Genomic DNA, 115,343 nt, shown 5'->3' with positions numbered 1-115,343 from the left:
ACGATTACGGGGCCGATCCTACAGGCGAAACAGATAGTTCAGATGCTTTTAAAAAGGCAGCTGGAAACGGTAAGGTGCGGCTTAATTTATCGGCCGGCATATACGTTGTCAAGGGTGTCAAACTTCCGTCATGGACATACCTTATTGGACAGGGGAAAGGTGTTACCATACTGAAGCTCCACGAGGATACGCCGGCAAGCGAATGGGTTGTTACGAATGCTGATCATGCGAAAGGCAACCGAAATATAGTTGTGGAAGGTATGTCACTTGACTGGAATCCGGATCGTCAGGGCGGCGTAGGAGCGACTGGCGGGGTGAATTCAAGCTGCCTTCTTTTTGCGCAAGTGAAATTTGGTATTGTACGTGACGTTGAAGGCATTAATCCGGGGTTGCATTGTTTTGATATTTCAGCGCCTTCATACAACATAACAGCAAAAGATTACACGGCAACCGGAAGCAAATATATTTGGATTGATCAGTGTGTCGGCTCGGGGTATGGTGACGACGGCATTACGACCCATTACAGCGAGTATATTTTCATCACAAATAATGTGATGACGAAACCGCGCGGCACTGCACACCGTAAAGGAGGAGCCAATTCAAACGGAATTGAAGTGGATGACGGCTCCAAGCATGTCTGGGTTATAGATAATTATACAGAGGGGAATGTGCGGGGCGTAGAGGTTAAAGCCCATAAGGAATGGCCGGCACCGAGTGATGTTCACATTCGCGGTCATGAATCATTTCGTGACGTTCGCTCATTTGATTTACGGCATATTGATCACCATCTTGTAAAAGACCCTTGGAGCGAGACGGCTCGTGATGTGACGTTAGTAGACTGCACATCCCGGGAACCCGTCTATAATTCGCTTTATGAAGGATTAGCCCCGAAAGCTCTTGTCGTTTCGGCATACCAGCGTGTTCAGATAATTGGTTTTAAAGCGATTGGTGATCCGACGTATGATTACAAAGATGGCTCAATCATTGCCTTCCAGTACAAGAGCAGGAAGATAACTGTTAATAACTTGCATATTTCGGGATTTAAAAAGGCTGAATATGACATCCATATTACCGGCGGCGATCAAATGACTGATGATGTATTTATCTCTGATTTCGTTATTCATGATTCGGCAAGAAATGGCATCGGGGTAGGGGGCGGCGTTTACAATGTCAACTTGTTAAATGGCATCTTGCACGTGGCAAGCGGCACGGCCGGCATCACAGCCACGAACACCCAAACCAATATTTTTCTTATCAGAGCTTACGGCTATAAAGACGCGGCTGTCATTGCCGGGCAAAAGCATTCAGTGGTTCCGAATAACGTCAAAGGAGGCTTTCGGGCAGCTTCCGGGTCCGGCCATGCACTTACAAAATACAGTGCAATCATTGCGTGTACGGGACCGACATATGCGAAAGGTGAGCGTAATTTTCATGCGGGGAATGCAGGCGGTTCGTCTTCGGAAGGCTCGCGCAACGGCGTGCTGTTTTCGTACGATTCTCACACAACAGGGGACGGGGCGTCCTCGGGTGTCATGTTTTCGAAGGGCACAAAGAATAGTAAATCTTACACTCTTGCATTAGGCCACGGAAATGGCAAAGCATCGGAGGCGAATAAAAAAATAGAATTAAACGCAAAGGCTGGAACAGTGCGGTCCACTGGCGCCATCGAAAGCGTATCTAATTTAAAAGACTTGGCCGAGTATTTTGAATCGGCTGACGGGGCAAAGATCGAGGCGTCTTATCTTGTTGCGTTAGAAGGGGACAAAATTCGAAAAGCACAAGAAGGCGACAAGATACTTGGTGTCGTTTCCAAGACTGCCGGCGTTGTGCTTGGAGGTGCTGCCTTCTATTGGAATGACCGTTTTCTCCGTGATGAATTCGGCGGGATTATCTACCGGGAAGTATTTGACGGTGACGACATCATTACGATTCCAGCAGAAAATCCGAACTACGACCCAGAAGCAGAGTACAAGCCGCGAGAGGAACGGGACGAGTGGCATGTGATTGGATTAATTGGTCAGGTCTTCGTAAGAGTGGATGAGACTGTAAACGTCGGTGACAGCGTTTCAGCAGTTGACGGTATCGCGACTAAGGCAGAAAGCGGCGGTTACGGAACCGTTATGAGGGTTGAAAAACCGTACGATGCGAAAAAAGGGTATGGCGTGGCCCAAATGATGGTTACGCCGCAGCACTAAGGAGGGAATAAAGCGATGTATAAAACGGGCGGCGTGCCAATCGACATTAACACAAACCCAGTCAATAGCCGAACCACAAATATACAATTCATGACACAAGACACGGGCAGCGCGAAGCTGTTTTTTTCATTTACAAAGGATGGCGTACCGTTGCCTCTGTCAGCCGTAGACGCAAAAATCGTTTTACTATATGCTGACGGATCGTTTTATAAAAAGAGTCTTACGCTTATAGACAAAGTCAATGGGACGGCTGAATATATTCTGTCTAATAAGGAATTGAAGCATTATGGAGAAGTAAAAGCCGAAATCAAATTATATTACACAAATGGGCAAGCACTGGCAACTTCCCTTTTTACCTTCTCTATCGCTAAGACATTAGAGGATCAGAATATTATTCCGACAGCTGATTATTACATTGATGATTTTGAGTCATTAAGAAACGGTATAAACAAAACCGTCGAAGAAATCAGCCAAACCGTTGAGGAATTACGGGAGAAATTTGCCGATCTAGAAGCCATTGAAACGAAAAAAGGCGCGCAGGAGAAGGCGGATGATGCAGAGCAAAACGCCAAGGCTTATACGGATGAACATGCGAATGATAAAGAGAAGCATATTACAACTAACGAGAGAAAGGCGTGGAATGCCAAGGAAACGCCAACCGGCGCCCAAGAGAAAGTAAACATCCATGCGAAGGATGAAGAAAAGCACATTACTGCAGCTGAACGGAAGGCATGGAACGGCAAGGAAACAGTGGAGGGAGCACAAGCCAAAGTCAATACTCACGCCAATAACACGGACATTCACGTTACAGCCGAAGACCATGCTCATTGGGATGATACGGTCCGACAGTTCAAAGCCCATAATTATAACCAAGATCGTCATATATCTGCGGCTGAGCGGAAGGTATGGAACGGAAGTGTTAGTTACGCAAATATCACTCTGAAAAATGGGGCTGTCGCCGGGACGCGTACACCAATTTATGCAAAGTGGGGACCGTTTTTAATCTTGCGCGGCCATGTGAAAACAGAACCGGAAATCATATTCGGCTCCATCCCCGCGGCATACGTACCGGTAGGCGGCGCCGTCGTTTCTATCGCACTCAGCGGAACAGGCGGAACAGCTAATCTGATTGTCTATGAAAATGGGGATTTGAAAATCAAGTATCCGAACCCAGCTGATTCCAGCAAACTGTCCGGGGGTTATTATATTGATGTTCCTATCGGTTTTCAAGAAGGAGGGACAACATGATTCAGGTTTATGAATACGATGAAAATTTCATTTTAACCAATCCCGTTCCGATTGAGCCGGACGAAGACGGCGAGTATGTGATACCGGAGAATTGTACAACCGTTCAGCCTCCTTCCTTCGTTAAGCCTATGTTTCATCCAGCAGAGAAGATATGGACGGAGGCAGCCACACAGGAAGAGAAAAAAGCCCTAGAAAAGCAGATTGAAAGCGGGCGGGTACCTTCTCCCGTTGATGAATTGAAAGCTCAAAATGCGGCCATCACAGCACAGCTTGCGGAGGCGCAAAGCTTGGCCGAGTCACAAGCTCAAATGATAGCCAATCTTTATCTAATACTGGCGGAGGGAGGAAAAGGGGTATGATGGATTGGTTTACAAGCGTAAAAACCATCTACGGATGGGGGCCACAGTATTACAGCAATGCAGACGTGGCCCGTTTTGTTGAGTGGGGAAGAATCACAGAGGAAGAATACAAACAAATAACCGGCTTGACCTATCCCATGACGGAACAGCCCGTCAGTGTGGACTTAGGCGGCGTCGCAAACTAACCAACACCCTAAGAGGTGTTTTTATTTTGCCTCGAAGGAGGTGATTAAGAGATGGAGGAAACGAATGTGTTTATTAACTTTGAAACGTTAGACTTGGCAAGAGTTTATTTATTTGGAGGTGTGAAATATCTTGATTTATTCTTAATTCTGACCATCATCGACGTAATAACAGGTGTGATCAAGGCTTGGAAATTTAAGAAGCTGCGGAGCCGGAGCGCTTGGTTTGGATACGTCCGGAAAATGCTCAACTTTCTGGTGATTATTGTTGCTAATGTTGTTGATACAGTTATGAACTTGAACGGTGTTTTGACTTTCAGTACCGTTCTTTTTTATATCGCAAATGAGGGGCTTTCCATCACGGAGAACCTAGCTCAGATTGGCGTTAAGATTCCGGTTTTTATCACGGACCGTTTGCACGTAATTGAAAACGAAAGCGAGAAAACAAACGAAAAAGACGAACAGGCTGCTGGGTAATTCGGCAGCCTTTTTTATATTAAAAACAGAATAGGAGAGATTTTTCATGACAATTGCAGTGAGAAAAAATTTAGTTTCAGAAGACAAATACAAACTGAAATGTCCAAATGCAATGAGCGCTGAATACATCACAATTCACAATACGGCCAATGATGCGCCAGCTAAAAACGAAATCAGTTTTATGAAGAATAATACAAGTTCGACAAGCTTTCATTTTGCCGTTGATGACAAAGAGGTAAGGCAGGGCATCCCTACAAATCGTAACGCATGGCACACAGGAGACGGCAAATACGGCACCGGGAACCGTAAGTCTATTGGTGTGGAAATCTGCTACAGTAAGTCAGGAGGCGCCAAATACAAGGCGGCTGAGGCTTTAGCAATTAAGTTTGTGGCGCAGTTACTTAAAGAACGAGGCTGGGGTGTTGATCGGGTACGTAAGCACCAGGACTGGAATGGCAAGTATTGCCCGCACCGTATTTTATCAGAGGGAAGATGGGGCGAGGTTAAAGCTGCCGTTGAAAAAGAATTGAAAGCGCTGGGCGGAAAGACTTCTAGTTCCTCAGGGAGTTCGTCAGGATCAACTTACACCGTGAAGAAAGGCGACACGCTTTCAGGTATCGCAAAAGCAGAGGGCGTGAGCGTTGCAAATCTTCAAAGCTTGAATAGCATCAAGGACCCGAATAAAATCAAAGTCGGACAGGTATTAAAACTGAAAGGTTCTTCCGGATCTTCTGGTTCATCATCGAGCAGCAAAAAGTCATCATCTACGCTGCCCTCAGGTATCTATAAAGTGAAAAGCCCATTGATGAAAGGAGCGGCTGTCAAACAGATTCAGAAAGCGCTGGCAGCTCTTTATTTCTACCCAGATAAAGGTGCAAAGAATAATGGCATTGATGGCTATTATGGAGCGAAGACGGCAAATGCAGTCAAGCGGTTCCAGTTAATGCATGGGCTGCCGGCTGATGGAATTTATGGACCGAAAACGAAAGCGAAGCTTGAAGTGCTTTTGAAATAATCAATAAGGCCCTTCCGATGAGAAGGGCCAGTTTTATTTTGGCTTAATCATTAATGTAAAGGCATTTAAAGAAGTATCAGTAGAAATATTTATGTAACATTGGGCATTACTAAGATCCTTTTCTTTTTCTGAGGACTTCAAAAAACCTTCTAGCTCTTCACTAGAGGAATCACAGGTTAACAAAAATGCAACGATGCTACCTATACCTTTAGGGGAAGTTTTCCCATTATCACTGGCAGTAAAAACCCTAACACCTTTAAAAGACCCATCTTCTTCATTTATAGCCCTGACAGTATAGTGAGCTGTATTAGAATTATCTTTTTCAAAAATCAATTCCCTTGTATAATCCCCGTTACCCTCTATTATAGGCTCATCTATATCAGCTAATTCGATTTTTTGAGGTTCTGAACCTGTCCAGTTAAGTTCATCAATTTTTTGATTATACTTAGAAACAAGATCACTAAGCTTCGCATCTTTATTTTTAGAGAAATTTTCAGTGGAAACGTCTTTATTTTCTGTTTTTTCTTTTGAGACTTGTTCCGTACAGCCAGCTAAAGTAAAAACAATTATAACTAGCAAAGATATTTTTTTCATATGATCCCCCTCTTATTAACAGCCATTTACATCTTAAAACAAAAGAGGAGGGATTCCTAGCCTTTAAAGGTACCTTTTGCTGTTGGAATTTACGAGCATAACAAAAGCGAAACTGGAAGCATTATTGAAGTAAGGAATAAAGCCCCTTCTTATTTTGAGAGGGGCTTAATTAATATATTAATAAAATCTAATAATGTAAAATAGGGTTTCAATTTAATTGGAAAATATGATAACATTTAACATGTAATAAAATTGGTAGAAAGGAATGATTAAAGGAATGAGAAAGTTGAAAAGCAGTGCGATTATCATTTTGTCGTCGGTCGCTCTTTTGGTCACTGTCCTGTTAAGCACTCCTGCCAACACCGTAGAAGCAAAATCAATCATGAAGAATTTAACATCGGAAGAGAAGATCAGCGAAGCATTGAAACAAGTTACTGAGGCTGATTACGAAAAAGCAGAGAAATTTGTTCAAAGTGCGTTAAAACTCAACGATGATTTTACATACACCATAGATGTTGAAAAAGCTAAACAAATTGGCTATTCAAGCGAAGAAGTATTTAATATGTCCATGTTTTATGAAAGCATTCCGAGCAAACAAGTAAAATGGTTAGAGGAAAACAAAGGTGAAAAAGTTGAAATCAAAGGGGATGCCTCAGCGGCATTTGTACCAGCCATCCCCTGGGTAGTTTATATTGCTTTGCAAGAGTTACTTGCCCTTTTGACAGCAATCGGGCTTGCTGGATTAGCTCAACAGTTTTTGAAAGAAATCTATAATGCTGGAATGAATAAAGCTTGCAGAAAATTCGCGAAGAAAAACAAATATATTAAGAGTTTCTGTAAGGCAAACGGTTATCCAACTAAATAAGAAAAAGCCTCCTGTAAGGGAGGCTTTTATATTACCTCAACACAAGCCATAATGTCGTAATGACAGCAACCATAAAGTAATCTCCGTCAGTAAGCTTAGTACCATTTTTAATTAAGACGTTCGCTACCCAATTCGCTTTTGTTCCCTCTGACGCATTGAGGGCTACCTTCTTACCAACATTGTAATAAACCACTTTAAAGAAATAATACGCTAACGAACAGAACAAAAAGAGCAATATGAACTTTCCTATGAACAATAACACGCTTCAATCACTCCTTCCTTACAATACCCATTATTTTACCAAATAAGGAGTTTATTTAAAAGAGGATATAGCCTATTCAGGACCTTTAAATAATCCATATTTACCTTTATTTTTAATACATCTATTGACGTTCGTAAATAGATGTTGTATAATTAAAGTATAGAAAGGAGGTGCTAAAGTGGACGACGTAAGAAACATAGTTCTTATCATCGCGGCAGTTGTGACCATTGTCAAAAATATATACGATATATGGCAAAAGGAAAGCGAAAAGCGAGAGAAGAACAAAAAAAAGCGCTCCCGCCGGGTAAGCAAGAAGCGCTGAGACATAGTGAGAGACAAGGGGATTGCTCCCCTTGCTCTTACAACATTATATCACGTCCACGAGCATATGAAAAAATATTTTAAGCAGTACAGTACATTAGATATGACCACTTTGTTAATCATAATAGCGGGTATTGTTGCTATTGATTTCGAAAACGCCGGGACTCTCGGTAAGATCACAGGCATCATTTTATACTTGGCTGTGATCGTCACGTTATTAAAAGGATTCATTATGATATGGAGAGAGAAGCGCCATGAAAGAAAGCGAAAAAATTAAGTTTATCCAGGAAGAAGTTTTGACGGCAGCGGAAGCAGGTGAGTTGCTCGGAATTACTCGGCAGCGTTTAAGCACTCTGGTGACCTCCGGAAAGCTCAAGCCAGTTAAAAAGGTTGGGACAGTTGCATTGTTCTTGCTAGGACATGTACAAACCCTCAAAAAAGAATTAGAAGCCGGTCGGAAAAAGTACAGACCGTATGATGATTAAAGCCCTCCTCAATATAGAAGGGCTTTTTTTAGGTGATCCACCTTTGCTTTTCTTTATTCCAAGTAAGCTCACCATTTCTTATCAGATTTTTTGTGGCTTCCCGTATCTCTTTTTCAGTTTTGCCTGTCTTCCTTTTCAGTTCGCCCATAGTAGGGTTTTTTCCGTACAAGCTCATATTCACTATGATCTGATATACTTTCCGTTCAAAATCGGTCATTGTGGTTTCTTCCTTTGCTTTGCGATTGAACATGTTATTTCTTGAAAAATAACACGAAAATAACTAAAGTTCCGTTAGAGGCTGAAAGAATGCGGTTTGTAATTCTCTTCGTCTTAGTTTTAGCAACAAAAAACAACCTCAAGCGAAAGGGTTCGAAAACATACGAAAACAGCTGTAATTATGGGCGGTATGATGTAATAAACATCATAAAGCCTTAATATATAGCGGGTTTTAAGTTAATTAAAGAGAAATGCTCATAATTTTGCTCATAGTAAGCTCATTTTTCTTAATGAGAAGCCCACTTATCAGAGAAGGTCTTTCATCAGTTGACTAAACTGGTGAGAGACCTTTTCTTCCATATTAGACGTCATATGAGCATAAATATTCATTGTTGTATTAATGTCTGTATGACCTAAACGTTGTTGAATCTCCTTTACTGAGGTATAGGGCAGATAGTGAAACAAGAGAAAGTAAGTACCAAATAGAGCTCCCATCTAGATGAAGGTGGGAGCTATTTGAAGCTTACATAATACTTAAACTCGTATGTGCAAAGCGGTGTTCAAGCATGGTCATGCGAAAAATATTTACATAATGAAGGAATGGAACTGATTGAAGGCGTCGAAAAGATTTTCTAGAGTGGTTCGGTGAGCTTGCTGGAGATCAAATAATCGTAAAGCTGCCTCAATCGGAAGCATTTGTTCAGGCTGGTATCGAGGGCAAGTCTGTCGTTGAATTTGCTCCAAAGGGAAAAGTCGCGGAAGCAACGCTTGAGATGGTGAATATAGTGCGCGAAGCGCTGGACTTATCGAACGAATAAATGTATAATTAATTAAATGCATAATTACATAAAATGTCAGGAGGTAATTTGCATGGCGAAACGAGAAGCGGAGCAGAAACAGATTGAGCAGACCGTTGTTCAGTCTGTTTCTGCTGCAAATGAACCGAGAACGACACTGTCGCTTTCGCTGACAGTGTCTGATAAGAAAGCCTTGAAAATGATGGCTGCTGAGAAAGGTACGACGATTGCTGCCATTATTCACGGGTGGATTGAAGAACATAATGAAAAGGGAGTCGTATAAATGGCGAATATCAATGAGACCATTTCTGAAGTTGCAAAGCTGAATCCTGAGCTTGCACGACAGATTCAGAAGTACGTTAAGAATCATTCTCATGGGCTTGTGTTTGAGCATAATCTCCCTGAGGCTCTCCGTCTTTATAAAAAGACGCCTGCCGTTGGGGATACTGTCAATATTCTTCCTGAGAGAGGTGCGAAGGAAACAGATGAGAATTCGATTCCGTGGGTAGTAAAGGAGATTAAAGACGGATCAGCGAGACTAGAGCACGATGGTGAGACAAAATCTGTTGCTATCCAAGACGTGGTAGTTCTTGTGAGCTATCGTGACGTCATTTATCCAGGACTCAAGGAAATTGACCGTGTAGAGCGTGGAAATCCAGATGACCCATATCATATGGTCATCAATTCAGAGAATTATCATGCACTTGAGGCTTTGTCGTATGCTTATCCTGGTAAGGTCGATTGTATTTACATCGACCCTCCGTATAACACAGGCGCAAAAGACTGGAAATATAATAATAATTATGTTGACGGCTCCGATCAATATAGGCATTCAAAGTGGCTTGCATTTATGGAACGTCGTTTGAAACTTGCTAAACAGCTACTGAATCCTGAAGACAGCGTTCTCATTGTAACGATTGATGAGAAAGAATATGCACGTCTCGGCCTACTTTTGGAGCAAACATTTCCTGAAGCACAGATGCAAATGGTAAGCGTTACAATTAGTCCTTCTGGTGCTAAACGCGATAATTTATTTTCTCGTGCTGACGAATATATTTATGTTCTTTTGTTTGGTAAAGCGCATGTAACTCATCCTATGGGTGATGGTAAGGAAAAAGAAATCAGATGGTTTTATTTAAGAAGAACGGATTATGCGTCAAGACGAGGCACTGTTAAGGGTGGAACTGCTCAATTTTATCCGATTTATGTTGATGATACATCTATGCGCATTGTACATATTGGCGATTATCTTACGCCTGAACAAAAAATTGAAGATGCTCCTGTAATTGAAGGTGCAACGGCAGTATTTCCTATCAGAGAAGATGGCGTAGAAATGAACTGGGGAGTCACTAAGGAAACTCTTCAGGATCTGGTTGATAAGGGATTTGTTCAGGTGTCAGAGGGCTACCCTTTACAACCTTATATTTTTAAGTATGTAAGTACAAAATATGCTAAAAAATTTAAGGAAGGCCGTTGGGAAATTCGAGGAGAGCGTGAAGATGGAAGTAAGATCATCGTAGAAACTGGCGGGAAAATTACTCGTGCTACTACAGTATGGCAAAACAAAGTTTATGACGCTGGTGCATATGGGACGTCATTGTTGAAATCAATTATCGGAGACGGGAAATTTAGTTTTCCAAAATCTCTTTATGCCGTGGTTGATACATTAAAGTATTTTGTTGCACAAAAACCTGATGCGTTAATTCTTGATTTTTTCGCTGGTTCAGGGACAACGCTTCATGCAGTGAATATTTTGAATGCACTCGATGGCGGTCATAGGCGTTGTGTTTGTGTGACTAATAATGAAGTATCCGCGGTAGAAGAAAAAGAGTTTATTGACCAAGGACTTCGCCAAGGTGATAAAAAATGGGAAGAGCATGGCATTGCGCATTACGTCACATGGCCTCGTACAAAATGTTCGATTGAAGGGCGTGATGTGGAAGGAAATCTGCTAGATGGAGATTATGGAATGCCAGCAAAAGACATTGATTTGGGATACGAATTGCCTAAAGCAGATGGATTTAATGCAAATGCTATATTCTGTGAGCTTACATACGAGTCAGCATGGCCGATTCGTCTTGACCAAGCTTTTGACGCGATTGCGCCGCTTCTTTGGACGCAGGCAGGCTGCAGAGGTCCGATTATCAAACGCATCGGAAAGAGTTATCTGACGACTGATTTCTATGGCGTCCTGTTTGATTACAATCAGGCAAGTAAGTTCTGCGATAAGGTCAAGAAGACTCCGTCTATCAAGACAGTATTCGTCGTGACTGACGACCAAAGAAGATATTCGAATATGTGCAAACGTCTTCCAGGTGTCAACGTCCATAGATTGTACGAGACTTATTTAAGGACGTTTGAAATTTGTGGCGAAGGAGGACTTGATTGATGAAATACGAATTATTTGATTTTCAAAAGTCTGCAGTCGATGATCTTCTAAAGAAAATGGATTCTATGCAGCGAAGCTATGCTTCAGATGGCTCTGTCTCAGCAGTATCGCTTACGGCACCGACAGGTGCTGGTAAGACGGTTATCGCTGCAGCGGTAGCAGAAGGTTTGTTTTATAGCAATGATACATATGCTGGAGATGACCATGCAGTGATTTTGTGGTTGTCTGATAGCCCGAGCTTGAACGAACAGACGATGAAGCGATTTGAAGCGGCTTCTGATTTGCTGACGGGAGCTATTGTGATGGAAGCAATCGGGCCAGATTTTGTGAAGAGCCATATCAAGCTGATGCCAGGCCATATTTATTTCCTGAACAGACAGCTTTTGTCTGCAAAGGGTAAACTGGCTAACGCTCCTGAAGGAGGAAGAACATTTTATGATGTTCTGACAGACACGATTAGCGATCCAGATATTCATTTGTATCTTTTCATCGACGAGGCTCATCGCGGGCTTGGCAAGGATGCTACAAAGGAATCCACGAATAAAACGATTTATGCCAAATTAATTGATGGTCAGGACGGAGTAAATCCGTCAATGCCTTGCGTTGTCGGTATCTCGGCTACCCCTGAGCGATTTAATGCTGCTATGCAAGGACGTAAGAATCGTGATATAAAGGCGTCTGTTGATGTGCCTGTATCGTCCGTTCGTAACTCTGGGCTGATTAAGGATACGATTGAACTGCGCACACCTAAGAAAGCTGCGGATACGAAACATCAGGATTTAACGCAGGCATGCGTTAAGTTGGCAGCGTCTTCTAAGGCTTGGAAGGATTATTGCACGGATTACGGTATTCTCCCAGTCGTGACGCCGTTGATGGTTGTACAGGTAGAAGACAAGGTTACAAAAGATACCCTGACATCATTGTGTACACATATACACAAGGTTTTGCCGTGGCTGGACATTTCTGATTGCTTTGCCAACGTATTTGGTGAACATGAAGATATTGTTACATCTGCAGGCAAAATTCCTTATGTGAGTCCTGAAGATGTAGCAGAGCGGACAGAGATTCGAGTCCTGTTTGCTAAGGATGCTGTATCAACAGGTTGGGACTGTCCGCGTGCTGAGGTTATTTATTCTCGTCGTAAGCGTACAGACCCGACATATATTGCTCAGCTGATTGGTCGTATGATTCGTACGCCGCTTGCAAGAAGAATTGATTTAGTTGAGGAATTGAATACTGTTGCCTGCTATCTTCCTGAGTATGACGCAGTGACAGTCGAAAGCGTAGTTCAGAAGCTGAAAGAAGACAACGTGGCTGTCGCGACTACAAATATTTTGAAGAATCCAATTGATGTAAGTTTCTTCGATAATGCGAAGAAAAAGATTGAACAGAAGCTGGAGAAGAAGCATCAGCAGCCATCAACTGGTACTGCGACACCTACGCAGACATTGCCTGCAGATACTCCTTCAGTGACCATACTTGAAGTTCCTGCGACACACCAGTCAGCACAGGAACCTGTCGCTGGAACTGAATTCGCTGTGAATACAGAGGACGAAGGATTCTATGTTGCAGATATTGAAGATGTCACTGAGACTGAGGAAGAGCTGACAGCTGCGCTGGAACGAATTCCGAAGGTTAACAGTGAAGATATTAAGACAAGTTTTGAGGGAATTATTACACGTAGGGTACGACATGATAAGCCGAATTATTTCCTCGACCTGTGGGATTGCGTTGACGTGATTACATCTGATATTGATATTGATTATGATACAGCAAGCCAGATAGATGAGGATTTCTATAACAACGTCGAGGGCGAGATTAAGCGTCATCCTGGTGATTATAAGCGCGCATACACGGATATTAGCAATACGACAGTGATTGTGAAGCGTATTGACCCGTTGACGGGAGAAGAATTCGAAGACCGCGAAGAACTGGTTCAGAATGATGCTGACAGACTTGTATCGTACTATCGTCGTGCAGTCAGTGTGTTTGCTGGCGCTTCTGATTTGGTGAAGTATTTCATCAACAGACGTAAGAACGATGAATTCGACAGTGATGTTGAGGCGATCAGCCGTATTTCAGCAGTTGGTGCCTGTATTGAGATTATTCAGGCACTGGAAGTTTGGGCTGAGAACAAGACCAATGAGCTGCTGAGCATTTATGGTCCGCAGCGTTATGCAGTGTCTGAAGAGAATAAGGAGAAGTGGGACCGCATTGATGGTAACACGAAGCCTTATATCGAACGTAATCTGAACATCCAGGCCAGCATTACTCGTCAGAACAAGGATTATGATGCTTATCCGAAGCACATTATCAGTGATGAGGATGGCTGGGCATATCTGAATCTGAATGATTTGGAGAAGAAGGTCGTTCGAACAGAGCTTTCTCGCTCGCTGAATGTTGCATGGTACAGGAACCAGTCAAGAAACTTGAACGCTTCGCTGGCGATTTCGTACATGCTGAACGGCGTATGGGAGAACATGTATCCTGATTTCATCTTCTTCCAGAAGTTGAACGACGGTAGTATTGTTCCTGCGATTGTTGACCCGCACGGCGATTGGCTTGGCGACAGCGTTGCAAAGCTGCAGGGATACGTCACATATCTGAAGGACCATCCTGATCTGTTTGGTTCCGTCCAGGTAGTTGCTGATAAGAAGGGCGGCGAACTTCGTTACCTTGACCTAATGCTTCCAACGGTACAGAATGCTATTGAGACATTTGCGGGGACATCTGCGAAGGAACTCTTCACTGGTCCTCTCAGCAAGGTGTACAAAGTAACAGCAGAATAAATTTTTACGAAAAAAAGGGAGAGCATGTTGTTGGATGTTCTCCCTAATTTTTAAGGTTTATTTTCTGTTTTACATCACGTCGATAATGTATGCGCAGTCAGTCAGTTTCTCTTCGGGCATTACTTCTGTAGCAAGGACATTGGATTAAAGTGTCCGAATAAATTTGTAAAAAGGAAATCAGGAGGTTCTATGGACTTTTTTCGAAATATTAGGTCTTTTGTGGTTTGATTTTTTCAGCGCATGCTTTATTTGCCCTTATCCACAAAAGGGGAGGGGCATTGAGTTATTTATGTTTGGTCATTTTCTATATCATTCATTCCTCGTAGAGCTTATTAACCAACTCGGTAAATGAGTCACATATATCACTCAAAGCTCCATTAGAATCTTCATATGCAATTTCATGATCGCAGAAAACCAGGGAGGGATTCTCTTTATTCTGCCGATAACCGAAACAGATTTCGTTACCGAAAAGAAAAAGACCCAGTTATCTAAATAAATAGTGCCACCAACACTCTTAGACGGTTTCCCCTAGGAAAGTACTGTCAAATAGAAATCCTGTTAAAATGTCTATGTCCCGACTCTATAGAGACAGACAACCCAATTATCAACTCTGATATTATTAAGGAGGACTTAATAGTGCATTTCTCAAAAATGATAGATCGTCTTGCTTTATATGATTTACACAGAAAAAGAAGCAAAGATAAACATTTTTCTGCTGCTTTTACAGCCGATATAGATGATAGAGAGGAATTTTACAGTGCTAATATAGCTGATGTTTCAATTGATTTGAATGAATCAGGAAAAAATTATAAGATTGGAACCTTTAGCTATGAATCTTTAATTCAATCTGGGAATCCTGTTAATGATACTTTAAAAGGGGAGGTTTTTTTTAATGAAAATGATATAGATCAACCCAATGTTATCTTTGTACACGGCTGGCGCATGGATTCGTACAATAGAATCAAAAAAATATTTCATAAACGTATAATGAACGATTTAGGTTGGAACATGTATTATTATTCTCTTCCATACCATTTTGAAAGAGAACCGGGAAATTCACTGTATAGTGGCGAATTGATGATTAGTGCAAATATTGATCGTACAATTGAGTCGACAAGACAGGCCATTGTAGATTTACGGGCGTTAATTCACTGGATAAAAGCAAATAAAAAAGGCCCTGTTATCATAGTGGGAGTAAGCTTAGGGGGATGGGTCACTAATCTAATTGCTGCCCTAGAATCCCAAATTGATGTAGTGGTATCAATCTTTTATGCCAATCGCCTTTCTTATTCAATATGGAACACGATCCCAGGTAAATTTATAAGAGAGGAATTAGAACAAAATGGTGTGACCTATGAAGATTTAGTAAAATATTGGAATATCACAGATCCTAGTCAAGCCTTACCGAAAGTTAATAAAGATAACATTTTGTTGATTTCTGCTAAACATGATCAGTATATTGACTTAAAAGATGCAGATTATTTATGGGAAAGTTGGGGGAAACCCACAAGATATGTTTACAATTGTGGTCATTCCGGTATTGTTCTTTGTCGCAAAAAGCTGGCAAATAATACGCTTTCCTTTATACGAGAAAGGATACATACGGGCAAATCAGGTTCAGTTACATCGTAGACCTTATAAGAAGGGAATTTCTTATTAAAGATACCAAAAGTGATACAACCTTTTTCATATTTAATAATTTTATAAAAGTCAAAAAAGTCCCTTCCGATTAAGGATGGGCTTTCTCATAGACCGATATAAACATTCTCCAAAAATGAAAGTACCCTCTAATACAGCGGTGTGGTCACCTGCCTTTTAGAGCACGGCGAGATGCCGCAGAAAGTTGCGGGTTTGTACCGGCTTACGACTGTGAGTATATCCGTAGGTAACTCCCTGAAAGGATTTTAAAGATCTAAAGGGTTTTAGTAGTTTCTAAAAGATGAAGAAATAGCAGCACTGAAAGAGTTATTGAGAAGAACAAAGGGAGGAAAAAGAAATAAGGCTTGTAAGGAGTAGTTTAACAAGCCGTGGATTTGGGATTTTTGGGCCGGTTCGATACAAATCAACAATATTCAGATGGCAAAGCTTTTTTTTTCATGATAATTGCATGCTTAATTTCCTTTTCTACCCTTCCTAATTTAAAAACTTTAGTATACTTTCCTCAGTTTCCTCAGTAAGTGTATTTTTTTCAACAAATATATCTATATATAAATATAAAGCCGTACATCCAGATTCAAAACCATTGAAATACGGACCAGAACTGAAGCGCCAGTGGAGAAAGACGTTAGATGAAGTTATTGTACCATTGGATGGCGAGCTGAGATAAAGTCGTTTTGAACTAAAGGAATCTATTTAACGATAGGCCAACTGCTGACTTGAGTTGGCCTATCCTGTTATTATAAAGAACCAGCATGAGATTACTGACAGAACTACTATGCGTACTGGTCGTTTTCTTTAATCACCATTTCCAGTTGTTCCACCTCTTCCCGAATCCCAATCGCAGGCTCCCACGAATCAATCAAACGAATCGCCTTCTGATTAGCTTCCCTCGCTTTCGTTTTCTCTCCTCTACGATACAACAGCTGTGCCATCCCATAATAATAATAGATTAACTCAACCTGATTCGCGTTGTGTTTGTCATAGAGCATCCGCTCAAAGGCTTCTTCAGCTTTCTCAAACAGATCACACTTCACGTAAGCTATACCCAAATTGAAATAGGCTTCTATCGTTTTTTCGCCCCCATACATGGAGCTGATCTCATTTGCCGCTTCGTATAATTGAATGGCTTCTTCATTATGACCTTTCACAAAGCTCAGATCTCCGCGAACCAATAGAACTCTGTGTTGAATCGCAGGGGAAATCGGTTGATCTTTGATTTCGTTTAAAATGGCTTCTGCTTTTTCATGATGTCCAGCTTTTAAAAACAGCCTAGATTGCAGTGCGAGTCCCCAAACCTTTAGATCGTGAACGTCGTGATCTGCCGAGTCTGATTGTTCCAGAATCTTTAGACCGGCTTCTATTTGCTGAAGAGCCCCGTCTAAATCATTGACTTCCATGAGTGCCCAGCCTGCTGTGTCCATTCGAAAGAAAGCTTCTAGTGTGTGTTTGCCTAATTGATGGGCGGCATCGGCGGCTTTACGGCCGTATTCGATACGGAGCGGCAGGTTGATTCTGCTGAGAAAGTGACTGATGCGGGCGATCAGCTCAATTAATATTTCCTTTTGCCCGGTTTCGCTTGCCCACTTGATCACCTTGAGGATGTTCGGCCATTCTTTCTTTATTTGATCCAAATCACGTCCCAGGAGATAACTCCAATAGATTGAAATTGGCTGTTCTCTTTTTAAATGGGTCTCTAGGTAACGAATATAATATTGGGCCCACCGCCTGCGCGTCTCATTTTCAAAGTCCTGATTTTCGGACAAGTGCTGTTCTCCGTATGCGACAACGGTTTGATGCACTAAGTACTGTGTTCTTCCTTTGAATCGTTCCGGCTGAATCAAGGCGTATGACCGCATTTGTTCAACTGCGTAATGGAAACGGCGAGCGTCTAATCCGGCTGCCGCCGCCAGACTTTTTTCATCTGGCGGCTTGCTGAAAAAGCATAGCACCTGCCATAATTTCCGGGTGTCTTCATTGCATCTGTGCCATGTGCGCCCAAATAGAAAATCAAACAGATCTAATAGTGAGTAGCCTGCTTTTCCGAGCTCATGAATCAGCTGCTGAGCGGGAATGTCATCGTCTGACATATAGGCGATGCTGAGTGCCATGGCTTTCGGGTTTCCGGCAGTCGCTGAAATGAACTCGCTCTTCAATTCTGGAGATAGTTCCAGCAGCTGCGCTAGCTTTGCTTGTTTAGTTTGGTCGTTGCACATTTGCAGGCAGCGGTTCACTTCTTGATGAAAATATTTCAGGGCATCTGTTTTTTCAAGGCCGCTCAGCTGGATGGTTACCATTTCTCCGAAGCCTTCCCGATAGGTTTGCTTCAAGTTTTCACGTGCTGTGAGGAGGACTTTCACGCCTTGGGGCAGGTTGGTGATAAATTCGTGAATGTCTCTTTCAGCAGTGTCTATGCTGTCCACGATCAGCAGTACCGGTTTTTCTCTGGTGTAATTGGCCAAAGCATTGCGGACGACAAATCGTTTTTCGTTTATGGATTTATCGATTTGTTCCGTTCGACCGAGCTGATATGCAATTGTATTTAAAAAATCACTAAAGCTTAATCCTTTCCAATCAGCACTGAGCCAGATGATGCTGTTGAATGACGGCCAATCTGAGGAATCGCTGATACAGGAATAGGCTGCTTCAAGAGCAGTAGTCGTTTTTCCCATGCCTGCCCATCCGGTAATTAAACAGACAGGTGATGCGGAAATCATCCATTGCCGTATCGCCTCGATGTCAAATCTCCGTCCTATAAAGTGACCTGACCAGCGTGACGGTAAGTTATGTGTCAAAGGCTTCTGTTCTGTAAGCGTATTCGTTTTATGGTCGGAAACATCAGGAAATAAACGTTTGACCGTTTTTTCAATATCTTCGTCAAGCGGTGAACCGAATGATCCGTCTTTTCTTAACGTTTTTGCTTTTTTAAGGCAAGATGCTGCCCATACAGGCAGTGCAGGTTTGATTACAGGAATAGTGGTGGTTTCAAGCAGGTCGGTAAACCACTGTATATTCATATCGGTTTTTTCAAGAATGATCCAGATCATTCCGAACAGTTTTCCGTCTTCAATTCTTCCGGGAACATAGTTCACACCCATCTGTCCGATCCAGCTTTTAATCGTGTTTGGGGAAACTCCCAGCTTGTGTGAAATGTTATCTAAATAAGACTGTCCTGTTTTTTCATTCTTTTTCCTTCTGACTTTATAATCTGGATGAAGTTTTAATGACTTAACACCCGGTGCCAGCAATTCCGCAAATTGTTTTCGATCTTCAAGTTCAGCCATAAAACCTGCACCTCCTATTAGTACTATTTTATCAATACTGCTTCTTTTGTATATGGAAAATGAAAAAAGTACAGTGCGGCTGTACTTTTATACAGCATGAAAAGCTGTTGAATGTTTAGAAAAGCAGATAAAATGGGGGCAGTAACAAACAATGCAAAAATGTATGCACTTACATTTCTTAATGAAGCGGCCATATGCCGTTAGAGTGTTCATAAAGAAAGGAATTTGCCGTAATGACTCATACAGTACCTAAACAGATGAAAGCAGCTGTTATGCACAACACAAGAGAAATCAAAATAGAAACACTGCCTGTACCTGAAATCAGTCATGATGAAGTGTTGATTAAGGTCATGGCTGTCGGTATTTGCGGATCGGATCTGCATTACTATACAAACGGAAGAATAGGCAACTATGTGGTGGAAAAGCCATTTATCCTCGGACATGAGTGCGCGGGAGAAATTGCAGCTGTCGGCTCGTCTGTTGATCAATTTAAAGTCGGCGACCGCGTTGCTGTTGAACCAGGTGTCACGTGCGGACGCTGTGACGCGTGCAAAGAAGGTCGTTATAACCTTTGTCCGGATGTGCAATTTTTAGCAACGCCGCCAGTAGACGGCGCGTTTGTACAATATATAAAAATACGGCAGGACTTTGTTTTTGCAATCCCAGATTCACTTTCCTACGAGGATGCTGCCTTGATCGAACCGTTTTCTGTCGGTATTCATGCAGCGATGAGAACGAAGCTTCAGCCTGGATCAACGATTGCGATTATGGGAATGGGCCCTGTGGGGTTAATGGCTGTCGCAGCAGCTAAAGCGTTTGGAGCGGGCACTATCATCGTAACCGACTTAGAGCCGCTGCGATTAAATGCCGCAAAAAAATTGGGAGCGACTCACGCCATTAATATCCGTGAACAGGACGCTCTTGAAGAAATCAAAAACATTACGAATGATAGAGGCGTTGACGTTGCTTGGGAGACAGCAGGGAATCCTGCAGCGCTGCAATCTGCACTGGCTTCTGTGCGCCGCGGCGGAAAACTTGCGATTGTCGGTCTGCCTGCACAAAATGAAATACCGCTTAATGTGCCGTTTATCGCAGACAATGAGATTGATATATACGGCATCTTCCGTTATGCCAATACGTATCCAAAAGGAATCGAATTCCTCGCTTCCGGTATTGTAGACACTGAGCATCTTGTGACGGATCGATATTCGTTGACGCAAACGCAAGAAGCGATGGAACGGGCCCTTCAGTTTAAGAACGAGTGTTTAAAAGTAATGGTTTACCCGAATGAGCTGAGTTAAGAACAGGGGGAAGTTGTTTTCCCCCTTTCATGTCATGTGAAAGACTGAGTATGGCTTGTATTCATTTAATTGAAAACGGATTCTTGGGGTGTGAATGATGATTGAAACAGAAAAAATAACCGTATTGAAGGCAAAACAAAAATCAGCTTCCAGTGCCAGATTGTCCTGGCTTGAACGAATCGGATACGGCTTCGGTGATATGTCGTACAATATTGTGTTTCAATTTGTAAACGCATACCTTTTATTCTTTTATACGGACATCGGCGGCATACAGCCTGCGGTCATCGCCACATTATTTCTTGTTGTGCGGGTGCTGGATGCTATTTTTGACCCGATTATGGGGGTTATTTTAGATAAAACCAATACAAGGTGGGGAAAGGCAAGGCCTTATCTATTATGGGTCGCACTTCCTTTTGCATTATTCACTTTCTTGTGTTTCACGACGCCTCACTTTGGAGCAACGGGAAACATTGTATATGCGTACATTACCTATATCTTACTTGGCATGACTTTTAGTATGCAAACGATTCCAGTAAACAGCTTAACGGGACGGATTACGAATTCTGTGAAAGAAAGAACAGTATTAACAACGATCCGTATGATATTGGTTTATATCGGAATCCTTCTCTCCATCTCTTGTGCAACGCCGCTTGTGGCAGCATTTGGAGGGGATAACCAGGCTTTCGGATTTCAGATGACGGCTTTAGTCTATGCCATTGTCAGCATCGCTTTGAATCTCTTTAGTTTCTTTACAGTAAGAGAACGGATTGCGCCTAAAAAGAGAGAAAAACAGGGAATCAAAAAGACGTTATCTGTATTGTTTAAAAACAAACCTTTGTTGGTTTTGACATCTTCATTTTTAGCATTTGCGATCGGGTTTAATATTAAAATCAGCACAATGGTGTACTACTTTACGTATAACGTGAACCACAAGGAATGGGTGTTTTTTGGAACTGTTTTATTCTTTGGCGCAGCGTTAATCAGCAACTTGTTTATCCCTTACTTTTCTGAAAAGTGCGGCAGAAAAAATGTGATGATCATATCGGCTGCTCTATCACTGATTTCGTATGCGGGTCTGCATTTTACAGCGTATTCTTCGGTGACGCTCATTTTCATCTGGCTATTTGCTTCAGGGTTCTTTACAACCCCTTTAAACACGCTTGCTTGGGGCATGGTTGCAGATTGTGTTGATTATGCGGAATGGAAAACCGGAGTTCGGGCCGATGGAGTGGTAATTTCCAGTATGAGTTTTATTAATAAGTTAGGCGTTGCGCTTGCTGGGTCGTTTTCAGCCATTTATTTAGGAGTAGCAGGATATGTGGCTAATACAGATCAGACGGCCGCATCGCTAAATGCAATAAAAAATATGAATGCATTGATACCGGGGCTTTTTATTTTACTTTCTATCATTTTAATATCCTTTTATCCTTTAACTGAAAAAATATATAGAAACATCGTATCAGAGCTGGAAGAAAGATCGAACGGTAAGTAAAATTGATTTAAAATTATTAATATTCGATGTAAAGAGTTGTATTTATGACTGAAAGTAATATACTCATAATGAAGTCTGAAGTGAGATAATAATCTAGAATTGTAAATGAGTGTGATAAAAATGCGAAGTAATTCTGTTGTTTGTATTGGAGAACTATTGATCGATTTCTTTTGTACCGATGTAGACGTTGATTTAATGGAAGGACACAATTTTTTAAAAAGTGCCGGCGGGGCACCTGCGAATGTGTCAGCCGCCATTGCAAAGCTTGGCGGAGACGCTGCCTTTAGCGGAAAAGTAGGAAAGGACCCCTTTGGGTATTTTCTGAAGGAAACACTAGACGCTGTTAACGTTGATACTTCCATGCTGGTTATGGATGAGAAAGCACCTACAACGCTTGCTTTTGTTTCATTAAAAAATAATGGAGAGCGCGATTTTGTTTTCAATAGAGGCGCGGATGCTCTGTTTACAATGGATGATATCGATGAAGATAAATTGAATCAAGCGAAAATTCTCCATTTTGGCTCGGCGACGGCATTGTTATCTGATCCATTTTGTACAGCCTATCTGCGGCTTATGTCCATTGCTAAAGATAAGGGACAATTTGTTTCTTTTGATCCTAACTATCGGGAAGATTTATGGAAGGGAAGAGTCCATGAGTTTGTCTCAATCGCAAAAAGAGCCATTGGTTTAAGTGATTTTGTCAAGGTAAGTGATGAGGAGCTGGAAATTATCAGCGGTACTGAGAATCATGAAGAGGGTGTCAATATCCTTCACGAAATCGGAGCCAAAATCGTTGCCGTGACACTTGGTAAAAGAGGAACACTGCTGTCAAATGGAGCGGAAAAAGAAATCATTCAAAGTATTCCTGTTACCTCCATTGATTCTACAGGTGCGGGGGATGCTTTTGTCGGTGCAACCTTATACAGATTAGCAAAAACCGATCATATTACATCTATCTATACTGATTTTGAGCAGCTGCATGATATCGTATCTTTTGCGAATAAGGTGGGAGCTGTTGTTTGTACAAAAATAGGGGCAATTGATGCATTGCCAAGTCTTGAAGAGATTGAAGCCCCTTTAAGGTGATGTAGGTATGATGTAAGATCAGCGTCTGGCTGCTGATAGAAGAAGGAGGCTCTTTATAGGGCCTCTTTTTTTATTAAATGATTAAAGTATGTTCATTCACATCTACAGTACTCATGAAGTCGCAAAGAAACTGCATGATGAACATCCTACGATTCAAATTGAAAAGGGAACATTTACTTGTAAGCTGCAGCCTGATCATAAAATATAACAGAGGCCTTGACTATGACACTCCCTATAAATGAGAGTGTTTTTATAGTTTATAAGTGAGTATAAACAGGTCCAATAGTATTATATTTTATAAAAAAATATACTATTTATAAAAATATTTTATAAAAAATCGAAACTTTTTGCCGGAAAACTAGTATATTTATATAAGAATATTTATCCATCAATGAAAGCAGGAGGAAATCACAGCATGAGTATAATAGGAAGATTTAAAGACATTATGTCAAGTAACATTAACGCTTTATTAGACAAAGCGGAAAATCCGGAGAAAATGGTTGATCAATATTTACGAAATATGAATAGTGACTTGGGCAAGGTAAAGGCGGAAACGGCCTCTGTTATGGCTGAGGAACAAAGAGCGAAAAGGGCATTAAGTGAGTGCCAGGCAGATATGGAAAAGATGGAGAGCTACGCAATGAAGGCGCTGCAGGCAGGTAATGAAGGGGACGCGAGAAAATTCCTGGAAAGAAAGACGTCCTTGGAATCGAAGCTGTCTGAACTGCAAATGACGTATCAGACGGCCTCATCTAATGCCTCTCAAATGAGAAAAATGCACGATAAGCTTGTTTCTGATATTGGTGAACTTGAAGCGCGTAAAAACATGATGAAAGCCAAATGGTCAGTCGCGAAAACGAAAGAAAGAATGAATAAGCTAGGAACTTCTGTTTCAGGCGCGAATCAATCTATGTCCGCTTTTGGCAGAATGGAAGATAAAGTGAATCGCGCGCTTGACCAAGCAAACGCAATGGCAGAGCTTAACTCCGCCCCAAGCGATGGCATTGAGGATTTAACGGCTAAATATGATACTGGCAGTACGAGCGATGTGGATGATGAGCTGGCGGCATTAAAGGCAAAAATGATGTTGAATTAATCATACATAAGAAGCTGAAGTTTTGCCGATAGATAAAAGTACTTTATTTTATAGTGAGAGGTAGCAGAAATGGTAATTTCTTATAAATGTCCGAACTGCGGCAGTGATATGGTCTTTGACAGCGGATCAGGTATGCTGTCTTGCCACAGCTGCGGAAGACAGGATAATATTGAAAACCTGCCTGAAGAAAATATCACAACGAGGTTTTCTGAAGATGAAGCAAAAGAATATCAATGTGAAAACTGCGGGGCGGTTTTAATCACAGAGGCTGAAACGACAGCGACTACATGCGGTTTTTGCGGGGGAGCGGCTGTCCTGGCGGATCGATTATCAGGGGATCTTGCTCCCGCCAAGGTGATTCCGTTTACGATCAGTAAGGAGGAAGCGGTGCAGGCATTTCGAAAATGGTGCAAGAAAGGGCTTCTGACGCCGAAAGGTTTTATGTCAGCTGACCGGATTAAAAGCATAACCGGAATGTATGTCCCGTTTTGGATGTTTGACTTACATAGCAAAGTTCAAGTGAATGCTCATTGTACAAGGGTTCACCGTTATACTGAGGGAGAATATAATTGCACGGAGACAGAGTATTATGAGGCATTTCGTGATATTAATCTTGACTATCTCAAAATCCCTGTGGATGCTTCAGAAAAAATGAATGATGAATTAATGGACAAGCTGGAGCCTTATTCATACGATGAATTGAAGGAATTTCAAACGGCCTATTTGGCAGGCTTCACTGCAGAAAAATACAATTATACTGATGATGAACTTTTCCCAAGGGCGGAAGATAAAATCAGCAGTTATATCGATTCTTATATAAGCTCTTCTTTTTCCGGATATACGACAGTGAATGTAAGGGACAAATATATCAATACTAAAAAAGTAAACAGCTTTTATGTTTTGCTTCCGGTCTGGATGGTCAGTTACGATTATGAGCGGTCTGAACATATATTTGCGATGAATGGACAGACAGGAAAGGTTGTCGGCAAACCTCCGATCAGTTCAGGCAAAGTGGCAGCGTGGTTTAGCGGGATTGCCGGCGGGACGTTTATCGCCTTGAAACTCGTCTCACTCATGATGGGAGGCGGATTTTGATGAGCAGTTTTTGTAAGAAAATCATTCTCGCTTGTTTTGCTGTTCTTTTGCTGATGCCTTTACTGATAATCGGGACGGTGTCTGCGTCTGATCAAAAGCAGTATGTATATGATAATGCCAACCTATTAACAAAAGAAGAGATTGGGAAGCTTGAGGCGCTAGCTGATAAGTTAGGCGCCAAAAGGAAAACTGACTTTTTCATTATCACGACAAATGGCACGAACGGTGAAGACATTGCTCAGTATACCGGAGATTTTTATGATCAATATGGAAATGGCAGTACAGCTATTTTAACCATTGATATGAAAAAAAGAGAAGTATTTATCGCGGGTTTTAAAAAGGCTGAGCGGTATCTCGACAGCAGCAGACTTAATAGTATTCGCAATACAATTTCATCGGATATATCCAGCGAACACTACTTTAAAGCGTTTAAAACATATATTACTCTTTCTGCTAAGGATATGGGCATAAAACCGGGAGTCAATTCTGATCTTATTTTGTTTAAGTGGTGGTTTCAGCTGATAGCAGCAGTTGCAGTGGCTGGTATAGCAGTAGCGGTTATGCTTTTTAATTCCGGCGGGAGGGTAACGGTTAACGGACAGACTTATATTGATAATCGTACGTCTGATGTCATCGATCAATATGACACATACATCAGAACAACCGTTACGAGAGAGAAAAAATCGTCAGATAAAGACAGCGGTGACGGCGGCGGAGTGACAAGAGGCGGAAGCTCATACAGCGGCAGCCGGGGAAGCTTTTAAGAGAAAGAAGAATAGATGATAGAAAGGTAGGATGACAAATGGGGTTTTTCAGAAATCAGTTAGCGAATGTAGTAGAATGGGAAGAATTTAGAGATGATATGATTTTCTATAAGTGGAACAACCGTGAGATTAAAAAGGGAAGCCGCTTGATCATTCGTCCCGGCCAGGATGCAATCTTTTTGAACAATGGAAGAATTGAAGGGATTTTTCAAGATGACGGCGATTATGATATCGAATCAGAAATTATTCCTTTTTTATCGACATTAAAAGGCTTTAAATTCGGCTTTAATAGCGGAATGCGCGCCGAGGTGTTATTTGTAAATACGAAGGAATTTACCGTCAAATGGGGCACGAAAAATGCAATTAACATTCCGGCGGCAGGAATGCCGGGCGGTATGCCGATTCGCGCAAATGGTACATTTAACTTTAAGGTGCAGGATTATATCGGTTTAATTGATAAAATTGCCGGGGTCAAAGATCAGTACGTAGTAGAGGATATTAAAACTCGGATCACTTCTATTCTTGATCAGCTTCTTATGAAATGGATTACTAGAGAAGGAAAAGATATGTTTAATCTCCAATCCAATGCTTTTGATATTGCGAAGGGCATTAAAGAAGATTTAGATATGGAGCTGATCGGTGACGGAATGGCAATCACCGGTTTTCAAATTATGAGTTTCAATTATCCGCAAGAGGTTCAAGATATGATAACGAAAAATGCCTCCTACGGTATGGTTGGTGATGTGAACAAATATCAGCAAATTTCCATGACGGACGGGATGGCTTCCGGCAAGATGAGCGGCGGCGGAGCGGCATCCGATATGGCAGGAATGATGATGGGAATGAACATGGCCAATCAGATGATGAATCAAATGAATCAAAATCAGCCGGCACAGACATCAGCTTCATCAAACAATGCTCCCGGGGGCGAGGACAAGCCGAATTTCTGCCCGAATTGCGGAACGAAAACAGGAGAAGCAAATTTCTGTCCTAATTGCGGACATAAGCTGATTTAGCGGTAAGTAACTACTATTAAAAGGCCGGGAGCTGTAGAGCTTCCGCCAGTAACAGATCATCCATAAGGGTGGTCTTTTTTTATGATTTACTTTAGCGGCTTGGGGCACTAAATGGAAAGACTATATGGGGTGGCGAATTGCTTCAGAATGGTAATCCCCCAAGGTGAAGTTTCAGATATTTATCAGCGGATCATGATGTTTACTTTGTTTTCCCATTGCCTTGGTATTCGTGTATCTGCTATGGCTTTGAGAAAGACATATTTACATTAGATTGGAGAAAAACTAAACTTTTTTGGGCTCGCCTCACGTCTATTTGTAGAAAGGGCTGGCAATACGTATCTATGCTGTTGTTACAAATCGGCGAGAGAAGGAGGGAGCTGCATTAGCAGCAAAATGTTCATATCAAATACGAAAACCCATGATTTCGGGCAATCATGGGTTTTTCTTTCGTTATTTTATTGGATATATCGGTCTCCGACGAGAAGCTTCGAGATAACCTTGGTTGGGATTTTAAACTCGGTCACTCCCATATACCCCGGGGCGACTTCATATTCATCAAACGATATGACCAGTTTATGATCTTTCGTAATATAAAACGTTTGATCCGGATCTATGCTCTTGAAGGGATCCATATCCTCGTCTGTAAGCCAATAGATTTTATTTGAATCAGCCTTCATCTGCTTTTGCATTTGATCTTTAATATTTTGGCTGATCACTTTGATATAGCGGTCATCTTTAAATAAACTTTTAAGTGTGATGAAAATTTCATTCTTTTTGTCAATGTTAATATAACGGCTTTGTGTGTATCCGGAAGCCTCAGTTTTTTGTATATCCCGCCGAACAGACAAGAGATCGGGGGTGTCGGTCACCGTTTCATAGTTGCTGTAAATATCAAGATGCCCCTGTTTATTTTTTGATGCTGACTTGGCAAATTCCTGATAAAGCTCTTTACTTTCTTTTACATATTTTTTGTTGATGTTCTCTTCGAGTGATTTGTTTGTAAGGCCTGACAAAGCAGGGGTTTTAACGTCAATGCTTGATTGGTTCCGTTCTTCTTTGAATTCATTGAATGTGACAACTTTAACGATTTTCCCGATTACAGGGATTTTAGACATGGCATGAGCAGCATCAGGATTCATATTCACTGTTGCTATAAATAGGATAGCTGCCGCAACTACTGCGGATGTTGGCCATAGAAATATCTTTTTCCTTTTTGGTTTTTGTTGAAATGCTCTTTCTATAATGCTGTCCAATTCTTTTGGGATGGGCACATTTTCATACTCTTCTCTTAATTTTTCTAATCTCTTGTCCATTAAGAAAGGTCCTCCTTAGTCAAATTGATGCGCAATAACTTTAATCCTCTGTATAGGCGTGTTTTGACTGTATTAATGTTTTCGTCTGTAATTTCAGCGATTTCTTCTATTTTTAAGTCTTCAAAAAATCGCAGGATAATGATCGTTTTATATTGGACAGGTAATTCATCTAAAGCTTCATGGAGGTCAATATCTTTGTAGGTATCTTCCTTTCCGTGGCTTAAAAATTCTAGCGTTTGATCATCCATAACCTTTATTTTTTTTTGCCTGCGCAAGAAATCAATGGCAGTACGGACTAGGATTTTATAAAACCAACTTTTGACGGTATTAGGGTTTCTGAGATTGTCGACAGAAGCGAGCGCTTTTTGGATGGAGTCCTGCAAAACATCCAATGCGTCTTCTTGATTTTTTACATAGCTATATGCTAACCGGTAAAAACTTGCTTTATGGTCAGTAATGCAAGTGACAAGCAATGTTTTATTATTCTGATCCTTCATTACGTTAAAGAGCTCCTTTATTAAAATATACGTATCATCGGGCTGTTACGAAAGATAGACGGGAAAAGATTAAAAATAGTTTGCGGAGTGCAGCACCAAATTTTTGTCAGAGATAAGACTTCAGTGAAAATGATAAGACAAATACTGTTTATGCTGATTTTAGTATGAACATATCTGCTTATCACTATTTTAAAGAACTAGTCGAGCTGTGATGATTTGGCCTGATGCTGTAAAAAGAAAGTTATGGATGGCTTTCTATTTTTATATGTAGAACGTGGCTTGTGAAGAAAAAAGAGACAAAAAAAACCCCGGTCACAGACCGGGTAAATCATTTGTTTGTATAGAGAAGATTTAGAGGTGTTCTAGTAGTGTTTCTTACGATAGTCATAGGATTTAACGTAATCATAATCTTTGTCATGATCATAATATTTCTTATAATCCTTTTTATCATGGTCGTAGTACTTCTTGTCATGGTCATAATACTTTTTGTAATAAGTTTTTTTGCAGCTATAGTACTCTTCTTTATATTTTTTGTAATAACCCATAGGAACGCCTCCTTTCAGGTTAGTCAATTTTAATATATGAAATTTTGATTGCGTTGTTTGGACATTCATAATCATAAATAAAAAAAGGCTGTCTTTAGTAAGTCACGATAGGGGAAAAGATGAAAGGGAAGAGAGGAAGAACAGCTCTCAAAGGGGATATTAAATTGAATTACGGCCAGGAAAAAGACAAAAAAAGAAAGCCCTATTAAGGGGCTTTCAGCTTTTTTAGATGTTTATTTCCATTCTGCAATTGTATCTATCGGCAAACGGTATGAGGCGTATCCTTTATCAGCCGCTTTTCCGATGGAGAGGAGCATGACCGGTACATAGCGCTCTTTTTCTAATCCGAAGGCTTCTGCGATATTTTCTTTGTCGTAGCCGCCGATCGGATTTGTGTCGTAGCCGTGTGCGCGGGCTGTCAGCATCAGCTGCATGGAAACGAGACCTCCGTCAATCAGGATGGTTTCGCGGTTCACTTGCGCTGGCAGTTTTTCGAAATGAGCGGTCAGAGCCGCGATTTGTCTATCTTTTACTTCTTGCGGCATGTAACCGAGCTCAACAGCTTTTGAATAAATCTCTTCTAAATAGTCTGCATTGTTCATGTCTGCAAATACGGCGATAACAGCTGATGATGTGGTGACTTGTGTTTGGTTAAAGCTGGCAAGCGGTGCGAGCTTTTCTTTTCCTTCCGGGCTGTCGATGACGAGAAAACGCCATGGCTGTGCATTGACGGAGGATGGTGCTGTAGTAGCTTCCTCTAAGATTTCAGTCATCTCTTCTTTGCTTATTTTGACCGACGAATCATAGCTGCGAATGGAGCGGCGTCCTTTCATAATCTCCATAAAATCATTTGTTTGTAATGTATTTCCCATGTTGAAACACTCCTCTTATGCTTTGATATTGTCTATGTTTTTCTGCATTCGGGCCAGCACATCAATGAGTATGCGGCGTTCTTCTGCGCTGACATTTGCGAGCATTTCTTTCATAAAACGCTCTTTTTCTTTCTTGGAAGACTCAATTCGTTCTCTCCCTTGCTCTGTTAAGCGAACGAGTGTGATACGGTTGTCCTCCGGCTTTCTCCTTCTTGATACCATGCCTTTGGCTTCAAGCTGTTTTACATGTCTTGTGACGGCTGCGCTATCGATATTGACCTTTTTTTGAAGGTCGCTTTGACTGATTTCATCGGCATGATAGAGCAATGTGAGTAATTCCAGACGAGATTGGCTGATGCCCGTGCATGCTTCGAACTTCACGCCGATCACTCTGTTCACACATTGCATCTGATATAAAATCTCCGCTTCTTCCGAACAAAATGATGTCAAAACCCATCCCCTCTTTCTTGTCAGATCAATTAATTGATATATCAATGATTGACTCATCAACTAATATACACCCGTTTATCTATTTGTTCAAGTGTTACGTTTTACCTTTTGATTTTTATTTTGTTCAAGCTGCTTTGCCTTCATCCAGACCTTTTTTATATGAAGTGGTAATGCGAACGAAGTGCAGATTAGATCTATAGAACTTAGAGTGAAAGTTTATGGGGGAAGTTACTTGTGGAAACATAAGGTGATCAAAAAATAATCAAAAGTTACGGAAATATAATCATTTTTGGGTATTCGTAAATTGATATTGCCGATTTATCGTGGATAATACTTATTTTATGAGTATATATTAAATATATAAAAAATTTTCTGAATTTTATATTGACTGAAATCGCTTTTGTAAGTATCATTATATCATACATACCAACGATTTAACTATAATATAACAACAAATTAACTATAAAACACTAACCACATCACACTAATTTGATCATAATTGAAATCGCTTTCACGAAAATGTCTTTGTGAGCAGCCCGTTACATTATGTGAAATTTGCAGAAATTAAGGTTTGGATCTGGTCTGTCTGCATCATTTGCGGACAGGGTTACTTCAATGATTATGGATCAAGATTGAGGCTGAACAAGATCCATGAAATGTCTCATCCGTTGGAATCAGGCTTTAATGTCTGGAGATGTCGAAAAATTCAATCATCCATTTTAAATACAAAGACAGGGGAGATAGATATGAATCAACAGGGTAATCAAAAGTCGTTTTTACGTACTGTTATCTTAATCTCAACATTCGGAGGGCTTCTCTTTGGATATGATACCGGTGTTATCAACGGTGCTTTGCCGTATATGGCTGAACCGGGGCAGCTTAATCTCAACGCTTTCACTGAAGGTCTCGTTGCGAGTTCGCTTCTATTAGGGGCAGCGCTCGGTGCAGTGTTCGGCGGAAGGCTGTCGGATTATAACGGCCGCCGCAAAAACATTATCTTTCTTGCCGTTTTGTTTTTTATCGCAACACTTGGTTGTACCCTTGCTCCAAACGTTACAATTATGGTTATCTCCCGTTTCTTGCTTGGCCTTGCTGTAGGGGGTGCGTCAGTAACGGTTCCGACCTATTTAGCGGAAATGTCGCCTGCGGACAGCCGGGGGCGAATGGTTACACAGAACGAGCTGATGATTGTGACCGGACAGCTATTAGCTTTCACTTTTAACGCTATTCTTGGTACTGCCATGGGTGACAGCTCACATGTTTGGCGATTTATGCTCGCTATTGCAGCACTTCCGGCTATCTTCTTATTTTTGGGGATGATTAAGATGCCTGAGAGCCCGCGCTGGCTTGTATCAAAAGGGAAAAATGGAGATGCCCTGCGTGTCCTCCGACGGATACGTGAAGAGAAACAGGCAAAAGCGGAACTTCTTGAAATTGAGGCAGCTATAACGGAAGAATCAGAGGTTAAAAAAGCAACTTACAAGGATTTGGCTGTGCCGTGGGTCCGCCGCATTGTATTTATTGGAATTGGAATTGCGATCGTGCAGCAAATTACGGGTGTCAACTCCATTATGTATTATGGGACGGAAATTCTTAAAAATTCGGGCTTTGAAACCAAGGCTGCGCTTATCGGCAACATAGCCAATGGACTTATCTCGGTTTTAGCGACGTTTGTCGGCATCTGGCTGCTTGGCAAGGTGGGCCGCCGGCCGATGCTGCTGACCGGTCTGATAGGAACGACAACGGCACTTCTGCTCATTGGTATATTCTCAACTGTACTTGAGGGATCGACTGCGCTTCCGTATGTCGTGCTTTCACTAACAGTTACCTTCCTTGCTTTCCAACAGGGAGCCATTTCACCGGTAACCTGGTTAATGCTTTCAGAAATATTCCCGCTGCGGCTGCGGGGGCTTGGTATGGGTTTCACGGTGTTTTGTCTCTGGATCGTAAACTTTTTTATTGGTTTGCTGTTTCCCGTATTACTCGATAAAATCGGCTTGTCCAACACATTCTACATTTTCGTAGCTTTTGGAATCATTTCCATCATATTTGTGAAGAAATTCCTGCCGGAAACCAGAGGGCTTACACTTGAACAGCTGGAACATAACTTCCGTACGTATGACAGCCAAAGTGAAAAGAACGGCAATGAAGCGAATATTATCGGTTAAGGTGTCATGATGATTAGTGTTATAAACGCATAGTGATCTGTAGAAAATAGAAAACCCGCGCTTCTCTGATGAGAAAGTGCGGGTTTTGTTTTGATGATTGCTTAATTTGGTTTTACCAGGATTTTCACTTGGTCTTTCTCTTTAATAAGAGCTCCGAAGCCTTCATCAATTAAGTCATCTAAAACAATTTTTTTGGTTACCAGTTTGTCGGCTGAGAAATATCCTTTTTTCATTAATGATAGTACGGAAGGGAAGATATCGCGGTAGCCGATAATCCCTTTGATTGTGCGTTCTTTAATAACGATATCATTCGGAAGGATCTCGGCGCCTTTTTCCCAAATGCTGACGATCACCGTTTCACCCGCAATGGTTGTTGATTGGATCGCTTGCCGCAATACAACCGGAACACCTGTTACTTCAAATGAAACGTCTACACCGCCGCCCGTGCGGCTGATGATTTCTTCAACGGCATCGCCGACTTTGGCCGGATCAATGATGATAGCTCCAAGTTCTTCCGCTTTTTGCTGACGTTCAGGGGACAGCTCAACAGCGTATATTTCAGTTGCGCCGGCTGCTTTAAGCGCTTCAATCACTAGAAGGCCGATCGGTCCGCACCCAAAGACAGCTGCTTTGTCACCGGCTTTAATCTTGCTGGACCGGACAGCGTAAAGAGCGACTGCGGATGGTTCAACAAGCGCCCCTTGCTCATAGGACAGCTCTTCAGGTAGTTTAAATAACAGTTCTTCATCAACGGCAACATATTCGGAAAAACCGCCTCCGCCTCCTGCTAAGCCAAGAAAGCCCATTTGCTCGTCCAGATTATAGGCGCCTTGGTGCCCGTGGGTAGCGAAAATCGGTTCGACGACGACGCGGTCACCGATTTTATAGTTTTCTACGCCTTCACCGACTTCAACAACTTCACCGGAAAACTCATGGCCCATCGTGACAGGCGCGACTTCCTTAGTAAGCGGATGTGGTTTTTCGACCGGGATAAAGATTGGGCCGCCTAAATATTCATGCAAGTCACTGCCGCAAATCCCGCACCATTTCACTTTGATTTTTACTTTGCCGGGTTCTGTTTTCGGTTCTTCAATGTTTTCGATACGGATGTCTTTTTGATTATGCCATCTTGCAGCTTTCATGGATTATCACTCCTCCGTTTTTTAAGACGAGTATTTACGCATTGTATCAATATGAACTTGATACTTTTCACAAATTCGACATTTTTAAAAACAAAAACAGAAAGAAACCTCTTATATAATGAAGGGCTCGTTATTTTTGATAAAGATACTTTGGAAAAAGAGTCTAGAACACTCTTTTTCTTTAAATCAGAGTATTTCACTTGGTTTATAGATATGAATTTGTTTTGAATAAATGTGTGTAATGTCAGTCCATATTGAATGCGATGACTACTCTATAAATATTATAACTCTAATTTTACTTTTATAATAGTATAATCTTCCATGCGATTTTCCTATTCGAGGAAATTGTATGTTCTTTTCTGATTGCTCAGATATGTTTCAGCTAGAATGCTATACAAAGGAATACCTTGTGTTACATTTGTAATATTTAGAGATATTTGGTTGATATAATGGTGAAAGTTTCTCCTTTTCTTGTAATATTTCTGTAAGGTGATTGAAATAAAATATCAGCGGTTCATAGTGTATAATTTTCCCTAGAAGAAAACATGTCGGGGGGACAAAAGCTTGAAGAAGTTATTTTTAGCGGCTTTTATTTTAGTAGGTAGTACACTTGGCGCAGTCGGTTTTTCAACTGAAGCCAGTGCGAAACATGTGAATGGAAATATTACTTGGTATAATGGAGTTGGAAAAAAAGGGTCTTCGGGCAAAAAGTTAGGACATTGGGATTGTGCTACAAAAATTGGTTTTGATGTTCCGAGAAACGGCACGAAAATTAAGGCGTATGCCAAAGCGAAGCCTAAAAAAGTAATTACAGTATATAAAAATGATGTCGGCAGAATGCCAAATGCAGTATTGGATGTCAGTCCGAAAGCGTTTAAAGCGTTAGGATACCCTTTAAGCAAAGGCAAAGTGTCAGGTCATTACAGCTATTAATAGATAATCTGAAAAGCAAGAATAACCGTTTCTTGCTTTTTTCTAATGGTGGAGATAAAAGATGAAAAAGACAATGGCGTTTTTCTCAGTTGGTATTGTGCTGGCGGCAGCGGTGATTTTCTCTGTGTATTGGTTTATGGATAAAGGTGAAGAGAAGGCCGATGTATCGGTAAGTGCGGCGGACGGCGGAAAGCTGCTTGTTTCCATTACCGATACCGATTTGTTAACAAAATATTATTTGAATGATAAAGTGCTGCATGAGGATAAACTGACGAGTTATCCGGCTTTTGCACTGGATCAGCAACACGATGTGCTGTACTATACGGGCAATAATGATCAGAATGAGATGCGGCTGTTCAAACTTGATTTGAAGTCTAATAAAAAGAGTACGCTTTATAAAGGTGTGGAGAGCGCGGACAGCTTGTTTTTGTCAAAAGATCAATCGAAGATTTATTTCCGTCTCGGAAGCCCTGATGAAAGCAACTTCCGTCTCGCTTCATTTGATTTGAAGACGAAGAGGTATGAGAATGTGTTTCCTGCAGCGGATGATCAGGATGACAGTGTCAGCAGTTTCTTTTATAACAGTGATAAAGATTCATTTGCGCTGCTCCATTATTCTGTTGAAGAAGATTATAAAAAAACAGATGAAGCGAATGAGAAGGGCACTGACCCTGAACCGACAAAGATTCATTTTGCTGCCGGGAATCAAAACGGAATTGATGAACTGACGAGCCTTGACCAATTTATTAGTGATATTGCCGTTTCTGCGGATGGAAAAAGCATCTTGTTTACATCATATGTAGAAAAAGGCGCAGAACAAACAGCGAAAATCAATTTTATGAATGTGAAAACAAAAAAATATGAACCGATCATTTCTGACCAAAAAGACTTTACACTGTTAATCGACGCACAGCCTCAATTTTCCAAAGACGGCAAGACGATTTATTTTCTTGCGGAAGCTAAGGGGGCAAAACTGCTGAAGGATGAAACCGGACGCGAAGCAAAGGTCAGAACGGTCTATTCCTATAACACAGAAACGAAAAAGTGCCAAAAAGTATGGGAAAACCAGAACGGAATTATTAACAGTTATTCTGTGGTCGAATAATAAGAAAAATCACTCAGTGCGATGCTGAGTGATTTTTGTTTAAGGAATAAGTTTTAGAGCAAAAGATCCGAGGTATCTAATGAAGCGGAGGATCGGCACGGCCCAGGTGAGAAGTTCCACGCATACGTCTGCTGCAAGGTTGAACTTGTTCACAGCCGCTCTTTTTTTTAGATCCTCTTTTTGGTGGTTTATTTTCAAGGTGATCACTCCTTTATTCACTAACATTCCACTATAATTAGGTAATTGGCGTGCGTGTATTTGCAAGAGAAGGATAAAAGACCTCGCATATGAAAATGGAGGTCTTTGCTGTTCGTCTATTCACGCTTCGAGAGAATTCATGAGGCGATTGAGGCGGTTCCGGTGATGCGTTTATATGCAGCATTCCATCTTGAATCGCGGATGCTTTTCTAAAAGGGAAGTGCTAACTTGTTTTCGTTTGGCTGTTGTTTTGCAGGTTCACTAATGTACGGACGCCGTCAATCATTTTACTGCCGCACAATGGGCATTCCGGTGTATCACTGCTGGCAAAGTTTTTTCTTGTCCAGCCGTTACAGTCATCTTTTGTACACTCCCAAGTAGTTACTTCTTCTTGAGGCAGAGGTTCTTGATTACGTTTGTTATAGTAAGACATAAAGTCACTTCTTCCCTAATGAATTTTACTGCACATCTTTATTGTCTCATACTTTCCTCTATTCTCCTAATTCCTTTTTCTTTATTGCTTTCCAGCGAGTTCTTCTAAAAACGAAAGCAATGCGCCGTTAAACGCGTCAGGCTCCTCTAAAAATGGGCAATGGCTGCTTTTAGAAAAAGTCACGAGTTTAGATTGCGGTATTTTGTTATGTAGATATTCACCCGCTTTTGTTGAGAAAAACTTGTGATCCTCGCCAAAACAAATCAGTGCAGGCACTTGAACGTTTTGCACGGTGTCACGATAATCCGCTGCTGTTTGGTTAAATAAAATCGTGCTGGCAATGGCGGCGGGCTGTTTCCTGATTTCCCTAAGCATCCACTCTTCTTCTTTTGCGGCAGGCGGTTCAGCGAACATATTAGCGATGAAATTTTTGTGAAATGGCAGCGGATCTGTTTGAATGGACTCCATGGCTGCTGTTAATCCCGCAAAGTCAAATGCTCCGTGCTCCCAGCCTTCCCAATTGTAATCGGAAGCCGACTGATCAACGATGGTGATGGCTTGTATCTTATCATGCCCAAATTGATTGATATAATCCCACACGACAAAAGCGCCCATTGACCATCCGACAAGCACCGTGTTTTCGAGCTGGAGTGCCTCTATAAATTGCCTCACATCTTTAGCATATTCAGAAATCGTGTGTCCATGAAGAATTTTTTCCGACTCGCCGTGTCCTCTTAAGTCGAGGCGTATGCATTGGTAATCATTTGATAAGGCGGAGAATTGTTTGTGAAAAAACGCCCCGCTCATTAATACTCCGTGGATAAAGAGTATGGGAGTGCCTTCCCCATACATTTCGTAATAAAGCTGTGTGTGATCCTTAAGAGTGATATAAGGCATATCGAGCGTTCCTCCTTTAATTTGTACCAGAAGAATGATGGGCTGAGTGAGCGGCAGCGGTTGTGCTGATGATCGCAGCGGTTGAAGCGGCTTGCTGGGCTTGGAGAACGGTTTCAATCACCGCGTATAAACCTGACTCCGCGATCAGATTTTTTTCTATGGTATCGCCCATGAAAAGACTGACGGCTATTTTGAAATTTATATCTTTATGCCATTTTAAAGCCTTTTCTTTATTAAGAAGCTTAACCGTTTCTATGACTGTGCTGATGTCTTTTTCAGGTTCTTCAAGAAATGTGAGTAAACCAATGTCGGGATAGTGAATATCTTTAGGTTTTTTGTACAACTCATTGATAAACCGGAACATCTTGTGGCAGCGGCTGACAAGTTCATCTGTATCTTTTTCTTGGTGCAAGGCAAGGATCTGGCTTAGAAATTGAAGGTTCTGTCCTTTTTTAAAGCCTGCGGCGGAAAGCTTTTGATAAAAAGATTCCGCTTGTTCCATCAATGCGGTTTTTTCTTTGTCGATTCCAGCGAGCATTACGGCGAATGGGTAATTTTGAGTTGATGTCAGGAAATAATGCTGCTGCTTCATCAGCTGATAAATGGATGAAGCGCCTGACATGATTTCTGTGGCTGTTTTTTGTTCAGACTTCCCGGTCAGCACAATTAAGGCAGACAGATAGGTGAAAATATCTCTTTTGAATCCCTGTTTCAGCATGTCTTCGTAAAGGTCACTGAATGCCTGGAATTGTTCCTTTGCTTTATCTTGAAAATGAATGTCAAGGATGGAGGCGATGGTAAAACGGTGATGTGAATTCAATGTGGAAAACATGCCGACATTTGCCTTGATATAATTGCTAAGATCGTAAAAACGCCGAAAATCAAATTCTCTTTTATTCACAATATATGCAGATGCGGTGAGCATTAATTGTCCTTCATGTGCGATTTTCCATTTTAGTTGTTTTTTCAGTTCGGTATAAATGGAGATGTAGTTGTTTACGTTGTTTTGCAGTTCTGATGTAAGCATAGGAGCGGCTCCTTTCTATATGTCCTATTACGTATTACGGGGAACAGCTTTTGAAAGTTTCATTTCTTAAGAAGACAATAAAAAAACTTGCCAGCCGGCAAGTTTTATTGATTTGGATCCACAACATCCATAGGTCTCATCATATCGTAATCCTCATGCTCTAAAATATGGCAATGCCAGACATACCGTCCGCTGTATGGACCGAATTTCGCCATGATTCTGATGACTTCCCCCGCATGGGACTGTACGGTGTCTTTCCAGCCTTTTTCGCTTGGAGGCGGCGGGACGGCCGGGCCTGTAAAGACGACGTTGCCGGTTTCCGCGTATTTGGCCGTATCAAAGGGGCGGCGGTCCAGTACACGGAAAGAAACCAAATGCAGATGGATCGGATGAGTGCCGCGCGTCGGATTAATGATAGACCAAATCTCAGATGTGCCGAGCTTTGGAGCTTCTGTTACAGGATCGCTCCATCGTTTGTTATTCAAAAGCAGGACAGGCCTTCCATATTCATCTTGAGTGCCAGTGAGTTTCAGCGTTCTGAGATTTTGTATTTTTTCATCAGTGACAGGAGGCAGGTTTGTGAGAAATCTAGGTTTTCTGCTTTCATCTTTTTCTTTTAATGGCTTTGTGACGCGAAACTGCATGACATTTGCATCGGATTCGGGATTGGCGGGCCCGCCGCAGCCGTCGCTGTTTGCCAAAACGATGGATTGTCCTTCGAAGGCTGCAAAATCAATGATGATATCAAATCGTTCTGCCGGAGCGAGACTGATGGAGCTGAGTTTAACAGAGCGGGGCAGGAGGCCGCCGTCAGAGCCCACTTGGAGAAATTCGCCGCCGTTATCGAGCGATAGGTTATAGGTTCTTGTATTTGAAGCGTTTACGATCCGAAAACGGTACGCCCGAGGTTCTACCTCCATATACGGCCATGCCTTCCCATTTACGAGAATGGTATCACCGCAAAAAGCCGGAACGATGGATGGGCTGGGCAAGGTTGGTGAGGGATTTTCCGGTCCGCTCGGATAAAACAGTGAGCCGTCCTCGTTAATCGTCCGGTCCATGATCATGAGCGGCACATCATACTCGCCTGCGGGCAGCTTCAGCCGTTTTTCTTTCGGGTCGTGAATGATATACACTCCGGCGAGCCCGGCATATACATTTAATCTGGTCAGCGCCATCGCGTGGTCATGGTACCACAGGATAGCTCCGCGCTGCTGATTAGGATAATGATAGACTTCTCTGGAGAAATAAGGCCCTGTTTTTTGAAAGCCTTTTGAGAACCAGGCTTCCGGATAACCGTCACTGTCATAAGGTGTGACGCCGCCATGTAAATGGACAACGGTCTTGACCTCGGGCTCTTGGTGATGGCCTTCCGAATGATGGATGGTATGGTCAATCGGAAGAAAATGCTGATCCGGAAGGTCATTCATCCACTTAATTTGAACGTTTTCATTTCTGTTGACTTCAATCGTAGGTCCGGGAAACAAGCCGTTGTAACCCCAAAGGCGGGTTGGCGGGAGGTCACGATGAAGCTTTTGATAGAATTCCTTCATGGTGACTTCGTAGTAGGTGCTTTCTTTTGTCTGCTGGTGCGGCTTCAGCACTTCTGGAATAGGAAGCATATCCGCAAATTTTTCAAGATTCATATTCATCTGTCCTTATATTTAGTAAAAACCTAGTAATACACAGTAAATGATGGCAAGGACAGAAAGGTGACATGAAAAATCCCGCCCATTAAGGCAGGATTTCGGGATCAGGCTGTTGCGCTGAATGGTTTTCAGAGGTATTTGCTTTTTCTTTGCGGCTTTTGAAAATAAAGTAAGATCCGAGAACGATGGCTGTTATGAATCCTGTCAGCAGCAGTTCATCTCGCATGGAAGAGATAAATGCCATCGAAACCAAAATGCCGCAAATGGCGATAATGGTCAGGTAGGTTAAATAAGGGAAAAACCACATTTTTATTTTCAACGATTCGGGCTTCGTTTTTTCGAGATTTTTCCGCATTCGAAGGTGAGAAACAGCGATCGCCAGATAGACAAGGAGGGCAATGGCACCTGATGAATTGACTAGAAATAAGAATACCGTTTCAGGTGAAAAGTAGTTCATTACCACCGCTATATAAGAGAAAAAGGTTCCGGCAACAATCGCTTGTACGGGCACTCCTTTTTTGCTCAGCTTCATAAAGCGGCGCGGTGCTTCTTTTCTTTCTGCCAGTGAATAGAGCATTCTTGATGTGGTGTAGAGGCCTGAATTCAGACAGGATAATACGGCTGTGAGAACGATGAAGTTCATGATTTGCGCCGCAGCCGGCACGCCGATATGTCCAAGCACCGCTACGAATGGGCTCTCCAAAATATTGGCGGAGTTCCATGGAAGCAGCGCGACGACGATAGCTATCGAGCCGACGTAGAAAACGATGATCCGCCAAACGACTGATCTGGTTGCTTTTGTAACGGATTGAACGGGGTTTGATGTTTCTCCGGCGGCGATGGCGACGATTTCAGTTCCCATAAAAGAAAAGATCACGACAACGATGCCTAATAAAACAGAACTTATTCCCTTCGGAAAGAATCCGCCCTCACCCGTCAAGTTTGACAATCCGACCGGCTCGCTGCCAGGTGCAATGCCAAAAATGAATGCAAAGCCGATGAGTAAGAAAGCGACAATGGTTACAACCTTAATAAGTGAGAGCCAATATTCAAACTCTCCAAACGATTTGACAGAATAGACGTTTGTGAGAGTCAATAAAATGGTCAATAACAGGCTTGTCAGCCACAATGGGATATCATGAAACCAATATTGAATAATTCCGGCTCCGGCGATAGCTTCAATCGCAATGACAATAACCCAAAAAAACCAATAAAGCCAGCCGATTGTAAAGCCGGCCCAAGGACCTATGGCATCGTGCGCATATTGGGAAAACGATCCGCTTGTGGGGTTGACTGACGACATTTCACCAAGCATTCTCATAATAAAGATGACCAAGAGGCCTGCTAAAGCATAGGAGACAATCGCACCGGGGCCTGTAGAATGAATGACCGATCCGCTGCCTACAAATAGTCCGGCGCCGATAACGCCTGCGATAGATATCATCGTCATATGACGGGTTTTCAGTCCCCTTTTTAATCCTGATTCAGATTGGTTCATAGTATACCTCCTAATAGGACTATTTAAGTATCGAATATTCTGACAAATTAAATTGTATCATATATTGGCAAAAAATCTAAAGATTATGTTAGAAAATATGACATTTTATTTCAAATTGTATATAACATATTAAAGAAATTACGCGCTATATCATACAGGTTACATCCTTATATCGAATTCCTTTTTCTGTAGAAACCTGGCTTTTTTCCATGTTACGCTCGGTATGAGACGAGCAGACAGGGAGCTGTATAATATGAAGGGAAGAGTAGAGTGGATAGATATATCAAAGGGTATAGGCATTATTCTAGTTGTCTTAGGCCACGCGCCGACAGATGATGCATTGAAAAGCTTTATTTTTTCATTTCATATGCCGTTGTTTTTTTTCTTATCGGGCGCCGTTTACCGGGATACAGGGCTTGGTTTCTTTCAGTTTGCGCTGAAGAAAGCCAGAGGGCTGCTGGTTCCTTATGCTGTCTTCTCGGTGATCACGTATTTGTTTTGGCTGCTGGTGGAACGGCATTTTCAGTTTATCGGCAGTGCGGATGTTGATCCGGCTGTTCCTTTGAAAGGTATTGTTTATTCAATACCCGATCATTATATGCTTACACACAATCCGGCACTGTGGTTTTTAACCTGTTTATTTCTCGTAGACATCGTATTTTTCTTATTGAAAAAAGCATGCCGCGGAAAGTGGCTGATTCTCATTGCAGGAAGCTGCCTGGTCAGCGTTGTGAATGTTTATGTGCTTCATATCAGCCTGCTTTGGAATGCCGAGGTAGCCGCAGCTGCTTTGGGTTTTTATACAATTGGTTTTGTGTTGAGAAACAAACTGAAGGAGCTTTCTTATAGAAGAACCATTTTCGCTGTGGTTATATGTTTTTCATTGACCGCTCTTTTGCAGATGGAGAATACAAGAGTTGATATGAGGGCGAATGAATACGGCAATATGCTGATTTTCTACTTGACGGCTGCGCTTGGCACGGGGGGAGTCGTTTTTGCGAGTTTTAAGTTTCGTAAGCTCGCTTTCTTACAGTTTCTCGGCAGGAATTCGTTAATCATTCTCGTTTTGCACTATCCTATTCTTAGGACGATGGAAGCTGTCGTATATTATGTGCTGAACATCCCCGTATCTTCGACATATCAAGCGGGCTGGGGAATTCTCTATACAGCAGCGACCTTTGCCGCACTGGTGCCTTTTATTTTCTTTTTCAAACGCTATCCGGTTTTGTTCGGGAAGCCTTTGGCTAAGCGGAGAGTGTATGGCATCCGAGGGTTGTTCCCGGGAAAATATAGAGAATACAGGTCGTATTGAGGGCGGATGAAAAGAAAAAATTTTCTGTCATTAGCTCCTTTTTGTGATTTGTTATATTTTTGAAAAAATGTATAGATGGAAGAAGTCTTGATACGCCTGGGTTCAGGCGTTTTTTTCTGTATGAAATTAAGTTGGTTCAGGTGAAAAATGTTCTATAACCACTATTTTTCTGAGGTAAGTGAATCATGTTTCTGTAGACCCACTGCGGTGTTGCTTTGTATGATAAATATAGCTTGAAACACGGACGGAAGGAGGATTTTGATGGAGAGATATGATGAACTGAAAAAAGGCGAAACCGGGGCGCTCATCAGCATCGCCGCGTATCTTGTTCTGTCTGCTGTTAAGCTGGTGATCGGCTATGTGTTTCATTCAGAAGCGCTTACGGCGGACGGATTAAACAATACGACAGATATTATCGCTTCAGTTGCGGTGTTCATCGGTCTTCGCATCTCTCAAAAGCCTCCTGATGAAGATCATCCTTACGGCCATTTCCGTGCTGAAACGGTCGCATCACTTATCGCTTCTTTTATCATGATGGTTGTCGGGCTTCAAGTGCTGCTCAGTGCGGGAGAATCTATTTTTTCTTCTAAAGAAGAGTCACCGGATATGATTGCGGCGTGGACGGCTGCAGCGGGTGCGGTGGTTATGCTGCTTGTGTATCAATACAATAAAAGGCTTGCGAAAAAGGTCAACAGCCATGCGCTGCATGCGGCTGCTGCTGATAATAAGTCCGATGCGATCGTCAGTGTCGGAACGTTTGTCGGTATTTTCGCGGCGCAGTTCCATCTTGCTTGGATTGATACGCTGACCGCGTTTTTGATCGGTCTTTTAATTTGCAAGACGGCTTGGGATATCTTTAAGGAAGCGTCTCATTCTTTGACGGACGGCTTTGATGTGAAGGATATATCTGATTATAAACGGACGATCGAAAAGATCTCCGGAGTCAGCCACTTAAAGGATATCAAAGCCAGATATTTAGGCAGCTCTGTTCACGTGGATGTTGTGATTGAAGTAGAGTCTGATCTGAATATTAAAGAAAGCCATGATATCGCAAATGAGGTTGAGCGGAGGATGAAGGAGGAGCATGCGATTGATCACTCGCATGTTCATATGGAGCCTTTACAAAACAAGTAAATCCTGCTGAAGCTTCCCGTTATGGGAGGCTTTTTTTGCGGTTTGCTGTTGTATTTGTTCATTGATATTTCTGTTAAAAATGTTGAAATCAGAAAGTGTAAAAAGTGTTCAATTGGAAACAGTTTGCTAGATTCGTTTTTTTATACCGGGCTTTTTTTGTGGTAAAGTTAGGTTACTATAAGAAACTAGATAGATGAGTAGGAGGAAGAGAATGGCATACCATGAAGAGCTGCATCCTTTGCTGGGTAAAGCTGTTGAACATATTGACAAAGTGATGATTGGGAAAAGAGACATAGCGATACTCAGCTTAGCGGCCATTCTTGCCAAAGGGCATGTGTTATTAGAGGATGTTCCAGGGGTGGGAAAAACGATGATGGTGCGCTCATTGGCAAAATCAATCGGCGCTGATTTTAAAAGAATCCAATTCACCCCGGATTTGCTGCCGTCCGATGTGACGGGCGTATCCATTTATAATTCGAAAACGATGGAATTTGAATACCGGCCGGGTCCGATTATGGGCCATATTGTGCTGGCGGATGAGATCAACAGAACATCGCCAAAAACCCAATCTGCATTGCTTGAAGCGATGGAAGAGGGGAGTGTGACAGTAGACGGAAAGACGATGCCGCTTGCCGAGCCTTTCTTGGTGATGGCAACCCAAAACCCGGTGGAGTATGAGGGGACGTACCCGCTGCCCGAGGCGCAGCTCGACCGCTTTTTATTCAAGCTCCGTATGGGTTATCCGTCTGTTGAAGAGGAATTAGAGGTATTGGCGCTCCAAGAGAAAAGCCATCCGATTGAGACTATGGAGCCTGTTATCACAAAAGAACAATTTGTCCGCTTGCAGCAAGAAGTGCAGCATGTCCAAGTGGATGCAAGCATTAAGGCTTATATTGTTGACTTGACGCACAAAACGAGACAGCATCCTTCCGTTTATTTAGGCGTGAGTCCCCGTGGATCTATCGCCCTGATGAAAGCCGCTCAGGCATATGCGCTGATGCACAATCGCGATTATGTCATTCCGGACGATATTCAATATCTTGCGCCTTATTCTTTGCCGCACCGAATGATTTTGCATTCTGAGGCGAAGTTTGAAGGAATGCAGTCTGAGGCGGTCATCCGGGAGATCATTTCAAACGTGAAGGTCCCGGTTCAAAGGTCGCTGAGCCGATAATGAAGAAAAAACTGCATTGGTTGGTTTATGGATGGAAGCTGCTGGTGCTGCTCATTTTGACGGCTGCAGTATTTTCCTATGCAATGTTTCAAGGCGGTTTTGTAAGCTGGTTTTTATTTTATGCGTTTCTTCCTTTCGTCTTGTATGCGGGTTTGTTTTCTTTGTATCCGATCAGTGCAATGCAAGCGGTGCGGGAGACGGACCGTACCCAGGTCAATGCCGGCGGTACGCTTAATATAAAGGTAACCCTTACGCGGAGGGTTCCGTTTCCGCTCATGTATATGGTGATTGAGGATTGTCTGCCGGAAACGCTTGAGAAGCTGTACGGAGGTCAAGCGGCGGCAAAACGGCTTGTGTTTCCGTGGTTTAAAAGGAAAGTCACGCTGTCATACCGATTATCCCCAGTTCCGAGAGGCGAGCATCATTTGCATACCGTAAGAGTTCGAACGGGTGATGTGCTGGGCCTTGTGGAAAAGGAGGCTTATTATGAAGTGAAGCACTCTTTTTTGGTGTTTCCGTCTTATCAATCTCTCCATTTTCAGCCGAATGAACGGCATCTTGAAGAAGGAATAAGCAGTTCGGCACCTTTTCAGATGAATCATTCCATGGCCGCGGCAAGTGTGAGGGAATATCAGCCGGGAGACCGGATTGCAGCATTGGACTGGAAGACCTCGGCCAGACGCAGCCAGCTAATGACAAAGGAATTTGAACCGTCCAAAAACAAAAACCTGTTTCTCTTAATGGACCGTTCTCCTTCGGCGTCTTTTGAAGAGGTTGTTTCAGCGGCTGCGTCTATTCTTCATTCTGTTTTAAAAAGCGGCACGGGGGCAGGCCTTGCTTCCGCCGGAAAAGAAAGATCCGTTTTTCCGATTCAGCAGGGAGAGCAGCATTTTCAGCGGCTGATGCATCATTTGGCCGTCGTGGCTTGTGACGCGGCAGCTCCTCTCAGCCGCTTTATGGAAGAAGAACTTGCACAGCAAGCCGTGCGGCACGCTGATAAAGTAGTTGTCACCGGGCAGGTGACCGAAGACTTGGTAAGAGCAATCGAAATCAGTTCCGGTTCCATGCCGGTTACAATTATTTTGGCTAAAGAGAAAGAAGCCGCTCTGTCCCAAGCAGAAACGATTATGATCGAACGCTTACTAAAGCGGGGAACAGGAGTCCGGATCATAAAAGACGGCGGATTTTCTCAAGTTTTTTAGGAAAGAGAGGTGAAGAACCACATGCCGCTTGATGAAAATCAGGGAAGCCGCATGAGCTTGCTGTTATTTTACTTCTTAGCCTTTTTATTATTGTGGGAATGGCTCAGGCCGTTACACAATTTTAGCGATACAAAGCATACGGGATTTTTTATCGTGTTTATCGGCTTGACGTTTTTGCTGACGTTTTTCAGGGTGAAGTGGTATGTCACAGTTCCATTTTGCATCTTGTTTACGTTGATTTCTATTCATATCCTGTTTTATGACGGCTCGATTTTTAACGGAAGCTGGATCAGCTCCTTTATACAGGATGTATTCATGAATATCGGCTTTATCAAATCAGGAAACTGGAATGAGATGATGCCTTCCTTCCGCACGCTCTTGTTTTTTGTGCTGCTGTGGCTTCTCGTTTACTTGCTGCATTATTGGGTGATTTACCAGCGGAAGATTTTATTTTTCTTTATCATGACAGTTGCTTACATCACCATTCTTGATACGTTTACACCGTACGACGCCACCTATGCCGTCATCCGGATTGTGCTGATCGGCTTTTTTATGCTGGGGCTTTTGTATATGGACCGCATTAAGATTATGGAAAGGCTGTCTTTTAAGAAAGCTCATATCTTAAAATGGTTTCTTCCTTTGACCGTTTTTGTTATCGGCTCAGCGGCATTCGGTCTTGCCGCTCCGAAGTCTGACCCTAATTGGCCTGATCCCGTTCCTTTTCTCAAAAAGGTCACCAATCATGATCAAGTGTCAGCTCAAGAAAGCAAAATCGGGTATGGGAATCATGATGAATCCCTTGGCGGTCCGTTTCAGGAAGATGATACGCCGGTTTTTACATGGCAAGGGAAAAAACGTTCCTATTTCAGGGTAGAAACGAAGGATACCTATACAGGCAAAGGATGGGTTGAAACCGATGTGGGGACGTCTTATCAGCTCACGGGCGGCCTTGTGGAAAATCTGTGGTTTGATCAGCGGGTTTCCACAGAAAATGAAACTGCGCGTGTGAAGGTAAATAAGCTGTACGGATATAATCACGTAATGTATCCGATCGGCGCGGCAAAAATTAAGCCTAAACAATCCGTTTTGCTTGAGATGAATGGCAATACGGAACAAATTTCGCCTGTCAGTGAACAATCCGGCAAAGTGCGCAATTTGGGAAACTATACAGTGGCGTACAAGTCGCCGGTCTACAAGCTGAATGAGCTGAGAGAGGTTAAAGTTAAAAAGAGCAGAGAAGAAAACAAATTTGACGAGCGATATATGCAGCTTCCCGATACATTGCCGGTGCGGGTCAGAAACCTAGCCCGGGAGCTGACGCGGAATAAAGACAATATGTATGACAAAGCAAAGGCGATCGAGGATTATCTGGGCTCGAATGAGTTTGCTTATGAGACGGAAAATGTCAGCATACCAAAAAACGGCCAAGATTACGTCGATCAATTTTTATTTGAAACAAAACTCGGCTATTGTGATAACTTTTCTTCGGCTATGGTTGTATTACTCAGATCGGCAGGCATTCCATCCCGCTGGGTAAAAGGGTATACATCTGGTGAGTATAAAGAGGCCGGCAATAACAACGGCCGAATTTATGAGGTGACGAATAACAACGCCCATTCTTGGGTGGAAGTTTATTTCCCGGGGCAAGGCTGGGTGACATTTGAGCCGACAAAAGGGTTCACTAATCCTGCTGAGTTCACGTCAAGTTCGAGCCAGTCGAATAAAGAAGGGAAAGACGGCGATTCATCCCGGAATACCTCTGAAGATCGCGGCGAAAAGAGCAAGCCGCAGCAGCAAAAAGAGCAGCAGAAGAAACAGCAGCCATCTGTGGACGAAAAACCGTCCGCTGCAAAAGAGAGTATCAGTCCCGCATGGTACGCAGCAGCCGCAGCAGCCCTTTTAGCGGCACTTGGTTTATATGCCGCGCGTTCCAAATGGATTCCGATGATCGTCGCCGTAAAATTAAAGCGCCGTACCGATAAAGAAGTCTTCTTTGAAGCATATGATGCACTGCTTCGCCAGCTGAAAAGAAAAGGAAAAGGCATACAAAAAGGCGAGACGCTGCGTGACTATGCAGCGAAAATCGACGCGGCATACGGGTCTGAGGAGATGTCAGAGCTGACTCACCGCTATGAGCGAGCTTTGTACAGAAACGATGATTCGGCAGCTCTTTGGAATGATTCCAAAGAGTTATGGGAAAATTTAATTAAAAGGAGATAGTCTTGACCGCTTACCCTCCTGTTGTTAGAATAAGTGAATATTAAATCAGAGTCCGGGAGCGATTGTCCGGATGCTGAAAACGGTCTTACCAGCAGAGGGCAGAAACCGTGTTCCACATCTGTCCTCCGTTTTTTTCTGTGTCAAAAAACTTAGAGGAGATTAGGTGACAACCATGACAAAGTTAGTGAATGAAATGATTCTTGTCCTTGATTTCGGCAGTCAGTATAACCAGCTTATTACACGCCGTATTCGTGAATTTGGTGTTTACAGCGAGCTGCATCCGCATACATTGACGGCTGAAGAAATTAAAGAAATGAATCCTAAAGGTATTATTCTATCCGGCGGTCCAAACAGTGTGTATGATGAAGGTTCTTTCCGCTGTGATGAAAAAATCTTCGAACTTGATATTCCCGTTTTGGGAATTTGCTACGGTATGCAGCTGATGACTCATTACCTTGGAGGCAAAGTAGAGGCTGCAAGCCAGCGTGAGTACGGAAAAGCGAACATTCATATCGAAGGAACGCCTGATTTGTTTAAAGACCTTCCGAATGAGCAAGTTGTATGGATGAGCCACGGAGATTTGGTTGTTGAAGTTCCAGAAGGCTTTACGGTTGATGCCACAAGCCATCATTGTCCAAACTCAGCAATGAGCAAAAAGGATAAAAAATGGTACGGCGTTCAATTCCACCCGGAAGTGCGCCATTCAGAATACGGCAATGACCTGTTGAAAAACTTTGTTTTCGGTGTATGTGATTGTGAAGGTAAATGGTCAATGGAAAACTTTATCGACATCGAAATGCAAAAAATTCGCGAAACTGTCGGAGATAAAAATGTACTGTGCGCGCTAAGCGGCGGTGTTGACTCTTCAGTTGTAGCGGTTCTGATTCATAAAGCAATCGGGGACCAGCTGACTTGTATCTTTGTTGACCACGGTCTCCTTCGTAAAGGCGAAGCGGAAGGCGTTATGAAAACGTTCAGTGAAGGCTTTAACATGAACGTGATTAAAGTGGACGCGAAAGATCGGTTCCTGAATAAGCTTAAAGGCGTTTCAGATCCTGAACAGAAACGTAAAATTATCGGAAATGAATTCATTTACGTATTCGATGATGAAGCGGACAAGCTCAAAGGAATTGATTATCTCGCTCAAGGAACGCTTTACACAGATATCATTGAGAGCGGAACAGCGACTGCGCAAACGATTAAATCCCACCATAATGTCGGCGGGCTTCCTGAGGATATGCAATTTGAACTGATCGAGCCGTTAAATACTTTGTTTAAGGATGAAGTACGTGCGCTTGGTTCAGAGCTTGGCATTCCTGACGAAATCGTTTGGCGCCAGCCTTTCCCTGGTCCTGGTCTCGGTATCCGTGTCCTTGGTGAAATTTCTGAGGAAAAACTTGAAATTGTTCGTGAATCTGACGCTATTTTGCGTGAAGAAGTCGCAAAACATGGTTTGGAGCGCGACATTTGGCAGTATTTCACTGTTCTTCCCGACATCCGCAGCGTAGGAGTTATGGGCGATGCCAGAACATATGATTACACAATCGGCATTCGTGCGGTTACTTCAATTGACGGAATGACTTCTGACTGGGCTCGTATCCCTTGGGACGTGCTTGAAGCGATTTCGACCCGCATTGTTAATGAAGTGAAACACATTAACCGTGTCGTGTATGATATTACAAGTAAGCCGCCTGCTACGATTGAGTGGGAGTAAGTAAATACCTAAGAAAAACGTCCCTTTATAAAAGGGGCGTTTTTTTGTTAACTTTTTGAAACCGTTTTGGCAGTTCTTATATCTAACAACATAGGAGGTGGATAAGGTGAAGGAAGAAAGATTGATTACAAAGGCGAGAAAAGGAAATACTCGAGCCTTTGAAAAGCTTATGCTGGCACATCAGGAGACTCTATATAAAACAGCCTATCTCTATTTGAGAAATAAAGAAGATGCACTTGATGCTGTACAGGAAACGGCTTATAAAGCTTTTATAGGGATAGAAAAACTAAAAGAGCCAAAGTACTTTTTAACGTGGCTCACCCGAATACTCATTAATTCAATTTTTGCAATGAAGAAAAAGAAGGGAGAATTGGTTCCGTTTGAAAGCCATCATGACACTGGCACGGATCAAAGAAATATTGAAGAATATATAGACTTGCGCAATGCGCTGGATACACTTGATGAACATGTTCAGTTAACAATTCAGCTCTATTATTTTCAAGATTATTCGATTTCGATGATAGCTGAACAAACAGGAATGGCAGAAGGCACAATTAAAACACATTTACATAGAGCAAGAAAATCACTAAAACAGGAGCTGGAAAAGGAGGATAAAAAAATATGGAAAAACACCAAGTAAAGCAGTTGTATGATGACATAGAAGTGCCAAAGAAAGCACTCAAAAAAGCAATACATCAAGCTGTCGTTCGTGCTGAAAATGAAAGTAACACAAGGCGCCGTTTTAAATGGGGACGAACCATTACAAATGGAATCGCTGTTGCTGCTGTGGTATGTATACTGTATTTAACGTCCGGTCTTTTTCTGCCATCTGTTAACAAAGCGATGGGAAGCATACCCATTGTCGGCCAAATTTATAAGGAGTTTCAAGATAAAGTTGGCCTATCATTGTTTAAAAGCAATTTGGTCACAAATCTGAATGAAAAAGCGGAGTCGCGAGGCATTACTATTTCTGTGAACAGTTCATACTACGATGCCGGGCAGCTTGTCTATAACTTCACTGTTGATAACTTCCAGTCTGATGAAAAAGAGATTAGCTATAATGTGGACGAAGCGAATTTTAACAACAATGTTTCAATCAACTATGATTCCTTAATGCTCAAAAAATTAAATAACAAACAATATGCAGGACAATTAAGGATTTATACAAATGGTACTGAAATAAAAAATGGGGATACCGTACCTTTTGTTGTTACTCATATCAATGAAATACAGGGAAATTGGAGATTTAAACTGCCTATTACCAAAAAGAATGCGAATTATTTAGAAAGCTCAAAAGTGGTATCGGCTTATCATAATCGTTATCAATTTTCCAATATTCAAGTGGAAAACGGGAAACTTGGATCTGTCCTTCAATTTACAATAGATTATCAAGGCATAGCAAAGCATGATACTGTTGAAATTAACGAAGTCAAAGATGATTTAGGAAACACATATGAGATGACATCGTCAAACATCGAACTTGGAGACCGCAAAAAAGTAACCGAGAGAACGGTAAGAGCAAAAGGACAAACACAGTTAAAATCACCAATCAATCCAAAAGCGAAAAAGCTAACTTTAATAGCAGATATCAGATCTGAGGCAGAGGGCAGTGAAATCGTTCCGCTAAATGCAGGGATGCCGCTTCGTCTTTCAGAAACAAAACATCAAAACATAGGGATTGAAATCAATAACATTAAACAGGAAGGGAGGAAGGTATTGGTTCATTACCACTTCACTGGAGTTGACACTTCAAGTATGTCAAAAGATGACTTAATGAATATAGGTGAAATGATTGGCCTTGGTGATATGAAAAAAATGCAATCATGGTCTGATCCAATGGGTGATTATGAAGAAGGTTATTATTTGAAAGCAAATACAGCTAAAGTGAAAAATATGGACACAGCAGAAATGTTATCTACTTTTGAACTGGATGATGATTATGATGATGAGCTGTCTTTAAAGCATTTTGAGTTTAATGAATACGGTCTGTATATTGATAAAGGCGTTTTAAATTACTTGATTCAACTAGAGCCATTCTCGTTTACTGTACCAGTGCATCAAGTGAGTCAGCCTCCAAGATAAAATAATCATAAGTTGAAAAGCCGTATGTAGTCATGCATACGGTTTTTATCATTGTTGCTTATTTAGTCAATAGACGAATAAACCAATTTTTTTAATAAGTAATGTTCGTTATTTATATTGTCATTTCAAATCGAAGTTGGTACAATAGACACAGAAATCAAATAAGATGAATTCGTATAATCGCGGGAATATGGCTCGCAAGTCTCTACCAAGCTACCGTAAATGGCTTGACTACGTAAACATTTCTTTCGTTTGATATAAATAAAACAGGTTTATTTATTCAAACTGGAATCCGTCTGTAGTCAAGCGTCCCAAAATGTATTGGGGCGTTTTTTATTTGGCGATTTCAGGGCAGGATAAATAGCAAAGAGTGAAGGGAGTCACATAGCTTGAAAAAGTTTTTTCAGTTTGATGAGCTGGGCACCAGCTATCGCAACGAAATCATCGGCGGATTAACGACCTTTTTATCCATGGCGTATATCCTGTTCGTCAATCCGATTACGCTTGCTTTGGAAAGTGTAAAAGATTTTCCGGAAGCATTGAGAATAGATCAAGGCGCGGTCTTTACGGCGACAGCTTTGGCGTCAGCAGCAGGCTGTATCTTAATGGGATTGATTGCGAGATATCCGATTGCCATTGCGCCCGGTATGGGGCTGAACGCGTTTTTTGCGTTTTCTGTTGTTCTCGGTATGGGGATTTCCTGGCAGGCCGCTTTGTCTGGTGTTTTCATTTCAGGACTTATCTTTGTTGCTCTTTCTTTAACAGGTTTTCGTGAAAAAATCATTAACGCCATTCCGCCTGAGCTGAAATTGGCAGTCGGAGCGGGGATTGGCCTATTTATTACATTTGTCGGCTTACAGGGCTCAGGGATCATTGCAGCGAATCCTTCAACCCTTGTCACAATCGGAAACATTCACAGCGGTCCTGTTTTGTTAACGATTTTCGGTGTCATTGTAACGGTTATTTTAATGGTGCTTCGCGTGAACGCTGGCGTGTTTATCGGGATGCTGTTAACGGCGATTGCCGGGATGATTTTCGGTTTGGTTCCGGTTCCGTCTCAAATCGTGGGAAGTGTGCCGAGCCTTGAACCGACGTTTGGACAAGCTTGGATTCACTTGCCGGATATTTTCTCTCTGCAAATGTTGGTCGTCATTTTAACATTCTTGTTTGTCGGATTTTTTGATACGGCTGGTACACTGGTTGCTGTGGCAACACAGGCTGGTTTAATGAAGGAAAATAAATTGCCGCGTGCGGGCCGTGCGCTTTTAGCTGACTCAACTTCAATCGTTATCGGCTCCGTGCTCGGGACGTCTACGACAACATCTTATGTGGAATCAAGCTCGGGTGTTGCTGCGGGCGCTCGTTCCGGATTTGCGGCAATTGTAACTGGGTTTCTCTTTTTACTCGCTATGTTTTTCTCGCCGCTTCTATCAGTCGTTACCACGAATGTAACCGCTCCGGCATTAATTATTGTTGGTGCCCTGATGGTTGCGCCGCTCGGCAAAATCGCGTGGGATAAATTCGAAGTGGCTGTGCCTGCTTTCTTAACAATGATTATGATGCCATTAACATACAGCATCGCGACTGGGATCGCGATCGGATTTATTTTCTATCCTATTACAATGATTTGCAAAGGAAAGGGAAAAGAGGTTCATCCGGTGATGTACGGGCTGTTTGTGGTGTTTGTTCTGTACTTTGTCTTCTTAAAATAAAAGAGCGGAAACCGGCTGCGGCAAGCGGCCGGTTTTTGATTTAGGTTTTTGATCGTAAAAGGTAAAACCATTACATACAATATACCGTCATATAGGTGTCAGGCCATCGGGCTGTTAAAAGCGGGAAATGACTTGACTGTTCAGGAAGGCTTCGGTACCTTATATAAGTGTTTTATTTTCTTGCTGAATGGTATTCCGCCGTATTTTTCTGATAGGAGTTGCTAACATGACGGAAGAAAGAAAAGAAACAATTGATGAAGTGAATCATAATCAAGGAATAGATGAAGAGCCGGTTTTGTCAAGGGTCTCCAGAAAAGCGAGCCGCCAGCAGAAGCAAAAACAAAAGCAGGAGCGGCCGGCGTCGTCTGTTAAAAAGACGCTCGGTTCGATCGGTTCCGCAGTCAAACGGTATGGCAGCTTTGCGTCTGCTATTTTAAAATCGCCGGTAAAAACTGTAGTGGCGGACGGTTTTTCCCATTTTAAATATGCCGTTATCTCAATGGTGCTGTTTAGTGTCATTTTCTCAATCGGCAACTGGTTTCAGCTGAAAGCCAGCAAAGGAAGACAGCTTGGATACGGCGTTCACCACCCTTTTTACGACGGATTTTTTGTGGTGCTTGTGTATGCGCTGATTTTCCTGGCGGTGATGGTCTTTGCCATTTGGATTGTGTCACGCTACATGATGAAACAGAAATTGTTATTTAAGAAGATAGCGGCAGACTTTGGATCATTACTTGTGCCTGTGATGGCGCTGTCGGTGCTATGGATGATTTTCGCAATAGTAAATATCACTGCTTTAACCACAGCGTTTACGGTTCTGATGTTTTTTGGCTTGCTTTTCAGCGTGTCTCTGCTAATTCAAAGCATTCATCAAAAAGCCGACCATGTTTCATTAGACCTTATTTATTGTGTACTAGCCGTTTTGGCGGTCGGGCTGATCTTTATCGCGGCAAGTTGGCCGTTTATCTCAGGTTACCTTACTTCTTCACTTATTCCGCTTTAATCGGAAAAGCCGGCTTCATATGAGGCCGGCTTTTTTGTATACTCTTCGCTGTCACATTTTTTACAAAAAAAACTAAAAAACTTAGTTGTATTATAAGGTTAATCGGCTTATTATAGATTGACATATAAATGACAGCGCTTTTATTTTTTCGGAGAGGATGATGGTTATGTCCCGTTTACTTCGTGAAGCGATTCATCAAAAGAAGCAGTTTTTAATATCGAAGCTGATGTTATCCGGTTTTTATCAGGAAGATGATAAGCGACTGAGAGACTATACGCTGAGTGAACTTGAAAAAGAATATGAGTCGTTGAAAACATTGAAAAAAGAACCGCTTCAATGACGAGTAAGTAAAGCCTGCCGCAAAGCCGGCTTTTTTTATTTTTGAAAAGGGGATAAAGAGGGTAAACTAAAGCTGAGGATATTTATGTCGAAAAATTTAGTGGCTCTGAGTCTTTACAGTGCATTGTAAAGGGCTTATTTCTCTAGTAGAATATGATTGCTTTAGCGTAAGTTGAATGGTTTAGGGGGGATGAAAATTGATGCAAACCATCTTGTCTAACAGTATAGCCATGGTTATGATTATTCTTATCATTAATGTTGTATATGTATCTTTTTTTACGATCAGAATGATTTTAACGCTGAAAGGCCAGCGGTATCTAGCAGCTTCGATCAGTACGATTGAAATTTTAGTTTATGTGACAGGCCTCAGTCTTGTGCTTGACAATTTAGACCAAATTCAAAATGTCATTGCATATGCGCTCGGCTATGGTCTCGGTGTTATCGTCGGTATGAAAATAGAAGAAAAACTCGCTCTTGGCTATATCATGGTAAATGTTATTACGAAAGAGCTTGATCTTGATCTCCCCAGACAGCTGCGGGAGAAAGGATACGGCGTGACAAATTGGGTGGCCGGAGGGCTTGAGGGCGACCGTACGGCGCTTCAAATCCTGACACCGAGAAAATATGAGCTCCAGCTTTATGATACGATTAAAACACTGGATTCAAAAGCTTTTATTATCGCGTACGAACCGAAATCAATTCACGGCGGTTTCTGGGTGAAAGCAGTGAAAAAGAGGAGAATCAAAGAATAATGGCAAAACCGAAAAAGAAACGGTTTGAAGTAACAGAGCAGCAAACGATTGACACCGTACTTCATCAAATGAAAGAAGAGGGATATATGCCCATCAGACGCATGGAAGAGCCGATCTTTACAGAAAAGAAGGAAAATGGATCAATTCAGATCATTCCGTGCGGGAAAAAAATCGTATTTGAAGGGAAATTGATCTAAACACGAACATTAATAGAATGAAAATTAGTATCGTTCGATAATATCGTTGACATTATCCAAGTCCGTTGTTAAGATAAACATGAAATCAAAACACGACCTCATATAATCTTGGGAATATGGCCCATAAGTTTCTACCCGGCGACCGTAAATTGCCGGACTATGCAGGAAAGTGAACAAATAACTGACATGGCTATCGCAGAAGCGAACGACTGACGATACACGCACCATGCCCGGTTTGTGTTGCTTCCTCATAAGTGCAATGCAAGCCGGGTTTTTTATTCTGAAAACAAACGCATTAGAAGGTGGGAACAGAATGCAGCCGCTAGTAGGAGTCATCATGGGAAGCACTTCCGATTGGGAGACAATGAAAAACGCATGCGACATACTTGAAGAACTTGATGTGCCATACGAAAAAAAGGTCGTTTCCGCTCACCGGACGCCTGACTTGATGTTTGAATACGCAGAGGGAGCAAGAGAAAGAGGCTTGAAGGTGATCATTGCCGGAGCCGGCGGAGCGGCACACCTGCCGGGGATGACAGCGGCAAAAACGACATTGCCGGTTATCGGAATTCCGGTTCAGTCGAAAGCGCTGAACGGGCTTGATTCACTCCTGTCTATCGTTCAAATGCCGGGCGGAGTGCCGGTGGCGACAACAGCCATCGGAAAAGCGGGCGCGGTTAACGCCGGACTGTTAGCAGCGCAAATTTTGTCAGCTTTTGACGAAACAATCGCCCGAAAGCTGGATGAAAGAAGAGAGAACACAAAACAGACAGTGTTGGAAAGCAGTGATCAGCTTGTCTAAAAAAATCATCTATCCGGGAGCCATGATCGGCATCATCGGCGGCGGCCAGCTTGGAAAAATGATGGCTGTCGCAGCAAAGCAAATGGGATACAAAGTTGCGGTCGTTGATCCTGTAAAAGACTCGCCGTGCGGCCAAGTGGCTGATATAGAAATTACTGCCCCGTACAATGACAGAGAAGCGATTCGGAAATTGGCCGGGATCAGTGACATTATCACATACGAATTTGAAAATATTGATTACGACGCACTGCACTGGCTTGAAGAGAACGCGTATCTTCCGCAGGGAAGCGAGCTTTTGCTCATTACCCAAAACCGGGAGACAGAGAAAAAGGCGATTCAATCAGCCGGTTGTCAAGTTGCCCCGTATCGGATCATCCATACACAGGATGACCTGAAAGAAGCGGTTCAGTCGCTCGGGCTGCCCGCAGTGCTGAAAACATGCCGAGGCGGATATGACGGCAAAGGGCAATATGTCATTAAAGAAAAAACACAAATTGAAGATGCGTCCGCGCTACTGCAAAACGGAACTTGTATTCTCGAAAGCTGGGTTCCTTTTAATATGGAGCTGTCCGTGATTGTGACAAGATCAGTAAATGGTGAAATCACGACATTTCCCGCTGCGGAAAACATTCATAAACACAACATTCTGTTTCAAAGCATTGTTCCGGCAAGAGTGGAAACGGATATCCTGACTCAGGCTGAAAGACTTGCCGTTCAGCTGGCGGATAAGCTCGGACTTGTCGGACCGCTGGCTGTGGAAATGTTTGTGGCGGAAGACGGAGAGCTGTTGATCAATGAACTGGCTCCGCGGCCTCATAACTCAGGCCATTACACGCTGGATCTTTGTGAAACCAGCCAGTTTGAACAGCATATCAGAGCGGTGTGCGGCTTGCCTCTTGGAAAAACGGAGCTTTTGAAGCCCGGCATGATGGTGAACCTTCTCGGTGACGAAGTGAAGCTGGTGGAGGAAGATCCCGCGCTTTTGAAGGAAGCTAAACTTTATATATACGGCAAACACGAAATCAAACAAGGCCGCAAAATGGGTCATATCACCTTTTTGAAGCAGCCAGAAGATAAATGGATACAGCATATCACAAATAAGTGGATGAATAGAGACGGAGGACGAACAGAATGATCGAACGTTATTCAAGACCTGAAATGTCCGCGATTTGGACGGACGAAAACAGATTCCAAGCTTGGCTGGAGGTTGAAATTCTCGCCTGTGAAGCGTGGGCAGAGCTTGGCGTGATACCGAAAGAGGATGTAAAAGTTATGCGCGAAAAAGCATCTTTTGACATCAACCGCATCTTGGAAATCGAACAGGATACACGCCATGACGTCGTTGCTTTCACACGCGCGGTTTCTGAATCGCTTGGCGAAGAAAGAAAATGGGTGCACTACGGATTAACATCAACTGACGTAGTGGATACGGCTCTTTCTTACGTATTAAAACAGGCAAACGATATTTTGCTCAAGGACATTGAGAGATTTGTTGACATTATAAAAGAAAAAGCGAAAGAACATAAATATACGGTTATGATGGGGCGCACACACGGCGTACACGCTGAGCCTACAACATTCGGCCTGAAGCTTGCGCTTTGGTATGAAGAAATGAAACGCAACTTAGAGCGATTCAAGCATGCCAAAGAAGGCATCGAGGTTGGGAAGATTTCCGGCGCTGTCGGCACATATGCTAACATTGACCCGTTCGTTGAACAATATGTTTGTGAAAAACTTGGGTTAAAAGCAGCTCCTATTTCAACTCAGACGCTTCAGCGCGACCGCCATGCCGATTATATGGCTACACTTGCACTTGTTGCGACAAGCATTGAGAAATTCGCTGTTGAAATCCGCGGCTTGCAAAAAAGTGAAACACGCGAAGTAGAAGAATTTTTCGCAAAAGGGCAAAAAGGTTCCTCAGCGATGCCGCATAAACGGAATCCGATCGGATCAGAAAACATGACGGGAATGGCGCGTGTGATCCGCGGCTACATGCTGACGGCTTATGAAAACGTTCCGTTATGGCATGAGCGTGACATTTCTCATTCATCAGCAGAACGGATCATTCTTCCTGATGCAACGATCGCATTGAACTACATGCTTAATCGTTTCGCCAATATCGTAAAGAACTTGACGGTATTCCCTGAGAATATGAAGCGGAACATGGACCGTACACTTGGCCTGATCTATTCTCAGCGTGTACTGCTTGCTTTGATCGATACAGGTCTTACCCGTGAAGAAGCGTATGACACTGTTCAGCCGAAAGCGATGGAAGCGTGGGAGAAACAAGTTCCATTCCGCCAGCTTGTAGAAGCGGAAGAAAAAATTACATCCCGTCTTTCTCCGGAAAAAATTGACGATTGCTTTGATTACAATTACCACCTGAAAAATGTAGACCTGATCTTTGACCGTTTAGGTTTAGCATAAAAGAAGCCGTGGGCGGCTTCTTCTCTGCCGCCTTAGATTGAAAATTCCCAACATTCGGGTTAGGAGGCCTTCCGTGAATATTGTGAAAAACGAACTTTTATACGAAGGAAAAGCGAAAAGAATTTACAAAACGGATGACGAAAACACGCTATACGTAGTTTATAAAGACTCCGCTACTGCATTTAACGGTGAAAAAAAAGCTGAAATCAGCGGCAAAGGCCGTTTGAATAATGAGATTTCCAGCCTGATTTTCAAATATCTCCACGACAAGGGCATCAATAATCATTTTGTGGAGCGCATTTCCGAAACTGAACAGCTCATTCAAAAGGTGACCATTGTGCCGCTTGAAGTTGTGGTGAGAAATGTAGTGGCAGGAAGCATGTCCAAACGTCTCGGCATTCCAGAAGGCACGGAGCTAGAACAGCCGATTATCGAGTTTTACTACAAGGATGACGCGCTGGGTGATCCGCTCATTACAGAAGATCATATTTGGCTGTTAAAAGCCGCGACTCCTGAACAGGTGGAAAAGATCAAGTCTATTACAAAAACGGTAAACAAAGAACTTCAAGTCATTTTCAACGATTGTAATGTCAGATTAATAGATTTCAAGCTTGAATTCGGCCTGGACACAGAAGGGCAAGTACTGCTTGCGGATGAGATTTCTCCTGATACGTGCCGCCTGTGGGATAAAGACACGAACGAAAAGCTCGACAAAGACGTATTTAGACGCAATTTAGGCGGCTTAACCGACGCATACGAAGAAATTTTCAAAAGACTGGGAGGCATTTAATATGTACAAAGTAAAAGTTTATGTCAGCTTAAAAGAGAGTGTATTAGATCCGCAGGGGAGCGCGGTTCAGCATGCCTTACACAGTATGTCCTACCAAGAAGTCGCTGACGTTCGCATCGGAAAATATATGGAGCTTACGATTGAAAAGTCTGACCGTGATCTCGATGTGCTTGTGAAAGAAATGTGTGAAAAACTTCTTGCGAATACAGTCATTGAAGACTACAGATACGAAGTTGAGGAGGTTGTCGCACAGTGAAATTTGCGGTGATTGTCTTACCAGGTTCCAACTGTGATATTGATATGTTTCACGCCGTAAAGGATGAACTCGGTGAAGACGTGGAATACGTCTGGCATGACGAAACGAGCCTTGACGGTTTTGACGGCGTATTAATTCCGGGCGGATTCTCTTACGGAGACTATTTAAGATGCGGCGCCATCGCCAGATTCTCCAACATTATGCCGGCAGTGAAAAAAGCGGCTGAAGAAGGAAAGCCTGTGCTCGGTGTTTGTAACGGATTCCAGATACTGCAGGAGCTTGGCCTTCTGCCGGGTGCGATGAGACGAAATAAAGATTTGAAATTCATCTGCCGTCCGGTTGACCTGATTGTCCAAAACGATGAAACAGTATTTACATCTTCTTATGAAAAAGAAGAATCCATTACGATTCCGGTTGCCCATGGCGAAGGGAATTTCTACTGTGATGAAGAAACGCTTGCGGCTTTACAAAAAAACAATCAAATTGCTTTCACATACGGTTCCAATATTAACGGAAGTGTGAACGACATCGCGGGTGTCGTCAATGAAAAAGGAAATGTACTGGGCATGATGCCTCACCCTGAGCGCGCGGTCGATTCTCTGCTCGGAAGCGCCGACGGACTTAAATTGTTTCAATCTATCGTGAAAAATTGGAGGGAAACTCATGTCACTACTGCTTGAACCAAGTAAAGAACAAATTAAAGAAGAGAAAATCTATCAGCAAATGGGTGTCAGTGATGATGAGTTTGCATTGATAGAATCCATTATCGGAAGACTTCCGAACTATACGGAGATAGGCATTTTCTCGGTAATGTGGTCTGAGCATTGCAGCTACAAAAACTCAAAGCCGATCTTGCGGAAATTCCCTACAAGCGGTGAGCGTGTGCTGCAAGGGCCTGGAGAAGGCGCCGGAATCGTTGACATCGGTGACAATCAGGCGGTTGTGTTCAAAATTGAATCTCATAACCACCCGTCAGCGATTGAGCCTTACCAAGGAGCTGCCACAGGCGTGGGCGGAATCATTCGTGATGTATTCTCCATGGGCGCGCGTCCAATCGCAGTCTTAAACTCTCTTCGATTTGGCGAACTGACTTCACCGCGCGTGAAGTACTTGTTTGAAGAAGTAGTCGCAGGAATTGCCGGGTACGGTAACTGCATCGGTATTCCGACAGTCGGCGGAGAAGTGCAATTCGACAGCTGCTATGAAGGCAATCCGCTTGTTAATGCCATGTGCGTAGGATTGATTAACCACGAAGACATTAAAAAAGGACAGGCTAAAGGGGTAGGCAACACCGTGATGTATGTCGGCGCGAAAACGGGCCGCGACGGTATCCACGGGGCAACTTTCGCCTCTGAGGAAATGTCTGATTCTTCTGAGGAAAAACGTTCTGCCGTCCAAGTCGGAGATCCTTTCATGGAAAAACTTCTGCTTGAAGCATGTTTAGAAGTCATCAAATCTGACGCTCTTGTCGGCATTCAAGATATGGGAGCGGCGGGACTGACAAGCTCAAGCGCTGAAATGGCAAGTAAGGCGGGTTCAGGAATAGAAATGAATCTGGATTTGATTCCGCAGCGTGAAACAGGCATGACGGCGTACGAAATGATGCTTTCTGAATCACAGGAGCGGATGCTATTAGTCATCGAGCGCGGACGTGAACAAGAAATCGTTGATATTTTTGAAAAGTACGACCTTGAAGCCGTATCTGTCGGCCACGTAACGGATGATAAAATGCTTCGCCTTCTCCATAACGGAGAGACGGTTTGTGAGCTTCCGGTTGACGCATTGGCGGAAGAAGCGCCTGTTTACCACAAGCCTTCAAAAGAGCCTGCTTACTACCGTGAATTTTTAGAAACAACTGTTCCTGCACCTAAAGTGGAAGATGCGAAAGAAACACTACTTGCCCTCTTGCAGCAGCCGACCATCGCAAGCAAAGAGTGGGTGTATGATCAGTATGATTACATGGTTCGGACAAATACAGTAGTCGCGCCTGGCTCTGATGCGGGAGTGCTCAGAATCCGCGGAACGAAAAAAGCCCTTGCGATGACAACCGACTGTAATGCCCGTTATTTATACCTGGATCCGGAAGTCGGCGGAAAAATCGCTGTGGCAGAAGCGGCGCGCAACATCGTTTGCTCTGGTGCAGAACCGCTTGCAGTTACGGATAACCTCAATTTTGGAAACCCGGAAAAACCGGAGATTTTCTGGCAGATTGAAAAAGCGGCAGACGGAATCAGTGAAGCGTGCAACGTGCTCAGCACACCGGTTATCGGCGGAAACGTTTCTCTTTATAACGAATCAAACGGAACAGCCATCTATCCGACGCCTGTTATCGGCATGGTCGGTTTAATTGAAGATACAGCACATATCACAACGCAAAGCTTTAAAGAAGCCGGCGATTTGGTTTATGTGATCGGCGAAACAAAGCCGGAGTTTGCAGGAAGCGAGCTTCAAAAGCTGACAGAAGGAAAAATCTTCGGCAAAGCGCCGGAGCTTGATCTCAGCCTTGAACAGGCTCGTCAAAAAGCTCTTCTTGAAGCAATCCGTTCTGGTTTGGTTCAGTCAGCCCATGACGTGTCAGAAGGCGGACTGGGTGTTGCGCTTGCTGAAAGTGTGATGTCAACAGAAGGACTTGGCGCAAACGTCACATTAGAGGGCGAAGCTGCTTTGTTATTCAGTGAATCACAATCAAGGTTCGTGATCTCTGTGAAAAAAGAACATCAGCAATCATTTGAAAAGTTTGTCAAAGACGCGATTCATGTCGGTGAAGTAACATCAGACGCAATTCTCACAGTCCAAAGTCAAGAAGGAAATCTATGGATTCATGCGCAGACTGAAGAGCTGGAACGCGCGTGGAAAGGAGCTATCCCATGCTTGCTGAAATCAAAGGCTTAAACGAAGAGTGCGGCGTTTTTGGGATTTGGGGACATGAAGAAGCCCCGCAAATCACGTATTACGGGCTTCACAGTCTCCAGCACAGAGGACAAGAGGGCGCGGGGATTGTGGCGACTGATGGAGAAAAGCTGTCGGCGCACAAAGGCCAAGGGCTGATTACGGAAGTCTTTCAAAATGGTGAACTCAGCAAAGTGAAAGGAAGAGGCGCCATCGGCCACGTTCGTTATGCGACGGCGGGCGGTGGTGGATACGAAAATGTTCAGCCGCTTCTCTTCAATTCTCAAAATAACGGCAGTCTCGCGCTTGCACATAATGGAAACCTGGTGAACGCGACTCAGCTGAAGCAGCAGCTTGAAAATCAAGGGAGTATTTTTCAAACTTCTTCCGATACAGAGGTGTTGGCTCATCTCATTAAAAGAAGCGGCCATTTCGCATTGAAGGATCAAATTAAAAACGCATTGTCCATGCTGAAAGGCGCGTATGCGTTTCTCATTATGACTGAAACAGAAATGATTGTGGCGCTTGATCCAAACGGACTCAGACCGCTATCCATTGCGATGCTCGGAGACGCATATGTCGTAGCCTCAGAAACGTGTGCGTTTGATGTGGTCGGCGCGACTTATCTGCGTGACGTTGAACCGGGGGAAATGCTGATCATCAATGACGAAGGCATGAAAACAGAGCGTTTCTCCATGAACATCAACCGTTCAATCTGCAGCATGGAGTACATTTATTTCTCAAGACCTGACAGCAACATTGACGGTATCAACGTGCACAGCGCCCGTAAAAACCTTGGCAAAATGCTCGCTCAGGAATCAGCGGTAGAGGCTGATGTCGTAACGGGAGTGCCGGATTCAAGTATCTCCGCAGCCATCGGGTATGCGGAAGCAACCGGCATCCCGTACGAGCTTGGACTGATCAAAAACCGTTATGTCGGCCGAACGTTTATCCAGCCGTCACAGGCTCTTCGCGAACAGGGCGTCAGAATGAAGCTCTCCGCAGTGCGCGGAGTAGTAGAAGGCAAACGTGTTGTCATGGTTGATGATTCGATCGTGCGCGGAACGACAAGCCGCCGGATTGTAACGATGCTGAGGGAAGCGGGCGCGATAGAGGTGCATGTGAAAATCAGCTCGCCGCCGATCGCTCATCCGTGCTTCTACGGAATTGACACGTCTACTCATGAAGAACTGATCGCCTCCTCCCACTCGGTGGAGGAAATTCGCCAAGAAATCGGAGCGGATACGCTGTCATTCTTGAGCATAGACGGATTACTAAAAGGTGTCGGCAGACAGTATGAAGGCGAGCAATGCGGCCAGTGCCTCGCTTGCTTTACAGGGAAATATCCGACAGAAATTTATCAGGATACCGTTCTCCCGCACGTAAAAGAAGCGGTATTAACAAAATAAATGTTGAAAATGGGATAAAGGCAGCGGAGGTTCGGCTGCCTTTATCTTTCTGCAACAAAGAATGGTAAGCGGGAATTACGAAGCGCGCAAAAAGGAGTGATTGTGATGTCTGAAGCATACAAAAACGCAGGAGTTGACATCGAAGCCGGGTACGAAGCTGTAAAACGGATGAAAAAACATGTGGAGCGCACAAAAAGACTTGGTGTCATGGGTAGTCTTGGCGGATTCGGCGGCATGTTTGATTTATCAGAGCTGCCTTATAAAAAGCCGGTTCTTATTTCAGGAACAGACGGAGTGGGGACAAAACTGAAACTTGCTTTTTCAATGGACAAGCATGATACGATCGGCGTAGACGCTGTGGCAATGTGTGTAAACGATGTGCTTGCTCAAGGAGCGGAGCCGCTGTTTTTCCTCGACTATCTTGCTGTCGGGAAAGCAGATCCCGTAAAAATTGAACAAATCGTAAAAGGCGTTGCCGATGGATGTGAACAGTCGGGTTCTGCGCTTGTCGGCGGAGAAACGGCCGAAATGCCTGGTTTGTACACACCTGAAGAATACGACATCGCCGGTTTCTCAGTCGGTGTTGTCGAAAAGGATGAAATCGTTACGGGCGAAAATATCAAAGAAGGGCATCTTCTGATCGGCCTCAGCTCAAGCGGCTTGCACAGCAATGGATTTTCGCTTGTGCGGAAGGTTCTTCTTGAAGACGCAGGGCTTAACTTGAATGAAACATATGAAGCTTTCGAGCGCCCTCTTGGCGAAGAGCTGTTAGAGCCGACGAGAATTTATGTCAAGCCTGTGCTTGAAGCTGTCAAAAGCGGCAAGATCGACGGCATGGCGCATGTGACTGGCGGAGGCTTTATCGAAAATCTGCCCCGTATGCTGCCTGAAGGCTTAAGCGCAGAAATTGATCACGGCTCTTGGCCGATTCCGTCGATCTTCACATTTTTACAGGAGCGCGGCAAGCTGAAAGAGGAAGACATGTTCAACGTCTTTAATATGGGCATCGGCTTTGTCCTTGCCGTAAAAGAAGAGCATCTGACTGATGTGATTCAAACACTTGAAGCCCATGGCGAAAAAGCTTACTTAATCGGCCGTGTCAAACAGGGTGAAGGCGTCACTTTCGGCGGTGCGTCTCTTTCATGAAAAAGTTTGCGGTATTTGCATCCGGAAACGGCTCGAACTTTGAAGCAATCGTCACTCGGTTAAAAGAAGAGAACTGGGATGCTGAGGTTTCACTGTTAGTGTGTGACAACCCAGAGGCAAAGGTGCTCGAACGTGCGGAGGCATTCAGCATCCCGACGTTTGCATTCCAGCCGAAATCATATGAGAACAAGCCCGCGTTTGAGCGCGCAATTATAGAACAGCTCCGCCTCCATGAGGTTGAACTAATCGTGCTTGCCGGATATATGAGATTGATCGGTGACACTCTGCTCAAGGCATACGGCGGGAAAATCGTAAACATCCATCCGTCTCTTCTGCCTGCGTTTCCTGGAATTGACGCTGTCGGCCAGGCGTACCGCGCAGGCGTGAAGGTGGCAGGCATTACGGTTCACTATGTCGATGAAGGTATGGATACAGGGCCGATCATCGCCCAGAAGGCAGTCGAAATCGCAGAAGGCGACACATTGGAAACAATTGAACAACACATACACGAACTTGAGCATAAGCATTATCCTAGCGTAATCAAAGAGCTATTAGGACTAAACAACAGAGGTGAAAAGCAATGACAATTAAACGCGCACTAATCAGTGTTTCAGATAAAACGAATCTTGTCCCTTTTGTGAAAGAACTAACAGAGCTTGGCGTTGAAGTCATTTCAACCGGCGGCACGAAAAAACTTCTTCAGGAAAACGGAGTGAACGTCATCGGGATTTCTGAAGTAACAGGCTTTCCGGAAATAATGGACGGACGCTTAAAAACGCTTCATCCGAATATTCACGGAGGACTTCTTGCCGTGCGTGACAATGAAGAGCACATGTCCCAAATCAATGAGCACGGCATTTCTCCGATCGACTTGGTTGTAGTCAACCTCTATCCTTTTAAAGAAACGGTTTCTAAAGAGGATGTCGCTTATGAAGATGCGATTGAAAACATTGATATCGGGGGACCCGGCATGCTGCGCGCCGCATCCAAAAACCATCAGGATGTTACGGTCATCGTCGACCCTGCTGATTACAGTCCGGTCCTGAATCAAATCAAAGAAGAAGGCGGCGTTTCTCTTCAGAAAAAACGCGAACTGGCGGCGAAGGTTTTCCGCCACACGGCTGCATATGACGCGCTTATCGCCGAATACTTAACAAACTTTGTCGGCGAAAAAGATCCAGAGCAATACACAGTGACTTTTGAGAAAAAACAATCTCTTCGCTACGGAGAAAACCCGCATCAAGAAGCGACATTTTATCAAAGCGCGCTGCCGGCAAGCGGTTCAATCGCATCAGCTGAACAGCTGCACGGCAAAGAGCTTTCTTATAACAACATTAAAGATGCCGATGCGGCGGTCCAAATTGTACGTGAGTTTACAGAGGCGGCGGCAGTTGCGGTCAAGCATATGAACCCATGCGGCGTCGGAACCGGCAAAACGATTGCAGAAGCGTTTAACAGAGCGTTTGCGGCAGATGAAACGTCTATTTTCGGCGGCATTATCGCGCTTAACCGTGAAGTAGACAAGGCAACGGCGGAAGTGCTGCATAAGATCTTTTTAGAAATCATTATTGCGCCTTCATTCAGTGAAGAAGCACTTGAGGTGTTAACGTCCAAGAAAAACCTGCGTCTCTTAACATTAGATGTATCAGCTTCCGTTAAAAAAGAGAAACAGCTTACTTCCGTTCAAGGCGGACTATTGATTCAAGATTTAGACATGCACGGATTTGATGACGCAAAAATCAGCATCCCGACAAAAAGGGAACCGAACGAACAAGAATGGGAAGACCTTAAGCTTGCTTGGAAAGTCGTGAAGCATGTGAAATCAAACGCGATCGTACTTGCAAAAGACAACATGACAGTAGGCGTAGGCGCAGGACAAATGAACCGCGTCGGCTCGGCGAAAATCGCGATTGAACAGGCCGGAGAAAAAGCGAAAGGCAGCGCGCTTGGATCTGACGCTTTCTTCCCGATGCCTGATACTGTCGAAGAAGCGGCAAAAGCTGGTGTCACAGCTATCATTCAGCCTGGCGGTTCTGTCCGTGATGAAGATTCTATCAAAAAAGCGGATGAGTACGGCATTGCCATGGTGTTTACCGGAATCAGACATTTCAAACATTAAGGGGATGAAAACGACGTGAATGTATTAATCATCGGTAAAGGCGGAAGAGAACACACGCTGGCATGGAAAGCGGCAGAAAGCAGCCTTATTGATACTGTATTTGCAGCGCCGGGAAATGACGGCATGGCATCTTCAGCTACGCTTGTCAGCATCGAGGAAAATGACCACGCCGGACTCGTTGCGTTTGCAAAAGAAAACAACGTCGGTTTAACAATCGTCGGGCCAGAGGTTCCTTTAATCGAAGGTCTTGTTGACGAATTTGAAAAAGCGGGCCTGCGTGTTTTCGGTCCGTCAAAAGCGGCGGCAATCATAGAAGGCAGTAAGCAATTTGCGAAGGATTTGATGAAAAAATATCAAATTCCGACCGCTGAATACGAAACATTTACTTCGTTTGACGAGGCTAAAGCCTATGTACAGGAAAAAGGCGCTCCGATTGTCATTAAAGCGGACGGACTTGCGGCTGGCAAAGGCGTTACTGTAGCGATGTCGGAAGAAGAAGCGATCGCGTGCCTTCATGATTTTCTGGAAGACGAAAAGTTCGGAGATGCGAGCGCGTCTGTTGTCATCGAAGAATTTCTCTCCGGAGAAGAATTTTCTCTTATGGCGTTTGTGAAGGGAGAAACCGTCTATCCGATGGTGATTGCCCAGGATCATAAGCGTGCCTTTGACGGAGATAAAGGGCCGAACACAGGCGGAATGGGTGCTTATTCTCCGGTTCCGCAAATTTCAGAAGAAATCGTTCAGCACGCCGTAGAGACGATTGTCAAACCGGCGGCAAAAGCAATGGTCCAAGAAGGGCGTTCCTTTACGGGTGTCTTATATGCGGGCCTTATGCTGACACAAGACGGCTCGAAGGTGATTGAATTTAACGCCCGTTTTGGCGATCCGGAAACACAGGTTGTCCTGCCGCGAATGGAATCTGACCTTGTGCAAGTTCTTCTTGATCTGCTGGATGAGAAGCAGGTTGAATTGAGATGGAAGGATACATCTGCTGTGAGTGTTGTGCTGGCATCTGAAGGTTACCCGGAAAGCTATGCCAAAGGCACGCCGATCGGAAGCCTCACATCAAGCAAGGATCAAGTAGTTGTCTTCCACGCCGGAACAAAAGCAGACGGCGAAACATTTGTCACAAACGGCGGCCGTGTCGCAAATGTGACGGCATTTGATGATACCTTTGAAGCGGCGAGAGACAGAGTGTATCAAGCCGTTGACGAAATCATCAAGCCCGGATTGTTTTTTAGAAAAGACATCGGAGCCCGCGCACTGAAGGCTTCTCAGAAATAAGATAAAAAAACCCGCAGTTTTTGTGCTGCGGGTTTTTTGATGTCAGACAAAGGCATGCTGAAAGGCTGAAGAGGAAAGAACCACTAATGTCGTCGGTTTTCCGTGGTCCATACAGGCGTCGATAAAATCCTCAAGTGTATGCACTGATTCGGTGACGACCTTTGTTACATAGCTGTACATGCCTGTAATGCGGTGATTTTCTGCAACGTCAGGGTGGCTTTGGGCGAAGGCGGCGTAATGTTTGCAGCTTTTCGGTTCCATGAGGATAAAGGCTGTGACCTGTTTGTTTAGCTTTTCAAAACAGATATTGGCGCTGTAACCCGTGATGATTCCTTTTTCTTCAAGCTTTTTAACCCGTTCAGCTGCGCTGGGAGAGCTGAGTCCGACGAGTTTCCCCAACTCAACCATGGTAAGTCTTGCGTTTTTCTGTAAATGCGAAAGGATTTGTAAGTCTGTGTGGTCCATTTTGTTGGCTCCTTTTTATTTTAAGCAGAAACATATAGATTCCTTCATTATTAATTTCATCGGGTTCATTTTTCTTAATTGTAGCATATGGCTGTCTATTTTCTTTTTCTATAATAAAGCCAGAGCAAAAAAGGAGGAAACAATGATGGAAACTTTACGGCGTTCGCTTACTTGGGTGCAGGGGACTGCGCTGACGATAGGGGCAGTGTTAGGATGCGGGATATTGATTCTCCCTTCCGTCACGGCTAATACGGCGGGGCCGGCTTCTTTATTGGCATGGGTGCTGATGTCTTTATTGTCCTTTCCGCTTGTCGGCACGCTGGCACGGCTTGTGAAAATAGCGCCGAGTGCGGGAGGCATTACTGCATATGTTCAGCTTGCTTTTCACAGTAAAGCCGCCGCTGTCTTAGGGTGGATCATGATGGGGTCAGTACCGATCGGAGTGCCGATCATAGCGCTGGCCGGCGCGCATTATGTCGGTTCTGCCACGGGAGCGGGGAATGGCCAGATAACCCTTATAGCAGCCGGTATGCTGGGATTATCTATTATTCTCAATATAAAGGGACTGCGGCTGTCCGCGAAAATCAGCACCTTGGTCATCTGTATGATTGTGCTTTTACTGATCTTAGCCGCCGCTGTCTCGCTTCCTCATGTGAAAGCAACTGCGTTTCAGCCGTTTCTTCCTCATGGCTGGTTTGCTGCAGGTTCGGCATCTGTTGTGATCTTTTTTTCGTTTGTCGGCTGGGAGATGATCACGCCGCTGGCAGAAGAATTTAAGCGTCCGGAAAGAGACATTCCGGTCAGCTTGTTTTTAGCCGCCGTCTGTGTAGCCCTATTGTATATTCTGATTTCTTTCGTGACCATCGGAACGCACGCTTATGGCGGAAACGGAAATATTGCCTCACTCAATATGTTAATGTCAAAGGGAATTGGCAAAAGCGGTGTCTATGTGACCGCATGGCTGGCGCTTTTTATAACCTTCAGTACGATTCACGCGAACATTGCCGGATTTTCAAGAATGGTTTACGCATTGGCGAGAGAGGGACATTTTCCGCGTTATTTTGAAAAGCTCAGATCAAAAAGCCATACGCCGGTGCGGGTGCTGATAGGGCTCGGAATCGTATTTGGCTTGGTTCTGGCGGTGAACGGAGCGCTTCCGATTGATCCGGCGTTTATGCTGAAAGGGCCAAGTGCCGCGTTTATCGCGTCCTATTTGTTTACATTGGCGGCGGCGCTGAAGATCTTGCACTGGAGGGATATCGGCTGGTGGCTGGCTTTAACTGCATTTGTTTTATGTTTGGGGATTTACTGTTTCAGCGGCTGGGCCTTCTTTTATCCGGTTGTGCTCGGGATAGCGGGGATGATGTATAAGAAATATGGGAGAGAAAATAAATAACAAGCCAAATGTCGGCTTGTTATTTTTCTTGTTGCTCGTTATGATTTGTGCTTGCGGCGTTTTGGCACATATAAGTGACAGGGCAAAAACGTAAAATTCCGGAGGCTGCTTTCATGCCGCCCATAAAGATACAGAAGAGAGTCATTTTGCACCAAGGCTTTCTGGTATACTTTGCTGCTGCGGCGGACATAAGGGTTAACCCGCAGGCGATTCGGAAAACGGCATTAAGTAAACTGATGTTTTGTTTCATTGATTTCAAGCTCCTTTTCACTTAAAAAAGTTTTTTAATCTAATCTTCAAAAATTTGTAACGTTTTAGCCGTGCGTCATATGTAAGGATGTGATACGATAAATCTAATACATGTAAAGGAGAGTATGTGAATGTCCGAACGTACCTTTAACTGGAAAAATAAAGACATCAGGTCACAGGTCGATGTTGTAGACTCAAAGCTTCTTCCGACACTCCTTTTACGGAATGCTCTCGTCTTAAATCCTTTTTTAAAACAATGGCTGAAAAAAAATATTTGGATTTACCAAGACCGTATTGTCTATGTCGGGGATGACCTCCCAAATAAAGCAGGTCACATTCATACGATTGATTGTGAAGGAAAGTACATTGTGCCTGGTTATATCGAACCGCACGCTCATCCTTTTCAAATATATAATCCCCATACGCTGGCGGAATATGTGTCTCAATTTGGAACAACAACATTTGTGAATGATAATTTATTTTTGCTTTTACAAAGCGGAAAAAAGAAAGCGCTTACTGTTTTAAACGAGCTGAAAAAGCAGCCTGTTCAATATTTTTGGTGGTCTCGGTATGACCTTCAGACAGAGGTGCTCAATGAGGATCATATCTTGCCGTTTGATGTACGAAAGCAGTGGATGGAACATCCGGATGTTCTTCAAGGCGGTGAAATGACAGGCTGGCCTCGTTTGATGGACGGCGATGATTTAATTTTGCACTGCATGCAAACCACTAAAAAGCATCGAAAGCGTATTGAAGGGCACTTTCCCGGAGCTTCAGAAAAAACGCTTACAAAAATGAAGCTGTTCGGAGCCGATTCTGATCACGAAGCGATGACAGGGGATGAAGTGCTGAGAAGATTAGAGCTTGGATATTATGTCTCGCTCAGAAACTCTTCGATCCGCCCTGATTTAAAAAACATATTACAAGATCTTCATGAAAGAAATTTCCGCCAGTACGATCACTTTTTTTATACGACTGACGGCGCGACGCCTAATTTTTATAAGGGCGGCATGATAAATGAAATGATCCGGATTGCGCTGGAGGAAGGTGTGCCGGCGATTGACGCCTATAATATGTCATCCTTTAATATAGCGAAGTATTACCAGATTGATGATTACATGGGTGTAGTCGGGCCGGGGAGATTGGCCTCGTTAAATATTCTTGATGACCCTGCAAATCCTGATCCGGTTACCGTCCTTTCAAAAGGCGTGATCCTGCGTGAAGACGGCCGAAATATGAATGCGTTTACAGAGATGGATTGGAACAAAGGCGGTCTTGTCCCGTTAGAGCTGTCATATGATATGACGATGGATGATTTACAGTTTTCGATGCCGATGGGTGTGAAGATGCGAAATGCTGTTATAATGGAACCGTATATGATTGCGATCGACAATTCAGTTGACCAGCTTTCTTTTGACCATGATGAATGTTACTTAACAATGCTTGATAAGCAGGGGAAATGGCGTGTGAACACGATGGTCAAAGGATTTGCCTCCAGTGTGCAGGGATTTGTCAGTTCCTTTACGACGACCGGCGATATTATCGCGATTGGAAAAAATAAAGCTGATATGCTGCTTGCTTTTGCACGTATGAAAGAAATCGGAGGGGGAATTGTCCTCGCGGAAAACGGGGAAATTCTGCACGAGATCCCGCTTCATTTATGCGGATGCGCCTCTTCCGAAAAGTACGAGACTGTGCTCGAAAAGGAATTAATGCTGAAAACCCTTTTGGCTGAAAGAGGCTATCAATTTTCTGATCCTATCTATACGCTGCTCTTTTTGCAGAGCACTCATCTTCCTTATATACGCATTACGCCGAGGGGAATCTTCGACGTGATGAAAAAAACTGTACTCTTTCCGTCGATAATGCGTTAAAATATAAAAGAGCAGGGAGCCAACACATGAAAAAATGGATGGCAGTTTGTATGCTATGTTTCGCGTTTTTTTTGCTTGTTTCTTGTCAGCAAAAGGACTCTCTCCCAGGAAAAACAACGAAGCCAAAAGCTCCGTTGACGGGATTGAAGACTGAGCAAAAAGTGACTGAACGGCGGCCTGTGGCTGTTGTCATAAACAACCATCCTAAGGCGAGGCCGCAATCAGGGCTGGATAAGGCTGACATTGTCATAGAGGCGCTTGCTGAAGGGCAGATTACGCGGTTTTTGGCCGTTTTTCAAAGCCAGATGCCGGAGACTGTCGGACCTGTGCGGAGTGCGAGGGAATATTTCGTCACTCTCAGTAACGGCTTTGACAGTATTTTTGTCCACCATGGCTGGAGCCCAGGCGCAAAAGAGCAGCTGGAGTCCGGAGCTGCCGACAATATAAACGGATTGGATTTTGACGGAAGCTTGTTTTGGAGAGCCGATTTTAGCAAACCGCCTCACAATTCCTATACGTCTTATAAGTACATAAAAAAGGCTGCGGAGCAAAAAGGATATGAGCTGAACGGTGCAACAAACGCCCTTCCTTTTCAAACATCAGAAGCAAAACCTTCTAATGAATCTTACAATGTTCGGGTAGATTATGGAACAAAGAACGTTACAAATCTTGTCGAATATGATTATGATAAAAAAGCTGACGCTTATACGAGAAGCTCTGATGGTGTAACAACGACAGACCGGGAGACCGGAAAGCCGGTTGCCATGCAAAACATTTTCATTGTTGAAGCCAGCCATCACATTATTGATCAAGACGGAAGGCGGGGCATCGACATTGAATCAGGAGGGAAAGGTCTTCTGATTCAGCACGGGAACGCCATTGAGACAGACTGGAAAAATGAAAGCGGTCGTATTCTGCCTGTAAAGGATGGCAAGGTGCTTCCGTTTGTGCCGGGAAAGACATGGATCAATATCGTGCCTGATCTCGATGCAGCTTCCACTAGTAAAGGAGAAGGTGTGTAACGATGCAAATCGATAAATTACGCGGCAAAGAGCTAGACCAGCTATTTAATTCCATATTATCGCTCAAAGACCTTGAAGAATGCTACCGATTCTTCGATGATCTCTGCACAATTAATGAAATTCAATCTTTGGCGCAGCGTCTTGAAGTTGCGAGAATGCTTCGCGACGGAAATACGTACCATAAGATTGAAACAGAAACGGGGGCTTCCACAGCAACCATTTCCCGTGTAAAGCGATGCTTGAATTATGGAAATGATGCTTATGAAATGGCGCTTGACCGCGTGAAGGAGACGGAAAGTGAATCTTCTTCAACATAAGAGTACCGCCTTGCTTCCACAGCAAGGCGGTTTTTTTATGAAATGGAGTGCTTGAGACTGGCTGTTTCGGACGTGCTGCCATCCGTTTTTCGGTACGTAATATGCTGTTTGGAAAAGTGAATCGGAGAATCAATGCCAGCCGCGGCAGCTAGGTTAAACAGGCCTTCTCGTAATGAAATCACGTAATTGCAGACCCGATGCTGTTTTTCCTCTATGCTGAGCGCTTTTTGCAGCTTTGGATCAGTTGTCGCTACACCGACGGGGCATGTGTTTGTATGGCATACCAATGCGCGGATGCAGCCGACTGAAAACATCATGCCGCGCGCAATATTTACGAAATCAGCCCCGAGTGCCAAAGCGATTGCAACCTTATCAGGTGTCAGCAGTTTTCCGGAAGCGAAAATTTTCAGCTTATCGCGCATGCCGTATTTTCTGAGCAGTGTATCAACGATCGGGAGCGCTGTCATTATTGGAAGCCCTACTGTGTCAGCAAGTTCGTGAAAGGAAGCGCCGGTACCGCCTTCACTCCCGTCAACCGTGATAAAATCAGGATGCTTTCCGCTTTTTTTCATATAGGAGACAAGCTCTTCGATTTCCTCAGGATTCCCTACCACAATCTTCATGCCGACCGGTTTTTTGCCCACGTCCCGAAGCTTTTCTATAAAATCAAGCATCTCAGGAACGTTCGAAAATTCATGAAAACGATTTGGGCTGTCAATTGACTTTCCGGGTTCCACATTACGAATATCAGCAACTTCTTCCGTCACCTTTACACCGTCAATGTGGCCGCCCCGTGTTTTGGCTCCTTGAGCGAGCTTCAGTTCAAACGCTTTAATTTGGTCAAGCCGGCTTTTCTTTTTAAACTCTTCAAAAGAAAATTCTCCGTTTTTTGAACGGACCCCGAAAAGACCCGGTCCGATCTGACAAATAATATCGGCGCCTCCTTTTAAGTGGTACTCAGACAATCCGCCTTCTCCGGTATTCATCCAAGTGCCGCCTGCCTGATGCAGTCCTTTTGACAATGCCGTGATCGCGCGGTCTCCAAGTGACCCATAGCTCATAGCGGACTGGCCGACAAGACCCTTCACATAAAAAGGCTTCTCACATGTATTCCCGCCGATGACCTGAACATCGTCAGGGTGAAGAAAATACGGGTCTGCTTCGATTCGCTCGGTATGTTCGCTGCGTCTTAACAGATTGTCCTTGTCAATTTTGTATACCTGGGTTTGGATTTTGGGTGTTTGGCTGACGCGAAGCTCCTCTCTTTGTTTCGGAAAAAGAGAGTTGCGGATATAATAGCCCGGTTTATCAAAATCTCTTTCAGACCCGAATCCTATCATTCTGCTTTTATATTTACCCGACATGACGGTTTGTTCATATTCTCTCCTTGAAAAGGGCTGTTCCTCATTATCATTGCTGAATAAATACTGTCGCAGCTCCGGTCCGATTTTTTCGAAAATATAGCGGATTTTCCCTGCTACGGGGTAGTTGCGGAGGACAGAATGTTCCTGCTGTTTTTCATCCTTTATGTAAATCCAGATCAACAGTGCTATTGGGATAAGAAGAATCCCGATTAATAATGCTATGAGGGCAATAATAACTTTCTCCATCTTTTCAAACTCCTTTTTTATGTAACCATTTCCACTGTTTGACGGTTTCCAAACAATAACACTTTGACAGGCGGGAATATGACAGGAAATGTAACGGAAAAGAGTGCAGATTTAATGGATAAATATATAAGGAGGCGAATCAAACAGTCTTTTTCAGTGAATAACGAGAATGACTGCTTTTTCCGTTTTTCCGCAGTATGTGAATTTGTTATAATATTTAAATGGTAAGAAACGAATGGAGGACGTATTACATGTACGATGTTACCGAGTGGAAGCATGTCTTTAAACTCGATCCGAATAAAGAGATATCTGACGAGCAGCTTGATATGCTGTGCGAATCCGGAACTGACGCGATTATCATCGGCGGAAGTGACAATGTGACGGAGGATGACGTACTGCGGCTGATGTCAAAAGTGAGACGTTTCTTAGTGCCGTGTGTCCTTGAAGTGTCAACCACTGATGCCATCGTGCCGGGATTTGACCTGTATTTTATTCCGAGTGTGCTCAACAGCAAAAATCCGGACTGGATAGTCGGGCTGCACAAGCAGGCAATGAAGGAATACGGAGATTTGATGTCGATGGAGGACATTGTGACAGAAGGATATTGTATTTTAAATCCTGATTGTAAAGCGGCTGCTTTGACAGATGCGGACACGGATCTGGACGCGGAGGATGCGGCTGCCTATGCGAGGGTCTCTGAACATTTGCTTCATCTCCCTATTTTTTATTTGGAGTACAGCGGGATGCTTGGAGACATAGAAGTCGTGAAGGAAACGAAGGCTGTGTTAGAAAGAACTACCCTGTTCTACGGCGGCGGCATTAAAGACGCGGATACGGCTAAACAAATGGCTGAGCACGCGGATGTAATCGTTGTGGGAAATGCGGTATATGATGATTTTAAACAGGCGCTGGGGACTGTAGCGGCTGTAAAAGGCGAGTAGCGAAACGGACAGATTTGGTTTATGATAGAACATATGTTTGAATAGGCGGTGAACGGATTTTGAATTATATAAGCAATCAATTATTAAGCGGACTCAATCCAGTTCAGCAGGAAGCGGTCAAAACAACGGACGGGCCGCTTCTGTTAATGGCTGGCGCAGGAAGCGGAAAGACGCGGGTGCTGACGCACAGAATTGCTTACCTCATGGCGGAAAAGCATGTGGCGCCTTGGAACATCTTGGCAATTACATTTACGAATAAAGCAGCGAGAGAAATGAAGGAACGTGTGGAAAGCATTCTCGGACCCGGGGCGGATGATATTTGGATTTCGACTTTCCACAGCATGTGTGTACGGATTTTGCGAAGAGATATCGACCGGATCGGAATTAATCGGAATTTCTCCATCCTTGACACATCAGATCAGCTCTCGGTGATTAAGGGCATTTTAAAAGAACGCAATATCGACCCGAAAAAATTCGACCCAAGAAGTATGCTCGGCTCCATCAGCAGCGCGAAAAATGAGCTGATTGATCCGGAGGAATACGCAAAATCGGCAGGCGGCTATTATGATCAGGTCGTCAGCGATGTATATACCGATTATCAGAAAAAACTTCTGAAAAACCAATCGCTTGATTTCGATGATTTAATTATGACAACGATCAAGCTGTTTGACCGTGTGCCGGAAGTGCTTGAATTTTATCAGCGCAAGTTTCAATACATTCATGTTGATGAATATCAGGATACAAACAGAGCGCAGTATCTGCTTGTGAAGCAGATGGCAAAACGGTTCCAGAATATTTGCGTAGTAGGAGATTCTGACCAGTCGATTTACAGATGGCGAGGAGCGGATATCGCCAATATTCTTTCCTTTGAAAAAGATTATCCGAATGCGAGTGTCATTTTGCTTGAGCAAAACTACCGCTCAACCAAGCGGATTTTGCATGCGGCCAATGAAGTGATTAAAAACAATTCAAACCGCAAGCCGAAAAATTTGTGGACAGAAAACGACGATGGAATCAAGATTTCATATTACCGCGGCGATAATGAATTTGGCGAAGGGCAGTTTGTCGCAGGAAAGATTCATCAGCTCAGCAGCTCCGGCAAGCGCCGCCTTTCCGATATCGCCATTTTGTACCGGACGAATGCCCAGTCGCGGGTTATTGAGGAAACTCTATTAAAAGCAGGGCTGAACTACAACATCGTCGGCGGCACGAAGTTCTATGACAGAAAAGAGATTAAAGACATTCTCGCTTATTTGCGACTCGTGTCAAATCCAGACGATGACATCAGCTTTAACCGAATTGTCAACGTGCCGAAACGCGGTGTCGGTGCAACATCAATGAATAAGATCGCCGAATACGCCGCAATGAACGGCATGTCCCTGTTTCAGGCCCTCGGCCAGGTTGATTTTATCGGTGTAAGTGCCAAGGCGGCCAATGCGCTTGACAGCTTCAGACAAATGATTGAGAATCTCACAAACATGCAGGATTATTTGTCAATTACAGAGCTGACTGAAGAAATTCTGGACAAAACGGAATACAGAGAAATGCTGAAGGCTGAAAAATCAATTGAAGCCCAAAGCCGTTTAGAAAACATTGATGAGTTCTTGTCAGTAACGAAAAACTTCGAACAAAAGAGCGAAGACAAAACCCTCGTTGCATTCCTGACTGATTTAGCGCTGATTGCTGATATCGATCAGCTTGATCAGCAAGAGGAAGAATCAGGAGCCAACGATGCCGTCACATTAATGACGCTGCACGCGGCCAAAGGCCTTGAATTCCCTGTTGTTTTCTTAATGGGACTTGAAGAAGGCGTATTCCCGCACAGCCGATCTTTAATGGAAGAAGCGGAGATGGAAGAAGAACGCCGGCTGGCTTATGTGGGCATCACCAGAGCAGAACAGGAGCTTTATCTGTCCAATGCCAAAATGCGCACATTATTCGGCAGAACCAATATGAATCCGGAATCAAGATTTATTTCTGAAATACCGGATGAGTTATTGGAGAACCTAAATGAGAAGAAAGAAACAAGAGCGGCATCTGCGAGAAAAATGCAGCCAAGACGCGGTCCTGTTTCCCGCCCGGTCTCTTATGCCAGCAAAACTGGCGGCGACGGGCTGAACTGGTCGGTAGGCGACAAAGCCGGACACAAAAAATGGGGCACAGGAACGGTTGTCAGCGTGAAAGGCAAGGGCGAAAGCACGGAGCTTGATATCGCATTCCCGAGTCCGGTGGGTGTCAAGCGTCTTCTCGCAGCATTTGCGCCGATTGAAAAGCAGTAATTGAATGATGAAAGGAAGAATCTGATGGACAAAGAAGCAGCGAAACGCCGGGCAGAAGATCTGCGCAGCACAATCAACCAGTATAGCTATGAATATTACACCTTAGATGAGCCAAGCGTTCCGGATTCTGAGTACGATAAACTGATGCAGGAGCTTCTTGCTTTAGAGGAAGAATATCCGGACCTCAGAACGCCGGATTCTCCCACGCAGCGTGTTGGCGGCGCCGTGATTGACGCTTTTCAAAAAGTGCGTCACGGCACGCCGATGCTCAGTCTCGGCAACGCTTTTAATGCTGAGGACCTGCGTGATTTCGACCGCCGTGTCCGTCAGGCCGTGGGAGACGATGTGGCGTACAATGTGGAGCTGAAAATAGACGGTCTTGCTGTTTCTCTCCGTTATGAAGACGGCTATTTTGTCAGAGGCGCGACAAGGGGAGACGGAACAACGGGCGAGGATATTACGGAGAATTTGAAGACCATTCGCAATATCCCCCTGAAGATGAAACGTAATCTTTCCATAGAGGTGCGCGGCGAAGCCTATATGCCGAAGCGTTCGTTTGAAGCGCTGAATGAAGAACGGCTGAAAAAAGAAGAAGAACCATTCGCCAATCCGAGAAACGCTGCCGCGGGATCACTCAGACAGCTCGATCCGAAAATTGCGGCGAAACGAAATCTCGATATCTTCGTCTACAGTATAGCGGAGCTTGACGAAATGGGTGTGGATTCACAAAGCCAGGGGCTTGATTTTCTCGATGAGATCGGATTTAAGACAAACCAGGAACGAAAAAAATGCGGTACCATAGATGAAGTCATTGATATGATTGAAGAGCTGCAAGCCAAGCGTGCCGACCTGCCGTACGAAATTGACGGCATCGTAGTGAAAGTGGACTCACTTGATCAGCAGGAGGAGTTAGGCTTTACGGCGAAAAGCCCGCGCTGGGCCATTGCGTATAAATTTCCTGCCGAAGAAGTCGTCACAACGCTGCTTGATATTGAACTGAACGTCGGAAGAACAGGTGTCATAACGCCGACTGCGGTACTAGAGCCTGTAAAAGTTGCGGGTACGACCGTCCAAAGAGCATCCCTTCATAACGAAGATTTAATTAGGGAAAAAGACATCCGTATTCTTGATAAGGTTGTGATCAAAAAGGCGGGCGACATCATTCCGGAAGTCGTGAATGTACTGACTGAGCAGCGCACAGGGGAAGAGAAGGAATTTAACATGCCGACAACTTGTCCGGAGTGCGAAAGCGAGCTTGTGCGCATCGAGGGAGAAGTGGCCCTGCGCTGCATCAATCCTGAATGTCCCGCGCAAATCAGGGAAGGCCTGATTCATTTTGTCTCGCGTAATGCCATGAACATTGACGGACTGGGAGAGCGTGTGATCACACAGCTTTTTCAAGAGAAACTCGTCCGCAATGTGGCGGATTTGTATAAGCTGACGAAAGAACGGGTCATCCAGCTTGAACGGATGGGTGAAAAATCTACCGACAACCTGATCAGCTCCATTCAAAAATCGAAGGAAAACTCATTGGAGCGCTTGTTATTCGGCCTTGGCATTCGCTTTATCGGCTCAAAAGCCGCCAAAACGCTTGCCATGCACTTTGAAACCTTGGATCATCTGAAAAAAGCTACCAAAGAAGAGCTGCTTGCGGTTGATGAAATCGGAGAAAAAATGGCTGATGCAGTGATCACATATTTCCAAAAAGAAGAAATGATCGAGCTATTGGACGAATTAGAACAGCTTGGTGTAAACACACTCTACAAAGGCCCGAAAAAAGTAAAAGTGGAAGACAGTGATTCTTATTTCGCAGGCAAAACAATTGTCCTGACCGGAAAGCTGGAAGAGCTGTCAAGAAATGATGCCAAAGCGCAGATTGAGGCGCTCGGCGGAAAGCTTACCGGCAGCGTCAGCAAAAACACAGATTTAGTCATCGCCGGAGAAGCGGCGGGGAGCAAGCTGACAAAAGCGGAAGAGCTGAACATTGAAGTATGGAATGAAGAACAGTTATTGGGAGAGCTAAAGAAATAAGAGGAGTGTTTTCTATTGAAAAAGTCTTTGCTAGTGGCAGCAGCCTCGGCAGCAGTATTAATGCTGTCTTCCTGCTCGCCGAGTTTTGGGGGGGATAAGGAGGAAGAGATTACGCAAAAAACTGAGAAATCCTCAGAAAAAGCGATTATACCAAAATACAATATCTCTGATTCCTATTACAAAATGGTGCTTCCGTTCAAAGCGGGAAAAGCACGCGGCCTGACAACAGAGCGGTTAAATACAAGGCTGGATATTGACGAATTTGAAACGGGCCTTATGCGCCTCGCTCAAGATTCATTCTCGACGGATGATTATTTGTTCCAAGAGGGCCAATACTTAGATGAAGATACGGTATTAAGCTGGCTGGCCCGCAAAAAAGAAGGCTCTGATCTGAAGAAAGCGGAAAAAGAAGATAAAGACTTTGAAAACTTGGGCCTTAATCCGGTTCTGCCAAGTTCCGGCTCAACAAAAGAAAAGAATGAAAGCAGTCCGGTTTATTTGGCGACAATGCTTGAGCATGACTATTTAGTCAGAAAAGATAAAAATTCCATTCAGCTTGGCGGCGTAATGATCGGCCTCGCATTAAACTCTGTCTATTACTACCGGGAAAAAACAGGCGATCCTCAGCAAGAGGTGACAATTGATGACAAAACGCTTCGGAAGGAAGGCGAAAAAATCGCCCAGGAAGTCATCAACCGTTTGCGTAAAAAAGATAATCTGAAAAACATTCCGATTACGGTCGCGCTGTATAAACAGGCGTCAAAAACATCAATCGTTCCGGGGAACTTTATTGCCAAAACCGAAGTCAAAGCCGGCTCCACCGATACCGGCAACTGGGATGATGTCAAAGAGAAATATGTATTCTTCCCGGCAGATGACTCGACAAAGCAGAAGTATCCGGACGATGCGGAGCTGTTTACACGCTTTAAAAACGCAATTGACAGCTACTTCCCGAACTACACAGGCGTTGTCGGAACGGCAATGTATGAAAATGATGACATGAAAAAAATGAAAATTGAAATCCCGATGCAGTTTTACGGAAAGAGCGAAGTCGTCGCTTTTACGCAATACTTAACGGGAGAGGTCATGGACTACTACTCAAAGAACTCGCTTGATGTTGAAATTGACATTACCTCATCAGACGGACAGGAAGCCGTTATCCTCCGTAATGCGGGAGACAGCGAACCAACCGTCCATATTTATGATTAACCGAAACATATGAATAAACGAAATAACCCTTATATCACGTTTCTGTGGATAAGGGTTATTTTTTATTAAAATGCCTCATTTTTTGATCATTTACAATATTAATGGATGAAGTGATTATGTTATGATCTAAGAGGAATAGAAAATTAATCCATTTATTCGATATCTTTATGTACATGTGGAAAACTCCTTTTTCTTGAACTGGTTTAAAGAATTAAAAACCAAAGGTGGTATGTTGATGCTCTGACTTTTTCGAAAAAAACACGCATAAGGAAAATTTGAAAATAGATGAAAAGGGAGAATCAGCATGCATAAAGATATAAAAGAGATTTTTAATGAAGATAAGGTATTGGCAGAAGCCGCAAACATATATGGGTTTGAACGAACACAAGTCCAATTTCTCGCAGACGCGGAAAACTACGTGTACGAGTTTATAAAGGATGAAGAACCTTATATTTTGAAAATCACTCATACGATCCGCAGGTCTCCTCAATATATCAAGGGGGAAATGGAATGGCTTCACCACCTTGCAAAGGGAGGGCTTTCCGTTGCCAAGCCAATTCCGTCATTAGACGGAAAAGATGTTGAAGAAGTACCGGATGGAACAGGCGGCGCATTTTTACTAAGAGCCTATGAAAAGGCGCCGGGCCATAAGGTAGAGGAAGCGGACTGGAACGGAGAATTATTTTATCAGCTTGGAACATATACAGGCGAAATGCATCGGCTGACAAAAAGCTATCAAGTAAGTAATGCTGCATATAAGAGACAAGAGTGGGATGAAGAAGAGCAATTAAAACTCAGAAAATACGTTCCTCAAGACCAAAACAGGATATTCGAGCAGGCGGACGCTTTAATGGAGAAGCTGCGCCAATTACCGAAGGACCCTGACCATTATGGATTGGTTCATGCTGATTTGCACCATGGCAATTTCAACTGGGACAACGGAAACATCACAACCTTTGACTTTGACGATATCGGCTACAATTGGTTTGTCAATGATATCAGTATTCTCCTCTATAACATTCTGTGGTATCCAGTCATTCCATACGAAGATAAAGCTGCTTTTACAGAAGAATTTATGCGGCACTTTCTGAGTGGATATCGAGAGAAAAATGAACTTGATGCAGCGTGGCTGACAAAGATTCCTGATTTCCTCCGGCTGCGTCATATCCTCATTTACGGATTATTGCATCAGGCGTTTGATCTTGAGACGATAGGACAAGAGGAAAAAGAAATGCTTAACGGATTCAGACAGGATATAGAAAACAGAACACCGATCACACCATTTGATTTTTCTAAGCTGAACTAAAAAGGAATGCGCCGGCTGATATAAGGGCCGGCGTTTCTTTTTTGCATAAAAAAGCCCTCAAGATTAGGCATCTTGAAGACTTTTATAAAGTATCGCACTTCACGCCGACAACGCCGTCAATCGCTTTAATATCGTAATAAACGTCTGTCGTGTATCGATTTTTATGGACACGGATTTTGACCTCCATGATCGGAAATTCCTTTTCATGCAAATCATCAATCCGAACGGAGTGGATACGAATGTTTTTCCCCTTCATCTGTTTGAGAATCTCTGTCATCTTTTCTTTGTCAGAAAGCGACATGCGGACGCGGATGTCTTTTTCCTGTAAACGGTCCGGTCCGATTTTTCTGATCAGCCATGGCAAAACCTCCACGCTGATCAAAATGAACAGGAGGCTGACGAATGCTTCTTTATAGAAGCCTGCCCCGGTGGCAAGACCGAGTCCGGCCGCTCCCCAAATCATGGCGGATGTGGTCAAACCGGAAATGACATCATTGCTTTTCCTTAGAATAACACCGGCACCGATAAAACCGACCCCGGAGATGATTTGCGCGGGCAGACGCAGAGGATCCATCATGACGCGGTAAAATTTGGGGAAATGGTATGCGGCGTTAATACTGACGATTGTCAGCATACATGAGCTAACGGCAATCACGATACAGGTCTTTAACCCAAGAGGCTTATTTTTCAACTCCCGCTCAAGACCGATGATCATGCCGATTAATGTTGCGATGCCTAATTTCACTAATATATCCGGTTCTATATACCAGTCCAACAGCAATTCCCCCTATCTTCTATGTACTTAAATTTATATGATTTTCTCACAGTATTTATCGCAAAACAAGAGCACAAAAGCCACCAAGCAGTGCTTGATGGCTTTTGGATTACTTTTTGCGCTTTAACAGCTTTTCCATGACGCCGAATAATCGGTAAGAGGCTTTTGCAGGCCGCTTTGTAATAAAGCTTCCGATGATACCGGCAATCATACTCAGGAAAAATCCTGGAATCATTTCATAGATGCCTGTAGAATCTGCTAAACCAGTTGTTATCCAAATTAATACTGTCGCAGCTCCCACAACCATGGCTGAAAGGGCGCCCCATTCAGTCATCCGTTTCCAATACAGACTCAGAAGAATAGCAGGCCCAAAAGCAGAACCGAACCCGGCCCAGGCATAACCAACCAAATCAAGAATGGTGCTGCTTGGATTCAAGGACATCAGAATCGCAATGACAGCGATAATCAATACTGACAGCCGGCCGGTCATGACCAATTCTTTATCAGATGCTTCACGTCTGAAAAATGTCCGATATAAATCCTCTGTCATCGCGCTCGCTGTTACCAGCAGCTGAGAAGAGATCGAACTCATAATCGCCGCTAAAATAGCAGATAGCAAAAATCCCGTAATTAGAGGATGGAACAATATTTTAGAAAAAATAATGAAAATCGTTTCAGGATCGCTTACAGCAACTCCGAATTTATGCGCGTAAGCCACACCGACTAAACCTGTTACGGTTGACCCGAGAATGGAGATAACCATCCAGCTCATACCGATTCTGCGCGCAGGCTTTAAATCCTTGATATGCTTAATCGCCATAAAACGGACAATGATATGTGGCTGACCGTAGTAGCCTAAGCCCCAGGCCAAATAAGAAATAATGCTAATGACGCTCGCGCCTTTAAAAATATCCAATAACTTTGGGTCTACAGCTGTAATCTCATGTAAAGCAGGAGAAACGCCGCCCAGCTGGGTAAAAGCAACGATCGGCACAAGCACTAGTGCTGCAAACATAATCGCACCCTGTACAAAGTCAGTCAGACTGACAGCAAGGAAACCGCCAAACAATGTATATAACACGACAACGCCGGCAGTCAGCAGAAGTCCAAGTGTATAATCGGCTCCAAAAGCAGATTCGAATAATCTTCCGCCTGATACCATACCTGAAGAAGTATACAATGTGAAAAAGATCATAATAATTAAAGCTGATACAATTTTCAGCACTGATGAAGAATGCTGGAATCGTTTATCAAAGAAATCGGGAATCGTAATCGCGTCATCCGCTGCTTCCGTATACGCTCTAAGGCGCGGAGCCAGAAGAAGATAGTTCGAATATGCGCCGATTGTCAAACCGAGTGCAAGCCATAATGTGGAAAGCCCTGTAGCAAACATTGCCCCTGGAATTCCCATCAGCATCCATCCGCTCATATCCGCCGCTCCGGCAGACAATGCGGTGACAAACGGTCCGAGGCCTCTTCCTCCAAGCATGTAATCGTTGATATCGGTTGTTTTCTTAAATGCATACCAGCCGATTAACAGCATGGCAGTAAAATAAATTCCTAACGATATGATAATTTCAATACTCACGTTTTACCCTCTCTTCGATTCTATTAATGTTGCATCACCTCTCTAATTGATGGTGCCAGTTAAGCATCCTGGCGCAAGTGCGAAACAAAAGAAACCTTTTGCAGGTGCACTTGTTAACTTAACCTAACAAAGTATTCCCGGCGGTTCAACCGACGAAACCTGAATGATCAGAAATCAATTTCGTGACAAACCTAGATAGGGGTAATAATTAAAGCGCTTACAAAAATAATTAAAGTAAAAATTTTCTGAAAAATATTTCGTTTCTCCTTCTCCTCTTTTTAGTATAAAATATATAGGGTATTGTCTCGAAAACACAGGACCGCCCCAAGGCGTTTTGTTGCTTTAAAGGGCTTGTTTTTGATATGATCAGTATTATATGACTTAACGGAGAAATATGTGGAGGTGGATCATATGTCACGAATTTCAATAGAAGAAGTAAAACACGTCGCCCACTTAGCGAGACTTGCGATTACAGATGAAGAGGCGGAAATGTTCACGGAACAGCTTGACAGTATTATTTCATTTGCCGAGGAGCTCAATGAAGTGGACACGGATAATGTGGAGCCTACGACTCACGTGCTGCAAATGAAAAACGTCATGAGAGAAGATGAAGCGGGTAAAGGTCTTCCGGTTGAGGATGTTATGAAAAACGCTCCTGACCATAAAGACGGCTATATTCGTGTGCCATCAATCTTGGATTAGAGGAGGGATATCAGAATGTCATTATTTGATCATAAAATAACTGAATTAAAACAGCTTATACATAAAAAAGAGATCAGCATTTCTGATCTGGTGGATCAATCTTATAAACGGATTCAGGAAGTGGACGGAAAAGTCCAGGCATTTTTGCAGCTTGATGAAGAAAAAGCGCGCGCGTATGCGAAGGAACTCGACGAGGCGGTTGACAGCCGTTCTGAGCACGGCCTTCTGTTCGGTATGCCGATCGGCGTGAAAGATAATATCGTAACAAAAGGGCTTCGCACAACGTGCTCAAGCAAAATTCTTGAGAACTTTGACCCGATTTACGACGCAACTGTCGTTCAGCGCCTTCAGGATGCTGAAGCGGTAACGATCGGAAAGCTGAACATGGACGAATTCGCCATGGGTTCTTCGACTGAAAACTCAGGGTTTAAGCCGACGAAAAACCCTTGGAATCTGGATACTGTGCCGGGCGGCTCAAGCGGCGGTTCTGCTGCGGCGGTTGCTGCGGGCGAAGTGCCGTTTTCCCTTGGTTCTGACACGGGCGGCTCCATCCGCCAGCCGGCATCCTTCTGCGGAGTTGTCGGATTGAAGCCTACATACGGACGAGTGTCCCGTTACGGATTGGTTGCATTTGCATCTTCATTAGATCAAATCGGGCCGATCACAAGATCAGTTGAAGATAACGCGTTCTTGCTGCAAGCCATTTCAGGCGTAGACAAAATGGATGCGACAAGCGCAAATGTGGATGTTCCTGATTTTCTTTCTTCATTAACTGGCGATATTAAAGGCTTAAAAATTGCCGTTCCGAAAGAATATCTCGGAGAAGGTGTCGGAAAAGAAGCGAAAGAGTCTGTTCTGGCTGCTTTGAAGGTACTTGAAGGACTAGGCGCCACTTGGGAAGAAGTATCTCTTCCGCACAGCAAATACGCCCTTGCGACATATTACTTGCTTTCTTCTTCAGAAGCGTCAGCAAACCTTGCCCGTTTTGACGGCATCCGCTACGGATACCGCACTGACAATGCGGACAACCTTCTTGATCTTTATAAACAAACGCGTTCAGAGGGCTTCGGCAATGAAGTGAAACGCCGTATCATGCTTGGCACGTTTGCCCTAAGTTCCGGCTACTATGACGCTTATTACAAAAAAGCGCAAAAAGTGCGGACGCTCATTAAAAAAGACTTTGAAGACGTATTTGAGAAATATGATGTTATCGTCGGACCGACTACGCCGACACCTGCGTTTAAACTAGGTGAAAACACGAAAGATCCGCTTACAATGTACGCAAACGATATCTTGACAATTCCGGTCAACCTTGCGGGCGTACCGGGAATCAGCGTGCCATGCGGACTCGCGGACGGACTTCCGCTCGGCCTGCAAATTATCGGAAAACACTTTGACGAAAGCACTGTATACCGCGTTGCCCATGCGTTTGAGCAGGCAACAGACCATCATAAAGCAAAACCTGAACTGTAAGGGGTGAAACGAATTGAACTTTGAAACGGTAATCGGACTTGAAGTCCATGTTGAGTTAAAAACGAAATCTAAAATTTTCTCAAGCTCTCCAACGCCGTTCGGCGCAGCGGCAAATACGCAGACAAGCGTCATCGACCTTGGCTATCCGGGCGTTTTGCCTGTTTTAAATAAAGAAGCGGTTGAATTCGCGATGAAAGCGGCAATGGCGCTGAACTGCGAAATTGCAACAGATACGAAGTTTGACCGGAAAAACTATTTCTATCCTGACAACCCGAAGGCCTATCAAATTTCTCAATTTGACAAGCCGATCGGCGAGAACGGCTGGATTGAAATCGAAGTCGGCGGCAAAACGAAAAAAATCGGCATTACCCGCCTTCACCTGGAGGAAGATGCAGGGAAGCTGACGCATACAGGCGATGGCTATTCACTTGTAGACTATAACCGCCAGGGAACACCGCTTGTCGAAATCGTTTCTGAGCCGGACATCCGCACACCGGAAGAAGCGTACGCTTATCTTGAAAAGCTAAAATCTATCATTCAATATACCGGCGTATCAGACTGTAAAATGGAAGAAGGCTCACTGCGCTGTGACGCCAACATTTCCCTTCGTCCGATCGGCCAAGAGCAATTCGGAACGAAAACCGAGCTGAAAAACCTGAACTCTTTCGCGTTTGTCCAAAAAGGACTTGAGCACGAAGAAATCCGCCAAGAACAAGTCTTGCTTTCAGGCGGTGTGATTCAGCAGGAAACACGCCGTTATGATGAATCGACTAAGAAAACCATCTTGATGCGTGTAAAGGAAGGTTCAGATGATTACCGTTATTTCCCTGAGCCTGACCTTGTCGAGCTTTATATTGATGAAGATTGGAAACAGCGTGTAAAAGAAAGCATTCCTGAGCTCCCGGATGAACGCCGCAAGCGTTATATCGACGAACTCGGCCTTCCGGCGTATGATGCCAAGGTTCTTACGCTGACGAAGGAAATGTCCGATTTCTTCGAAGAAACGGTTGCCAAAGGCGCGGAAGCAAAACAAGCGTCAAACTGGCTGATGGGTGAAGTGTCAGCCTATCTGAACGCGGAACAAAAAGAGCTAGCCGATGTCGCGCTTACGCCAGAAGGGCTTGCGGGCATGATTCAATTAATCGAAAAAGGCACGATTTCTTCCAAGATTGCGAAGAAAGTGTTTAAAGAATTGATTGAAAAAGGCGGCGACGCAGAGAAGATCGTCAAAGAAAAAGGCCTTGTGCAAATTTCTGACGAAGGCGCGCTTCTCAAGTTTGTCACTGAAGCGTTAGACAATAACCCTCAGTCTATCGAGGATTTCAAAAACGGGAAAGACCGCGCGATCGGTTTCCTCGTCGGCCAAATCATGAAAGCGTCAAAAGGCCAGGCGAACCCGCCAATGGTAAACAAAATTTTGCTTGCCGAAATTAAAAAACGATAGAAAAAAGCCGCCTGTGATGGGCGGCTTTTTTTATTTATGACCGGCATTCAGAGATATAGCCGGAAATGATTGAGTGCAGCTGTACAATTTCTTCGTCATTGCTTGCCGTTAAATTAGAAAGCATTCCTTTTATAATCGGTTTGCGGGGTTCTTCTTTGGAGAATTCCTCCTCTAAGACCTCGAGTGAAATCATTAGATCATCAGACCATTCTCCGTTTTCCTTTACTTTCCGAATTTCTTTGAGCACTTGCTCCGTACCCGTTGGTATCACGCTGAAGATCTCTTCGGGAAGAATCGGCTTCTTATCTGATTGAACAAGCCCATAAATGAGGTCATCCAGCCTATCCATAATAAACTGCGAAAGATGTTCAAAATCAAGCTTGATTTGTTCGTTGAAAATCAAAAGATTAATATATGAGTTCACAATACCTTGAGCCATTATGGAGATATCCGATAAAAACGGTGCAATACGATCTCCATAAGAGGAAACGAGAGCCATGCGATATTGTTTATTGAACTCTATGTTTGCGTTATGGAAGTATTGCTTCAGTTTCTGATTTTCAGGAATGACGTTTTCGCTTAACAGTAAAACAATGAAATCCCGATGTTCAAGAAATTCTTGTAATTGATGCTTAATTTGTTTTTTAAAGATTTCTTTAGGCGGTAAATGCTGATGTTTTTCCTTTATTTTTTGCATATTGTCCATGGACATGCTGATGTAATATTCACAGGCAGACAGAAGAAGCGCTTCTTTCGATTTAAAATGCAAATAAAACGCGCCTTTTGATATTCCGCATTCACTGGCTATTTCCTGTATTGTTGTTGAAGAAAACCCTTTTTTTGCAAACAGGTGAATGCCGGTTTTAATGATTTTCTCTTTTTTTTCATTCATGACGTGCTTCCCCTTAATCCTTGAAATATTTAGAAAAATTTCTGTCTTTTTGGTTGACGATGTTGCGCTATACCGTTTAGTATTATATAGAATGACCAGTCAGTCAATAAAAATGTAATGGAGGATACGATGAACCACATTATTAACTTTATACTTAAGAACAAATTCGCAGTTTGGCTGATGACCATTATTGTGACTGTGGCAGGGCTTTATGCGGGTTTGAATATGAAACAAGAATCCATTCCTGACGTTAACATGCCTTACCTTACAATAAGTACTACATATCCCGGTGCCACCCCAAGCCAAGTGGCTGATGAGGTGACAAAACCGATTGAGCAAGCGGTGCAAAATGTAGACGGAGTGAGCGTTGTCACGTCCACTTCGTATGAAAATGCATCCTCTGTCATGATTGAATATGACTATGAGAAGGATATGGACAAAGCCAAAACAGAGGCTGCTGAAGCGTTAGAGAACGCCAGCCTTCCTGATGATGCGAAGGACCCGGAAATTTCACGCTACAGCATGAATTCATTTCCTATCCTTACGCTCAGTGTATCAAGCGACAAAGATTCACTTGAAGACCTGACGAAAAAGGTGGAAAACGGCCTTGTTCCTAAACTTGAAGGCACTGAAGGCGTTGCTTCCGTGCAAGTTTCCGGACAGCAGGTTGAAGAAGTTGAATTCTCTTTTAAAGAAAACAAACTGAAAGATTACGGCCTTGATGAAGATACAGTCAAGCAAGTGATCCAAGGTTCTGACGTTACGACGCCGCTTGGTCTGTACACGTTCGGAAAGCAAGAAAAATCAGTTGTCGTAAGCGGTGATATTGAATCAATTAAAGATTTAAAGAATATGAGAATCCCGACCGCTTCTGCAAGCTCTGGCAGTGCATCTTCTGCAGCGGCAAGCTCAAGCAGCGCGTCATCCGCAGCGGCAGCCCAGAGTGCACAAGCGGCTTCCCAAGCACAGCAAAGCGCAAGCACAGATGTGCCGACGGTTAAGCTCTCTGACATTGCTGATATTAAAGATGTAAGAAAAGCGGAATCTATTTCCCGCACAAATGGAAAAGACAGTATCGGGATCAACATCATTAAAGCTAATGATGCGAATACTGTAGAGGTTGCCGACCAGATCAAAGATGAACTGAAGCAGTACAAAAAAGACAATAAAGGTTTCCAATACAGTTCAACACTTGATATGGCAGAACCGATTACAGAATCAGTCGATACAATGTTAAGCAAAGCGGTATTCGGTGCGATTTTTGCGATTGTGATTATCCTCTTATTCTTGAGAGATATTAAGTCAACGCTGATTTCTGTCGTTTCGATTCCATTATCACTATTAATCGCGCTTCTTGCGCTGAATCAGCTTGATATTACATTAAACATTATGACCCTTGGCGCGATGACGGTTGCGATCGGACGGGTTGTCGATGATTCCATCGTTGTGATTGAGAACATCTACCGCCGCATGAGGCTCAAGGATGAACCGTTACGCGGAGCAGCCTTGGTTCGTGAAGCGACAAAAGAAATGTTTAAACCGATTATGTCATCAACAATTGTGACAATTGCGGTATTCCTGCCGCTCGCATTGGTAGGCGGCCAAATCGGTGAACTGTTTATGCCGTTCGCATTGACGATCGTATTTGCGCTTGCCGCATCCCTGTTGATTTCGATCACGCTTGTGCCGATGCTCGCACACAGCCTGTTCAAAAAATCGTTATCAGGAGCTCCGGTGAAGGCGAAGGAACATAAGCCGGGCAGACTGGCAAACTTCTATAAAAAAGTCCTGAACTGGTCATTGAGCCACAAATGGATTACGTCTATCATCGCTGTTCTGATGTTGCTTGGAAGTTTGTTCCTTGTACCGTTAATCGGGGCCAGCTACCTGCCTTCAGACTCAGAAAAAACAATGCAGATCACTTACAGCCCTGAGCCTGGTGAAACAAAAAGTGAAGCAGAAGATGAAGCAGAAAAGGCCGAAAAAATCCTATTAGATCGCAAACATGTGGATACGGTTCAATATTCATTGGGCTCTCAAAATCCACTGGCCGGCGGAAATTCAAATGGTGCGTTGTTCTATGTGAAGTATGAAGGTGATACTCCTGATTTTGATAAAGAGAAGGATAACGTGCTCAAAGAAATTAAGAAACAATCCGACCGGGGAGAATGGAAATCACAGGATTTCAGTTCATCCGGAAATAACAATGAATTAACCTATTATGTGTATGGAGATTCAGAGAGTGATATTAAAGGCACTGTAAAAGACATTGAAAAGATCATGAAAGATCAAAAAGATCTTAAAAACGTAAATTCAGGCCTTTCCAGCACATATGATGAGTACACATTTGTGGCCGACCAAGAGAAGTTAAGCAAACTGGGATTAACAGCTTCCCAAATTTCTCAGGCGTTAATGTCAGAAACATCACAGGCTCCGCTGACAACTGTCAAAAAAGACGGTAAAGAGCTTGATGTCAACATTAAAACAGAAAAAGACGAGTATAAGAGCGTCAAAGATTTAGAAAATAAAAAGATAACATCAGCCACCGGCAAAGAAGTGAAGATCGGCGATGTGGCAAAAGTAAAAGAAGGCACAACATCTGATACAGTCTCCAAACGGGACGGCAAGGTATATGCGGATGTGACAGGAGAAGTAACATCAGATAATGTCACAAGCATTTCAGCGGCTGTTCAAAAGAAAGTTGATAAGCTTGAGCTGCCTGATAATGTAACAGTTGATACAGGCGGGGTTTCCGCAGATATTGCTGATTCCTTTACGAAGCTTGGTTTAGCGATGCTTGCTGCCATTGCGATCGTGTATCTTGTCCTTGTGATTACGTTCGGCGGAGCATTGGCGCCGTTTGCGATTCTGTTCTCACTGCCGTTTACAGTAATCGGCGCATTAGTCGGTTTGTATGTATCCGGAGAGACAATCAGTCTTAACGCGATGATCGGTATGCTGATGCTGATCGGTATCGTTGTCACAAACGCAATTGTCTTAATTGACCGGGTGATTCATAAGGAAGCGGAAGGATTATCTACGAGAGAAGCGCTCTTGGAAGCGGGCTCTACACGACTCCGTCCGATCCTTATGACAGCCATCGCGACAATCGGAGCTTTGATTCCGTTGGCGCTTGGATTCGAAGGCGGAAGCCAGGTCATCTCAAAAGGCCTCGGCGTTACCGTTATCGGCGGTTTAATCAGTTCGACCCTTCTTACCCTTCTGATCGTGCCGATTGTATATGAAGTATTGGCGAAGTTCCGACGGAAAAAGCCGGGCATGGAAGAAGAGTAAGATCAAAAAAAGTCTTAGCTCCTGATAGGGGGGCTGGGGCTTTTTTTACGTATCGTCCCATTTTCTTCTGCCAAATCCTGTTCATTTTGTTGCGATTTTTATAACTCATAGTATAATTAAAGGTTGTTAGTGTAAAAATGGATCGGATACTCTTAAGTAGGATGATGAGATAATGAAACGTGCGCGAATTATATACAATCCGACTTCGGGACGGGAGTTTTTTAAGAAAAATCTTGCCCAGGTCCTTCAAAAATTTGAACAAGCCGGCTATGAAACCTCCACCCATGCCACGACTTGCGCGGGAGACGCGACCCATGCCGCAAAAGAAGCGGCGCTGCGGGAATTTGACCTGATTATCGCGGCAGGCGGGGACGGAACGATTAACGAGGTCGTTAACGGACTGGCGCCATTAGACCGCCGCCCGACACTCGGCATCATTCCAGTCGGCACAACAAACGACTTTGCCAGAGCGCTCGGCATACCGAGAGAAGATATTTTGAAAGCGGCGGACACCGTAATTGAAGGCGTCGCCCGCCCGATTGATATCGGACTTGTCAACGGACAGTATTTCATTAATATTGCCGGCGGAGGGCGATTGACCGAATTGTCGTATGATGTTCCGAGCAAACTGAAAACGATGCTCGGCCAGCTTGCTTATTATTTAAAAGGGATGGAAATGCTGCCTTCGCTTCGTCCGACAGAAGTCGAGATTGAATATGACGGCAAGCTGTTTCATGGCGAAATCATGCTGTTCTTAGTCACGCTGACAAACTCAGTCGGCGGCTTTGAAAAGCTTGCCCCGGATTCCAGCCTGAATGACGGAATGTTTGACCTGATTATATTAAAGAAAGCCAACCTCGCAGAATTTATCAGAGTCGCAAGTTTGGCGCTCCGCGGCGAGCACATTAATGATCAGCATATTATTTATACGAAAGCGAACCGCGTCAAAATCAATGTATCTGAAAAGATGCAGCTCAATTTGGACGGCGAATACGGCGGGATGCTGCCGGGCGAATTCGTGAATTTGTACCGCCACATCCATGTGGTAATGCCGAAAGAGAAAGCGGAACAGCTGGATGATTAAAACTTGGTCTCTAGGCGGCCAAGTTTTTCTTGCTTATTAGAAGAGGTGAACATATATGAAAATGAAACCCCCAGTAGAAAAAAACGAATACTACGACGTGACATTTGAGGATTTGACTCACGAAGGAGCGGGCGTCGCAAAGGTGCAGGGCTTCCCGATCTTCGTGCCAAACGCCCTGCCGGAAGAAAAAGCCCAAATCAAAGTCACGCGCGTCAAAAAAGGCTTTGCCTTCGGCCGCTTGATCGAGATGAAGGAAGAAAGCCCGCACAGAACGGATGCCCCTTGCCCGATCTACAAGCAATGCGGCGGCTGCCAGCTCCAGCACATGACCTACGAAGGTCAGCTCTTGTTTAAACAGAAACAAGTTAAAGACGTCTTAGAGCGCATCGGCAAGCTGGACCTGTCTAACGTCACTGTCCACCCGACACTGGGCATGGAAGATCCATGGAACTACAGAAACAAAGCACAGGTGCCGGTAGGAGAACGAGAAGGCGGACTCGTCGCCGGTTTCTATCAGCAAAGAAGCCATGACATCATCGACATGAGCGCCTGCCTGATCCAGCAATCCAAAAACGACGAAGCCGTCCAAGCCGTCAAAGACATTTGCGCAACATACGGTGTCAAAGCCTACAACGAAGAACGCCACAAAGGCTGGCTCCGCCACATCATGGTCAGATACGGCGTTGTTACGGGTGAAATGATGATCGTCTTCATCACAAAAACAAACGACTTCCCGCACAAAGCGAAGATCATTGAAGACATCACAGCGCAATTCCCGCACGTCAAATCCATCGTGCAAAACATCAACCCAAACAAAACAAACGTGATCTTCGGCAATGAAACAAACGTCATCTGGGGAGAAGAATACATCTACGACCTCATCGGAGACGTCAAATTCGCCATCTCCGCCAGATCGTTCTACCAAGTCAACCCGGAGCAGACAAAAGTGCTCTACGACAAAGCGCTTGAGTACGCGGAGCTGCAAGGCGAAGAAACGGTGATTGACGCCTATTGCGGCATCGGCACGATTTCATTGTTTTTGGCGAAGCAGGCGAAAAAAGTGTACGGTGTAGAAATTGTGCCGGAAGCGATTGAAGATGCGAAGCGAAACGCAGAATTAAACGGCATCACAAACGCAGAATTCGCGGTCGGTGAAGCGGAAACCGTGATTCCAAAATGGTATGAAGAAGGCATCACGGCAAATACGCTAGTCGTAGACCCGCCAAGAAAAGGCTGCGACGAAGCCCTCCTGCAGACGATTGTGGAGATGAAACCGAAGCGGGTGGTATATGTGTCATGTAATCCTGGCACGCTTGCGAGAGATTTGCGAGTGCTTGAGGATGGCGGGTATGCGACGCGCGAAGTGCAGCCTGTGGATATGTTTCCGCATACGAATCATGTAGAGTGTGTGGCGTTGCTTGTACTAAACGACGAATAATCAACACTAAAAAAAGAAATTATAAATCAGACCTAGAATTCATGAGAATTATTGAGTAAAAAAGAAGATATATAGTGATCCGAGAACCTTTAAAAAATTCTCGGACTTCCATCTTCTTTTATTTCTTTCTATTCGTTCTATAAGTTTGTGTACCATTTTTTCATCTAGGACAGTTTTTTTAGCGATTCCTTAATTTGCTGAATCAGCTTTGATAGGCCATCGTTTTATCTTTAATCAAGCAACCTTTTTTCTAATGTTACTCTTTCTTCATTAGCTCTTTAATCTGTGAATTGTTGTCATCTATGAGCATTTTGTATTCCTCATCTTGAATTTCACCACGTATGTTCCTCCTGATGATTAATTCATCCAATGAGGTATATGTTTTTAGTGCTTGCTTGGACTGTAATATGTTACAGAAGCCTATATTAAAAAATCAAAGTTATTTTTTGAAAAGACCGCTATATTATCTTCTGTAAAGGGTATTAGAGCTATTTATTGTTCAAAAAATTACCCTATACTTGCCAAGTTTAGTTTTATGTCTGTTAAATGTACAAACATAAAGAAGGAGAGTTATGGAAAGCCCTGTTAAAACCATTTCTGATGAGAAGGCTAAATAGATTGGGAATGCCCCTTTGCTTTGATAACAAAGATTTAGAGCATACATAAACTTTATAGTGGAAGACAAAACTTATTGTTTGAAATTATTTTATGCAAGTAGTTTTCTTTTGGATAATATTGAAAGGGGAATGATTCGTAATTGTGAACCGGATTAGCGAGATTACAAAGCGTGATATTCTTGATTTGTTTCAAAACGGAATGGATATAGAAGAAATATTTGAAACGAAAAAAGTTATTTATCCTTATTCCGGACAAATGGATGAGATTGAATTTCTAAAAAGATTATATGATTTAAAAAGTATGCCAAGTTCTGATTATAGATTTTCAGATGCTGAAGGTGATATATGGCAACACACGATAAACAATGATGATTACCCATATTGTTGGGTGTTTGAGGACGAACGGTTTCATTTAAAAGATGGGAACGATGAAATATACTTGAGATTTATTTGTGAAATATTTCATCCGGCAGTTAGAATTGAAAAAAGGTATTGGATGGATTTTCTTACTGAGATAAATAAATTATTACAGCATGATGGCTATGAACTATATCCTGCCGAGAAAATCTCCAACCGTGATGTGTATAGTTGGAGAATATATCAAGCAGAAAATTACATGTTTGTTCCTTTTTCTCAAAGAAATAAGAAAGCGATAAAACAGAAAGAAATAGTATTTAAAATTAAACGGGAAGCAAGAAACCAAATTTACAAAATCTTTGAGAAATATGATTCCAGAATTAGAAAGGTAAGCGAAACGGGATGGGAATATGATGTTTTAGTAAGTGAAGAAATTCTTCAAGATATAAAGATGTTTTATACTCCCAAATGCTTTAATAAAGAGAATAAATATGTCGAAACTGATAGCCCCAAAGAATTTGTCTTGTCCACTTCGCCTTATAATGTGATAGATGCAATAGAGTTTTTTGAAAAGTACTGTAATAGTGATTTTGCGGCAGATATTAATACAATATTTAATTTGAATAGTATTTCTCTGAGGTTAAATAATGGAAAAATTGAAAGCTTGGTAACTAGTCACATAACAAATAGTTCATGGGCTTCGATTGGCGAGGCAGGACTGAAAGAACTACTTCAGGAAGCTAGTAGGTATTATGAGAAAGAGAATTTAAATATTGCTGTTGAAAAACTCTGGGATGCTTTGGAAAGACTAAAGACATATTATTCACCAACGCTAGATAAGAAAAAATCAATAAATAGAATTACTGAAGATATGAGTGGTAACAAGGAACCCTTTAAAAAATTATTTGAAAATGAATTTCATGAGCTTACAAAAATCGGAAACAACTTTAGGATCCGTCATCACGAAACCACAAAAGTTGATATTGAGGATAATAGACATTACCATTATTTTTACAAGCGTTGCCTTTCTTTAATCACGACTGCCATTCGATATTTGGATAATGGAGGAGTGATTTAATATAACTGTTAATAGAACAATTTTCGGCTACTATAGTGAGAATGCACTATTTTATTGATTAAAGGGAAGTGAGAGACTTAAATGATTGTTGCTTCCTGTACAGAACTATATGATTACATTTAACCTTTCCTCTATCAGTAAAAGAATATTACGTTTACATATTTATGGATATTATTCTTATGAAATAGAGTTAGTTAAAATAAATGTTAATATTATTAGAGAAAGCAAAAAGGTAAACAGAATCAACTTAACTCACATTAAAAAATTAAGATTGAGGAATGAGTGATTAACAAGAGTAATACAGATACAAAAGTTTGGCAATCCTATCTTTCAATGCGTTTTTTTCAATTAATATATTGGTTAAAACATGAATACTCGAAGAGAAATAATAGATTTGATAGGAGAGAAGGCTATGAAATTATAGCAAAAGAAGATAAACGGCCTTTTCTTTTCATCGACTTATATTGGCTAGAAGATAAACATTTTGAATAATTTCTAAAAACTCTCATTTATAAACAGGAATTGTCTGATTTCAATTTTGTTTAATAAAAGAAAAAACAATAGTTAATACAAAAAGCTGCTACAGTAAGTTAGCAGTTTTTTGTAATTCAGGGCACTTATTGTCTATCTCTATCTTAAAAGTGACGAATTAATAATTAGGACCTTTTTAAATAGAAATTTAAATAATAATAGTGCATATTTGTTAGAAAGATAGGTGGATTTTCTATAATGGTAATAATTACGTGAATTCTAAAAACCAATTACATCCTGCATTTTAGATGTGAGTAATATTCCTCGCAAAAGCTGCTAAATTCCTCGTACACTTCGGTATTCATCCTGGTGCTCTTGTTAGCATACTTTGAACCCTTGTTGTAGATTCGTTTATTAAGAAAAAGGCACTCTTTTTCTTCAACATGTTTAATTAGCTTTTTTAGAGCATCGTGGATGTTCCTAGGATATAAAAATTTTTTCTTGAGTGGAGAGTATTTTTTGTCAGCTTTATAATACAGATAGTCTCCTTCATGCATCTATTTCATATTTACTGAATATAACTGAAGGAATACCGATTTGTTTACTGAATTATTTTTAATCGTAGTCGTGTAAAAGGATTATTAACTTCTTGTACTCTTTCTGATAATTGCATTGTAAAAAAGGTTTCTTTGTCTATATGCACATCCCCTTTCATTTTTTGAAGATAAAATATTATAGTTATAAAACGATATAATATATTACAAGGTATGAAAAATTTTTAACAAAAAATGGACCACACTATAGTGAAGCCCATTTTTTAAAAACTATGCTTCTAAAGGAATTTGATCCTTATTACTGTTATCTGTGTTTATTGTGTCTAAACTGTGTTCTTTATTTACATGTTCTCTCTTGTATGTGTCTATTATAAAGTTCATATTATCTAAGACCGATTTAAATCTATCAAAGTTAATATTGGAATAGTCAGATTCAACATACTTTGAGAAGATCTCTTTGCCATAGTATTTTGAGTGATCATAGTCATTCTCTTTAGTGAATTCTTTTCCATCAATTATTTGTGAAAGAGCACCATCATCAAATAAGTCCTCTATATCACATTCTGATTTTCCTTTTACTAAAGGTACAGTTAAGAGGTATAGATTATCTACGATATCAACCATATAATCATTGCTTAATTTGGTCTTCTTTTTAAAATTAAGCTTTGCATGATTAAGAAAACTACCTATAGGTTTTTTCCCCTCGCTTTTAATTTCATTATCAAACATTAAAATTACAGGGTTTTCCGGTGAAGTGTTACTTAATTCCTTGAAAATACGCAGATAATTAGGAGTAGACTTGTTCCTTTTACTATCATTATAAAAATCATAAATATTATTTAGTGCACTGCCGCCATCCTGGTTAATCTTTAGAAAGTATGCCAATCTCTTTGTTTTTTTTAGAAAAGATACTTTGAACTCAAATGTTCCATCACTATTTCTATTGATTAAATTGGGATATTCTGCATAGAGATTCTTTAATGCCGATTTTAAATAAGCTATATCCGTTTTACCTTCCGTCACAATTAATGGTTTGGAATTAGCAAAAAAGTATTTATAAAATAGAAACTTTTGATACTGTAATTCTCTCGAACTTAAATTATAAAAATTATGTTTTTCACCATCTATTTTGTTATTATACCAAGTTAGTTGATTTATAAAGGAAAATCTTCCTTCTAACTGATTAGGGGTGGCGGGTTCACCATTAATTTCAAACTTTCCATGTGTATAGAGTTGATGAGCCATTGCTCTGGTTTCCTTGTAATAAATCCTATTTACATTTATTTTTTTGTTAACAACAAGTCCAGTTACCACCTGTCTAGAATCCCTAAACTGTAACCTGTTCTTTTTATCATTAATTTTAAATCCAGAGTTTGTTATCTCTTCAGATATTTCTTCATAGAATTCCGTTTGTAGATTTAAAAAATTTTTATCATTGGTCGAAAACGTTAAGTCATCCGCATAACGTGTATAATACAGTTTATATTTCTTTGCAATTTTCATTATTCTTCGATCAAGTATCTCACTAATTAAGTTTGAGATGATAGGAGACGTTGGAGCACCTTGAGGTAGCTTTCCATCATAACATGATATTTGTGCTATAACTGTGGCTACTTTCATAGGTAGGAGGAAATTTTTATTGTTAGCAAAAAAACCTCTGACACGACCAAAATGAAAACTTTCAAAGTAGTTTTCTAAATCAATATTCAAAACAAATCTTTTATTACGATGTATTTTTGCGTTTGTTATAATACTCTTGTCTTTTTTAAATGCATGAGAGATGTTGTTTTTATTCTGCTTTTTTTCCCTATGTTTGTATAGAGCTTCTGCAAGTTTTCTTTGAATTTCTTTTAGTTCGTCTGTTGGAGCTTTAATTTTACGTATGCCACCATTTTTCTTACTTATATCAAACGATGTGTATGAATTATTAACGTCTTTAAAATACAATAAGTAACTAAGTTGACTTTTTGAAATTTTCAGAAAATCCGCAAGGTCGTTTCGTGTTTCTATATAGTTAAATTTCATTATCTAATACTCCCTCGATTAATAACGTGTGGCTACTCATTAGGCGTTGAAAACTGTACACATCAGCAAATTTACCGACATGGTAATACGGAGAGTCGGAGAAGCAAATGCCTCTACCATTTTTGTCAACACTTGCGAAACACAAGCGAAAAAATCTAGCCACACGCATATAAGATTATACACTAATTTTTTATAATCATAAATAATCTTCAATACAAAATTTTACTTCTTATATGGGGTCGTTGATTCTTCATCTTATAGTTTAAATGCTGGTGTATTTCTAAGTATAATACATTTAAATATTGGTTTAGTGCATGAGAGTATTTATTTCTGTTTCAAAGGTGAATTCCACTACTCTTAATTTATTGACCGACAGCACTCATCACAAGTGGAGTGTGTGACTGTGTTGGAACTTAGAAAAGGCTTAAGTTTCTTTGTTTTTCTTGAGTAATTTTATATTTAAAACTAATTTCGGATATATGCCATTCAAGTGAGGTCATCATTTTGTGGATTTCGAACAGGAGTTGATCAGCATCTTGAACATTGTTAAGATCAATGCGTTTATCACCATTGGAGTTGGAGTCTTTTGATTGTTTGTTTTTATTGCTGCGACTGTTAAATTAATTTGTTTTATTAATTCTTTTCTTACTGTCAAAATGTTGCTCCTTTTATAAAGAGATATGAGATAAATATAAAACCTTAATATCCTCTATATTAAAGAAAAGTATAGAATCATCTAAAATCTCGTCGTATAGAAAACTTCAACCCATTCAGAAGCAATCAATTTATTAGTTGATCGGTTAACAAATTTTATAATAGGTTTGTTTTTTCGGTTTCCATAAAAGCCAACCTGAGAATATAAAATAGCCCAGCAGTAAAAAGCTGAGCTATTTTTGAATTATAGACCGAAGTAGTTTATTACAAACTGTTTATCATCCTCATCTTCAGGCAATATTCCTAAATTTTTATATTCCCATACTACTTGGCGTTGAGTACCGTTTAAGTCTGAGGCAATGACATCGGTGTAATCATAATCTATTGAAAATTTCCCGCTTCTTTCTAAATGTAAAGTGAGGTTTGTCCATAAGTCCTCATTGTTTGTTTTAAATTCATTTCGTAACTCTTCGAAATAATCATGCAATTCATATAGAAGTTCGTCATATATATCTTCATCAACATTAAAGTGCTCAGGAATATCGTGTGAATATATATATTCCTGATTTTGTGGAGTAGTAAAGAAGAAGTAAACTTCTGAAGAATCATCTAAAATTTCGGCATAAAGAGCAACCTTCTCCCATTCAGAGGGGATAATTTCATTTATTTGTTCAGCGATTTTTTGATATAGTACTCCCATCTTTTCAGTTTCCACAATATCAGCCTCCTGCTTGATTTTTTATTCTAACATTTTTAAATCTTTTATTTCCGATCTTATATTTGACCTTAAATAAATTAGGTCTTAAAGAGTCTCCACTATAAATAGGCTTAATTTCAATTGTTACTAATTTGGGAGGTTCTTCATTAAGAGCCTTTGCCCATTCCTGCTCCATTTCATACCATTTCCCACCGCTCCTATTAATCTGAGAATTCATCGGCACAATATTGTCGAACTGGCCTGAGCCTTTGAATTGAGTGGCGATTAAATGGCCTCCATCGTCATCTGTCAGCCGGTCTGGTTTACCTGCTTTAGACTGTGCATATTGGTTACGTTTTGCTTCTCCTAACTGCAAGTCTGCTTTGACACTTGTAATTCTACCATAGTTGTCAGTGGTGTACGTGTAGCCTTCTTTTGTTTTATAGACAACATTCGGCTTCAGCACTTTCTTTCTGCTCCATTTTGCATAATGCTCGCCGTATTTGACTGTTACCGGCGGTACATTTGGCGCTGGAATTCGTCTTCCGCTTGATGAGGTTCCGTACGGTTTCGGAAGGATGACCTTGGCGAATTTCTGTAGTCCCTCTTTAAGTGTGACCCCGTTTACTGCGTTGTAAGGGACGCCTGCCGGCACTAAGTCGTGACGGGGATGATAGGGGAGAATATCCGCAAGTGTGAGATCTCCGATTTGATTTAACTTGGTTTTGACGTGTTTTTTTGATACTTCAATGCCTGTGTTTACTTTTTGTTTGATGTGATCAATGGTTTGTTTTGAAACCGTTATGGCTTTTTGTGCTGTGACTGATTTGCTTGCTGCTGTTTTGACTTTAGTTGTCACTTTGGCGGCAGTTCCTGTTTTTGAGACGGCACCTACGCCTTTTGTGCCGACAACTGATGTGACAACAGTGCCAACCGCATATGACACCCATCTTGCTCTTGAATAGGTGTCACCATTCACCATGTCTTTTTGGTACGATTCTTCGATTGCTGCTGAAATGGCTTCATACGTTTTGATAGGATGAGCCACTGCTCCTGTAATGGCTTCAACGGTTCCGCCTGGATCTGTGACCATATCCCAAAGACCTGTGACCGCGTCTTTTCCTGAATCATAAAGACCGACGGCAACCCCTTTGAAGCCGTCTTTCAGTTCACGCGTGTTTTCAATTTGGGTGAAATATCTTTGCTGTTCTGCTGTCAGATTTTCATAGCCGATCGTTTTTGCCATCGAGTAGAATTCATCGGCATCTGCATAATCGTAGTTTTTCAGTCTTTCTTTCAGTTTTTCAATCTCGCGTTCTTTCGCTTCCTCTTTCTTAATCTTCAAGTAAGCTTCGGTCCGCTTTTCAATATCGCCTTTTTTCTTATGTATGTCACTCTCGCGGTACGCCTTGGCGTTGTAATGAATCGGTGTGGCGTTTTTGCCTTTGCCCGTTGATTCCTGCAGCTTTTGGAAGTCTGCTTTGATGAATTGCTCATTTGGTTCTGACAGGGCGTATTCTGTCAGCAGGTCCTCGTCCAGGGCGTCTAGCTTTTCGAGTGTTTTTTTGCGTTTGTCATTGGCATCGCTCAGCTCGTCTTTGAAGGTTTCTGTTGAAAACAGATTGAGCGGGAGGATGTCGTCGATATCGTTCAGGATGTCTTTCATAGCTTTTTTCTGTTCGGACATGATGGATTTTGATTTTGTGTGGGCGTTTGCCAGCTCGTGTTCTAAAAAGGATTCTTCTATGTAAGCGTCTGACAGGTCTTTATCCTCGGCTTTTCCGGCGGCGCTGTTGAAAAAAGCGATTTTCATGTCGATGTAGTCGATCCATTGGTCGGTGACGCCGACGTGGTCGTGGTAAAATGCTTTGATGTTGGTGGCGCCCTTTCCTGAGAACGCGCTGTCGTCAAGATCGGCGACGCCTTTTAACGCTTTTCTCAAGTTCACCATTTGGGTTCTTAATTCTTTGTATTCTTTTGCGCGGTCTTCGGCTTCTGACATGAGTGTTTTGGCATCTAAGACTTTCATGACCATTTCCCTTCTTTTTGCGTTCAATATCAAAATTTTACCACGCGTCGGGAGGGAAGTCGCTGTGAGAAAGAGTTTTATCGGAAAAATAAGACTTTAGAACCGTGACTTTATGTGTGGATTCCTTTCAATATGTTTTTTGATATATCAATTAAAAAGGGGAAGAGCTAGATTAGAAAAGGATTTTTTTAATAATAAATATATCAGATGAGGAACTTCAATTGAGAAGTTTCTTTCTTATTGACTGCATGTTATTACATAAATTTACAAACTGTGATATGATAATTATACAGATTATTTAGAATTCTCAAAAGAAAAGAGGGCTTGGGTATGAGCAAGGTCGCTTCTGAGGTTGTCGGCGGTGTTTTAAATGAACTTCATTTAGCCATAAAAAAGCATGACATTGAAAAAGCGGAAAGTCTCTTTGAGCAAGCGAAAGCTACCTTCGATGAAATGGAGGAGAATCAAGATGTGCTGATCTACTTCTCATTGCTTGAGGAAAGGTATCGGATGATGCTTTTTGATGCGAGGGGGAAGCGGCTGCCGAACAGATCTTATTTTGATGATTCACAATCCAAATGTATTGAACAAACAGATGATATGATTGATTACTATTTTTATTTTTTTGAAGCAATGCATGAAGCCTATAATAAAAACTTTGAGCGGGCAATCAGTCTTTATAAAGTTGCAGAGAAAAAAATAGTCAAGATTCCTGACAAGATTGAAGCTGCAGAGTTTTATTTCAAAGTGTCTTGGCTGTATATGTCTCTGCGGCAAAGTGTGGTGTCCCTCAATTATGCGAAAGATGCCATGAATATTTATAAGGTGCATGAAGGGTACAAAAAGAAGCTGGCTGTTTCCCTCGTTGTGATGGCTACAAATTATATGCACATGAACCGGTTTCAAGAGGCAGAAGAGTATTTCACACAGTCAATTGAGATCTCAAAAGAGATTGAGGATTCATTTTTAGAGGCTATGCTTCATCATAATATCAGTATTATTTATTCAAATTCCGGCAGGTCTATTGATTGTATACAAGCAGTTCAGCAGGCTTTAAGTCATGACGAATGGTGTGAGTCAAGCTATTATATAAATTCTCTTTATATGCTGATGAGGGAATTTTTCAAAATCGGGGAGAAAGATAAAGCCCTGTCCTATTATAAAAAAGGACAACAAGAACTGGATGAGAACGGGAATAAGATATATGAAAAGAAAATAAATATGATCTATAACGTATACTGTCGTGATACCTCAGAAAGCTTTCTAGCATGCAAAAATGATATCCATTCTTTAAACAAACTGAATGACCTTGACGGCGTTCATGACCTTTCTTTGCTGATATCCAGCCATTATGAGTATAAGGGAGACTACAAGGAAGCACTAGAGTTTGCTAAAATGGCAATGATAGCCGAAAACAAAATGAGATCATTGGGGAGTGAGATGTAATGAAAAAAGTCATTCTTTGCTTATCTTTAACAGCTATGGTCTTAGGCGGTGCTGCTTATTCTCAAAGCCACAATATGGTGTCTGCAGATTTTAAAGCGGCGGAACTGCCTGTTGGAGGTTAATGTGGCGGAAGTCCTTTAGGGGCTTCTTTTTTGATTTTGAGATTAATAGCTTTGAAGAAAAAGTTAAGGTGCAGGGTTTTGTTGTGATTGATTAAGGTCCCCTTAACAAAGAAAGGGACATAAGAACATTGCTATTTACTTAATGAATCTTTATAAGTTTTGAACAGCTTTACATTTAGATCATCAATTTCTGAAAAATGCCATTCGAATGAAGTCATTAATCTATGAATTTCCATTAAATTATTATCTACTGCATCCGGATGCTTGTAATCTAGTGTTTGGCTTTCTTCTAAAAGGTTATCCAATGATTGAAGTAATTTTGCGAAGTCCTCTAAATTTTCGTGTTGTTCTTTTATTTCTTCCGAAGAAATTATTTCGCCCCCAACATGATCATTTAAATTTTCCAAGTAAGTTAAAACTTTTTTAAGTTTTTCTATCATATTTCTCATCTCCAGTTTTTTATCGTTCTGCCTGTTGCTTTCTTGGTTTTATCAATATTTTTTGTTCCGTCTAAATTAAGGACATATTGTACTACTGTCAAGGCGATACTCCTTTTATTAAAGAGCTAAAGCTAAAGCCCTCAATTAAGAGGGCTTATAGAGTACTTTATTAAGCAGAGCAGGGTGGATATAAAATAGAAAGTTTTACTTCACTATATCTTTACTGATAATTTGTCCGTTCTGCTCATTTATTTTGAATCTTCTTCCGCAGTAATCAACGACTTTTATTTCATTTGGATCTGTTTCACTAAAGTCTTCATAAGGCAAATGAAAATCTCCAATCTGGCTTTGATCAGCACTTTCCACTTGCCAGAGTAATTTCCCTTGGTTGCAAGCACCGTATAAATTATTTATCGTGTTGTCACACATAGGTAGGTATCTTTAACTAGACAGCAATTATATTGTGTACTTCTTTAATTCTATAGATATCATGTTTGAATTTAATTAGCAGGTTTCCAATTGTAAGTGTACTCTCCATGAACGAAATAGCACTTTTCATTTATCTCCTTCAATTTCAATAACTGAATACACTTGAGTTTTATTTCACAATATCCATACTTAAAAAAGTACCATCTTGTTCGTTTATGAAAAATCTTCTTCCGGCAAAGTCTATAATTGCGACTTCCTTACCTTGCTCAATACTTACTCCTACATAAGGAACATTTAAATTTCCTGCAAGACTCTTGTCAGGATCAGATATTCTCCAAATAATGTGCCCATCTTTTGAAACTCCATATACATTATTGCGTTCACTGCTTCGGGGAGGGAGTTTTAAAACAACAATAATTATATCATTTAGCTCTTTAATTTCTAAGATATTATGTTGGAAATTCACTCCTATATTTCCAATTTTTAATTTTTCATTAGAAAAAGCTACCATAGTCATAATCCACCTCGTCATTTTTTTATAGGTCTCTCATTTCCAAACTCGCCGATAAATTGTCCCTTCATATCAAATTGTGTGCCTCCGCCTTTATATCCGAATAGGGTTAACTTCACCAGTTCTTATAATATCTCCTTTTTCAAAAGTCCATCAGCAATATATTTTGGAGTATGAGATAATGCAAACCTTTCTTGAATTTCTTGTGGAGTTAGACAATTAATATCTTCATATTTTGCCCAACCACCATACATTCGTGAATTTTCTCCATCGTATACCCTAACTAAAGTTGTTCTTTCTGTAATTTCTATTTCCTTTACTAGAGTTCCCTATCGTTATTTATATCGTCTATTATCTGTCCAAGGCAGTGTGGATTTGGATGAATGGTTAGAGTCTAAAACGCTGTTTTAATGGCTTGCTTTCAGAAACTGTGAAAATCTGTTTTTGAAGCTTTTGACAAGATGAAAAAACAATTTCTTCCCTTCTTCTTGTTTTCAAAATTTGGAATTGATAAAATATGACATATAAAGACAAGCAGGGAGGGAAGCGGGTGAATCAAACCATACCATCTTCACATGTTGGTGTTAAGATTAATGAATGGTACAAGATGATTCGTCAATTCAGTATTCCGGATGCTGAGATTTTGAAAGCGGAAGTCGAGCAGGAAATTCAGCAGATGGAAGAGGACCAGGATTTGCTGATCTATTATTCTCTTATGTGTTTTCGGCATCAAATGATGTTAGACTATTTGGAACCAGTTGATAAGTATTTACATCGGCCTACAACGACAGAGCTGTTAAAGAAAATTGAAACCTCACAGAAAAAACTATCCGGGATGCTCCACTATTATTCCTTCCTTTTTCGCGGCATGTATGAATTCAGTAAAAAAGAATATTTGAAAGCAATAGGATTCTATCGGGAAGCGGAGCAGCAGCTGCTCCATATTACCGATGATATTGAACAAGCCGAATTTCATTTCAAATTGGCAGAAGCGTATTACGGGATGAAGCAGTCCCATGTCTCGATGCATCATGTGTCAAAGGCTTTAGAGATTTATAATCAATATGAGCTTTACAAAGTCCGCAAAGTTCAGTGTTTATTTGTTATAGCGGGAAACTATGAGGACTTTAAATGTTATGATAAATGCTTGCCCCATCTGGAAAAAGCTTTAGAGCTTTCTAATGAGTTGCAAAATGCTAGATTGATTAGTTCCGCTTTGTATAACATAGGAAAGTGCTATGGTGAGATGGAGAACTTTGAGAAGGCAGAGAAATATATAGAAAAATCTGTGCGAATTTCAGATCAAGCTAAATTAAATAATCTCCCGCATTCTATGTTTACACTGGCCAAATATTTATTTAAACAGGGAAAAAGCAAATGCGCAGCAGAGGTAAGTAACAAAGGATTAGCAATTGCTTTGCAGCAGGGCGACGGACTGTTTGTATCATTACAACAGTATTTAAAAGCGCTTTATATTGATGCGATTGATCAGTCTGGCGTTAAAAACACAATTCAATATCTTGAAAAGCGAAAAAATTATTCTTATGTAGAGGATATTGCTCTAGATACAGCGACCGTTTTTGCAAAGGCAAATAAATTTGAACAGTCTCATTTTTATTATCAAAAAATGATAGAAACTCAAAATCAAATTCAAAGGGGAGAATGTCTTTATGAAATTTAAAAAGAGTGTTGCACTTGTTATTGCCGCTGTTATGTTGAGTGTGGGATTTGGTTTTAGTTCAATGAATACGGCAGAACAGAGCTCTATTCATAATGATTCAGACCGAAATCAAACATAAAGAAAAACGGTTTGCGTTCAGACACGAATTCAATTTTAAAATCCCCATTTAAGGGGATTTTTTTGTTACCTTTCTGCTGTGTGTTTGTATTCTATAGGCGGATAGGAATTATGTTTGAAATAATAATCGGTGCGGATGATCGGATTCCTTCTATTTCTAACCCCTTACACTCGAAACAACCAAACCGTTTGAGGTATAATGGATAAAGTGAATAACTATCATCCAGATTGATATATATGAAAGAGAGTGGAACATAATGGGCCGTAAGTGGAACAATATTAAAGAAAAGAAGGCGTCTAAAGACGCGAATACGAGTCGGGTTTATGCGAAGTTTGGACGGGAGATTTATGTAGCCGCCAAGCAGGGGGAGCCGGATCCGGAATCGAATCAGGCGTTAAAAGTTGTGCTTGAGCGTGCGAAAACATACAGTGTGCCGAAAACGATTATTGACCGTGCGATTGAAAAAGCGAAGGGCGGTTCAGAGGAGAATTATGACGAGCTTCGTTATGAAGGCTTCGGGCCGAACGGGTCAATGGTGATTGTTGACGCGCTGACGAATAATGTGAACCGGACGGCGCCTGAGGTGCGTGCGGCATTTGGTAAAAACGGCGGGAACATGGGCGTGAGCGGTTCTGTCGCTTATATGTTTGATGCGACGGCTGTTATCGGCGTGGAAGGCAAAACGGCTGAGGAAGCGCTTGAAATCCTGATGGAAGCGGATGTTGATGTCCGTGACATTTTGGAAGAAGAAGAAGCGGTGATTGTGTATGCGGAGCCTGACCAATTCCATGCTGTACAGGAAGCGTTTAAGAATACGGGCGTTACTGACTTCACCGTGGCGGAGCTGACCATGCTTGCGCAAAATGACATTACATTGCCGGAAGACGCACAAGCCCAATTCGAGAAATTAATTGATGTGTTAGAAGATTTAGAGGATGTTCAGCAGGTGTACCATAACGTAGACCTTGGTGAATAATAAGAAAGGCAGACCTGATCGGGACTGACGCCATTTTTGAAACAGGGATCAAAACACCTTTATACAGCCAATTGCCGATCGTTTATCGGTGATTGGCTGTTTAGTTTCGTTTGAATACGAATTTGTTATCATCATAAATGTATTCTTTGACAGTGCGTTCGGCGATGGCGGTCGTCGTTCGATCAATGCTGTTAAGATAGAACGTTTCAGACTTTAGTGAGGAATGAAACGATTCGATGGAGGCATTATCAGCGGGCGTCCCTTTGCGGGACATACTCATGGTAATGCCTTTTGTTTTAACAGCTTTCTGATACTCGTAAGATGCATAAACAGAACCTTGGTTACTTTGTAACACGCATTCCTCAAGCAGTGTTGGCAGCTAATTAAGTGTGTCTAAGACAAAGGCTCTGTCCTGCTTATCCCCTGTATTCCCGGCTCTAAGCCACCTAATCCATGTCTGAACCTGCGTCTTATTCTTGATATTCAACTCCTGCATGATCTCTTTTACAGGCACGCCTGCCAATCTCATTTCTACAGCCTTCTGTTTGACCTCAACCGGATAACTCACTCTTGTCCCTATAGAAAAAACCACCTCTAAGTCTTATTTCGGATAACAGCGATCTGTTTTCAAACTTGAAGGTGTTTTTTATTTGTCTCATCTTTGGGGGGCAGTCCCGAACATTGCAATGAATTTTTTATCTTTTTCGGACTAAACGGTCTAATATCTTTTGGCCGTTTAGTCTATTTTTGCAGAGCAGCTAAATCGCATCAGTCATAAATCCGGCATTTGGCTCATACATGTTAAAGTCATTGTTTTTTGAGAAAGGAGGAGAGAGTATGAAAGAAGATCAATCGTTTACACCCATCAAATCCTACAAACCCTTTCACAGCCGCTTTGATCCCTGTCCGCCCATAGGGAAGAAATATTACAGAACACCGCCTAATCTCTATATGAATTACCAGCCTGTTCATTTGGAGCAGTTTTCACCGATGGAAGCATTAAGGAAAGGCACCCTTTGGAAGGATCTCTATGATTATTATGAAAATCCTTATCGAGGGGGAGACAAACATGGCAAAAAAGATTGACGAGGAGTATTACCGATTGCTTGAGCAAATTCAGGCGGCGGATTTTGTGCTTGTTGAGCTGAGCCTTTATCTTGATACACATTCTGATGATCATCAGGCTTTGCAGCAATTCAACCAATATTCCGGTTACTCAAGGCATTTAAAGAGAAAATTTGAAGCATCATACGGACCGCTTTTGCAGTATGGAAACAGCCCGGCCGGAGACGAGTGGGATTGGAATCAGGGGCCATGGCCGTGGCAAGTATAAGGAGGAATCATCAATGTGGGTGTATGAAAAAAAGCTGCAATATCCTGTAAAGGTCAGCACGTGCAATCCGACGCTGGCGAAATACTTAATCGAACAATATGGCGGCGCGGACGGCGAATTGGCGGCGGCTCTTCGTTACTTAAATCAGCGCTACACCATACCTGACAAAGTGATCGGGCTGCTGACTGATATAGGCACCGAGGAGTTCGCCCATTTGGAGATGATTGCGACGATGGTGTATAAGCTGACGAAGGACGCGACCCCTGAGCAATTGCGTGAGGCCGGGCTTGGCGACCATTACGTCAATCATGACAGCGCGCTTTTTTATCACAATGCCGCCGGGGTTCCGTTTACCGCCAGTTACATTCAGGCAAAAGGCGATCCGATCGCGGATTTATACGAGGATATCGCGGCGGAGGAAAAAGCGCGGGCTACCTACCAATGGCTGATTGATATTTCTGATGATCCTGACTTGAACGATTCCCTCCGTTTTTTGCGTGAACGTGAAATCGTACACTCTATGCGGTTCAGAGAAGCAGTTGAGATGCTCAAGGAAGAACGTGACAGGCAGAAACTTTTTTAAGTGCTGGGGCTGGGTACCAGTGCGTTTTTTTAGTGGGACGGCCTCTGGTTTGGGCTCTGTATGTCTTTTATGCCTGCCGCACTTTCATTTATAATAAAGGCGTGCTGGGATATAGGGATGAAGGAGGCCATTATGACATCTTTTAAAATCACTGAAACGGAAGTAGGCAGTTTCCATGTTTGTAAAGCGACGCGTGAGGATGCGAAAGAGGTGAAGGCGCTGCTTGTTCGCACTGCTGAGTGGCTTCGTGAACAGGGATCAAGCCAATGGAGCGGATTATTGGAGGGGAAGGACAATCATAATATGCTTGGCTCCATTGCCGACGGACATGTTTTTCTCTTTAAGGAGGCGGGGGCATTGGCCGGAGTGGTGATGCTGCTGCCGCAGCCCAGTGAGTGGGACAGAGAGCTTTGGGGTAATCAGGGGCATGAGGAATCCATCTATCTGCACCGCTTGGCCGTAGACCGTCACTTTTCCGGCCGGAAGCTGGGAGAAACGATTTTATCATGGGCTGAGACGGGCGTTTTCTACCCGGGGAAAAGCCGGATTCGTCTCGACTGTGTTTCTGAGAATGGTGCGCTCAATGCGTTCTATCGCCGGATGGGGTATCAATTGATAGAGAGACGACATTCAAGTGGTTTTTGTACATATGAAAAAGTGGTCTCGACAAGCTGAAGCATCCTGTTAGGGTGCTTTTTTGTTTTTCGTTCATATATATAGAAATTGTATAATATTCACAAATGAAGGTAGAAGAAAGAGAGGTTTTCAGATTCATGATATTTTTTTATTGTATTGGGATCGTTACCTTTTGCATTGTTGCTCTTTTATCAGTGTTTTTTCGAAAAAAATATCCTCAGAAGAAGTGGCCGGAATGGATGTTAATCTGCCTGTTTGCGCTCAGCTTCCTTACAGTCTTGTACAGTATTTTTGTTGTTGGCGGCTGGGAAGGCATGGGGCTCGGGCTTATCGGGATTTTTGTTTTCTTTGGAACGGTTGCCGGATATGCGGCTGAGCGGGTCTTGCGGCTGATAAAAAGCTGCCGGAAATAGGCTTTCAGATGAGAAAAGGTTCGCATCCTGAGATGAGCGAGCCTTTTATTTGTTGGGTGGGAACAGCAGGACTTTTTTTTCGGAAGCAGAAATATACTAACACAACATTGTAAGCGGTTTCTATACAAGGAAAGGTGATGACATGGTACACAGCTTAACGAATGGTCTGCATGGTTTTTGTGTTTGGGTAATGCGTCTGGCTTATCTGAATCTGCTTTGGCTTTTGTTTACACTTGCGGGGCTTGGGGTTGCCGGATTGATGCCTGCAACGGCGGCGATGTTTACCGTGACGAGGGAGTGGGTGAAGGGGAATCCTGATGCGTCCGTGTTTTCTGTATTTCTGCGTGCGTATAAGAAAGAGTGGGGGCGGTCGAATGCGGTTGGGCTGATACTCGGCCTGACGGGGGTGTTTCTTTATGCGGATGTACAGATTGCGGCGGGGATGAACCAGCCTCTTCTTGTGAATGTATTGATGAGCATCGGCTTGATATACGCGTTGATTCTTTTATACGTGTTTCCCGTGTATGTTCATTACGATGTGAAAATCAAAGAGGTGCTGAGCTTCAGTTTTCTAATTGCCTTCAGCAGGCCCGCGGTGACGCTTGGAATGGCGGTAAGCGCTGTCGGTGTGCTGTTTCTTGTGTTTTTCCATATGACGTTTCTGCTGTTTTTTAGCGGCAGTGTGCTCAGCTTTGTCTTAACAAAGCTCGCTTTTAAGGCGTTTTTAGCAGTTGATCGCCATGCAAAAGAAAAGGCGGCGTGATGGGAAAACTCATTGGTTTTTACAGGCGGCTGATAATAAAAGATAAGCTGTTTGTTTTTATTTTATTGATTATGGCGGTGTCATTTCTGTTTGTATACAGCGGAGTGCAGTATGCCTTTCATGTGTATGATGAACAGATTTACCGCAAGTCTTCTGATGTGCTGCGGATGTCTTCTAAAAGCATTGAAGACGAGTTGAAGAAGATTGAAGAAATGTCGTATGAGATCATGGCGGATGAACAGATTCAGGCGCATCTTCAACATGTACAGGATCATGATAGTGCTTATACTCAATACAAAATGAAAAGAGATTTGTGGGATAAGCTTGGGGAATACGCGGGAGAAGAA

105 protein-coding genes, 6 pseudogenes and 2 riboswitches (2 of these 113 running past the window's edge) are annotated in these 115,343 nt (G+C 42.7%); of the genes and pseudogenes, 78 read left to right on the top strand and 33 right to left on the bottom strand.

Annotated features, from left to right (window positions below; genetic code table 11):
* The 6 genes in view from GXP75_RS18565 to GXP75_RS18540 are tightly spaced (at most 51 nt apart) and all read left to right on the top strand, a layout consistent with a single transcriptional unit that may run on beyond the window.
* A protein-coding gene (locus tag GXP75_RS18565) for a peptidase G2 autoproteolytic cleavage domain-containing protein (RefSeq protein ID WP_242557528.1) crosses the window boundary here: on the top strand, positions 1-2,195 show its 3' portion. 367 nt of this gene lie to the left of the window's left edge; the window shows 2,195 of its 2,562 coding nt (coding positions 368-2,562); its start codon lies beyond the left edge, outside the window; the stop codon is at positions 2,193-2,195.
* Positions 2,196-2,210: 15 nt separating this feature from the next.
* Entirely contained in the window at positions 2,211-3,443 is a 1,233-nt protein-coding gene (locus GXP75_RS18560) for a phage baseplate upper protein (protein WP_061669923.1), read from the top strand.
* The gene (locus GXP75_RS18555; RefSeq protein WP_061669924.1) at positions 3,440-3,802 is read left to right on the top strand and encodes a hypothetical protein; all 363 of its coding nucleotides are present in this window, start codon (positions 3,440-3,442) and stop codon (positions 3,800-3,802) included. The genes GXP75_RS18560 and GXP75_RS18555 overlap by 4 nt, the downstream gene beginning before the upstream one ends.
* The gene (locus tag GXP75_RS18550) at positions 3,799-3,987 is read left to right on the top strand and encodes an XkdX family protein (RefSeq protein WP_242557527.1); all 189 of its coding nucleotides are present in this window, start codon (positions 3,799-3,801) and stop codon (positions 3,985-3,987) included. Before GXP75_RS18555 ends, GXP75_RS18550 begins: the two co-directional genes overlap by 4 nt.
* 51 nt (positions 3,988-4,038) lie before the next feature.
* Positions 4,039-4,461 (top strand): phage holin family protein, encoded by a 423-nt coding sequence (locus GXP75_RS18545; protein ID WP_242557526.1) that lies wholly within the window; start codon positions 4,039-4,041, stop codon positions 4,459-4,461.
* A gap of 46 nt (positions 4,462-4,507) precedes the next feature.
* Positions 4,508-5,476: an N-acetylmuramoyl-L-alanine amidase gene (locus GXP75_RS18540; protein WP_242557525.1), complete on the top strand. Its 969-nt coding sequence runs from the start codon at positions 4,508-4,510 to the stop codon at positions 5,474-5,476.
* 33 nt (positions 5,477-5,509) lie between these two features.
* Here GXP75_RS18540 and GXP75_RS18535 read toward each other — a convergent pair whose 3' ends face one another.
* Positions 5,510-6,070: a hypothetical protein gene (locus GXP75_RS18535; protein ID WP_242557524.1), complete on the bottom strand. Its 561-nt coding sequence runs from the start codon at positions 6,068-6,070 to the stop codon at positions 5,510-5,512.
* Positions 6,071-6,335: 265 nt separating this feature from the next.
* On the opposite strand from GXP75_RS18535, the gene GXP75_RS18530 reads away from it, so the two are divergent.
* The gene (locus GXP75_RS18530) at positions 6,336-6,935 is read left to right on the top strand and encodes a hypothetical protein (RefSeq protein ID WP_242557523.1); all 600 of its coding nucleotides are present in this window, start codon (positions 6,336-6,338) and stop codon (positions 6,933-6,935) included.
* A gap of 31 nt (positions 6,936-6,966) precedes the next feature.
* Here GXP75_RS18530 and GXP75_RS18525 read toward each other — a convergent pair whose 3' ends face one another.
* On the bottom strand, positions 6,967-7,197 hold the full coding sequence (locus GXP75_RS18525; protein WP_242557522.1) for a hypothetical protein: 231 nt from the start codon (positions 7,195-7,197) through the stop codon (positions 6,967-6,969).
* A gap of 178 nt (positions 7,198-7,375) precedes the next feature.
* On the opposite strand from GXP75_RS18525, the gene GXP75_RS18520 reads away from it, so the two are divergent.
* The 3 genes from GXP75_RS18520 (at position 7,376) to GXP75_RS18510 (ending at position 8,003) form a co-directional block, all read left to right on the top strand.
* A complete protein-coding gene (locus tag GXP75_RS18520) occupies positions 7,376-7,519 on the top strand; it encodes a hypothetical protein (protein ID WP_169800258.1) in 144 nt (47 codons plus the stop codon).
* A 102-nt stretch (positions 7,520-7,621) separates the two neighbouring features.
* Entirely contained in the window at positions 7,622-7,795 is a 174-nt protein-coding gene (locus GXP75_RS18515) for a hypothetical protein (RefSeq protein WP_242557521.1), read from the top strand.
* Entirely contained in the window at positions 7,773-8,003 is a 231-nt protein-coding gene (locus GXP75_RS18510) for a helix-turn-helix domain-containing protein (protein WP_242557520.1), read from the top strand. Before GXP75_RS18515 ends, GXP75_RS18510 begins: the two co-directional genes overlap by 23 nt.
* Positions 8,004-8,031: 28 nt before the next feature.
* Here GXP75_RS18510 and GXP75_RS18505 read toward each other — a convergent pair whose 3' ends face one another.
* Positions 8,032-8,220, bottom strand: coding sequence for a hypothetical protein (locus tag GXP75_RS18505; RefSeq protein ID WP_242557519.1), 189 nt, complete (start codon positions 8,218-8,220; stop codon positions 8,032-8,034).
* Between the two features lie 305 nt (positions 8,221-8,525).
* A pseudogene (locus GXP75_RS18500) lies at positions 8,526-8,657 on the bottom strand (site-specific integrase); the annotation flags it as partial.
* A 432-nt stretch (positions 8,658-9,089) separates the two neighbouring features.
* Between GXP75_RS18500 and GXP75_RS18495 the strand changes: the two are divergent.
* From GXP75_RS18495 to GXP75_RS18485, 3 genes are read left to right on the top strand one after another with little or no spacing between them, the layout of a single operon-like run.
* Positions 9,090-9,299: a hypothetical protein gene (locus GXP75_RS18495; RefSeq protein WP_242557518.1), complete on the top strand. Its 210-nt coding sequence runs from the start codon at positions 9,090-9,092 to the stop codon at positions 9,297-9,299.
* Positions 9,300-11,405 (top strand): site-specific DNA-methyltransferase, encoded by a 2,106-nt coding sequence (locus GXP75_RS18490; RefSeq protein ID WP_242557517.1) that lies wholly within the window; start codon positions 9,300-9,302, stop codon positions 11,403-11,405. It begins immediately after the preceding gene.
* Positions 11,405-14,194: a DEAD/DEAH box helicase gene (locus GXP75_RS18485; protein WP_242557516.1), complete on the top strand. Its 2,790-nt coding sequence runs from the start codon at positions 11,405-11,407 to the stop codon at positions 14,192-14,194. The genes GXP75_RS18490 and GXP75_RS18485 overlap by 1 nt, the downstream gene beginning before the upstream one ends.
* A 313-nt stretch (positions 14,195-14,507) precedes the next feature.
* Here the strand turns inward: GXP75_RS18485 and GXP75_RS21525 are convergent.
* Positions 14,508-14,663, bottom strand: a pseudogene (locus GXP75_RS21525) (SMI1/KNR4 family protein); the annotation flags it as partial.
* Positions 14,664-14,767: 104 nt separating this feature from the next.
* Between GXP75_RS21525 and GXP75_RS18480 the strand changes: the two are divergent.
* Both GXP75_RS18480 and GXP75_RS18475 read left to right on the top strand, forming a co-directional pair.
* Positions 14,768-14,992: pseudogene (locus tag GXP75_RS18480) on the top strand (hypothetical protein); the annotation flags it as partial.
* 144 nt (positions 14,993-15,136) lie between these two features.
* On the top strand, positions 15,137-15,826 hold the full coding sequence (locus GXP75_RS18475; RefSeq protein WP_277990799.1) for an alpha/beta hydrolase family protein: 690 nt from the start codon (positions 15,137-15,139) through the stop codon (positions 15,824-15,826).
* Between the two features lie 800 nt (positions 15,827-16,626).
* On the opposite strand, the gene GXP75_RS18470 is transcribed toward GXP75_RS18475, so the two are convergent.
* Complete coding sequence (locus GXP75_RS18470) at positions 16,627-19,134, bottom strand: NB-ARC domain-containing protein (protein WP_242557515.1); 2,508 nt, start codon at positions 19,132-19,134, stop codon at positions 16,627-16,629.
* Between the two features lie 233 nt (positions 19,135-19,367).
* On the opposite strand from GXP75_RS18470, the gene gutB reads away from it, so the two are divergent.
* The 7 genes from gutB to GXP75_RS18435 all read left to right on the top strand — a co-directional run bounded on the left by gutB (position 19,368) and on the right by GXP75_RS18435 (position 26,984).
* Positions 19,368-20,435: a sorbitol dehydrogenase gene (gene gutB, locus GXP75_RS18465; protein ID WP_214916705.1), complete on the top strand. Its 1,068-nt coding sequence runs from the start codon at positions 19,368-19,370 to the stop codon at positions 20,433-20,435.
* Positions 20,436-20,532: 97 nt separating this feature from the next.
* Entirely contained in the window at positions 20,533-21,927 is a 1,395-nt protein-coding gene (locus GXP75_RS18460; protein ID WP_242557514.1) for an MFS transporter, read from the top strand.
* Positions 21,928-22,047: 120 nt separating this feature from the next.
* The gene (locus tag GXP75_RS18455) at positions 22,048-23,013 is read left to right on the top strand and encodes a carbohydrate kinase family protein (protein ID WP_242557577.1); all 966 of its coding nucleotides are present in this window, start codon (positions 22,048-22,050) and stop codon (positions 23,011-23,013) included.
* A gap of 415 nt (positions 23,014-23,428) precedes the next feature.
* The gene (locus tag GXP75_RS18450; RefSeq protein ID WP_150224756.1) at positions 23,429-24,109 is read left to right on the top strand and encodes a PspA/IM30 family protein; all 681 of its coding nucleotides are present in this window, start codon (positions 23,429-23,431) and stop codon (positions 24,107-24,109) included.
* Between the two features lie 69 nt (positions 24,110-24,178).
* Positions 24,179-25,204 carry a TFIIB-type zinc ribbon-containing protein gene (locus GXP75_RS18445; protein WP_242557513.1) on the top strand — a complete coding sequence of 342 codons (1,026 nt, stop codon included), beginning with the start codon at positions 24,179-24,181 and terminating at the stop codon, positions 25,202-25,204.
* Positions 25,204-25,968, top strand: a complete 765-nt coding sequence (locus GXP75_RS18440; RefSeq protein WP_242557512.1) for a TPM domain-containing protein — start codon at positions 25,204-25,206, stop codon at positions 25,966-25,968. Before GXP75_RS18445 ends, GXP75_RS18440 begins: the two co-directional genes overlap by 1 nt.
* Before the next feature lie 38 nt (positions 25,969-26,006).
* Positions 26,007-26,984, top strand: a complete 978-nt coding sequence (locus GXP75_RS18435) for an SPFH domain-containing protein (RefSeq protein WP_214916719.1) — start codon at positions 26,007-26,009, stop codon at positions 26,982-26,984.
* Positions 26,985-27,439: 455 nt separating this feature from the next.
* Here the strand turns inward: GXP75_RS18435 and rsiV are convergent, their stop codons facing one another.
* The 5 genes from rsiV to GXP75_RS18410 all read right to left on the bottom strand — a co-directional run bounded on the left by rsiV (position 27,440) and on the right by GXP75_RS18410 (position 30,721).
* The gene (gene rsiV / locus GXP75_RS18430) at positions 27,440-28,297 is read right to left on the bottom strand and encodes an anti-sigma-V factor RsiV (RefSeq protein ID WP_214916720.1); all 858 of its coding nucleotides are present in this window, start codon (positions 28,295-28,297) and stop codon (positions 27,440-27,442) included.
* Positions 28,297-28,794, bottom strand: coding sequence for an RNA polymerase sigma factor SigV (locus GXP75_RS18425; RefSeq protein ID WP_003328506.1), 498 nt, complete (start codon positions 28,792-28,794; stop codon positions 28,297-28,299). Before GXP75_RS18425 ends, rsiV begins: the two co-directional genes overlap by 1 nt.
* A 362-nt stretch (positions 28,795-29,156) precedes the next feature.
* Positions 29,157-29,339 carry a hypothetical protein gene (locus tag GXP75_RS18420; RefSeq protein WP_010787805.1) on the bottom strand — a complete coding sequence of 61 codons (183 nt, stop codon included), beginning with the start codon at positions 29,337-29,339 and terminating at the stop codon, positions 29,157-29,159.
* Positions 29,340-29,572: 233 nt separating this feature from the next.
* Complete coding sequence (locus GXP75_RS18415) at positions 29,573-30,211, bottom strand: nitroreductase family protein (protein ID WP_214916722.1); 639 nt, start codon at positions 30,209-30,211, stop codon at positions 29,573-29,575.
* A gap of 15 nt (positions 30,212-30,226) precedes the next feature.
* Complete coding sequence (locus tag GXP75_RS18410) at positions 30,227-30,721, bottom strand: MarR family transcriptional regulator (RefSeq protein ID WP_106034729.1); 495 nt, start codon at positions 30,719-30,721, stop codon at positions 30,227-30,229.
* 686 nt (positions 30,722-31,407) lie between these two features.
* Here GXP75_RS18410 and GXP75_RS18405 point away from each other — a divergent pair.
* Positions 31,408-32,829, top strand: a complete 1,422-nt coding sequence (locus tag GXP75_RS18405) for a sugar porter family MFS transporter (RefSeq protein ID WP_242557511.1) — start codon at positions 31,408-31,410, stop codon at positions 32,827-32,829.
* A 101-nt stretch (positions 32,830-32,930) separates the two neighbouring features.
* On the opposite strand, the gene GXP75_RS18400 is transcribed toward GXP75_RS18405, so the two are convergent.
* Positions 32,931-33,971, bottom strand: coding sequence for a 2,3-butanediol dehydrogenase (locus GXP75_RS18400; protein WP_214916727.1), 1,041 nt, complete (start codon positions 33,969-33,971; stop codon positions 32,931-32,933).
* Positions 33,972-34,535: 564 nt separating this feature from the next.
* Here GXP75_RS18400 and GXP75_RS18395 point away from each other — a divergent pair.
* Entirely contained in the window at positions 34,536-34,904 is a 369-nt protein-coding gene (locus GXP75_RS18395) for an RlpA-like double-psi beta-barrel domain-containing protein (RefSeq protein WP_003328500.1), read from the top strand.
* Positions 34,905-34,965: 61 nt separating this feature from the next.
* Positions 34,966-36,009: a hypothetical protein gene (locus GXP75_RS18390; RefSeq protein WP_396022492.1), complete on the top strand. Its 1,044-nt coding sequence runs from the start codon at positions 34,966-34,968 to the stop codon at positions 36,007-36,009.
* Positions 36,010-36,430: 421 nt separating this feature from the next.
* Here GXP75_RS18390 and GXP75_RS18385 read toward each other — a convergent pair whose 3' ends face one another.
* From GXP75_RS18385 to gabP, 5 genes are all read right to left on the bottom strand, one after another.
* Positions 36,431-36,640 (bottom strand): cold-shock protein, encoded by a 210-nt coding sequence (locus tag GXP75_RS18385; RefSeq protein ID WP_061573227.1) that lies wholly within the window; start codon positions 36,638-36,640, stop codon positions 36,431-36,433.
* Between the two features lie 81 nt (positions 36,641-36,721).
* Entirely contained in the window at positions 36,722-37,537 is an 816-nt protein-coding gene (locus GXP75_RS18380; RefSeq protein ID WP_061573228.1) for an alpha/beta fold hydrolase, read from the bottom strand.
* A 16-nt stretch (positions 37,538-37,553) separates the two neighbouring features.
* On the bottom strand, positions 37,554-38,564 hold the full coding sequence (locus tag GXP75_RS18375; protein ID WP_242557510.1) for a DUF4003 family protein: 1,011 nt from the start codon (positions 38,562-38,564) through the stop codon (positions 37,554-37,556).
* Positions 38,565-38,668: 104 nt separating this feature from the next.
* Complete coding sequence (gene cotA, locus GXP75_RS18370; RefSeq protein WP_242557509.1) at positions 38,669-40,210, bottom strand: outer spore coat copper-dependent laccase CotA; 1,542 nt, start codon at positions 40,208-40,210, stop codon at positions 38,669-38,671.
* Between the two features lie 88 nt (positions 40,211-40,298).
* On the bottom strand, positions 40,299-41,711 hold the full coding sequence (gene gabP / locus GXP75_RS18365; protein WP_010787814.1) for a GABA permease: 1,413 nt from the start codon (positions 41,709-41,711) through the stop codon (positions 40,299-40,301).
* A 253-nt stretch (positions 41,712-41,964) separates the two neighbouring features.
* Here gabP and GXP75_RS18360 point away from each other — a divergent pair, with 253 nt between their 5' ends.
* The 25 genes from GXP75_RS18360 (at position 41,965) to purD (ending at position 69,674) form a co-directional block, all read left to right on the top strand.
* Positions 41,965-43,023 (top strand): acyltransferase family protein, encoded by a 1,059-nt coding sequence (locus tag GXP75_RS18360; RefSeq protein ID WP_242557508.1) that lies wholly within the window; start codon positions 41,965-41,967, stop codon positions 43,021-43,023.
* Positions 43,024-43,284: 261 nt separating this feature from the next.
* Positions 43,285-44,157: a cation diffusion facilitator family transporter gene (locus GXP75_RS18355; protein WP_003328490.1), complete on the top strand. Its 873-nt coding sequence runs from the start codon at positions 43,285-43,287 to the stop codon at positions 44,155-44,157.
* A 211-nt stretch (positions 44,158-44,368) separates the two neighbouring features.
* A complete protein-coding gene (locus GXP75_RS18350; protein ID WP_242557507.1) occupies positions 44,369-45,331 on the top strand; it encodes an AAA family ATPase in 963 nt (320 codons plus the stop codon).
* A complete protein-coding gene (locus tag GXP75_RS18345; protein WP_242557506.1) occupies positions 45,331-46,533 on the top strand; it encodes a DUF58 domain-containing protein in 1,203 nt (400 codons plus the stop codon). Before GXP75_RS18350 ends, GXP75_RS18345 begins: the two co-directional genes overlap by 1 nt.
* 21 nt (positions 46,534-46,554) lie before the next feature.
* A complete protein-coding gene (locus GXP75_RS18340; RefSeq protein ID WP_242557575.1) occupies positions 46,555-48,753 on the top strand; it encodes a DUF4129 domain-containing transglutaminase family protein in 2,199 nt (732 codons plus the stop codon).
* Positions 48,754-48,925: 172 nt separating this feature from the next.
* On the top strand, positions 48,926-50,467 hold the full coding sequence (gene guaA / locus GXP75_RS18335) for a glutamine-hydrolyzing GMP synthase (RefSeq protein ID WP_003328484.1): 1,542 nt from the start codon (positions 48,926-48,928) through the stop codon (positions 50,465-50,467).
* Positions 50,468-50,573: 106 nt separating this feature from the next.
* The gene (locus GXP75_RS18330) at positions 50,574-51,107 is read left to right on the top strand and encodes a sigma-70 family RNA polymerase sigma factor (RefSeq protein WP_010787821.1); all 534 of its coding nucleotides are present in this window, start codon (positions 50,574-50,576) and stop codon (positions 51,105-51,107) included.
* Entirely contained in the window at positions 51,089-52,549 is a 1,461-nt protein-coding gene (locus GXP75_RS18325) for a DUF4179 domain-containing protein (protein WP_242557505.1), read from the top strand. Before GXP75_RS18330 ends, GXP75_RS18325 begins: the two co-directional genes overlap by 19 nt.
* Before the next feature lie 152 nt (positions 52,550-52,701).
* Positions 52,702-52,803: riboswitch (purine riboswitch) on the top strand.
* A gap of 135 nt (positions 52,804-52,938) precedes the next feature.
* A complete protein-coding gene (gene pbuG, locus GXP75_RS18320) occupies positions 52,939-54,261 on the top strand; it encodes a hypoxanthine/guanine permease PbuG (RefSeq protein ID WP_106046208.1) in 1,323 nt (440 codons plus the stop codon).
* Between the two features lie 226 nt (positions 54,262-54,487).
* The gene (locus GXP75_RS18315) at positions 54,488-55,264 is read left to right on the top strand and encodes a hypothetical protein (RefSeq protein WP_242557504.1); all 777 of its coding nucleotides are present in this window, start codon (positions 54,488-54,490) and stop codon (positions 55,262-55,264) included.
* A 166-nt stretch (positions 55,265-55,430) separates the two neighbouring features.
* Positions 55,431-55,604, top strand: coding sequence for a Fur-regulated basic protein FbpA (locus tag GXP75_RS18310; protein WP_082786874.1), 174 nt, complete (start codon positions 55,431-55,433; stop codon positions 55,602-55,604).
* 196 nt (positions 55,605-55,800) lie between these two features.
* A complete protein-coding gene (locus tag GXP75_RS18305) occupies positions 55,801-56,355 on the top strand; it encodes a DUF2179 domain-containing protein (protein WP_061573239.1) in 555 nt (184 codons plus the stop codon).
* A complete protein-coding gene (locus GXP75_RS18300; protein WP_061573240.1) occupies positions 56,355-56,552 on the top strand; it encodes an NETI motif-containing protein in 198 nt (65 codons plus the stop codon). The genes GXP75_RS18305 and GXP75_RS18300 overlap by 1 nt, the downstream gene beginning before the upstream one ends.
* A gap of 78 nt (positions 56,553-56,630) precedes the next feature.
* A riboswitch (purine riboswitch) is annotated at positions 56,631-56,732 on the top strand.
* A 133-nt stretch (positions 56,733-56,865) separates the two neighbouring features.
* The gene (gene purE / locus GXP75_RS18295) at positions 56,866-57,354 is read left to right on the top strand and encodes a 5-(carboxyamino)imidazole ribonucleotide mutase (protein ID WP_003328475.1); all 489 of its coding nucleotides are present in this window, start codon (positions 56,866-56,868) and stop codon (positions 57,352-57,354) included.
* On the top strand, positions 57,347-58,489 hold the full coding sequence (gene purK / locus GXP75_RS18290; protein WP_061573242.1) for a 5-(carboxyamino)imidazole ribonucleotide synthase: 1,143 nt from the start codon (positions 57,347-57,349) through the stop codon (positions 58,487-58,489). The genes purE and purK overlap by 8 nt, the downstream gene beginning before the upstream one ends.
* Positions 58,486-59,781 carry an adenylosuccinate lyase gene (gene purB, locus GXP75_RS18285; protein ID WP_061573243.1) on the top strand — a complete coding sequence of 432 codons (1,296 nt, stop codon included), beginning with the start codon at positions 58,486-58,488 and terminating at the stop codon, positions 59,779-59,781. Before purK ends, purB begins: the two co-directional genes overlap by 4 nt.
* A 73-nt stretch (positions 59,782-59,854) precedes the next feature.
* Positions 59,855-60,571, top strand: a complete 717-nt coding sequence (gene purC, locus GXP75_RS18280; RefSeq protein WP_061573244.1) for a phosphoribosylaminoimidazolesuccinocarboxamide synthase — start codon at positions 59,855-59,857, stop codon at positions 60,569-60,571.
* Position 60,572: 1 nt separating this feature from the next.
* On the top strand, positions 60,573-60,827 hold the full coding sequence (gene purS / locus GXP75_RS18275) for a phosphoribosylformylglycinamidine synthase subunit PurS (protein ID WP_010787831.1): 255 nt from the start codon (positions 60,573-60,575) through the stop codon (positions 60,825-60,827).
* Positions 60,824-61,507, top strand: a complete 684-nt coding sequence (gene purQ, locus GXP75_RS18270; RefSeq protein ID WP_061573245.1) for a phosphoribosylformylglycinamidine synthase subunit PurQ — start codon at positions 60,824-60,826, stop codon at positions 61,505-61,507. Before purS ends, purQ begins: the two co-directional genes overlap by 4 nt.
* Positions 61,491-63,719, top strand: a complete 2,229-nt coding sequence (purL, locus tag GXP75_RS18265; protein WP_242557503.1) for a phosphoribosylformylglycinamidine synthase subunit PurL — start codon at positions 61,491-61,493, stop codon at positions 63,717-63,719. Before purQ ends, purL begins: the two co-directional genes overlap by 17 nt.
* The gene (purF, locus tag GXP75_RS18260) at positions 63,695-65,125 is read left to right on the top strand and encodes an amidophosphoribosyltransferase (RefSeq protein ID WP_242557502.1); all 1,431 of its coding nucleotides are present in this window, start codon (positions 63,695-63,697) and stop codon (positions 65,123-65,125) included. The genes purL and purF overlap by 25 nt, the downstream gene beginning before the upstream one ends.
* A gap of 105 nt (positions 65,126-65,230) precedes the next feature.
* Positions 65,231-66,271: a phosphoribosylformylglycinamidine cyclo-ligase gene (gene purM / locus GXP75_RS18255; RefSeq protein WP_242557501.1), complete on the top strand. Its 1,041-nt coding sequence runs from the start codon at positions 65,231-65,233 to the stop codon at positions 66,269-66,271.
* Positions 66,268-66,855: a phosphoribosylglycinamide formyltransferase gene (gene purN / locus GXP75_RS18250; protein ID WP_242557500.1), complete on the top strand. Its 588-nt coding sequence runs from the start codon at positions 66,268-66,270 to the stop codon at positions 66,853-66,855. Before purM ends, purN begins: the two co-directional genes overlap by 4 nt.
* Complete coding sequence (purH, locus tag GXP75_RS18245; protein ID WP_242557499.1) at positions 66,852-68,390, top strand: bifunctional phosphoribosylaminoimidazolecarboxamide formyltransferase/IMP cyclohydrolase; 1,539 nt, start codon at positions 66,852-66,854, stop codon at positions 68,388-68,390. Before purN ends, purH begins: the two co-directional genes overlap by 4 nt.
* A 15-nt stretch (positions 68,391-68,405) precedes the next feature.
* Positions 68,406-69,674: a phosphoribosylamine--glycine ligase gene (gene purD / locus GXP75_RS18240; RefSeq protein WP_106046199.1), complete on the top strand. Its 1,269-nt coding sequence runs from the start codon at positions 68,406-68,408 to the stop codon at positions 69,672-69,674.
* A 42-nt stretch (positions 69,675-69,716) separates the two neighbouring features.
* On the opposite strand, the gene GXP75_RS18235 is transcribed toward purD, so the two are convergent.
* Positions 69,717-70,139 carry an Lrp/AsnC family transcriptional regulator gene (locus tag GXP75_RS18235; protein WP_010787839.1) on the bottom strand — a complete coding sequence of 141 codons (423 nt, stop codon included), beginning with the start codon at positions 70,137-70,139 and terminating at the stop codon, positions 69,717-69,719.
* Positions 70,140-70,284: 145 nt separating this feature from the next.
* Here GXP75_RS18235 and GXP75_RS18230 point away from each other — a divergent pair, with 145 nt between their 5' ends.
* Positions 70,285-71,535, top strand: a complete 1,251-nt coding sequence (locus GXP75_RS18230; RefSeq protein WP_242557498.1) for an APC family permease — start codon at positions 70,285-70,287, stop codon at positions 71,533-71,535.
* Positions 71,536-71,554: 19 nt separating this feature from the next.
* On the opposite strand, the gene GXP75_RS18225 is transcribed toward GXP75_RS18230, so the two are convergent.
* A complete protein-coding gene (locus GXP75_RS18225) occupies positions 71,555-71,785 on the bottom strand; it encodes a YgaP family membrane protein (RefSeq protein WP_242557497.1) in 231 nt (76 codons plus the stop codon).
* A 130-nt stretch (positions 71,786-71,915) separates the two neighbouring features.
* On the opposite strand from GXP75_RS18225, the gene GXP75_RS18220 reads away from it, so the two are divergent.
* Genes GXP75_RS18220 through GXP75_RS18210 form a run of 3 tightly spaced genes read left to right on the top strand, consistent with a single transcriptional unit; the run spans position 71,916 to position 74,997 of the window.
* Positions 71,916-73,658: an adenine deaminase gene (locus tag GXP75_RS18220; protein WP_242557496.1), complete on the top strand. Its 1,743-nt coding sequence runs from the start codon at positions 71,916-71,918 to the stop codon at positions 73,656-73,658.
* Between the two features lie 26 nt (positions 73,659-73,684).
* Positions 73,685-74,680: a DUF3048 domain-containing protein gene (locus GXP75_RS18215; protein ID WP_214916779.1), complete on the top strand. Its 996-nt coding sequence runs from the start codon at positions 73,685-73,687 to the stop codon at positions 74,678-74,680.
* Between the two features lie 2 nt (positions 74,681-74,682).
* Complete coding sequence (locus GXP75_RS18210) at positions 74,683-74,997, top strand: YerC/YecD family TrpR-related protein (protein WP_061573254.1); 315 nt, start codon at positions 74,683-74,685, stop codon at positions 74,995-74,997.
* A gap of 35 nt (positions 74,998-75,032) precedes the next feature.
* Here the strand turns inward: GXP75_RS18210 and GXP75_RS18205 are convergent, their stop codons facing one another.
* Positions 75,033-76,607, bottom strand: a complete 1,575-nt coding sequence (locus tag GXP75_RS18205; protein WP_242557495.1) for an FMN-binding glutamate synthase family protein — start codon at positions 76,605-76,607, stop codon at positions 75,033-75,035.
* Positions 76,608-76,858: 251 nt separating this feature from the next.
* On the opposite strand from GXP75_RS18205, the gene pcrB reads away from it, so the two are divergent.
* From pcrB to GXP75_RS18180, 5 genes are all read left to right on the top strand, one after another.
* Positions 76,859-77,548 (top strand): heptaprenylglyceryl phosphate synthase, encoded by a 690-nt coding sequence (gene pcrB / locus GXP75_RS18200; protein WP_214916783.1) that lies wholly within the window; start codon positions 76,859-76,861, stop codon positions 77,546-77,548.
* 59 nt (positions 77,549-77,607) lie between these two features.
* Positions 77,608-79,827 (top strand): DNA helicase PcrA, encoded by a 2,220-nt coding sequence (gene pcrA, locus GXP75_RS18195; RefSeq protein ID WP_061573257.1) that lies wholly within the window; start codon positions 77,608-77,610, stop codon positions 79,825-79,827.
* 24 nt (positions 79,828-79,851) lie between these two features.
* On the top strand, positions 79,852-81,858 hold the full coding sequence (gene ligA / locus GXP75_RS18190) for an NAD-dependent DNA ligase LigA (RefSeq protein WP_242557494.1): 2,007 nt from the start codon (positions 79,852-79,854) through the stop codon (positions 81,856-81,858).
* A 60-nt stretch (positions 81,859-81,918) separates the two neighbouring features.
* Positions 81,919-83,067 (top strand): CamS family sex pheromone protein, encoded by a 1,149-nt coding sequence (locus tag GXP75_RS18185; protein ID WP_106046237.1) that lies wholly within the window; start codon positions 81,919-81,921, stop codon positions 83,065-83,067.
* A 304-nt stretch (positions 83,068-83,371) separates the two neighbouring features.
* On the top strand, positions 83,372-84,373 hold the full coding sequence (locus tag GXP75_RS18180; RefSeq protein ID WP_242557493.1) for a phosphotransferase enzyme family protein: 1,002 nt from the start codon (positions 83,372-83,374) through the stop codon (positions 84,371-84,373).
* Between the two features lie 82 nt (positions 84,374-84,455).
* Here GXP75_RS18180 and GXP75_RS18175 read toward each other — a convergent pair whose 3' ends face one another.
* Together GXP75_RS18175 and putP are read right to left on the bottom strand one after the other, a co-directional pair.
* On the bottom strand, positions 84,456-85,154 hold the full coding sequence (locus tag GXP75_RS18175) for an MgtC/SapB family protein (protein ID WP_087941823.1): 699 nt from the start codon (positions 85,152-85,154) through the stop codon (positions 84,456-84,458).
* Between the two features lie 103 nt (positions 85,155-85,257).
* Positions 85,258-86,736: a sodium/proline symporter PutP gene (putP, locus tag GXP75_RS18170; RefSeq protein ID WP_242557492.1), complete on the bottom strand. Its 1,479-nt coding sequence runs from the start codon at positions 86,734-86,736 to the stop codon at positions 85,258-85,260.
* A gap of 411 nt (positions 86,737-87,147) precedes the next feature.
* On the opposite strand from putP, the gene gatC reads away from it, so the two are divergent.
* Genes gatC through gatB form a run of 3 tightly spaced genes read left to right on the top strand, consistent with a single transcriptional unit; the run spans position 87,148 to position 90,355 of the window.
* A complete protein-coding gene (gene gatC / locus GXP75_RS18165; protein WP_003328442.1) occupies positions 87,148-87,438 on the top strand; it encodes an Asp-tRNA(Asn)/Glu-tRNA(Gln) amidotransferase subunit GatC in 291 nt (96 codons plus the stop codon).
* A gap of 15 nt (positions 87,439-87,453) precedes the next feature.
* Positions 87,454-88,911, top strand: coding sequence for an Asp-tRNA(Asn)/Glu-tRNA(Gln) amidotransferase subunit GatA (gene gatA, locus GXP75_RS18160; protein WP_010787848.1), 1,458 nt, complete (start codon positions 87,454-87,456; stop codon positions 88,909-88,911).
* Between the two features lie 13 nt (positions 88,912-88,924).
* The gene (gatB, locus tag GXP75_RS18155) at positions 88,925-90,355 is read left to right on the top strand and encodes an Asp-tRNA(Asn)/Glu-tRNA(Gln) amidotransferase subunit GatB (RefSeq protein ID WP_242557491.1); all 1,431 of its coding nucleotides are present in this window, start codon (positions 88,925-88,927) and stop codon (positions 90,353-90,355) included.
* 34 nt (positions 90,356-90,389) lie between these two features.
* Here the strand turns inward: gatB and GXP75_RS18150 are convergent, their stop codons facing one another.
* Positions 90,390-91,247, bottom strand: coding sequence for a TetR/AcrR family transcriptional regulator (locus GXP75_RS18150; RefSeq protein ID WP_242557490.1), 858 nt, complete (start codon positions 91,245-91,247; stop codon positions 90,390-90,392).
* A gap of 129 nt (positions 91,248-91,376) precedes the next feature.
* On the opposite strand from GXP75_RS18150, the gene GXP75_RS18145 reads away from it, so the two are divergent.
* The 4 genes from GXP75_RS18145 (at position 91,377) to GXP75_RS18130 (ending at position 99,115) form a co-directional block, all read left to right on the top strand.
* A complete protein-coding gene (locus tag GXP75_RS18145; RefSeq protein ID WP_242557489.1) occupies positions 91,377-94,541 on the top strand; it encodes an efflux RND transporter permease subunit in 3,165 nt (1,054 codons plus the stop codon).
* Positions 94,542-94,713: 172 nt separating this feature from the next.
* The gene (locus GXP75_RS18140; protein ID WP_242557488.1) at positions 94,714-95,625 is read left to right on the top strand and encodes a diacylglycerol kinase; all 912 of its coding nucleotides are present in this window, start codon (positions 94,714-94,716) and stop codon (positions 95,623-95,625) included.
* Positions 95,626-95,680: 55 nt separating this feature from the next.
* On the top strand, positions 95,681-97,063 hold the full coding sequence (gene rlmD, locus GXP75_RS18135) for a 23S rRNA (uracil(1939)-C(5))-methyltransferase RlmD (RefSeq protein WP_242557487.1): 1,383 nt from the start codon (positions 95,681-95,683) through the stop codon (positions 97,061-97,063).
* A gap of 759 nt (positions 97,064-97,822) precedes the next feature.
* Positions 97,823-99,115 (top strand): AbiJ-related protein, encoded by a 1,293-nt coding sequence (locus tag GXP75_RS18130; RefSeq protein ID WP_242557486.1) that lies wholly within the window; start codon positions 97,823-97,825, stop codon positions 99,113-99,115.
* A gap of 1,295 nt (positions 99,116-100,410) precedes the next feature.
* Here GXP75_RS18130 and GXP75_RS18125 read toward each other — a convergent pair.
* From GXP75_RS18125 to GXP75_RS18115, 4 genes and pseudogenes are all read right to left on the bottom strand, one after another.
* Positions 100,411-102,165: a retron Ec67 family RNA-directed DNA polymerase/endonuclease gene (locus GXP75_RS18125; RefSeq protein WP_242557485.1), complete on the bottom strand. Its 1,755-nt coding sequence runs from the start codon at positions 102,163-102,165 to the stop codon at positions 100,411-100,413.
* 553 nt (positions 102,166-102,718) lie between these two features.
* Positions 102,719-102,820, bottom strand: a pseudogene (locus GXP75_RS21520) (hypothetical protein); the annotation flags it as partial.
* Between the two features lie 243 nt (positions 102,821-103,063).
* Positions 103,064-103,534 carry an antitoxin YezG family protein gene (locus GXP75_RS18120; protein ID WP_024715817.1) on the bottom strand — a complete coding sequence of 157 codons (471 nt, stop codon included), beginning with the start codon at positions 103,532-103,534 and terminating at the stop codon, positions 103,064-103,066.
* A 4-nt stretch (positions 103,535-103,538) separates the two neighbouring features.
* Positions 103,539-105,545 (bottom strand): T7SS effector LXG polymorphic toxin, encoded by a 2,007-nt coding sequence (locus tag GXP75_RS18115; RefSeq protein WP_242557484.1) that lies wholly within the window; start codon positions 105,543-105,545, stop codon positions 103,539-103,541.
* Between the two features lie 330 nt (positions 105,546-105,875).
* On the opposite strand from GXP75_RS18115, the gene GXP75_RS18110 reads away from it, so the two are divergent.
* Positions 105,876-106,991: a response regulator aspartate phosphatase gene (locus GXP75_RS18110; RefSeq protein ID WP_242557483.1), complete on the top strand. Its 1,116-nt coding sequence runs from the start codon at positions 105,876-105,878 to the stop codon at positions 106,989-106,991.
* Positions 106,991-107,113: a PhrK family phosphatase-inhibitory pheromone gene (locus GXP75_RS18105; RefSeq protein WP_003328418.1), complete on the top strand. Its 123-nt coding sequence runs from the start codon at positions 106,991-106,993 to the stop codon at positions 107,111-107,113. Before GXP75_RS18110 ends, GXP75_RS18105 begins: the two co-directional genes overlap by 1 nt.
* Before the next feature lie 131 nt (positions 107,114-107,244).
* Here GXP75_RS18105 and GXP75_RS18100 read toward each other — a convergent pair whose 3' ends face one another.
* From GXP75_RS18100 to GXP75_RS21455, 4 genes are all read right to left on the bottom strand, one after another.
* Positions 107,245-107,553 carry a hypothetical protein gene (locus tag GXP75_RS18100; RefSeq protein WP_242557482.1) on the bottom strand — a complete coding sequence of 103 codons (309 nt, stop codon included), beginning with the start codon at positions 107,551-107,553 and terminating at the stop codon, positions 107,245-107,247.
* A 204-nt stretch (positions 107,554-107,757) separates the two neighbouring features.
* Positions 107,758-107,919 carry a hypothetical protein gene (locus tag GXP75_RS18095; protein ID WP_242557481.1) on the bottom strand — a complete coding sequence of 54 codons (162 nt, stop codon included), beginning with the start codon at positions 107,917-107,919 and terminating at the stop codon, positions 107,758-107,760.
* A gap of 232 nt (positions 107,920-108,151) precedes the next feature.
* Entirely contained in the window at positions 108,152-108,499 is a 348-nt protein-coding gene (locus GXP75_RS18090) for a DUF7957 family protein (RefSeq protein WP_242557480.1), read from the bottom strand.
* A 119-nt stretch (positions 108,500-108,618) separates the two neighbouring features.
* A complete protein-coding gene (locus tag GXP75_RS21455; protein WP_277990792.1) occupies positions 108,619-108,747 on the bottom strand; it encodes a hypothetical protein in 129 nt (42 codons plus the stop codon).
* A 296-nt stretch (positions 108,748-109,043) separates the two neighbouring features.
* Between GXP75_RS21455 and GXP75_RS18085 the strand changes: the two genes are divergently transcribed.
* The 3 genes from GXP75_RS18085 to GXP75_RS18080 all read left to right on the top strand — a co-directional run bounded on the left by GXP75_RS18085 (position 109,044) and on the right by GXP75_RS18080 (position 111,268).
* Complete coding sequence (locus tag GXP75_RS18085) at positions 109,044-110,174, top strand: response regulator aspartate phosphatase (protein WP_242557479.1); 1,131 nt, start codon at positions 109,044-109,046, stop codon at positions 110,172-110,174.
* The gene (locus GXP75_RS21450) at positions 110,164-110,292 is read left to right on the top strand and encodes a hypothetical protein (RefSeq protein WP_010787863.1); all 129 of its coding nucleotides are present in this window, start codon (positions 110,164-110,166) and stop codon (positions 110,290-110,292) included. The genes GXP75_RS18085 and GXP75_RS21450 overlap by 11 nt, the downstream gene beginning before the upstream one ends.
* A gap of 256 nt (positions 110,293-110,548) precedes the next feature.
* Positions 110,549-111,268, top strand: a complete 720-nt coding sequence (locus GXP75_RS18080; protein WP_242557478.1) for a YebC/PmpR family DNA-binding transcriptional regulator — start codon at positions 110,549-110,551, stop codon at positions 111,266-111,268.
* Between the two features lie 59 nt (positions 111,269-111,327).
* Here the strand turns inward: GXP75_RS18080 and GXP75_RS18075 are convergent.
* Positions 111,328-111,692, bottom strand: a pseudogene (locus GXP75_RS18075) (transposase); the annotation flags it as partial.
* A 15-nt stretch (positions 111,693-111,707) separates the two neighbouring features.
* Positions 111,708-111,836: pseudogene (locus GXP75_RS21690) on the bottom strand (helix-turn-helix domain-containing protein); the annotation flags it as partial.
* Between the two features lie 269 nt (positions 111,837-112,105).
* On the opposite strand from GXP75_RS21690, the gene cotJA reads away from it, so the two are divergent.
* From cotJA to GXP75_RS18040, 7 genes are all read left to right on the top strand, one after another.
* The gene (gene cotJA, locus GXP75_RS18070; protein ID WP_061573277.1) at positions 112,106-112,354 is read left to right on the top strand and encodes a spore coat-associated protein CotJA; all 249 of its coding nucleotides are present in this window, start codon (positions 112,106-112,108) and stop codon (positions 112,352-112,354) included.
* A complete protein-coding gene (gene cotJB, locus GXP75_RS18065; protein ID WP_010787868.1) occupies positions 112,338-112,601 on the top strand; it encodes a spore coat protein CotJB in 264 nt (87 codons plus the stop codon). The genes cotJA and cotJB overlap by 17 nt, the downstream gene beginning before the upstream one ends.
* A gap of 13 nt (positions 112,602-112,614) precedes the next feature.
* Positions 112,615-113,184: a spore coat protein CotJC gene (gene cotJC / locus GXP75_RS18060; protein ID WP_003328404.1), complete on the top strand. Its 570-nt coding sequence runs from the start codon at positions 112,615-112,617 to the stop codon at positions 113,182-113,184.
* A gap of 132 nt (positions 113,185-113,316) precedes the next feature.
* Positions 113,317-113,859, top strand: a complete 543-nt coding sequence (locus GXP75_RS18055) for a GNAT family N-acetyltransferase (protein WP_242557477.1) — start codon at positions 113,317-113,319, stop codon at positions 113,857-113,859.
* A 65-nt stretch (positions 113,860-113,924) separates the two neighbouring features.
* A complete protein-coding gene (locus tag GXP75_RS18050; RefSeq protein ID WP_313897125.1) occupies positions 113,925-114,233 on the top strand; it encodes a YesK-like family protein in 309 nt (102 codons plus the stop codon).
* A 142-nt stretch (positions 114,234-114,375) separates the two neighbouring features.
* A complete protein-coding gene (locus tag GXP75_RS18045; RefSeq protein ID WP_242557475.1) occupies positions 114,376-114,996 on the top strand; it encodes a YesL family protein in 621 nt (206 codons plus the stop codon).
* On the top strand, positions 114,996-115,343 hold the 5' end (the start) of the coding sequence (locus tag GXP75_RS18040) for a cache domain-containing sensor histidine kinase (RefSeq protein WP_277990790.1). The gene runs 1,380 nt beyond the window's last position; only the first 348 of its 1,728 coding nucleotides appear in the window; the start codon lies at positions 114,996-114,998; its stop codon lies off the right edge, out of view. Before GXP75_RS18045 ends, GXP75_RS18040 begins: the two co-directional genes overlap by 1 nt.

Origin of the sequence: Bacillus sp. HU-1818, from assembly GCF_022695965.1 — a bacterium.
GTDB classification, from domain to species: domain Bacteria; phylum Bacillota; class Bacilli; order Bacillales; family Bacillaceae; genus Bacillus; species Bacillus atrophaeus.
Note: the sequence above shows the minus strand (reverse complement) of the source record. Positions and strands in the feature narration are given on the sequence as shown.

Bases quoted from the DNA above. Each gene is read 5' to 3' on its own strand.
- GXP75_RS18560 (WP_061669923.1), top strand. From the start codon at position 2,211: ATGTATAAAACGGGCGGCGTGCCAATCGACATTAACACAAACCCAGTC.
- GXP75_RS18555 (WP_061669924.1), top strand. From the start codon at position 3,440: ATGATTCAGGTTTATGAATACGATGAAAATTTCATTTTAACCAATCCC.
- GXP75_RS18550 (WP_242557527.1), top strand. From the start codon at position 3,799: ATGATGGATTGGTTTACAAGCGTAAAAACCATCTACGGATGGGGGCCA.
- GXP75_RS18545 (WP_242557526.1), top strand. From the start codon at position 4,039: ATGGAGGAAACGAATGTGTTTATTAACTTTGAAACGTTAGACTTGGCA.
- GXP75_RS18540 (WP_242557525.1), top strand. From the start codon at position 4,508: ATGACAATTGCAGTGAGAAAAAATTTAGTTTCAGAAGACAAATACAAA.
- GXP75_RS18535 (WP_242557524.1), bottom strand. From the start codon at position 6,070: ATGAAAAAAATATCTTTGCTAGTTATAATTGTTTTTACTTTAGCTGGC.
- GXP75_RS18530 (WP_242557523.1), top strand. From the start codon at position 6,336: ATGATTAAAGGAATGAGAAAGTTGAAAAGCAGTGCGATTATCATTTTG.
- GXP75_RS18515 (WP_242557521.1), top strand. From the start codon at position 7,622: ATGACCACTTTGTTAATCATAATAGCGGGTATTGTTGCTATTGATTTC.
- GXP75_RS18510 (WP_242557520.1), top strand. From the start codon at position 7,773: ATGAAAGAAAGCGAAAAAATTAAGTTTATCCAGGAAGAAGTTTTGACG.
- GXP75_RS18505 (WP_242557519.1), bottom strand. From the start codon at position 8,220: ATGACCGATTTTGAACGGAAAGTATATCAGATCATAGTGAATATGAGC.
- GXP75_RS18495 (WP_242557518.1), top strand. From the start codon at position 9,090: ATGGCGAAACGAGAAGCGGAGCAGAAACAGATTGAGCAGACCGTTGTT.
- GXP75_RS18490 (WP_242557517.1), top strand. From the start codon at position 9,300: ATGGCGAATATCAATGAGACCATTTCTGAAGTTGCAAAGCTGAATCCT.
- GXP75_RS18485 (WP_242557516.1), top strand. From the start codon at position 11,405: ATGAAATACGAATTATTTGATTTTCAAAAGTCTGCAGTCGATGATCTT.
- GXP75_RS18475 (WP_277990799.1), top strand. From the start codon at position 15,137: ATGGATTCGTACAATAGAATCAAAAAAATATTTCATAAACGTATAATG.
- GXP75_RS18470 (WP_242557515.1), bottom strand. From the start codon at position 19,134: ATGGCTGAACTTGAAGATCGAAAACAATTTGCGGAATTGCTGGCACCG.
- gutB (WP_214916705.1), top strand. From the start codon at position 19,368: ATGACTCATACAGTACCTAAACAGATGAAAGCAGCTGTTATGCACAAC.
- GXP75_RS18460 (WP_242557514.1), top strand. From the start codon at position 20,533: ATGATTGAAACAGAAAAAATAACCGTATTGAAGGCAAAACAAAAATCA.
- GXP75_RS18455 (WP_242557577.1), top strand. From the start codon at position 22,048: ATGCGAAGTAATTCTGTTGTTTGTATTGGAGAACTATTGATCGATTTC.
- GXP75_RS18450 (WP_150224756.1), top strand. From the start codon at position 23,429: ATGAGTATAATAGGAAGATTTAAAGACATTATGTCAAGTAACATTAAC.
- GXP75_RS18445 (WP_242557513.1), top strand. From the start codon at position 24,179: ATGGTAATTTCTTATAAATGTCCGAACTGCGGCAGTGATATGGTCTTT.
- GXP75_RS18440 (WP_242557512.1), top strand. From the start codon at position 25,204: ATGAGCAGTTTTTGTAAGAAAATCATTCTCGCTTGTTTTGCTGTTCTT.
- GXP75_RS18435 (WP_214916719.1), top strand. From the start codon at position 26,007: ATGGGGTTTTTCAGAAATCAGTTAGCGAATGTAGTAGAATGGGAAGAA.
- rsiV (WP_214916720.1), bottom strand. From the start codon at position 28,297: ATGGACAAGAGATTAGAAAAATTAAGAGAAGAGTATGAAAATGTGCCC.
- GXP75_RS18425 (WP_003328506.1), bottom strand. From the start codon at position 28,794: ATGAAGGATCAGAATAATAAAACATTGCTTGTCACTTGCATTACTGAC.
- GXP75_RS18420 (WP_010787805.1), bottom strand. From the start codon at position 29,339: ATGGGTTATTACAAAAAATATAAAGAAGAGTACTATAGCTGCAAAAAA.
- GXP75_RS18415 (WP_214916722.1), bottom strand. From the start codon at position 30,211: ATGGGAAATACATTACAAACAAATGATTTTATGGAGATTATGAAAGGA.
- GXP75_RS18405 (WP_242557511.1), top strand. From the start codon at position 31,408: ATGAATCAACAGGGTAATCAAAAGTCGTTTTTACGTACTGTTATCTTA.
- GXP75_RS18400 (WP_214916727.1), bottom strand. From the start codon at position 33,971: ATGAAAGCTGCAAGATGGCATAATCAAAAAGACATCCGTATCGAAAAC.
- GXP75_RS18390 (WP_396022492.1), top strand. From the start codon at position 34,966: ATGAAAAAGACAATGGCGTTTTTCTCAGTTGGTATTGTGCTGGCGGCA.
- GXP75_RS18385 (WP_061573227.1), bottom strand. From the start codon at position 36,640: ATGTCTTACTATAACAAACGTAATCAAGAACCTCTGCCTCAAGAAGAA.
- GXP75_RS18380 (WP_061573228.1), bottom strand. From the start codon at position 37,537: ATGCCTTATATCACTCTTAAGGATCACACACAGCTTTATTACGAAATG.
- GXP75_RS18375 (WP_242557510.1), bottom strand. From the start codon at position 38,564: ATGCTTACATCAGAACTGCAAAACAACGTAAACAACTACATCTCCATT.
- cotA (WP_242557509.1), bottom strand. From the start codon at position 40,210: ATGAATCTTGAAAAATTTGCGGATATGCTTCCTATTCCAGAAGTGCTG.
- gabP (WP_010787814.1), bottom strand. From the start codon at position 41,711: ATGAACCAATCTGAATCAGGATTAAAAAGGGGACTGAAAACCCGTCAT.
- GXP75_RS18360 (WP_242557508.1), top strand. From the start codon at position 41,965: ATGAAGGGAAGAGTAGAGTGGATAGATATATCAAAGGGTATAGGCATT.
- GXP75_RS18355 (WP_003328490.1), top strand. From the start codon at position 43,285: ATGGAGAGATATGATGAACTGAAAAAAGGCGAAACCGGGGCGCTCATC.
- GXP75_RS18350 (WP_242557507.1), top strand. From the start codon at position 44,369: ATGGCATACCATGAAGAGCTGCATCCTTTGCTGGGTAAAGCTGTTGAA.
- GXP75_RS18345 (WP_242557506.1), top strand. From the start codon at position 45,331: ATGAAGAAAAAACTGCATTGGTTGGTTTATGGATGGAAGCTGCTGGTG.
- GXP75_RS18340 (WP_242557575.1), top strand. From the start codon at position 46,555: ATGCCGCTTGATGAAAATCAGGGAAGCCGCATGAGCTTGCTGTTATTT.
- guaA (WP_003328484.1), top strand. From the start codon at position 48,926: ATGACAAAGTTAGTGAATGAAATGATTCTTGTCCTTGATTTCGGCAGT.
- GXP75_RS18325 (WP_242557505.1), top strand. From the start codon at position 51,089: ATGGAAAAACACCAAGTAAAGCAGTTGTATGATGACATAGAAGTGCCA.
- GXP75_RS18315 (WP_242557504.1), top strand. From the start codon at position 54,488: ATGACGGAAGAAAGAAAAGAAACAATTGATGAAGTGAATCATAATCAA.
- GXP75_RS18310 (WP_082786874.1), top strand. From the start codon at position 55,431: ATGTCCCGTTTACTTCGTGAAGCGATTCATCAAAAGAAGCAGTTTTTA.
- GXP75_RS18300 (WP_061573240.1), top strand. From the start codon at position 56,355: ATGGCAAAACCGAAAAAGAAACGGTTTGAAGTAACAGAGCAGCAAACG.
- purE (WP_003328475.1), top strand. From the start codon at position 56,866: ATGCAGCCGCTAGTAGGAGTCATCATGGGAAGCACTTCCGATTGGGAG.
- purB (WP_061573243.1), top strand. From the start codon at position 58,486: ATGATCGAACGTTATTCAAGACCTGAAATGTCCGCGATTTGGACGGAC.
- purS (WP_010787831.1), top strand. From the start codon at position 60,573: ATGTACAAAGTAAAAGTTTATGTCAGCTTAAAAGAGAGTGTATTAGAT.
- purL (WP_242557503.1), top strand. From the start codon at position 61,491: ATGTCACTACTGCTTGAACCAAGTAAAGAACAAATTAAAGAAGAGAAA.
- purF (WP_242557502.1), top strand. From the start codon at position 63,695: ATGCTTGCTGAAATCAAAGGCTTAAACGAAGAGTGCGGCGTTTTTGGG.
- purM (WP_242557501.1), top strand. From the start codon at position 65,231: ATGTCTGAAGCATACAAAAACGCAGGAGTTGACATCGAAGCCGGGTAC.
- purN (WP_242557500.1), top strand. From the start codon at position 66,268: ATGAAAAAGTTTGCGGTATTTGCATCCGGAAACGGCTCGAACTTTGAA.
- purH (WP_242557499.1), top strand. From the start codon at position 66,852: ATGACAATTAAACGCGCACTAATCAGTGTTTCAGATAAAACGAATCTT.
- GXP75_RS18235 (WP_010787839.1), bottom strand. From the start codon at position 70,139: ATGGACCACACAGACTTACAAATCCTTTCGCATTTACAGAAAAACGCA.
- GXP75_RS18230 (WP_242557498.1), top strand. From the start codon at position 70,285: ATGGAAACTTTACGGCGTTCGCTTACTTGGGTGCAGGGGACTGCGCTG.
- GXP75_RS18225 (WP_242557497.1), bottom strand. From the start codon at position 71,785: ATGAAACAAAACATCAGTTTACTTAATGCCGTTTTCCGAATCGCCTGC.
- GXP75_RS18220 (WP_242557496.1), top strand. From the start codon at position 71,916: ATGTCCGAACGTACCTTTAACTGGAAAAATAAAGACATCAGGTCACAG.
- GXP75_RS18215 (WP_214916779.1), top strand. From the start codon at position 73,685: ATGAAAAAATGGATGGCAGTTTGTATGCTATGTTTCGCGTTTTTTTTG.
- GXP75_RS18210 (WP_061573254.1), top strand. From the start codon at position 74,683: ATGCAAATCGATAAATTACGCGGCAAAGAGCTAGACCAGCTATTTAAT.
- GXP75_RS18205 (WP_242557495.1), bottom strand. From the start codon at position 76,607: ATGGAGAAAGTTATTATTGCCCTCATAGCATTATTAATCGGGATTCTT.
- pcrB (WP_214916783.1), top strand. From the start codon at position 76,859: ATGTACGATGTTACCGAGTGGAAGCATGTCTTTAAACTCGATCCGAAT.
- ligA (WP_242557494.1), top strand. From the start codon at position 79,852: ATGGACAAAGAAGCAGCGAAACGCCGGGCAGAAGATCTGCGCAGCACA.
- GXP75_RS18185 (WP_106046237.1), top strand. From the start codon at position 81,919: ATGCTGTCTTCCTGCTCGCCGAGTTTTGGGGGGGATAAGGAGGAAGAG.
- GXP75_RS18180 (WP_242557493.1), top strand. From the start codon at position 83,372: ATGCATAAAGATATAAAAGAGATTTTTAATGAAGATAAGGTATTGGCA.
- gatC (WP_003328442.1), top strand. From the start codon at position 87,148: ATGTCACGAATTTCAATAGAAGAAGTAAAACACGTCGCCCACTTAGCG.
- gatA (WP_010787848.1), top strand. From the start codon at position 87,454: ATGTCATTATTTGATCATAAAATAACTGAATTAAAACAGCTTATACAT.
- GXP75_RS18150 (WP_242557490.1), bottom strand. From the start codon at position 91,247: ATGAATGAAAAAAAAGAGAAAATCATTAAAACCGGCATTCACCTGTTT.
- GXP75_RS18145 (WP_242557489.1), top strand. From the start codon at position 91,377: ATGAACCACATTATTAACTTTATACTTAAGAACAAATTCGCAGTTTGG.
- GXP75_RS18140 (WP_242557488.1), top strand. From the start codon at position 94,714: ATGAAACGTGCGCGAATTATATACAATCCGACTTCGGGACGGGAGTTT.
- rlmD (WP_242557487.1), top strand. From the start codon at position 95,681: ATGAAAATGAAACCCCCAGTAGAAAAAAACGAATACTACGACGTGACA.
- GXP75_RS18125 (WP_242557485.1), bottom strand. From the start codon at position 102,165: ATGAAATTTAACTATATAGAAACACGAAACGACCTTGCGGATTTTCTG.
- GXP75_RS18115 (WP_242557484.1), bottom strand. From the start codon at position 105,545: ATGAAAGTCTTAGATGCCAAAACACTCATGTCAGAAGCCGAAGACCGC.
- GXP75_RS18110 (WP_242557483.1), top strand. From the start codon at position 105,876: ATGAGCAAGGTCGCTTCTGAGGTTGTCGGCGGTGTTTTAAATGAACTT.
- GXP75_RS18105 (WP_003328418.1), top strand. From the start codon at position 106,991: ATGAAAAAAGTCATTCTTTGCTTATCTTTAACAGCTATGGTCTTAGGC.
- GXP75_RS18100 (WP_242557482.1), bottom strand. From the start codon at position 107,553: ATGATAGAAAAACTTAAAAAAGTTTTAACTTACTTGGAAAATTTAAAT.
- GXP75_RS18090 (WP_242557480.1), bottom strand. From the start codon at position 108,499: ATGACTATGGTAGCTTTTTCTAATGAAAAATTAAAAATTGGAAATATA.
- GXP75_RS21455 (WP_277990792.1), bottom strand. From the start codon at position 108,747: ATGTATGGTGGTTGGGCAAAATATGAAGATATTAATTGTCTAACTCCA.
- GXP75_RS21450 (WP_010787863.1), top strand. From the start codon at position 110,164: ATGAAATTTAAAAAGAGTGTTGCACTTGTTATTGCCGCTGTTATGTTG.
- GXP75_RS18080 (WP_242557478.1), top strand. From the start codon at position 110,549: ATGGGCCGTAAGTGGAACAATATTAAAGAAAAGAAGGCGTCTAAAGAC.
- cotJA (WP_061573277.1), top strand. From the start codon at position 112,106: ATGAAAGAAGATCAATCGTTTACACCCATCAAATCCTACAAACCCTTT.
- cotJB (WP_010787868.1), top strand. From the start codon at position 112,338: ATGGCAAAAAAGATTGACGAGGAGTATTACCGATTGCTTGAGCAAATT.
- cotJC (WP_003328404.1), top strand. From the start codon at position 112,615: ATGTGGGTGTATGAAAAAAAGCTGCAATATCCTGTAAAGGTCAGCACG.
- GXP75_RS18055 (WP_242557477.1), top strand. From the start codon at position 113,317: ATGACATCTTTTAAAATCACTGAAACGGAAGTAGGCAGTTTCCATGTT.
- GXP75_RS18050 (WP_313897125.1), top strand. From the start codon at position 113,925: ATGAAGGTAGAAGAAAGAGAGGTTTTCAGATTCATGATATTTTTTTAT.
- GXP75_RS18045 (WP_242557475.1), top strand. From the start codon at position 114,376: ATGGTACACAGCTTAACGAATGGTCTGCATGGTTTTTGTGTTTGGGTA.